Source organism: Acidovorax sp. Leaf73, from assembly GCF_916855635.1.
GTDB lineage: Bacteria > Pseudomonadota > Gammaproteobacteria > Burkholderiales > Burkholderiaceae_C > Acidovorax > Acidovorax facilis.
In genome coordinates this window covers 730,250-843,640 of record NZ_CAKASI010000001.1, presented here as the reverse complement: position 1 = coordinate 843,640, position 113,391 = coordinate 730,250, and the positions used below count along the sequence as shown (strand labels likewise).

Sequence of the window (113,391 nt, the reverse complement as noted above, 5' to 3'; positions counted from 1 at the left end):
CTTGCGCCATGGCAGGGCCCCATGCAGCGCCCCACAAAGCACAGAGGATGGCGGACGACAAAAGCAGTTGCTTGCGGTTCATGGGGAGCTCTCCAAAGGTGACAAAGGTTGGGGGATAGACGAATCAGGGAATGACAACAATCAGCCTTGTGCCGCGAGCACGGCCCGCCCACGCTGCACAAAGCCCTGGTACTGCGCATCGGGCACCAGCAGGCCGCCCGTGGTCCACACCAGGTGTGTGGCGTTGTGCAGCACCGCGTCGATGCCCGTGCTGCGCAGCCAGGCCTGCCCGGCGGTAGTGCCCGTCAGCATGGCCGGGCCGCTGAAGCCTGCCGCAGCCGAGGGCTCGATGCGCTCGCCCAGGGCATCGAGCACCAGCACCAGCTGCGCAAACAAGGTGTCATCGGCCACGGTAAACACGCCCGACAGCAGCGGCTGCATCAGCTCGGCGGCCAGCAGCGACGCACGCGGCACGGCCAGGCCATCTGCCTCGGTGCGGTTGGTCAGACCCCAGTCGTACACCGAGGGGTGGTCGTCCATCCCTGGTGTGGTGTCGGCCAGCATTTGCACCATGAAGCATGGCGACTGCACCGGCTCGGCAAAAAAACAAAACACATGCGGCCCCAGCAACTGCCGCAGGCCAAACGTGATGCCTGCTGGCGCGCCACCCACCCCGCAAGGCAGGTACACGATGAGCGGGTGCTCGGCATCCACCGCCACGCCCTGTTCTGCCAACTGTTTTTGCAGGCGCAGCGCTGCCGCGCTGTAGCCCAGCAGCAGCGAGAACGATTGCTCGTCATCCACAAAGTGGCACAGCGGGTTGCTTGCCGCCTCGGCGCGGCCTGCGGCTACGGCGCGTTCGTAGTCGCCTGTGTGCTCCACCACCTGCACACCGCGCTGGCGCAGGCGGTCTTTCTTCCACTCCTTGGCATCGGCCGACATGTGCACCGTGGCCTGGAAACCCAGGGCCGACGCCACCACGCCAATGCTCATCCCCAGGTTGCCGGTGGAGCCCACCGCCACCTGGTAGCGGCCCAGCACCTCGCGCGCCGCCGGAGTGGCCAGCGCACGGTAATCACCGCCGGGCTGTACCAGCCCATGCTCCAGCGCCAGCCGCTCGGCAAACTCCAGCACCTCGTGCATGCCGCCCCGGGCCTTGATGGAGCCCGCCACGGGCAGGCTGTGGTCGGCCTTGATGAACAGGCGCCCCTGCCCCTCGGCCAAACCGAGGGCAGGTTGCAACGCGGCGGCGGGCAGCAGAGGCGACTCCACTACGCCCCCGGTGGCGGCCAGCTCCGGGAACACCTGCGCCAGCAGACCCGCAAAACGGGCCAACCGGTCGGCGGCGGCCTGCGTATCATCCAGACTAATGCTGCGCCCCAGCGCCTGCAAAGCAGCCGGGGGTTGCGCCTGCCGGGCCGGGTTGGTCCACAGCGCGGGCTGGGCATTGCGCAAGCGGGTGGCCAGCAGCGCATCCACAGCAGGCGTTCGTTCAGCAGGCGTCATACAGATTCATTCAGTCGTTGAAGTCTTGACTGCATTCTTCGCCGGTCACGCTGCTGTCACAAGCCATTTATAGTGAGCGAAGCATTAGTATTAATAATGGATATTCGCCTCTCCCCCTCCCTGCTCGCTTGGCTGCGCAGTTTTGATGCAGCGGCCCGCCACGGCAGCTTTACCAAGGCGGCGGCCGAGCTGTGCATCACCCAGGGCGCCGTCAGCCAGCAGGTCAAACAGCTCGAAGACTGGCTGCGCCGCCCGCTGTTCCTGCGCACCCCGCGCGCGTTGGTGCCCACGCCCGAGGGCAAATGGCTGGCCGTGGTGCTGCGCGAAAGCTTCGACGCCATCGAAAGCACCCTGGCCCAGATGCGCCAGCCGCCCGAGGCGGCCACCGCCACCTTGAGTTGCTCGCCATCGTTTGCCATGAGCTGGCTCACGCCCCGCCTGGGCGACTTCTTTCGCCAGCACCCGCACACCGGCCTGCGCGTGTTTGGCGAATTCCACACGCTGGACCGCACCCGCATGGTGCGCGATGGCATCGAGGCCGCCGTGCGCTTTGACCTGGGCGGCTACCGCGACCTGAACGCCACCGTGTTTCTGGACGAATGGCTCATCCCCGTGGCCAGCCCCGAGTTTCTGGCCCGCCATCCGCCCATCACCCAGCCGCAAGACCTGCACGGCGACTGGCTGCTGCACGACGGCAGCGCCTGGGACGGCGCGGACACCTATGAAGAGTGGCAACACTGGTTTGCGCAGGTGGACGCCACGCCGCCGCCTTGGGCAGGCGGCCAGCAATTCAACCTGTCGCAATTGGCCCTGGGCGCCGCCCTGGCAGGCCAAGGCATCGCCATGGGCCGCGCGGCGCTGGTGCTGCAGGACGTGAAGGCCGGGCGTTTGGTTCCGCTGCTGGGGCGTAGCGTGTTGTCACGGGCGGCGTATTCGTTTGTGACCACCGCCCACCCCAGCCCGGCGATGCAGCTGGTGCGGGATTGGTTGGGGGATGAGGCGCAGCGGTTTTGTGGGGAGCGGGCGCAGGCGCTGCCAGAGCCGCAGGATGCCAAGTAGCTGGGTAGGTCAGGTAACGACGCCCAACCGGCGCACTACCCAGCAACTAGGTGTCAGGTGGTACCCAGTGAGTCGAGGCGAATACTACGGCTAAATATTCGGTGTTTTGGGCCCCTAGCGCTTATTGAGCAAGCGCTAGCAGCTATTATTTTTGACAGATTCTTGGCTGTTCATGGCCAATGAATCCTGAGACAACTGGTCCTGTGACGCGGCCCACTCATTCACGGCGAAAGTTTGAGACAGGAGGCCCCAGCATGTCACTCGCGAGCAGTCGCGACGGCAATGTCTGAGATAACGAGGACGACCGCTTCCGGCCAGAAGCTGCCTTCAGTGATGACTACAGACAACTACACCCCTCCGTCAACGCTTCAAGAACTGATGCAGCGATACGCGCTTGGTGAACGGCATTTCCCGAATGTAGATTTGTCTGAGGCCAATCTTTCTCGCGTTACCCTTGATGGAGCAAGCTTCGGGCCGCATTCCTGGTTTTCCAGTGCAGACTTCACTGGCGCAAGCCTTCGCGGGACCAGCTTTAGCAACTGCAACGTCAAGTGCGCGACGTTCAATAGAGCCGATCTGACCAACGCGACCTTCGCAAATGCGGCTATCGAGTCGATAGGCTTGGATGGCGCTGTGCTAGTCGGAACGAACTTTGTTGGTGCGACGTTCTACGGCATTACGCTGGGTCCAGCCGATCAGTTTCCTTGAGAAGCAAGGGCGTTTCGCAATTCTGAACGACTGATTTGGGAGACAACGCCCGGCTGCTTAGGGCCCGTTGCACCCGTTGCAACGACTGTTGCTATTGACCAATACGAGCCGTCCACGGCTACCGGCAACGGAGGCTTGATCTACTGAGAAGCGGGAATATTTGCGTACGTTCGCCGCAATGATGGGCTACGCGAAGCCAGTGCGCCAAGGCCAAAGCATGTTGCTATGCCAACCACTGCACACAGCGACCCGAGAGCCACCCAAGAAAACGATTTGGCGATGAGGATGTAGGCTTGCCAACTCATCAACGCGATCAGCATGGTCGCGCAAGCTTTCAGCTTATGTGAGGGCGCGAGCAACACGCCAGTGCAAACAAGAAGTATCGAAACTGCAGCGTAGCTAATCGACCAGATCGAAATTGATACGGGTGGAAAAGCACATAGTCCGGGCGACGAACGCCACCACCCTTCTGGACAGACAAACCTCCCCCAACGCGTGACCTGATAAAAAATCAGCATTTGGCCGACAGTGACAATGCCGAAGCAAAAAATTGCCAAAGCCAACCAACGAACGGCTGCAACAACGCTGAGGGGAAATCTTTGCATAGCTCAGTCTATCCCTTCGTACCTGGCAATGGGCTCCATCAATGATCTCATCGGTGGCAGCGTGCGCTTAGCTGAAGGTCACGGCAGCCAACAAGAGCGTCGAGGGCTGGTGGAGTCCTTCACAATCAAGACTTACCCCCGCTTGTTCGAGATGCCGACCCTTCATCATGGATAAATTTTTGCTGCAGAAGCAGGTGCTGGAACGGCTCGCCGAAGACCTGGTGCAAGCAGAACAGGCAATGCGGGCGGCCCATGAAACGGCCACTCACGAAGAAAACATCGCCGAAAACAAATACGACACATTAGGACTCGAAGCCGCCTACCTGGCCACCGGCCAAGCTCGGCGCGCCGAAGCCATCCGCCAGGCGATAGCCAATTGGCGCCAATTCCGCCCGCGCCCCTACGACGCCAGCAAAGGTATCCAGCTCGGCGCGCTGGTCTGCCTGGTTGATTCTGACGACAAGCAGCAGCAGCTCTTCCTCGGCCCGGATGGGGGCAGCATGAAGTTGGTCAGCGGCGCACAGCTCGTTCAGGTCATCAGCAGCGAGGCCCCTTTGGGCGGGGCCATGCTGGGTAAATGCGAGGGTGACGAGGTGTCGATACAGGTCGCTTCAATCAGACAGCAATTTGAGGTGCTGCGGATTCATTAACCTCCATGTAAGTCCACGCCGAATGGGCCGATGTCAATAGAGGTTCGGGCGTGGTGAACGTACCGGCTGGCTGGCAAGGTCAGCCGAACTTTGAACCAGGCCACTGGGTCCGAGGTGTCGCATGCGCGTGAATGAGCGCTGAGTGGCCCAGACCGTGAACTCAGAGGGCCGACATTACGGACTGCAGCCGCTGCATTGCGGCCGTTCCGGGCAGTCCCGCCGGAACGGTGGCACAGACTGGGCCTGACCTGTAGCGGCATACCCGCCACTTCTCGCTCCCGTTGGGTCAAAAAACTTTGCGAAAAGATAAAATTTATACTCTTTTAAAATATTAAGAGTATAAATAGCATCATGTCTACTGACCTCATACCTACCCTTGCCGCCGCCCGCAAGGCCCACCAGATGACCCAGGCCCAGCTTGCCGAGCGTGCAGGCCTTAGCCGCATGACGGTGCAGCGCACCGAAGGCGGCGACCTGGACCCGCGCTATTCCACCCTGGCTGAAATGGCCCGCGTGCTGGGCATGGACATCATTGCCGTGCCCAGCAGCCTGCGGCCCAGCCTGGAGGCGTTCATCCAGTCGGGGGGCAAGTTTCTGGGGCAGCCCGAGGGCGTGGATGCGCCGCCATCCGTGGTGGACGGCATGCGACGCTGACCAATAGCGGTCACCACGTGCGCACCCATTCCGCCAACACTCCATGAGCACCTCCATCCGCTACCTGCGCCTGTACCTGCACCGCCCGGCGAAGGCGGACGGGGCGGCGGGCGGTCGCGAAGCGATTGGCTACCTCTCGCAATACGGCGACATCCTGCGCGTGTCGTTTGACGAGAGCTACATCCGCAACCCGCAGCGCCCCACCCTGTCGCTGAGCTTTCAGGGTGCCGACGAGGCCGCGACGCAGCAGATCCTCGCGTCGGCGCGGGATGCGCGGCTGGTGCGCACCGATGGGCGCTGGCCGGTGTATTTTCAGAACCTGCTGCCCGAGGGCCACAACCGCGAGCGGCTTGCGCACGAGCGTGGCTGTAGCCCCGATGACGAGTTTGAGCTGCTGGCCGCCGCAGGCCACGACCTGATGGGCGCGCTGGAGGTGGAGCCCGTGCCTGCTCAAGACGGCATCCCGGACGTGGTGCGGCACTGGCACACCACGCAGGGGCTCGATGTGCTGGAGCCGGGGTTTGTGGAATACCCGGTGGAAGACGCGGCCTCGCTGCCCGGCGTGGTGACAAAGTTCAGCGCGGTGCAGGACGGCCGCCGCTACACGGTGCATCGCAAGGGCGCGGCGGGCAGCGTGATCTTGAAGCTGCCCACCACCGCCCACCCCGACCTGGTGGCCAACGAGTTCACCGGCTACCAGTTGTGCAAGGCGCTGGGCCTGCATTGCGCCGATGTGCGCGTCATCACCCGGGCCGAGGCTGACCTGCCCGATGCCGTGCCCTTCAACGAAATTTTGGCCGTGCAGCGTTTTGACCACCTGCCCGGCGGCGCCCGCGTGCACATGGAAGAGTTCAACCAGGTGCTGGGCTACACGCCGCGCCAGAAATACGGCAAAACCCATGGCAAGGGCGCGCTGCAGGACTGGGCCACCATGCTGCGCGTGCTCAACCGCCTGAGCCGCCAGCCGGTGTTGGACACGCGCGAGTTTCTGGCGCGCATGGTGGCCTTCATCCTGATGGGCAACACCGACGCGCACCTGAAAAACTGGGCCCTGGTCTACCCCGACGGCCGCGTGCCACAGCTGGCCCCGGTGTACGACCCGGTGTGTGTGGCCGCGTTTTTTGAGGGCGTGCCGGACCAGCAATATGCCGTGAACCGCGCCATCGACAACACCCTGCGGGCGCTGACCTGGGACGACATGGAAGGCCTGATGAAATCGGCCGGGCTGCTGCGCGTGCCCCGGCACCTGGCCTTGTTGCGCGACACGGTGGCGCGGGCCAAAACGGAATGGCCCAGCCTGCTGGAGAGCGCCCCGGCGTCTGTGCGCAATGTGGTGGCGCAGCGGCTTGCAGGCGATGTGGCCCTGGCCCGGTGATGGCGGACCACCCTGCAAAATCGGCAGGCCTGCGCGCAGGGTTCGGCGCGGGCCGTGCCTTGTGACCCCGAACCGTTTTTGATTTGCTCCATCCATGCACTCCCCGATCGCAACCACCACGCCCCCAACAGCGTCTGGCTCCTTGCCGCCCGATGCGGACAGGGGCGCCCTGCAGGTCCCACACCTCAAACGCTGTTGGTCACGCTGGATGGCCGCACGCCAGGGCCAGGGTTTGAAGGGCGCCGAAGCGGAGGCCCACCGCACACAGATCGTGCTGGCCGCGCTGGGTGTGGGGCTGGAGCAGACCATGCAATACGTGCTGCGCGAGGCCCCGGAGTTCGCTGCCTTTGAGGACTGGATCGTGCGCACGGCGGGCGCGCCCGATGCCGCTACCGTGGCGCGGATTCAAGCCCTTGTGGATGGCGACCCGGCGCCCGAAGCGGCCTTGCAGCTGCAGGCCCGGATCGATGCGATGGAGCCCGTGCTGGATGCGGACGACCTGGCGCATTGGGACGAGCATGGCTATGTGGTGGTACACCAGGCCACCACGCCAGAGCACTGCGCCGCCGCCGCACAGGCGGTGTGGGAGGCCGTGCGCGCCGACCCGGCAGATGTGGAGTCGTGGTACGCCCACGCCCCGCGCAACACCATGGTGCAGATGTTTCAGCACCCGGCATTCGACGTCAACCGACGTTCCCTGCGCATCCACAAGGCATTTGCGCAGCTGTGGGGCACGGCAGACCTGTGGCGCAGCACCGACCGCTGTGGCTTCAACCCTCCAGAACGCCCCGGCTACCCCTACGGCGGCCAGGGCATGCACTGGGATGTGAGCCTGCACCAGCCTATTCCCTTTGCCACCCAGGGCATCCTGTACCTGACCGACACGCCCCCCGAACAAGGTGCCCTCACCCTGGTGCCAGGTTTTCACCGCCGGGTGGGCGACTGGCTGGCCCAGCTACCCGCTGGGGTCGAGCCCCGCCAGCAAGACCTGCATGCGCTGGGTGCCACACCCATCGGCGCGGGCGCGGGCGATCTGGTGATCTGGCACCAGGCCCTGCCCCATGGCCCCAGCCCCAATCGGGGCACGCAGCCCCGGCTGGTGCAGTACATCAACCTGGCCCCCGCCCATGTGCCTTGCCACGACACCTGGGTCTGAGAGGCTGAGAGTCTTTTATCCATGCCCGCCTTGCGCGCCAAAACGCCCCGGCTCGTCGTTGCAAATGCTCGCCATAGCCCGAGCTATGGCTGTGCTTTGCGCCTAGATCCGAGGCGTTTTCGCGCGCCTTTCGGGCACGGCTAAAAAACTCTCAGCCTCTGAGGTGCGGCGAGCGGGGGGCGCACCTCCCCCCAAAAACCGCAAAACTCATAGCAACAAAACCATACAGATAAAGCGCTAGCGGTCATTTTCGATTGAACCGGTCTTGCTAACTCACCGTGGCCGCTGCGCCTTGGTCTTCCTGCGGGTCTCGTAGCGCCGCATCAGCGGCGTTACCGACACCCCGTGCAGCAGCACCGACGCCACCACCACCGCCAGCATGATCGCCAGCAGGCGCTGCGCAATCACCGGATGCAGGTCGTGTGTGATGGCGTACATGAGGTAGTAGATGGAGCCAATGCCCCGGATGCCAAACCATGCGATCAGGCGGCGCTGCGAGCGCTCTACCTTGGCGCTCACCAGCCCTGCATACACCGCCAGCGGGCGGATCACCAGCAGCAGCACGGGCACAAACCACAACACCTCGGTGCCAAAGTCCACCACCGAAAGCAGCGCACCCACCACCAGCACCACAGTCACTTCGGCCAGGCGTTCCAGCTGGGCGTTGAAGCGCTCGACCGACTCCATCATGAGGCCCGGCGCCTGAGCGGCCACGGGGGCTTCACCATCGTTGTTGTCGCCTTGCGCAGGCGATGCCACGGACGCCGCTGGCTCCGCCGCCGCGCGCCGCAGCGCCAACCCGGCAGCAAACACCGCCAGAAAGCCGTAGGTATGGCACAACAAGGCCACGCCATAGGCCAGCGCGATGAGCCCCAGCACCATGAACTCGTCCGGGCCCAGCGCCTCGCGGTGGCGGATGCGCAGGTACAAAATGGCCCGGCCCACAACCACGCCCAGCAGGTAGCCAATCAACAGGCCACCCACCACGGCCCAGAGCACGTCCACCGCCCACCAGCGCCAGCCACTCTCGCCCAGGTCGTGCAGCGACATCAGGCCCAGACCCAGCATCACCAGCGGAAACGCCGCCCCATCGTTCAGCCCGCCCTCGCCCGTCAGGCCAAAACGCAAGCGATCACGGTCTTGCGGGTCGGACACCTGCACATCGGACGCAAGCACCGGATCGGTGGGCGCCAGGATGGCCCCCAGCAGCACGGCAGCGCCCAGCGGCAGGTGCAGCAGCCACACGCCCACGGCGGTGATGGCGCCCACGGTGATCAGCATCGACACGGTGGCCAGCTGCACCGGAATGCGCCAGCGCCGGTCGCGCAGGGGCAGATCCAGCTTCAGGCCCACGGTAAACAGCGAGATGAGCACGGCAATCTCGGTCAGCCGCTCCAGCAGCGGGGCATCACCCACCGGGTCCAATACCAGCAGGCCCAGCCCCCAGGGCCCAATGCCAACGCCCACGGCCAGGTACAGGATGGCCGAGCTGAGCGGCACGCGCGCGATGAAGGAGCTGGTCAGCGTCATCACCACCAGCAGCAGGCCGACCAGCACAAAGCCCAGGGCGGGTAACAGCTCAGCGGTCATGGAACACAGACTGGAGGAGGAAAAGGTTGCACGCGCATCCGGCCACTGTGCACGCCACCCGGGCCCACCGCTGCGGGGGGGTGGCCCCCCGGGCTGTCAGCAGATGTCGCCAATCGGTGAGGCGCCTTTCGGCGTTACCTGGCGGTGCATCTGTGCACAATTCCGTGACTTTGGTGAAAGCCCATGAACGTCTCCACCCTCCTCAAGCTCGCCATGGCCCTGCTCGTGGCGTTTTTTGCCGTCGAGAAGCTCAGGGTGCACTACGCCGACCAGCGGCTGCAAAACCACGGGCTGGCCGCTGTCTCTCAGCCACCGGCCGACAGCCCCGTGCAGGAGGCCACCAGCCAGGCGGCTTTCGAGTTCCGGGGCTACCAGGTCAAGCCACTGGCCACGTTTGCCGTGCGCGCACGGGTGTTGTCGCGCGAAGACTATTACGTGGGCAAGGAGGCCGAGCTGTCCCCGATGGACCTGGCCCTGGGCTGGAAGCGCATGGCCGACCCTGCGGTGTACGAAGCCTTGAACATCACCCAGGGCGGCCGCTGGTACCGCTACACCTGGCGCGACCAACCGCCCATCCCGCTGCAGGAGATCATCGAGTCGTCAGCCAACATGCACATGATTGCAGCCACGCCCGTGGTGGAGCGGGCGCTCAAAAAGGCCCGTGCGGGGGCCTACATCCGCATCACCGGCAGGCTGGTGGAGGTGACACACCCCAGCGGCTGGCGCTGGACGAGTTCGCTCACACGGTCGGATTCCGGGGCCAATTCCTGCGAGCTGGTGTTTGTAGAGTCGGTGCAGGTGGAGAACTGACCCGCCACCGGGCCCTGGTTGCTCCTCGCACTCCCAATTTGATAGCTGCTTGCGCTTTCCCATCAAGCGCCAGGCCCTGTTTTTACTCAAAATCTTACATCTCTACAGGGCAACCCGGGGGCTGGCGCGCCCAAAGTCTGGATACCCTTGGAAGGACAAGCCCCCGCCCGAACCACCGCCCGAAAGGATGCCCATGGCCAAGATCCTGGAAGTGAAATACGAAAACCAGGCCGACGCCCACATTTGCGAGGTGGCGCATGAAAGCCAGGCCGACCTGTGCTGGCACGAGGTGCACTACGCCACCCAGGCCAGCGGCGATGCGATCTGGTTCTTTGTGGCCTATGCCAACCAGGCCAGCTTCAAGGTCTACCGCGTCAAGCACGCCAGCCAGGCGGACCTGAAAATCTTCAGGGTCAGCACCCCGGAGCAGGCTGGCTGGCGAACCAAGGACCATCTGCTGATCGGCAAGCTGGGCAAATAGGTCCGGCCCCAAGAGCGCTACGCCGTGTGAACCGCACCAGGCCCACCGCCCGACTCATCCCCCCACGCACTTTTGCACCTGTTCACCCAGGCCCGTGGCGCCCAGGCGCATCACATCACCGGGCTTGAGGAACCAGGGGTCGGGCTTTTGCCCCAGCCCCACACCGGCGGGCGTGCCGGTCAGCACCACGTCGCCGGGCTCCAGCGTCATGAACTGGCTGATGTACGACACCACGGTGGGCACGCCAAAGATGAAGTTGCGGGTGCTGCCGTTTTGCACGCGCTGGCCGTTGACCTCCAGCCACAGGTCGATGGCGTGCGGGTCGGGGAGCTCGTCAACCGTGGCCAGCCACGGGCCGATCGGGGCAAAGGTGTCGTAGCTCTTGCCCTTGTCCCACTGGCCGCCGCGCTCCATCTGCCAGGCGCGTTCAGACACATCGTTGGCCAGCACATAGCCCGCCAAATGCTGCAGCGCATCGGCCTCGGCCACCTGGCGCGCACGGGTGCCGATGACGATGCCCAGCTCGACCTCCCAGTCGGTCTTGACGGCGCCGGGCGGAATGCGCACATCGTCGTTGGGGCCGCTGAGCGCCGTCACGGCTTTCATGAACAACACAGGCTCGGCGGGCGGCTGCAGGCCCGCCTCGCGCGCGTGGTCGGCATAGTTGAGCCCCACGCACACGATCTTGCCCACCCCAGCCACCGGGCTGCCCAGGCGCGGTGTGCCATAGACGGGCGGCAGGCGGCTTGCGTCGATGGCGGCCAGGGCAGAAAGCGTGCGCGGGTTGAGCTGGGCCGGGCCCATGTCGGGCAGCAGCATGGACAGGTCGCGCAGCGTGCCGGTGGCGTCGATCAGTCCGGGGCGTTCTGCGCCGGGCTGGCCGTAACGGATGAGTTTCATGGCGGGAAATCCTGGTGGGGTCGGCGAAAGGTGGCAGTCGCAGCAAGGAGCCGCGCTGCGCCGACACGCAGCATAGCGGCACGCAACCCCCAGCGTGCACACCAATCACCGGCCCTGCCTTGCCGCAAGACGAGGGCCGCATCCCCTGCGCAGCCCGTGTGGCGCGCGTAACATGGTGCGGGGTGCACCGCAGCGCCAGCCGCGCACCCCAAATACTCCTGATTTAATAGCTTCCAACGCTTACCAGATAAGCGCCAGCAGCCATTTTTACTCAATTTTCCATGGCCACTGCCACCGATCTGCCCTCCCCGCCCCCGGAATCCCCACCCCGGCCCCAACCCCGCAACCCGTCCGATCTGTTCTGGTCTTTCACCTGGCTGGCCCTGCAAGGGTTTGGCGGCGTGCTGGCCGTGGTGCAGCGCGAGCTGGTGGAGAAAAAGCGCTGGATGACGAACGAGGAGTTTGTCGAGGACTGGGCCGTGGCGCAGATCATGCCGGGCCCCAACGTGGTCAACCTCAGCATCATGATTGGCGACCGCTACTTCGGCCTGCGCGGCGCGTTGGCGGCGCTGGCGGGCATGCTGACCTTTCCGCTGATCCTGGTGCTGGCCCTGTCCGTGGTCTATGCGCAGTTTGCCAGCCACCCGGCCGTGGCCGGTGCGCTGCGCGGCATGGGCGCCGTGGCGGCGGGGCTGATTGCGGGGGTGGGCATCAAGCTGTTTGTGTCGATCAAAAACCACCCCCTCGGCCGCCCGCTGTGTGTGGCGTTTGCAGCGCTGACCATCCTGGCCATGGCGTGGCTGCGCTGGCCGCTGTTCTGGATTTTGCCGGTGATCGGTGGCGCGGCCTGCGTGCTGACGTGGAGAAAGCTCGCGCCATGAATGCAGCCACCACCCTCACCACACCCTTGACGGCCCTGGGCGCCGGCGACTGGTTCAACCTGTTCCTGTACTACCTGTCGCTGTCACTGCTGGCCGTGGGCGGCGCCATTGCCACCGCGCCCGACATGCACCGCTACCTGGTGGAGCGCAACGCCTGGCTCACCGACCCGCAGTTCAACGCATCCATCGCCATTGCCCAGGCGGCACCCGGCCCCAACGTGCTGTTCATCGCCCTGCTGGGCTGGAACGTGGGCATCAACGCAGGCGGCCCGGGCCTTGCAGGCTGGCTGCTGGGCGCCCTGGGCATGGCGGTGTGCATGCTGGGCGTGATGCTGCCCAGCAGCCTGCTGACCTGGACGGCCACCCGCTGGGGCCACCGCAACCGCGAGCGGCGCGGCGTGCGTGCCTTCAAGCAAGGCATGGCGCCGGTGGTCATTGGCCTGCTGCTGGCCACCTCGTGGGTGCTGACACGCGCACACGGCAGCTTCGACACCGCTTGGCCCCTGTGGCTGCTCAGCGCCGTGACCGTGGTGCTGGTGTGGCGCACCAGGCTGCACCTGCTGTGGATGCTGGGCGCCGGGGCGGTGCTGGGGGCTATCGGCTGGGTGTAGCCTATGGCAGAGGTGCCGCGCTTGGCACCCCTGCGTGACACGGGGCTGGGTCAGCTGATCCGGCGCCCGTTTTCCGCGTACACGGCCAGGTAGATCGCGTCGGAGCCGATGTAGGGCGCCTTATTGCCAAAGCCAACGTTGAAGTCACCAAACGACAGCGCGCGGATGCTGGCCAGGCCCGCGCGCAGGCGGTCGCGTGTGAGGTCCTTGCCCGCGTTTTTGAGACCCTCGATCATGATCTGGCCGTTGAGCCAGCCTTCAAGCGCGCTGCCGCTGTTCAAGAAGGCCGGGTCAGCCCCGGTAGCCTTCATGGTGCTCTGAAACTTGCGAACCACCACCGATTTTTGCGAATTCGCGTCCGGAAACACCTGCACCAGCGCAAGGCCCCGTGTGGACGCAGCCAGCTTGGGCAGCTCTGACGAGATCACCGTAACCGACAGCCCCGCCAGCGGCACGCCCTGTGCCTTGGCACGGAAGGCCTGCACAAACGCGGTGTTGGCTGTGCCCGTGGTGGCCAGCAGGACGGCACCCGGGCGCTCTGCAGCCACCTTGTCGGCCAGCTCAGCGCCGTTCTTGCCGTCCACGGCCAGTGCAAACTCGCCACCGCGCTCGACCTTGATCTCGTCCAGCGCGCGGGACATGTCCTTGAGCACTTCCTTGCCAAACGGGTTGTCCAGGTACACCACGGCAATGCGTTTGAGGCCCATGTCCACGATCTGCTTGACCAGGCGCTGCGTCTCTTCACGGTAGGTGGGGCGCAGGAAGAATACATGGCGGTTCTCAGGCGCACGCAGCGAGGTCGCGCCCGTCACCGGGCCCACGGTGGGAATTCCCTTGGATTCGATCAACGGCAGGATGGATGCCGTGTTGGCCGTGCCCAGCGGCGAGATCAGCGCGAACACCGACTGGGCCTCGACCATCTCGGTCACGTTCTTGAGGGTGCGTGCAGCCACATAGCCATCGTCCTTGGGGTCCATGCGGATCTCGCGGCCATGCACGCCGCCAGCAGCATTCACTTCAGCAAACGCGGCCTTCATGCCTGCCACCTGCTCGATGCCGGCCTGGCCCAAGGGGCCGGTCAGTGCGATGGAGCAACCCAGGTTGATGGTGCGGGCGGTCAGTGCTTCTTCGGCGGCCTGGGCCGTGTGGGCCCATGCGGGCAGGCCAGTGGCAGCAACGGCCTGGGTGGCGCGCAAGAGAAATTGACGACGGCTCATGGTGTGGGAGATCCCGAAGAAAGCAAAGGTGGAGCAGCCTAGCGGCAGCTGGGGAAACTTGCTGTCAGTTTCGCGACAGAACATACCCAGAAAGGACCGGCTCTCTCCGGGGGATGCAGTACTTGGCGACGGCAGCCTGCAGTGCACAGGGTGCCGAACCGCACGACACCCCGACATCGTGCGAGCCAACGCCGCACTCCGTGAAACTCACCGGGGCATGTTGTGGATCAGCAGATCACCGCACAACGGCGGCGTCTGTCTGCGTCGCTGTGCCCATGGTTTCTCGACCTACAGGCCCTTGCGCCGAATTGCAGCAAATCCCGCAATGGCCAGAAGTCCGGCGAGGAACAGCATCGCCCACTCGGAAAGGGAGGGGATGGTCGAGGGCGGCACGAATCCATCCAAGTTGTTGGTGAAGGTGCACGCGATGGCCGCCCCTGCTGCAGTGGCCGCTGCATCCAGCGTGACGGTGCGCGTCAAGAGGTCGTTTGTCTGCGTTCCACCTGAACCCAGGCCGGTGCAACTGATGGAAGCCAGGGTGTAACCCAAGGGTGGCGCTGCTTCAGTGATGGAAGTGCTGACACCCGCTGCGGTCAGCGTCTGCGTCGCCCCAGCCACGGCCGAGCCGGATGCCAGGGTCGTGATGGACTGGTTGGCAAAGCCGTTGCTGCCGCTGAAGCCAAACGTACCCACGCCGCCATTGGAGATTTTGGATACCGTGATCGAAGGCACGGTGGGGGCTGCACATACGCCAGGGAGCGAAATCGCATTGGCGCTCGTCGTGACGGTTCCGCCCGACGTCAAGGCTCGGCCGGACAAGGTGGCACCGGCGCCCATGGACATACCGGCGTTTCCAATGACCGTTCCGATGAAAGTGGAGTTGGCACCCAGCGTGGTCGCGGCAGTGGGCGCCCAAAACACATTGCCGGCGCAAGCGCCACCATTGAGGGAAACGATGGAGTCGGCGGCGGTGTTGAGCGCCGCAGTCGTCGCCCCGGCGCCGGGGCGAAAGACGTAGATTCCAGAACCGTTCAGGGTTACCGTCGAGCCAATACTCATGGCTCCCGTGCTGGAATAACAGCCAGGCGGGATCACTCCAGGCGTGCCGCCGCTCACAACGACGGCACTGAGATCAACGGCGGAGCCGAGGGGAATGCAGGTGCCCAGTTGGGAATCCAGATCCGCCAACGCAATGCCTTGGTCGGCAATCTCGGTATCACACGGCGTTTTGATGATCCCGGTCACTGTGGTGGGCGCAGTGGACGGGGGGGTTGTGTAGCAAACCGAGCCGTTGATCGTGGTCGGATTACCACTGTTGGTAAAGGTGTCGGAAACGATGGCGAAGTTGCTGGCACTACCCAGCGGCGGTGCCGTCGCCGCCAATGCGCCACAGCTGTATGTCAGGGACAGCAGGGAAACAAGCCCCAGGCTCAGCAGCAAGGCGGGATTTTTTCGACCGAACTTGGACTGGAGGGGGGCAGCATCGCGTGTGGCGTATCCTGATTTGGTGAGGGTGGTTGTGCTGTCGGATGGCATGGTGTTAAACCTTCTGTGGTGACTTAAAAGTCATTAATCAAACAAAAACTAATCTTGTGTGACCCACAGTACTGCGCTTGTCTGCCCAGCGGTGCGATTTGCGCGACTTATGTCCACGGCGGCCATTAGTCGGGCAGTTGGCCTACACCCATGACCCCGTCGCGTTACACATGGGCGCCCTCTTGGGCAAGCCTTCCACGCATCGGCCCTGGTTGTGCCACGGCGATGCCTGAACCAGAACAGCGCTCACTTTGCGCCATTGGGCATTGGGCATGCGCAGTGCTTCTTGTGCAGAGGGGTGCGCAAGGGTCATTGCCCCCTATTGACCCCTATTGACCCCTTGCATGCTCACCTGCCACTCGCATTCCAGCGTCGCTCCGTTGCAGAGATTGCATCTACATGAGGGCCAAAGGCAGCGCGCGCGTCTGTCGCTTGTTCAAAAAGCAATACGGTTTAACGCCAAGCGGCTACCACTATCCAACGCACTTGCGGCTTGCCGCCCAACATCAGCAAAATGTGCATGCAAAGCCAGAGACTTGAGGCATGCCCCTTTGAGGGATCAACCGTTAATCATGCTATTGACTGGCTGCGGACCCATGCGGTGTATCTAAAGTGCCTACCCACGCCGAATGCACCCCGCCGCGATGTCTGAAGGAATTTTTGAACAGCGGCCTGGGGACTGTGCCGCGCAGCCACCCAGCCTCATGAATCGCCAGGGGTCCGCACTCCAGGCATCCAGACAATGAACCAGGGAGACCCACGCATGTCCGACGGACCACCCGCTTGTCGCCGCCACAGCACCTTTGCAGCCATGGCATTGAGCGCATTCGTTGGGCTGGGCGCGGCTCCGCAGGCCTCGGCGGAAGGCAGCCGTACGCTGTACCCCTCCACCTACCCTACCAGCGGCGGCACCTGTGCCAACACGCTCGACCGGGGATGCCGCGCCAACCTGGACCTCCAGCCAGGCAACCGCTATGTGGGCAAGGTCCAGCGCCGCACCTTCCTGTACGTCTACGCAGAGGCGGGCGAGTATGTGCTGCTGGGCTCCCGCAACCGCACGACGGGCGGCGACATCCTGGTCTACAACCCGCAGGATTTCGGCACACCGGGCGACGAGACCCTGCCGGCCAGCGCTGACTTCTCGTGCGCATCCAACACGCCGCCGCCGGGGAGCTTTGGAGGCAGCACTCTGGGGGAACTGAACTCCCGCGACCAGGAGCTCGCTGGCCCCCACAGCGCCGACGGCAGCGCTACCGTCACCAACGGGTTCGCGCCCTGCGCCTACCGTGTTCCCGCCACCGGGATCTATGGCGTGCTGTTCATGCCCGCCACCAGCGGCAACACCAATCTGAATGCCGACATCTTCAATCCGCTGCCCAGCACCTCCACCGTGGCCGCGTGGGACGTCACGGTGCGCGCATCGGCCAGCAGTCTCAGCGATCTCAATGGCCGCCTGTTCACCTACGCCTGGCTGGGCTTCACGGGGGTGAACAACCGCCCTGTCTATTCGCGCCATGACTACGTGACGCTTGATGGCTACCGCTACTCGCAGGCACTGGCGGGGCTCGATCCCAATGGCTTTGCGCTGTATGCCAACCGGCTGGGGTTTCTGGACAACGGGCAGCCCCTGTACAAGGGCGTGCGCGGCAGCGACTCGTTTGTGACGAACCTGGCGGCGGGCCTGTCGGCCCAGCGGCCGGAGTTTCCGATTTTTTTCAGCAGCATCGCCCCCGCAGCCCCCCACTCGGCCGAGGTCAACAAGGTGCTCACAGCGCTGCGCATTCCGCTCACGCCCCAGCCACCTTCGCTGTCGGCCGCCACATTCACCGGCCGCCCGCCCAGCGTGGGTTCACGCACCCTGCCGGGTGCGGGCGGCACGTTCCGGCTTTCGATCACCGGTGCCTCCACCTTCCAGATCATCGTGAGCCGCGACGGTGTGGATTTCAGCCCCTCCAATACGGCCAACGCGGTCATCACGGGTATCGCCGCCACGGGCACACAGGATGTGCCGTGGGATGGCAACGATGCCGCGGGCACCGCCTTTCCCGCCAGCGCCACGCCCTACGCCTACCGGGCATTCGCGCGTGCTGGCGAGATTCACCTGCCCATGATCGATACCGAGAACAACGGCAATGGCACCAGCACCGCCACGGCGAACTTTGGCGGTGGCCCCACCATCACCAAGCTCAACGGGCCGCAGGCTGGCAATACCACCGTCTATTTTGATGACCGGGGTTATGTCACCCAGAGTGGCACCTTGGTGGGTCAGGTGAACGGAACTCTCTGCCCCGGCTCCCCGCCACCCGCCTCCGACCCTGCGCAGGCCCTGGGCGGAGCGGATTCAACACTGGTCTATGGCGCTTCGCCACAGCTGTACCGCTGGTGGCCGCCCGGCGCCAATGCCAACGCCGACTGTGCAGCCACCGGCGGGTGGGGCGATGCCAAGGGGCTGGACCTCTGGACCTACATCACATCCCCGGCCGGCAATGGCGTGCTCTGGATTGACCCGCTCCTGCGGGATACAGCGGCGTCCATCTTTGTGCCTGCTGCAGCAAGGCCGGGCAGCGGGGTGCAGGGGCGCCTGACTTTTGCGAACCGTGGTGCAGACACAGCCACGGGGCTGCAGTACACCCTGACCCTGGATCACAGCTGTGCCGATACGGCAGTGAGCTTCTCCAATCTGCCCACCGGTGCGTCCGCATCCTGCGTGGACACGCTGGGCCAAGGCCGCTACGTGTTCTCGGGCTTCCCGGCCACGCTGGCAGGCGGCGCGTCGGTGCTCGGCGCCGATCCCGCGGCGCCCATGGCGTTCTCGTACACAGCCCCAGCGGCCGGAACCGTGACTGCGGCCGCCACGATTTCCGGCCCCGTGCCCGATGACCTGCCCGCCAACAACTCGGCCACCGGCACCACGGTGATCAGCCCGGTGGATCTGCAAACCACCGCCAGCGCGCCCCTGACGGCGCTGGCTGGTGAATCGGTGACCGTCCTGGCATCGTTTGCCAACCTGAGCGGTACCGCAGCGACACCCTGGACACCCAGCATTGCCATCGGGGCGGCGCTGAACTGCCCCTCTGCCGTGCAACTGGTGAGCGCCCCGCCCGGGGTGACCACGGTCGGCTTCGACGCTGCCACCTGTGCGGTGGCCCTCTCGGGCCTGCCCCCCACGCTGGCCGACGGGCAGATCCTGTCGTTGAGCTTCCGCTACCAGGCGCCCACCCTGGGTCAGGTGCCCATCACCACCACGGTGGCAACCCCGGGGGACGCGCGCACCGCCAACAACAGCGCCACGGCCACCACCACCATCGCGGTGGTGAACATGGTCATCAGCCTGTCGGGCATGCCGCTGCAAGCGATCTCCGGGCACCCCTATTCCGGGACGTTTTCCTGCACCAATGCGGGACTGCTGGACGCCGTCGGTGGCACGCGCTGCGCCATCGACTCAGGACTCCCCCCGGGCCTGAGCCAGACCGGCTGCGTGCTGGACAGTACAAATGCGGCCTGGTCGGCGGGAGACACCGTGCCAGCAGGCGCCACCGTCATCTGCAGTGTGGCCGGTACGCCTGTCACCATCGGGCAGATAGTGATTGTGGCCAGCACCGCCGCCGTGGGCGAGACCATCCTGTCTGACAACACCGCCACCCAGGGCTTGGCGGTGGTGCCCTTGCAAACCATCCCCACGCTCACACAGCCTGCGACCGTGGCACTGGCTGCGCTGCTTTTTCTGATGGCTGCGCGCTTGCGGCCCCGGCGCCGGGCGGGCTGATCGGCGTGTCCCGCAGGAACGGCCCCCCGCCGGCGCACTTGAGCGCCTGAGAGCATTTCAGGTGCGCTGGCGCAGCGCCTCGTACAGGCATACGCCGCTGGCCACCGATACGTTCAAGCTCTCCACAGCGCCCTTCATCGGGATGCTGACCAGCTCGTCGCAGGTCTTGCGCGTGAGCTGGCGCATACCGTCGCCTTCGGCGCCCAGCACCAGGGCCACGGGGCCTTTCAGGTCGACCTGGTAAATGGTCTTGGGGGCGTCGTCGCTGGTACCGATGCACCAGATGTTGCGCTCCTTGAGTTCGTTCAAGGTGCGCGCGAGGTTGGTCACCATGAAGTACGGCATGGTTTCGGCTGCGCCGCTGGCCACCTTGGCCACGGTGGCGTTGATGCCCACGGCGTGGTCCTTGGGGGCGATGACGGCATGCGCGCCCGCTCCATCGGCCACTCGCAGGCAGGCGCCCAGGTTGTGCGGGTCGGTCACGCCGTCCAGCACGAGCAGCAGGGGCTGCTCAATGCCGGCGGCTTCCAGGTCTTCCAGCAGTTCATCCAACGAGGTGGCAACCTTCACGTGCTCAACCCGCGCAGCCACGCCCTGGTGGCCATGGCTGCCGGCCAGCTTGGCGATGCGCACGCTGTCGGCTTCGATCAGGCGGGCACCGGCCTCGCGGGCGCGGTCAAGAAACTGGCGCATGCGGGCATCGCGCCGCGTGGCCTCGTAGTAAATCTCGATGATGGATTTCGGCGCGGTCTTCAGACGCACGCCCACGGCGTGAAAGCCGAAGAGAACTTTGGGGCTGGACATGGGGGGATTATCTGCTGGCGCAGGGCACCGGCTTTGGAAAACTATCAATTTGATAGCTGCTACCGCTTTATGAATAAGCGCTAGAGGCCAAAAACACTCAAAAACCTGGTTTCCGCCTCCCTCTCAGCGCGGCAAATAGCGCTTACACGACCCGCCCGGCTTCGATGGTGATGCGCCGCTCGCACTGCTCGGCGATGGCGCGGTCATGGGTGACCAACACCAGCGTGGTGCCCTGCTCGCGGTTCAGGTCGAACATGAGCTTCATGATGGTTTCGCCGGTGGCAAAGTCGAGGCTGCCCGTAGGCTCATCGGCCAGCAGCACGGCAGGTTGCACCACAAACGCTCGCGCCAGCGCCACGCGCTGCTGTTCGCCACCCGAGAGCACCTTGGGGTAGTGAGAGAGGCGCTGGCCCAGCCCCACGCGGGCCAGCATGTCGGCGGCTACCTTGCGGGCATTTTTGCGAACTTCAGGGCGGTTGGCCAACTCCAGCGGCAGCATCACGTTCTCCAGCGCGGTGAGGTTGCCCATGAGCTGAAAGCTCTGGAACACGAAACCCACCTTCTGGGCCCGCAGCGCAGCGCGCTCATCCTCGTCGATGGCAAAGAGGTCGTGGCCATCGAGCCGCACCGTGCCACGGCTGGGGGTGTCCAGCCCCGCGATGATGGACAGCAAGGTGCTCTTGCCCGAGCCCGACGCGCCCACGATGGCGGCGGTTTCCCTGGCGGCCAGGCGGAAATCGATATCCCGCAGAATGTCGAGGGTTCCGGTGGAATCCGTGACCGATTTGAAGACATGCTCCACGGCAATGATGGGTGTGGCAGCAGCTGTCTTGGGCAATGGAGAGGATTCGGACATGAAAGGCTCTTTACTTTGATTCGATATCAGCAACGGCGCCACTTTATCCTGCGCGCCTCTATCGGGCTTCTGGTGGGGCTTTCGGCGCCCTGCGCCATGGCCCAGGCAACGTCCAAGACAGCGGCCGCGCCGATTCGCCAGCCCGTGATCCTGGTGCTGGGAGACTCTCTGAGCGCCGAATATGGCCTGGCACGCGGCACGGGCTGGGTGGCGCTGCTCGAAAAACAACTGACCCAGGAAAAGCTGGCCGCTACGGTGGTCAACGCCAGCGTGAGTGGGGAGACTACTTCGGGCGGCCGTTCGCGCCTGGCGGCGCTGCTGGCGCAGCACAAGCCCAGCCATGTGGTGATTGAACTGGGCGGCAACGATGCCCTGCGGGGATTGCCGCTCAAGAACACGGAAGAGAATCTGACGGTTATGACGCAGGCGGCGCAAAAGGCCGGGGCCAAGGTGCTGCTGGTGGGCATGCAGGTGCCACCCAACTATGGCACCGACTACGCCAACAAGTTCGCGGGCCTGTTCACCACAGTGGCCAAGGCCCAGAAGGTGGCCGTGGTGCCCTTCTTCCTGAAGGGGGTGGCCGACGGGCCCGATCCGACCCGCCTGTTCCAGCCTGACCGCATCCATCCTCGCGCCGAGGCGCATCCGCAGATGCTGGCCAATGTGTGGCCGGAACTGAAAAAACTCTTGCGCTGAGGGCTCAGGCGCCGGGAGCGCCTGTGGGCTGGTCCGGGGCCGCAGCATCGCCGCTGGGCTGGCCGTCAGCGGGCTGGTCGTCGCCTTGCGGATCGTCCGGCCTGCGCTGTGTTTTGGACCTCAGCTTCTCTTCCTTTTTTTTCTTTTTGGCGAGTTCGCGCTGGCGTTTTTCGTATCCGTAGTTGGGTGTTGCCAAGGTAATTGCTTCCTGAAGTTGAGACTCACTGTAACAGCATGGGTTTTTCAAGCCCCCGCTGGGGGGCGTTGGAGCGGGATGACCGATGCGCGGTACGCATGCCAGCTTGCAAAGCCCAGAACCGGCCCGGCCACCAGCAGCCCGATGCCCCAGAACCAGAGGGAAAACACCACGAGGGTGGTGATAAGTGCGCCCCAGAGCAGCATGACCAGGGGGTTCTCCAGCACCACGCGCATGCTGGTGATACCGGCCGTAAGCGCATCGGTGTCTCGGTCCAGAATCATGGGAATGGACACCACGGAGGTGGAGAACACCAGCGCTGCAAATACGCCGCCCACCACGAGGTACACCGCCACAAAGCTCCAGTTCTGCGGGCTGAAGACCGCCTGCAGCACGCCCGTGGTGGACGGCATGCCGGTGTTGAAGAACACGGCAAACACCACCAGCGATGCACGCCCCCACAGCAGCTCCAGCACCACAAGCACCAGCACCAGCATGCCCATGCTGCCCATGTGGCTGTCCCAGCAGGTGAGCGATTCGCTCAGCTCGGGCTTGAGCCCCGCCTCGCGCCGACGGCTGGTGTCGTACAGCCCCATCGCCAAGAAGGGGCCTACCAGCAGGCAGCCACTCGCCAGGGACATGGTGTATTCAGGCCGGGTGCGGAACACCCAGCCCAGCACCAGCGCCATGCACCAGAAGCAAACGCCATAAAACAGGGCAATGCCGGGAGCCGCGCGCACATCCTGCAAGCCCCTGGCCAGCCAACGGAACGGGTCCGCCAACCCCAGGCGCTGCAGGGTCACGGGCTGGGCCACCGAGGTGTCTGGCGCCGGTTGCTGAGCCGGATCGGCACACGCAGGGAGGGAGTTGGAGGAATCCGATCGGGTGGCGGTCATTCGGGCAGTTCGTGGAAGTGGCAGCGGGACACCCGCGAACACTCACACTAAGCCAGCCCTCGGCGGTGCGCCACTGAGGAAACTACCACCCCGCGCAAAAAAGCAGGCCTCAGCCTGCCGGGAAGGCGTGCTCCAGGGCCTGCTGCAGATCGCGCCGCAGGTCTTCCACCGCCTCCAGCCCGATCGAAAACCGCACCAGCGTGCCCGGCTTCAAGTGCGCGGGCGGGCGGCTGCGCATGCTCGCGATGTTGTAGGGCACCACCAGGCTCATGGGGCCGCCCCAGCTGTAGCCCAGCTTGATCAGCCGCAGGCCGTCGCAGAACGCATCCACCTGCTTCTGGGTGTAGCGGGCATCAATCATCACGCTGAACAGGCCCGCTGCCAGCCCCGCCCCGCCCTGCCCGGCGCCACACAGTGCCTTCCAATGTGTGTGGCCGGGCGCGCCTTCCAGCGCGGGGTGCAGCACCTGCACGATGGCGGGCTGCTGCTGCAGCCACCGCGCCAGAGTGCGGGCCGCTTCGTCATGGGCGCGGTAGCGCAGGCCGATGCTGGGCAGTGCGCGCAGCACAGCCTCTGCGTCGTTGGCCCCCACCCCCAAGCCCAGCCGCATGTGGGTGAGCTTGATCTTCATGTGCAGGCCCGGGTCCCGCGTCATGACGCTGCCCATCAGCACATCGCCACCGCCACTGGGGTACTTGGTGAGCGCGTGGGCCGAAATATCGACCCCCAGGCTGCCATCACCTGTGAGGTCAAACGGCGCAAACGCGAGACCCGCGCCCCAGGTGTTGTCCAGCGCCGTGGTCACGCCGTGTGCGCGGCAGATGCGCACCTGCTCGCACAGGTCGGGAAACTCCATGCTGACCGAGCCCGGAGCCTCCAGCCACACCAGCCGGGTTGCAGGGGTGATGCGGGCGGCCAGATCGGCTGGGTCGAGCGGATCGTAAAACCCATGGGTGATGCCAAAACGCGCCAGTTCACCATTGGCAAGGTCTTTGCCAGGGCCGTAGGCGTTGTCCGGGATCAGCACTTCGTCGCCGGGCTGAAGCAGGGCCAAGGCCACGTTGGCAATGGCGGCAAGGCCGCTGGGAACCAGCACGCACTGCAGGCCGCCCTCCAGCGCACACAGGCGCTCCTCCAGGATGAACGTGGTGGGCGTGCCGTGCAGCCCATAGGTGTAGCCGCTTTTGTCCTTCCATTCGCGCGAGCGCATGGCCGCGACGTTGGGAAAGATGACGGTGGAGGCCTTGTACACCCCCGGCTGGGGCGCTACGAAACCAGCAGGAGGAACGTAGTCATGGTGGACGATGCGGGTGGCGAGGTCGGTGTCGTGCTCTTTCATGCCGACCATGGTAGCGCGCCGCCAGGGCGTGAACCCGGGCGGCGCGTGGTGTGAAGCGCTGTTTGCGGCGCCGGGGCTGATGCCAGCCCGCGCGCTTAGCTCGCGCTGACCACCAGTTGATTGTTCACAGAACTAACGCCATTCACGGCCTTGGCAATGCCTTCGGCGCGCTCACGGGCCACGGCGGAGGGTGCGGGGCCTTTCAGCGTCACACGGCCATTCGCTGTATCGACATCAATCTTCACCGCGCTCAGGTCGGGGTCCTTGGCGAGGCTGGCGCTGATCTGTGCGGTGATTTCTGCGTCACTCAGAAAAACCATGCCCTTATTGGCGGCATCCTTGGCCGAAGATTCTGCATTCGCAGCACCCTGCTCCACCTTCGTCTGAGCGTTCTCCATGGCGCTTTCGGCCTTGGCGCGGGCTTCGGCAGCGGCCTGCTCGGTCTTTTCGACGGCGGAATCCAGGCGCTGGCCCACAGTCGGCTCTTCCTTCTTGCCGCAGGCAGACAGGCCCAAGGCCAGGGCGCTCACGGCCAGGATGGTTGCAATACGGTGTGCAGGACGCTGGGAAATCTTCAGATTGTTCATGCGGAAACTCCTTGCGGTTGAAACATGGCGAGACTGTAAACGCAGGCAGGTGCGCACTAGGTCGGATGCAGCCTAGGCACCTGTAGGACGATGCCGCAAATTGCGCAAAGCTGGCCCGATGCCGAGGCGCGACAATGTACCCATGGCTTTTTCCGCTGCGTCACTCACCCGTTGGTTCCCCTTTTTGTCCTGGCCCCGGCCAGACCGCGCCCTGATCAAAGGAGAGTTCTGGGCGGGCATGACGGTGGGCCTGATGCTGGTGCCGCAGGGGGTCGCCTATGCAGCGCTGGCCGGCATGCCGCTGGTGACGGGTATCTATGCCTCGCTGATTCCTGCACTGGTGGCGGTGTTGTTCAGCGCATCGACGCGGCTCGGCGTGGGGCCGACAGCGCTTACCAGCCTGCTGATCGGCGCGTCACTCACAGGCTTGGCCGAGCCGGGCAGCGCGCAATGGGTGGCCATGGCAGCGTGGATCGCTTTGCTGTCGGGCCTGCTGCAGCTGGTCATGGGGATGGCGCGGTTTGGCTGGCTGCTCAATCTTGTGACGTCCCCCGTATTGAGCGGGTTTACCCAGGCTGCGGCGTTACTGATTTTGGGCTCGCAGCTGGCCGCACTCACCGGGTTACGGTCAGACTGGGGGGCGCTGCTGTCAACGCCTTCGACCGGGCTGTTTGACCTCACGGCGGCGGCTTTTGGCCTGGGCAGTCTGGCGCTGCTGATTTTGGCGCGCCGCTGGCGGCCGAATTTTCCTGCAGCCATTGTGGTGGTGGGCGCGGCCGGCGCCATGAGCTGGGCACTGGACTATGCGGACGCTGGCGGAGCCGTGGTGGGCGCGTTGCCCTCGGGTCTGCCGGCCCCGTACTGGCCCGGAGCGCTGCCATGGTCCAGCTTTTCTGCGCTGGTGATGCCGGTGCTGGTCGTCACGCTGGTGAGTTTTTTGGAGACGGCATCCAGCGCCAAGGTAGAAAGCCAGCGGTCTGGCGAGCGCTGGAATGAAAACCAGGACCTCATCGGCCAGGGCCTGGCCAAAATCAGCAGTGGGCTGTTTGGCAGCTTTGCAACCAGCGCCTCGTTCTCGCGCTCGGCCATCAACCTGTATGCGGGCGCCAAAAGCGGCTGGGCCACGCTGTTTGCCATTGCCCTGGTACTCGTGGTGCTGCTATGGCTCACTCCGGCGCTTTACCACGTGCCGCAGTCGGTGCTGGCTGCCGTGGTGGTAACCGCCGTGACCAGCCTCATCAAGCCCGGCATGCTGCTGCGCCTGTGGCGGGTGTCAAGGGTCGAGGCCGTGATCGGCGGCATCACCTTCGCACTGACACTGGCCACGGCCCCGCGCATGTACTGGGGCGTGCTGGTGGGTTTGCTGATGAACCTGAGCCACTTTCTGTACCAGCGGCTGCACCCCCGCATCATTGAAGTGGGCCTGCACCCGGATGGCAGCCTGCGCGACCGGCACCTGTGGCACCTGCCCGCTCTGGCTCCCCGGCTGCTGGCGCTGCGCATGGATGCCGAGCTGGACTTTGCCTCGGCCAGCGCCCTGGAGCGGCGCGTTACCGAGCACCTGGCCACCCATCCCGATGTAGTGCACCTGTGCCTGATGGCCCAGCCCATCAACCGGATCGACGTGACGGGCGTAGAGACCTTCGCGCAGCTGCTGGCCCTGCTGCAATCACGGGGGGGCACATTGCACCTCAGCGGCCTCAAGCTTCCCGTAGAGCAGGTTCTGCGCCAGGCCGGTTTGCTGGAGCCCGGAACGGGCCTCGCGATGTACCGCACCGACGCCGAAGCACTGGTAGCGCTGCAGCAGCTTCCGCAGCCGGTGGAACGGGTGTGATGCAGGAGCCTTCCACCCCCCTTTTCCCAGTACCGCTGCGGGTTTCACCTAGACCTGGGGCGGGGGCCCTTCCCGCTGGCGCACTGGTACACTGCACAAACTCTTTTTGCTCCATTTGTGTCTGACTCTGCGGCCTCTCATCTGGTAGATCTGCGCGACCTTCGCCTGGATACTGCCCACGCGCTGGTGGCTCAGGCTGGCGGCAGCGAAGCAGCGTTGCACCGCGAGGTGCCCTCGCGCTACCTGCAGGGCCTGATCGACGGACTGTGTGAACTCTCCCTCAAAGACCCGCTCACCGGTCTGGCCAACCGCCGGCACTTCCGCGCCGTGCTGGAACGCGAAATCGATCGCGTCACCCGCTCGGGAGAGGCAGCATTGCTGCTGATGCTCGACATTGACCATTTCAAGAAAGTCAACGACACGCATGGCCATCTGGCTGGCGACATCGTGCTGCAGTCGGTGGCGCGCACGCTCAGCGCCTGCGTGCGCCCCATGGACACGCTGGCGCGCTACGGTGGCGAGGAATTCGCCGTGGTGCTCCCCGCATGCCAGGCCGGCTTTGGCAGCGTGGTGGCCGAACGTATCCGGCGTGCCGTTGCCAACACGCCCATCAAGGTCTCGGGCTCGGTGGAACTCCACGTCACGGTGAGCATTGGCGGCGCCTTTGCCCTGCAGTGGATCCGCTCCACCACCTTGCTGTGGACCGACCGTGCCGACCACCAGCTCTACCAGGCCAAGGCGGCAGGCCGCAACCGCGTCAGCATTGAGGAGCAACCCGACAGCACTGTCAGTGCCGAAGAGAAAAGCCTGTTGTTTGGCCCGCTCTACACCCCCTCGGGTTGGGGCGACCTGCCTCCGGTGGACCCCAACCCAACAGGCAGCGCCTACTGAAAGTTAGAAGATGAGCGACGCGCTGTCCCCTCCCCCACCCACATCGCCAGCGGCTCCTGCTGGCGCCGCCTCACCCTCGCACTCTGCAACGGGTGCCCGCATCATTGCCATCACCAGCGGCAAAGGCGGGGTTGGCAAGACCTTTGTGTCGGCCAACCTGGCTGCGGCCCTCACCCGCCGTGGCCAGCGCGTGCTGGTGCTCGACGCCGACCTGGGCCTGGCCAACCTGGATGTGGTGCTGAATCTGCACCCCAAGATCACCCTGCACGACGTCTTCACCGGCAAGGCCACGCTGGAAGAGGCCGTGATCCAGGCCCCGGGTGGCTTCAACGTGCTGCTGGCAGGCTCGGGCATGGTCGAGTATTCGCGCCTCACGCCCGAGGTGCGCAATCAATTCCTGAGCGTGATCCAGGCGCTCACGCCCCAGTACGACGTGGTGCTGCTGGACACCGGCGCCGGCATTTCCGACGTGGTGCTGTTTTCCATTTCGCTGGCGTCCGAGGTGCTCATCGTGGCCACGCCCGAACCCACCTCGCTGACCGACGCCTACGCCGCCATCAAGGTGCTGGCCATGCAGCAAAAGCGCCAGCATGTGCGCATGGTCATCAACCAGGCCGCGCGTCCAGGCGACGGCCGCGCCATCACCAGCCAGCTGCAGCAGGTGCTGGACCGCTTTGTCACCACAGAATCCGGTCGCCCGATGCGCTTGATCCACATGGGCGACATCCCGGCCGATCCCTCGGTACGCGACGCGGTCATGCGCCGCCAGTTGTTGCTGCTGCAAACCCCGGGCTGCCCTGCGGCCCTGGCGATTGCCCAATTGGCCAACAAGATCGAAACCACGCTGCTGACCCCGGCCGCCTGAGACGCCCGCAGGCGCCACAGCCCGGCAGCAGCGCGGTGCCCTCCCCCCGCTGGCCTCAGCGAGTTGCCTTGACCGAAGTGAAAGCGCGCCCCTCGCTGCGCTCATTTGATTTGCCGTGAACCCCATCGACACCGTCCTGAACATCTCCTGCTACAAGTTCGTGCCTTTGCCCGATGCGGCGGCCCTTCGCGAGCTGCTGCATGCGCGCGCCACGGCGGCGGGACTCAAGGGCACCATCCTTCTGGCCGAGGAAGGCATCAACTTCTTTCTGGCGGGCGCGGCCGAGGCCGTGCGCGGGTTTGTCGATGCGCTGCGCACCGATGCCCGTTTTGCCGATCTGGAGCCCAAGGAAAGCTGGTCGGCCACGGTGCCGTTTCGCAAGATGCTGGTCAAGGTCAAGCGCGAGATCATCCGTATGGACCACCCCACCATCCGCCCCGCCCAGGGCCGCGCGCCCTCGGTGGACCCGGCCACCCTGCGACGCTGGCTGGCGCAGGGCCATGACGATGAGGGGCGCGAAGTGGTCACGCTGGACACCCGCAACGCCTTCGAGGTGGACGCTGGCACCTTCGACAACGCCATCGACTGGCGCATCGACAAGTTCACCGAATTCCCGCCAGCCCTGCGCGCGCACAAGACCGAGCTGCAGGACAAGACCGTGGTGAGCTTCTGCACCGGAGGCATCCGGTGCGAGAAGGCCGCGATCCTGATGCGCGAAGAAGGCCTCTCGCATGTCTACCAGCTCGAAGGCGGCATCCTCAAATACTTTGAACTGACCGATGGCGCGCACTACCACGGCGGCTGTTTTGTGTTCGATGAACGCAGGGTGCTGGCGGCAGACCTGTCTACCGACCCCTTACCCACCGACAGCGAAAACGCTATCAATAAGTGAGCTTATAGCGCTCATCCATCAAGCGCTAGATGCCAATTTTGCTTGAAATTTCAGGCATTCAAAGCCAACAATTTGGCCAAGTCAGGCCTTGAAGCGGCGCTCTGGCAGCGGAATCCACTCCACCTCCCCCGGCACCTGCCCCATGGCCTGGGCATCCCAGTCAGCGGCAGCCTGCACGATGCGGTCCTTGCGGCTGGAGACAAAGTTCCACCACATGTGGCGCGGCGCATCCAGTGCATCGCCACCAATCACCATCAGGCGCACGGCGCTGTCACCCGCAGCAAGGTGTGTGGCCCGCCCTGGTTCCCCTACTGCCAGAAGCTGTGGGGCCACGGTGTCCCCGTCGAGCTGGACCGGTGCGTCCACGGTGTAGACCGCCATCTCCGGGACGAGCGCGGGGATCTCCAGTGTGGCGCCCGCAGGCAACTGCACATCGAGGTACAGCGTGCGGGAATAGGTGGCAACAGGAGAGGTCTGCCCAAAGGCTTCCCCAATCAGCACCCGCACGGTGGCATCTCCCACCTGCACCTGCGGAATGGCAGCGGCAGGCGTGTGCACAAACGAAGGATCGGCCTCTTCATGGGCCATCGGCAAAGCAGCCCACAGCTGGATGCCATGGTTCACATAGGCCTGGTTTGCGAGATTCTGCGGGCGGCGCTCGGAATGCACGATGCCGCGCCCCGCCGTCATCCAGTTGATGGCACCGGGCTCAATCTGCTGCACATAGCCCAGGCTGTCGCGGTGCATGATGGCGCCGGAGAACAGGTAGGTCACGGTGGCCAGGCCGATGTGGGGGTGAGGCCGCACATCGTGGCCCGCATCGGGCTCCACCGTCACCGGCCCGAAGTGGTCAAAAAACAGGAAGGGTCCCACCGCCTGGCGCTGCACGGCGGGCAGCAGGCGCCGTACCGTGAAGCCACCACCCAGGTCCTTGGCTTGGCCCGACAGACGCAGGGAAGCGTTCATGACAGCACTCCCATCGCTTCAACGACAGAGACAAGGTCAAAAAGGTGATTCATCGGGTGGCTCCTTGAGGGCTGGACAACAACGCCGCCAGCCTACCAGCTTCTGCGGTTCAGCTGCCCAGCTTGGCAGCCATCTCTGCCACACGCTGGCCAAACTTCTTGCCGGTTTCCAGGTCGCCAGGGAACATCTCGGCGGCCGAGGCGTCCGATGGCGACTGCGCCATGGCGCCGCTGAAGGAGCCGATCCAGTTCACATCGTTGCGCGTGGCGGCCTTGGAGTTGGCGGGCATCATGCCGTTGCCCACCCACAGGCCGCCGTGCTGCATGGCCAGGTGGAACATGTAGTCCAGCGTGATCTGCTTGTCGCCATTGGTGCTGGCGCTGTTGGTAAAGCCTGCGAACAGCTTGTCCTTCCAGGCCTGGCTGAACCAGGGCTTGGACGAGGCGTCGGCAAACTTCTTGAACTGCCAGCTGGGGCCGGCCATGTAAGTGGGCGAGCCAAAGATGATGGCGCTGGCAGCGGCCAGCGTTTCCCAGCCGCCTTCGGGCAGGTTGCCCTCGGCATCGATGGCGATCAACTGAGCGCCAGCGCCTTCTGCCACGGCCTGCGCCAGGCGCTGTGTGTGACCGTAACCCGAGTGGTAAACAACTGCGATGTGTGCCATGAGAAAACTCCTGTTGAAACGAGGGGGACAAGGAAAGCGAGAACGGCGGAAGAACGGATTGAATGCTGGAAACCACAGCCCTGCGGTCAGCAGGCCTTTTGAGGGGATCGCTCAGCGGCCCGACTGGCGCGCATCCAGGCTCCAGCCGCCTGCGCCAAACGCTGCCAGTGCCAGCAGGCCGCCGGTCACGCCCACGTTCTTGAAGAACATGAGCTGCTGCATCATTTGCTTGTCAGCGGGCAGGTCCCAGAACGCATGAAAGAAGAAGCTGGCCACCAGCGTGAAGAATGCCAGCGCGAGCGCTGCCAGACGCGTGCCAAAGCCGAAGATCAGCGCCAGGCTGCCCAGCACCTCGACCGCAGCGGCCACGGCGGCGGCCACGGTGGGCATGGGCAGGCCTACCGACGTGATGTAACCGACAGTGCCAGCAAAGCCGGTGAGCTTGCTGATGCCCGCAGGCAGAAACAGGGCGGCCAGCAACAGGCGCGATGCGAGAGCCAGGGGGTTTTGCAGGGATGTGAACATGGTGAAGAACTCCGGGTGAAAGTGGGTTGAAGAATGAACGTCGAATGTCAGGCGGCCAGATCAAACACCAGCACCTCGGCGTCGTGGCCATCGGTCAACGACAAGGTGGTTTCCTTTTCCATCAGCAGCGCATCGCCGCCCGACAGGCCTTGCCCATTGGCGCTGAGTGCACCGCGCACCAGGTGCACATAGGTCTTGCGGGCGGGGTTCAGCGCCAGCGTGGCGGATTCAGCGCCATCCAGCAAGCCTGCGTACAGGGCCGCATCGGCATGGATCTTGACCGAGCCCTGGGCGCCGTCGGGCGATGCCACCAAGCGCAGGGCGCCGCGCTTTTCAGCCTCGGCAAAGGTCTTTTGCTCGTAGCTCGGCGAGATGCCACGCACATTGGGCTCGATCCAGATCTGCAGGAAGTGCGTGGTCTGGCCTGCAGCGTGGTTGAACTCGCTGTGCTGCACACCGGTGCCTGCGCTCATGCGCTGCACGTCGCCGGGCGGGATGCCCTTGATGTTGCCCATGCTGTCCTTGTGGGCCAGTTCGCCCGACAGCACATAGCTGATGATCTCCATGTCGCGGTGGCCATGGGTGCCAAACCCCGTGCCCGGTGCGATGCGGTCTTCGTTGATGACCCGCAGGTTGCCAAAGCCCATGTGGGCAGGGTCGTAGTACCCGGCAAACGAGAAGCTGTGGAAGGAATTGAGCCAGCCATGGTCGGCGTGGCCCCGGTCTTGCGATTTACGAACAGTCAGCATGTGAGTGCTCCTTTCAAGACTCGACTGTAGGACTGCAGCGCACCCTGCAGGGGCAGATGAATTGATGGCAATGTTCAAATAATCTGAATTAACATGGCACCACCATGCAAAACGCACGCGATGTCCTGACCCCCGATGCACTGACCATGCTGCAGGTGATTGCCGAAGCGGGCAGCTTTGCCGCCGCCGCCCGGCAATTGGGCCTGGTGCCCAGCGCCCTCACCTACCGCGTGCGGCAGATTGAAGACGCACTGGATGTGCTGTTGTTCGACCGCAGCGCACGCCAGGCCCGCCCCACGGAGGCCGGAGTGGAGCTGTTGCGCGAAGGCGCGCGCCTGTTGCAGGACATTGACGCCGTGGCCCACCGCGTGCGCCGCGTGGCCACGGGCTGGGAGCCGCAGCTCACGCTGTCCATCGACGGCATCATTTCGCCCCACACCATGCTGGAGCTGGTGGATGCGTTTTACGCCATGAAACCCCCGACGCGGCTGAAGTTGCGCGACGGCATCATGACCGGCACGCTGGAGGCGCTGACCTCCGGCCGGGCAGACCTGGCCATCGGCGTATCCGTGGCGGGCAACAACGTGGCGGGCCTGCAGCAGGGCACGCTGGGCGATGTCTTGTTCATCTACGTAGTAGCGCCCCACCACCCGCTTGCGGCGGCTGCCGAACCGATCTCAGACGCCACCTTGCTGGAACACCGGGCCGTGGCCGTGGCTGATTCGGCGACACGTGGCGGCGCCACCATGGGCCTGCTCGGTGGGCAGGACGTGCTGACGGTGGACACCATGCAGGCCAAGGTGCGCGTGCAGCTGCGTGGCCTGGGCGGCGGTTTTCTGCCCGAGCCCATGGTGCGCCCCTACCTGGAGGCCGGCCGCCTGGTCGAGCGCCGCGTGGCCCGCCCGGAACGCAACGTGCGTGTGCACTACGCCTGGGGCGGCCCGGGCTTCACCGCACCAGGCCGCGCGCTGCAATGGTGGCTGAACCAGCTGCAAAGCCCCACCACACGCCGCGCTCTGCTGGAAAACCACCATCATTTCTGATCCCGATCAAGTCCCGACAGGGTGATACCGCGTGTAGAGTGGTTCCTGTTGGTTTTGTATTGCATCTCGCTTGCCGACCGTCACCGAAAGGCCTCCCATGAGCAAACCCGATCCTCTTCCCGCCAAACGGCTCCGACGCAACACTGCACTGGCAACCCCTCCCGTTGCAGCCCCCGCAGCCCCCACCACGTTCTCTGGCAAACCCCAGCGCCACTTCGCCATCATCGGCGCTGGCATGGCTGGTATTGCCTGTGCACGCACCCTGGTGCAGGCCGGACACCGCGTGACGGTGTTCGAGAAATCCTCCCAGGCGGGCGGCCGTACTGCCACCATCGACACCCCTTTTGGCAACTTTGATGCGGGTGCCCAGTACTTCACCGTGCGCGACCCGCGTTTTGCCCGCGCCATCGACACCGTGCCCGGCATCTGCAAGCGCTGGAGCGCCAATTCCGTGCAGGTGCTGGACGCCGCAGGCCGTGTGGCCGCTGCGGGCCTGCCCCACCGCGAAGCACACTGGGTGGCCAGCCCAGGCATGCAGTCCCTGGTGGGCGCCTGGGCCGAGCCGCTGCTCAAGGCCGGCCAGCTCATCACCCACACCCGCGTCACCTCCATCGAGCCCGATTCGTTGAACGCCCCTGGCTGGCAACTGCGCACCGAAGGGCCTGCGGGCAGCCAGCACGTCTATGCCGGTTTCGACGCTGTGCTGCTGGCCCAGCCTTCGGTGCCCGCCCAGGCCCTGCTGGCCAGCTCGGCGGTGGACACCCCGCTGACCGACGCCCTGTCCAAGGTGGCCATTGCCCCCTGCTGGACACTGATGCTGGCCTACCCGCAGGCCGTGCGCCCCGGCCTGACCACGCTGGGCCCGCAGTGGAATGCTGCACGCAGCACACACCACCGCATCGCCTGGCTGGCACGCGAATCGTCCAAGCCCGGCCGCAATGTGGTTGAACGCTGGACGGTGCAGGCCAGCCCCGCCTGGTCTGCCGAACACCTCGAAGACGACGAAGCCCGCGTGCAGGCCAAGCTCATCAAGGCCTTTGCCGAAGTCACGGGCATTCGTGCCGCCCCCGCCCATGCGGACACACGCCGCTGGCGCTATGCCCAGACCACCCACCCGCTGGGCAAGAGCCACCTGTGGGACAAATCCATGGGCCTGGGTGCATGCGGTGACTGGTGCCTGGGGCACCGGGTTGAAGACGCCTTCGTGTCGGGACTGGAACTGGCACTTGCCGTGGCATGACGGCCGAGGTGGGCGCTGCACGGCGCTACGTGGGCCGGTTTGCCCCTTCGCCCACGGGGCCGCTGCATGCGGGCTCCCTGGTAGCGGCCCTCGCCAGCTGGCTGGACGCGCGGGCACACCGGGGCCAGTGGCTTGTTCGCATTGAAGATGTGGACACACCCCGCTGCGTGCCGGGGGCGGACCGGCTCATCCTGCAACAGCTGGCCAGCTGCGGCATGGTGCCCGACGCTCCCCCCCAATGGCAGTCCACCCGCAGCCCGCTCTACCAGCGGGCGCTGGACCAATTGGTAGCCCAAGGCCACGCCTACCCCTGCGCCTGCTCGCGCAAGGACATCGAAGACGCCCATGCCGCCCAGGGCCACACGCGTGAGCGCCATGCCGCGCTGCCTTACCCAGGCACCTGCCGCCACGGGCTGCAGGGCCGCGCCGGGCGCGCGTGGCGGTTCAATGTCACAAATTTCAAACAAAAACAGGCCCTGGCGCTTGATGGCAAATCGCCAGTAGCTGCAAAATTCATAGCAAACCATCTCCTGCAGTGGGACGACCGCCGCCTGGGTCTGCAGCAGCAAGACGTGGAACAAGCCGTGGGTGATTTCATCCTGCGCCGGGCCGATGGGCTCTGGGCCTACCAGCTCGCCGTGGTGGTGGACGACGCCGACCAGGGCGTCACCGATGTGGTGCGCGGCGAAGACCTGGCCGACAACACCCCGCGCCAGATCCTGCTGCAGCAGGCCCTGGGCGTGCCCACGCCCCGCTACCTGCACACCCCGCTGGTGTGTGGCGACAACGGCGAAAAACTCTCCAAGCAGAACGGCGCCCGCGCGCTGGACCTGTCCCACCCGCTGCAGGCTCTAAACGATGCCGCGCGGGTGCTGGGCCTGCCATCGCTGCCTGCCCCGCACAGCCCTGGCATCTCTGACGCACTGACCCTGTGGGTCGCCGCGTGGCGACGAAACTACAATGGCGCACCGTGACCGAACTGACCCCTACCGCTTCCGCCCCCACCGCTGCGCCCGCTGCAGCCCCCGCGACGACATCTGGCGGGGTTCCCGCTGGCGTGACCCACCCCAAGACCATCAAAAGCTTTGTGCGCCGTGCTGGCCGCACCACCACGGGCCAGGCCAAGGCCTTTGAAGACTTCGGCCCCCGCTTTGTCCTGCCGTATGCCCCGGCGCCGCTCGACGCCGCTTCGGCCTTTGGCCGCACGGCACCGCTGATTCTCGAAATTGGCTTTGGCATGGGCGAGGCCACGGCCCACATCGCCCGCGTGCGCCCCGATGACAACTTCCTGTGCTGCGAGGTGCACGAGCCGGGGGTGGGCGCACTGCTCAAGCGCATTGGCGAACAGGAGCTGACCAACATCCGCATCCTGCAGCACGACGCCGTGGAGGTCATCGACCACATGCTGCCCGAGGGCAGCCTGGACGGTGTGCACATCTTCTTTCCCGACCCCTGGCACAAGACCAAACACAACAAGCGCCGCCTGATTCAGGGCCCGCTGGTGGCCAAGCTGGCGGCCCGCCTCAAGCCCGGTGGCTACCTGCACTGCGCGACCGACTGGCAGCCCTATGCCGAGCAGATGCTGCAGGTGCTGGGCGCCGAACCCCTGTTGCAGAACACCGCCACGGACTTTGCCCCGCAGCCCGACTACCGGCCCCTGACCAAGTTCGAGAACCGGGGCCTGCGGCTGGGGCATGGCGTGTGGGATGTTGTGTTCGTGCGACGACATTGACAAGCTGTGCCTAGTGCTCCACCGTACATCCCAATGAAGCCCATTCTCCAGAACCTGGTGGAAATGACTGGCCACCGCGACCACTTGCGGTTGGAGGTGTCGGTGCTGTCCACGCTGCAAACGCTCAGTGGCATCGTTGAAGTGCGCGCGCTGGAGCTTTTCACCGTTGACGGCGTGGCCCATGTACGCCCCCGTTCCTGGGTTGAGGACGGACAGCTCGTCTCGACCGATTCCGAAGCCGCCGCAGACCCTCGCCGCGAAACGCTGGAAAAATACCCCGCACTTCGCGATTGCGTAGCCAGCCAGGGGGACAGCGCCCTCGCATCGCCCCGCAGGGGGCGCCATGTGCTCTGGCTGCCGGTGTGGATGCATGACAAGGTCACCACCTGTCTGGAGATCACGCAGTCGCGCGCGTTCTCGGCGCACAAGCTGGAAGTGCTCAAGGGCGTGTTCCAGGTCTACCAGAACTACCAGAGCCTGCTGGACTACAGCGAACGCGACGCCCTCACCGGCCTGTTCAACCGCAAGACCTTCGATGAGCAGTTCTCGCGCCATGCGCTCAATGGCCTTTCCAGTGGCCGCCCGGGCACTGTTACCGAATCTCTTCCCCCCGAAGAAGGCTCACAGCCCGGCGAGCCCGTGCAGCAATGGCTGGCGGTGGTGGATATCGATCACTTCAAGCAGGTCAACGACCGCTTTGGCCACCTGTATGGCGACGAAGTGCTGATCCTGATTGCCAACATCCTGCGCAGCTCGTTTCGCAGCCACGACCGCATCTTCCGCTTTGGCGGCGAAGAATTCGTGGTGCTGCTGCGCTCCACCACGCTCAGCACCGCCCACAAGGTGTTCAACCGCTTCCGGCTTGCGGTGCAGGAATACAACTTCCCGCAGGTGGGCCAGGTCACGGTGAGCCTGGGTTTTGTGAGCACCATGCAGGGTTCGCCCGTGGAGATACTGGGGCAGGCCGACCAGGCGCTGTATTACGCCAAAGAGCACGGACGCAACCAGGTCTGCTTTTATGACGACCTGGTGGCCAGCGGCCAGCTGGCCGCCAAGGTGGCCAACGACGACGTCGAGCTGTTCTGAAGCTACCCAGGCGGAGCGAAAGGGCACCAATGCCCGCCTTCAGCGCATTGGCTCATTGGCTCAATGACTCCAGGATCGCCTCCACATCCACTGCGTCCCGCTGCGCAGCAGGCAAGAACTGCTCCGCATACTCACGCCAGACCCCGCTGCGCAGGAAGAAGCGGAACACCTCGGCATCGATATGGCGTTCGCGCACCATGTGGCCCATGATCCTGAGCGATTCCGACAAAGTCTTGGGCGGCTTGTAGGGCCGGTCTGCCGCCGTCAAGGCCTCGAAGATATCGGCCAGTGTCATCACCCTGTCTGCCAGCGTCAGCTCTGAAGCCTTCAGGCGCCGGGGGTAGCCCGTACCGTCCAGTTTTTCATGGTGCGAGCCCGCAATCGACGGTACGCGCGCCAGATGCGGCGGGAACGGCAGGCCGCTGAGCATGACGATGGTCTGCACGATGTGATCGTTGATCTTGAAACGGTCTTCTGCAGTGAGCGTGCCGCGCTGGATCGACAGATTGTGCAGCTCGCCGAGGTGGGCTTGTTGCGGTGGCAGCACCATGTCAAAGCTCCACAGGTTGGCCGGGTTGCCAACCTCCACCGGCGGTTTGCGGGCACCCCAGGGCACGATGTGTTCAGGCCGGTCTGACAGCAGGGGCTCATTGGCGGGCAAGGGGCGCGTCGGCACATTCGCCAGCCGCCCCAATTCGGCTGCTGACAAGCCCAGCCGGTCATCAAAATGCCGCTGCCACACCTGGCGCCCGATGGTGGCCAGCCGCTTGATGTCGGCATCGGCCATGAACTCGCCGCCCACATTGCTGCGGGCCACAAAGGCAAACTCTTCCTGCAGGCGGTCACGCCGCTGCAAAAGCTCGCGCTGCAGCCGCACCGGGTCCACGCCGGACACGTGCTGCTTCCAGTAGTCCAGTTCCGCGTCGCGCCACAGCACCTCAAAGCGCATGCGCACCTCATGGATGCGGTTGTAGAGCGCCTCCAGCTTGGTCGCCTTGTCGATGATGTGCTCGGGGCTGGTGACCTTGCCACAGTCGTGCAGCCACGCGCCCAGGCGGAATTCGTAGCGCTCGGCATCCGTCATGGCGACGTGGGCAAATGGACCTTCCTCGGCCTCGCACAGGCGCTGCATCAGGGATTCCGCCAACTGGGGCACCCGCTCGCAGTGGCCGCCGGTGTAAGGGCTCTTGGCGTCGATCGCGTCCGCCAGCAGGCGGATGACGGCATCGAACAGCTTCTTTTGCCCTTCGATCAAACTGCGCGTCTCGATGGCGACCGACAACGTGCCCGAGAGTTTCTCGACAAACGCCCGGAAGTGGACATCGTCCTGCTGCTGGTCCGCACGGTAGCGCAGCACCAGCAGGCCCAGCGGTTGGCCATCGCGCGTGCGTAGCTGCACGCGCAGCACGCGCTGAGGCGTGGCCTGGTCGTCATCAGGGTGCTGGTCGCCGTCGTGCGGCTCGGCAGGGTTGATGAAAAACACCATGGGCAGGTGCTCCGGGTAGAGCGACTGGTGCTCAGGATCTTCGCAATACCTTGCCGTGCGCAGCAGGCCCGCGCGCTGAGCCTCTACCAGGTACACCGCACCGCCGGTGCAGCTGGTGGCGCGCACCAGCTCGTAGAGCACGCTCGACAGCATGAGGTCCAGGCGCGACTCGGCGCTGATGTGGTGCGTGATGTGCAGGAACTCCTGGATGGTGTCGGACATGCGGTCCATCACCTGACCCAGTGCGCGCACCTCGCGCACGCGCGACATGTGGTGTTGTGTCGGCCGCCGGAAATCAAACCGTGCCAAGGCCTGCGCCTGCGTGGCCAGCCCCGACAGGCTGCGCCCCACACGCCTCCCGGCCAGCCACCCAAAAGGCAGCATCAGCGCGATGAGCCCCAGGGACAGCCAAACCTGGCGCTGGAGGTTTTCGTTCACATCCGCCAGCAGCTCCCGGGTGGGAATGGCCATCAGGATGTGCAGCCCCTCCCAGCGCTGCGACTTGAGTGACATGACCTTGGCCAGCCACTCCTCGCCACCTGCCACAAAGCGACGCGAAGGCCCCTCTTTCATGTCCAAGCTGTGCAGGGCCTGCAGGCTTGGCACCCCCAGGCCGTCGAGTGTGCGCAGCTTGAGGCTGGGCTGGTCGCCATCCTCACGCACCAGCACGCGGGACATGTCCGGGTAGGCCAGCACGCGCTGGTCCTGGTCCACCACAGCGATCTCGGTGCGCGGCATCAGTCGCAGCTCGCCGATCTCGCGGCCCAGGTCGGTGAGCGCAACATCCAGGCCGATCACAGCACGGCCGTCTTCGCTGGGCTGGCTCAGCGTAACGCCGACCTCCTGCGTGGTGAAAAACACATAGGGGGCAGTGAGGACCTGCGTGTTTTTTTCCGCCGCCTCGGCATACCACGGGCGGGACCGGGGGTCATAGCGGTAGCCGGGACGCACGGAGGAATCGATGAGACGCAGCTGTGCGTCGTAATAGTTCCAGCGCCCCACCAGGCCCATCAGACCCGCCGCGCTGCGCTCCCGCGCCATCGACTGCACCAGGAATGCAGCCTCCGCAGGCGCCTGAAGCCGTGCCCGCAGCGCAGCGTTGCGCAGCGGACGCATGAGCAAAAACTGCCCGTCGGAATACCCGATGAAGACCGCCGACAGCAAAGCGTTTTGCTCCAGCAGGCGCACAAACACCGGCAGGCGGCGCAGCCGCGCCTGGAGGGTGGCGGCCGAAGCAATGGGATCAAACGCCAGCAGCCGCAGCGTGGCATCCGCCGGGTCGACGATATGGTGCACCCGCTCGCTGATCAACAGGCTGATGTGCTGCGCACTGTCGTCCGACGCCGCGATGATGGCCTGCCGCGCGCTGGTGCCTACCTGGTAGACCAAGAGCACCGTGAGCAGCAGCATGGCAGATACCACCACCGAGGCAATCACCACCTCGAACGGAACGGTGATGCGCCGCCACCAGGGCAGTTCGGCCCCTCCCGAATCAGGCGAACCGGAACGGGTGCCGTGGGCGGGCACCGGCTCTTGCGGACTTTCGCGCAGGGGGTCCATGCGCTTGAATGTAGGGGGAAAGCCGGTTTTCCGTCACCCTATTTTTGGCAGAAATGGCTGCCACACCACAGCGGCTGGTGCCGCTATGGCGACCGGTACATCAGCCCAGTTGCTGCGCGACCCAGCCTGTCACCGAAGCCAGCGCCGCCGGCAGCTTGGAGGCATCGGTGCCGCCGGCCATGGCCATGTCGGGCTTGCCGCCGCCTTTACCACCCACTTGCTGGGCCACAAAGTTGACCAGCTCGCCGGCCTTGACCTTGCCCACGCTGTCGGCCGTCACGCCTGCAGCGATCTGCACCTTGTCGCCATCCACGGCGGCCAGCACGATGGCAGCGGTCTTGAGCTTGTCCTTGAGCTTGTCCATGGTGTCGCGCAGGGTCTTGGCGTCGGCACCCGGCAGCGCGGCAGCCAGAACCTTGAGGCCCTTCACATCCACGGCCTGATTCACCAACTCGTCGCCCTGGCTGGAGGCCAGCTTACCCTTCAAGGCAGCCACTTCCTTTTCGAGCGCGCGGGCGTTGTCCAGCGCCTGGCTGATGCGGCCGTTTAGCTCGGCCACCGGCGCCTTGAGCGTGCTGGCGGCCTGGTTTACGGTGTCTTCCAGGTTCTGCAAGTACGCCAGTGCGTTGGCGCCGGTCACGGCCTCAATGCGGCGGATGCCAGCAGCCACCCCGCCCTCGCCCACCACCTTGAACAGGCCGATGTCGCCCGTGCGCTGCACGTGCGTGCCGCCGCACAGTTCACGGCTGGTGCCGATGTCCAGCACGCGCACGGTTTCGCCGTACTTCTCGCCAAACAGCATCATGGCGCCGGTCTTTTGGGCCGACTCGATGTCCATCACGCGCGCTTGCGTGGGCTGGTTGGCCAGGATTTCTTCGTTCACGCGGCGCTCAATCTCGCGGATCTCGGCCGCCGTCACGGCTCCGTTGTGCGTGAAGTCAAAACGCGTGCGGTCGGCATTGACCAAGCTGCCCTTTTGCTGCACATGGCTGCCCAGCACTTCGCGCAGGGCCTTGTGCATGATGTGCGTGACCGAGTGGTTGCGCATGGTGGCAGCGCGCACGGCGGTGTTGACCTGGGCCTGCACGGTGTCGCCCACGTTCAGCGTGCCCTCTTCGAGCGTGCCGTGGTGGCCAAACACATCGGCCTTGATCTTGAGCGTGTCACCCACCGCAAAGCGTGCCGACCCGCTGGTGATGACACCTTCGTCACCCACCTGGCCGCCGCTTTCGGCATAGAACGGGGTGGTGTCCAGCACCACCACGCCGTTTTGGCCGGCTTTCAGGGCCGCAGCGCTTGTTCCATCTACATAGATTGCTACGATTTTTGCAGTCTCTGCGAGCTGTTCGTAGCCGGTGAACTGGTTGGCGGCACCGGTGTACTCCAGCGCCTTGTCCATCTTGAACTTGCCTGCCGCGCGGGCCTGGGCCTTCTGCTTTTCCATGGCGGTCTTGAAGCCGGCCTCGTCCACTTCCACGTCGCGCTCGCGGCAGACGTCATTGGTCAGGTCGAGCGGGAAGCCGTAGGTGTCGTGCAGCTTGAAGGCCACGTCGCCGGGCAGCACCTTGGCACCGCCGTCCAGGGTAGCGTCCAGGATTTCCATGCCATTGGCCAGCGTTTCAAAGAATCGCTCTTCCTCCACCTTCAACACCTCGGTGATGCGCTGTTCCTGCTCGCGCAGGGATGGGTAGGCATCGCCCATCAGGCGCACCAGGTCGGCCACAAGCTTGTGGAAGAACGGCGTCTTCTTGCCCAGCTTGTAGCCGTGGCGGATGGCGCGGCGCACGATGCGGCGCTGCACGTAGCCACGGCCTTCGTTGCTGGGGATCACACCGTCGCTCACCAAAAACGCTGTGGCGCGGATGTGGTCAGCGATCACGCGCAGGCTCTTGTTGTTCAGGTCCGTCACGCCGGTCTCACGGCCAGCGGCCTTGATGAGCGCGTCGAACAGGTCGATCTCGTAGTTGCTGTGCACGTGCTGCAGGATGGCGGCCAGGCGCTCCAGGCCCATGCCCGTGTCCACGCAGGGCGCGGGCAGCGGCGTGACGGCGCCGGTTTCGTCCATGTTGAACTGCATGAACACGTTGTTCCAGATCTCGATGAAGCGGTCGCCGTCTTCATCGGGGCTGCCGGGAGGGCCACCCGCAATGTGCGGGCCATGGTCGTAGAAGATTTCGCTGCAGGGGCCGCAAGGGCCGGTGTCGGCCATCATCCAGAAGTTGTCGGACTTGTAGCGGCCGCCCTTGTTGTCGCCGATGCGGATCACGCGCTCGGGTGGCAAGCCGATTTCCTTGGTCCAGATGTCGTAGGCCTCGTCGTCTTCCTGGTAGACCGTGGCCAGCAGGCGCTCTGGCGGCAGCTTGTAGACCTCGGTCAGCAGCTCCCAGGCCCACTTGAGCGATTCGCGCTTGAAGTAGTCGCCAAACGACCAGTTGCCCAGCATCTCAAAGAAGGTGTGGTGGCGCGCGGTGTAGCCCACGTTTTCCAGGTCGTTGTGCTTGCCACCCGCACGCAGGCAGGCCTGAACCGACACCGCCCGGTTGTACGAGCGCTTGTCGGTGCCCAGGAACACGTCCTTGAACTGCACCATGCCCGAGTTGGTGAACATCAGCGTGGGGTCGTTGCCAGGCACCAGAGGGCTCGACGGCACCACGGTGTGGCCCTTGGAGACGAAGAAGTCCAGGAAGGACTTGCGGATGTCAGCGACAGAAAAAGTGGGAGTGCTCATGGTGTTGTGGAGTGGTTGCACGCAGCAGGCAGGCCGCAGGACCCGCGCCTGCGCGCTGCCTGTCGCTGCCCCTATGGGGACCAACCTTTCATTATAGGTTTGCAGTCTGGCGGTCCGTGGCGGGAGGGCGACAGGGCGGGGACAGACGCCTCCACTCCATGCGCCAACGAATGCTGAAAAATCCGCTTGCGCGCTTTAAATATCTTGTTAATATATTAATAACTTCAACCCGACCACCGATCCAAGGAGTCCCTCGTGAACCCACAACCCCGCTGGCAAGGCATCTTCCCTGCCATCACCACCAAGTTCCACGCCGACGAGTCCATCGACGCCGAGGGCACAGCCCGCCACATCGACTTCCAGATCCGCAACGGCATCCACGGGCTGGTCACCTGCGGTTCTCTCGGCGAAGCCAGCACCCTCACGCTGGAGGAAAAGCTCCAGGTCGCCAAGATCGCCCTCGAAGCTGCTGACGGCCGCGTACCAGTGCTCGCCAACGTGTCCGAAACCAGCACCCGCGAAGCCCTGCGGTACATCGACGGCGGCAACAAGCTCGGCGTGGCCGGCTACATGGTCATGCCCTCGGTGATCTACGTGGCCGATGCCCGCGAGGCCATGGCCAATGTGCGCGCCATGGCGGGCGCCGCCCAGCGCCCCCTGATGGTCTACAACAACCCTGTGGCCTACCGCGTGGACCTAAAACCCGAGCACATGGTGGAGCTGGCCGACTGCGAGTGGATCGCCGCCATCAAGGAAAGCACCGGCGACATCCGCCGCATCACCGACCTGCGCAACACCGTGGGCGACCGCTACCAGCTCTTCCTGGGCGTGGACGACCTGGCTTACGAAGGCCTGGCCCTGGGCTGCGACGGCCTGCTGGCCGGCGTGGGCTGCGCCTTCCCGCGCGAAACCGTGGCGCTGTACGACCTGATGAAAGCGGGCAAATTTGCCGAGGCGCTGCCGCTCTACCAGTGGATGACGCCCATGCTGCACCTGGATGTGTCCAACAAGCTCGTGCAGAACCTCAAGCTCATCGATGCGCTGGTGGGTGTTGGCACCGAACACATGCGCCGCCCCCGCCTGCCCCTGGTGGGCGAAGAACGTGCGTTTGTGGAGAGTGTGGTGCGCAAGGCCCTGGCCACGCGCCCTACAAAATACCAATCTGTAGCCTGAGACACTGAGCGCCCTACTCCACCACCACAGCACCATGCAACGCATCCACGTGATCGACTCCCACACGGGCGGCGAGCCGACCCGGCTTGTCATCGACGGTTTTCCCGACCTGGGCACCGGCACCATGGCCGAGCGGCGTGCGCTGCTGGCCGAGCGCCACGATGCCTGGCGGGCCGCCACCGTGCTGGAACCGCGTGGCAGCGACGTGGTGGTGGGGGCGCTGCTCTGCGCGCCGCAGGACCCGGCCAATGCAGCGGGCGTGATCTTCTTCAACAACAGCGGCTACCTGGGCATGTGTGGCCACGGCACCATCGGGCTGATCGCATCGCTCGCCTACCTGGGCCGCATCACCCCTGGCGAGCACCGCATCGAAACCCCGGTGGGCACCGTCACCACCACCCTGCACGCTGATGGTTCGGTGAGCGTGCGCAATGTGCCCGCCTACCGGCTGCACCACGCACTGGCCATCGACGTACCCGGCTACGGCCGCGTGGTGGGAGATGTGGCCTGGGGCGGCAACTGGTTCTTCCTGATCACCGACCACGGCCAGCGCGTAGCCAGCGACAACCTGGAGGCGTTGATGGCCTACAGCTGCGCCGTGCAGCAAGCCCTCAAAGACCAGGGCATTCGGGGCGACAACGGCGGTGAGATTGACCACATCGAGTTGTTTGCCGACGACGACCAGGCCGACAGCCGTAACTATGTGCTGTGTCCCGGCAAGGCCTATGACCGCTCGCCCTGCGGCACCGGCACCAGCGCCAAGATTGCCTGCCTCGCCGCCGATGGCAAGCTGCAGCCGAGCCAGGTGTGGCGCCAGGCCAGCATCATCGGCAGCCAGTTCGAGGCCAGCTACACGCTGCAGGACGATGGCAAGCTCATCCCAACCCTGCGTGGCCGCGCCTACATGAGCGCGGAAGCGACCCTGCTGATCGAAGATGCAGACCCATTCGGCTGGGGCATCCGGCTGTAAACCGCCTTCTCCCACAGCGCAGGCCCCATGCAAACCACCGACGTCCTTGTGATCGGCGCTGGCATCGTCGGTGCGGCCTGTGCCCATGCGCTGGCGCGGGCGGGCCTGTCGGTGCGAATCATCGATGCGCGCCTGGGCGGTGCCACGGCGGCAGGCATGGGCCATCTGGTGGTGATGGATGACAACCCGGCTGAGCTGGCGCTGAGCAAATCGTCGCTCGACCTCTGGCACGCCTGGGCACCGCAGATGGATGCCGGCTGCGCCTTCACGGCCTGCGGAACGCTCTGGCTGGCTGCCAACGAGGAAGAGCTGCAGGCCGCGCACGCCAAGCGTTCCACCTTGCAAGCACAAGGCGTAGCTTGCGAGATGCTGGATGCCGCAGCCCTCGCCCGCGCAGAACCCGCGCTGCGCCCCGGTCTGGCCGGCGCGCTCAAGGTGAATGGCGACAGCGTGGTCTATGCACCGCGTGCCGCCCAGTGGCTGCTGGAGCAGGCCGCAGCCCACGGACGCCTTGTGTTGGAGCAGGCTGAAGCGATGCAGATCGACGGCCACACCGTCACACTGCGCGACGGAAGCCAGCGCAGTGCAGACGCCATCGTTCTTGCCAGCGGCATCCAGTCCCCGCAGCTGTGCCCCGGCCTGCCGCTGCGCCCCAAAAAGGGCCACCTCGTCATCACCGACCGCTACCCGGGCACCGTGCACCACCAGCTGGTGGAGCTGGGCTACATCACCAGCGCGCACCACAGCGACGGTACCTCGGTGGCCTTCAACGTGCAGCCCCGGCCCACGGGGCAGTTGCTGATCGGCTCGTCGCGCGAGTTCGACACCACCGACCCCGCCGTCAACAACGCCGTGATGGCGCGCATGCTGCAACGGGCACTCGACTACCTGCCAGGCCTGGCCGAACTCAACGCCATCCGCACCTGGACCGGCTTTCGCGCCGCCACGCCAGACAGCCTGCCGCTGATTGGCGCGCACCCCGAACACCCGCACCTGTGGCTGGCCGTGGGACATGAAGGACTGGGGGTGACCACCGCCCCGGCCACCGCGCAGTTGCTGGCGGCCCAGATCGCAGGGGGCACCCCGGCGATCGACCCCACGCCCTTTGCACCTGCCCGCTTTGCGGGCCTGAGCACACCATGACCGCATCCAGAACACCCGCCCTGGTGCACATCGTGGTGAATGGCAACCCCCTGCAGGTGCCCCCGGGGACCAGCGTCGCCGCCGCGCTGGCGCAGCAAACACCCGGCACCACACGCACCTCGGTCACCGGCGCGGCGCGGGCACCGCTGTGTGGCATGGGGGTGTGCCACGAATGCAGAGTCCGCATCCACGGCCGCACCCGCCTGGCGTGCCAGACGGTCTGCACCGAGGGCATGTCGATTCACACCGATGTCGGCACAGCACCCGGGAGCGCCACACCATGAACCAGCCCGTGACCCCACCCATGACCGAGCAACACTCGGCGCACGAGCGCTGCGACATCCTCATCATCGGCGCGGGCCCCGCAGGTTTGGCGGCTGCCCTCGCTGCCGCGCCCAGCGGGGCAGCGATCACCATCGTGGACGACAACCCGCAGCCCGGTGGGCAAATCTGGCGCGCTGGCCCCCAGGTGGTCTTGCCCGCCCTGGCGCAACAGCACCGCGCGGCGCTGGCCCGGCACACCAACATCCGCCTGCTGCCTGGCACCCGCGTGGTGGGCCTGGGTGATTCCCAACCCGGCGACAAGGCCCCGGCCCTGCTGCTGGAAGACGCAGACCGGGGCTGGACGCAGCACAGCCACCGCATCGTGCTGTGCACCGGAGCCCGCGAGCTGTTGCTGCCCTTCCCGGGCTGGACGTTGCCCGGTGTGACGGGTGCGGGCGCCTTGCAGGCCCTCATCAAGGCAGGGCTCGACGTGCGCGGCCAGCGCATCGTCATTGCAGGCACAGGCCCTCTGCTGCTGGCCGCTGCCGCCACCGCCAACAAAGCGGGTGCCACCGTGGTGCGCGTGGCCGAACAGGCGCCGTGGAGCGCGCTCGCTGGCTTTGCAGCGCAACTGTCACGCTGGCCTGCCAAGGCGTTGCAAGCCCTCACGCTGCTTCACCCGCAGTTGCGCGCCAGCAGCCATGTGCTGGAAGTCCAAGGCACCACGCAGGTGCAAACAGTGAGGCTGCGCAAAGGCCAACACGCCGAAGAAACCATGGCCTGCGACCGCGTGGCCTGCGGGTTCGGGCTGGTGCCCAACACCCACCTGGGGCAGATGCTGGGCTGCGCACTGGGCGGGCCGCTGAGCGGTGGCCAGGGCCTGGCTGTCGATGCACAGATGCGCACCAGCGTGCCCGGTGTATTCGCCGCGGGTGAAGCCACTGGCTTTGGCGGCAGCGAACGTGCACTGGTTCAGGGCGCCATGGCAGGGCATGTGGCGGCGGGACAGGTGCAACAGGCCCAGGCGCTGCGCCCGCAGCTGGCACGCTGGGAGGGCTTTGCGCAGGCGCTGCACGCGTCTTTTCCACTGAACAAAGCACTCAAAACCCTGGCGCAACCCGGCACCCTGGTGTGCCGCTGCGAAGACGTGCCCTACGCTGCACTGGCCGATCGCGACGGCTGGATCGATGCCAAGCTCCACACCCGCTGTGGCATGGGCGCGTGCCAGGGCCGCATTTGTGGCGCTGCCGCACAGCACCTGTTTGGCTGGACGCCTGCGCCCCCACGGCATCTGCTGGCGCCCACACGCATTGGCACGCTGGCCGCCTGCACGCCCGCGCCCACCACCAGCGCTCAGCGCGAGCCCGCAACTCCCTCGGGCTGACGCGCGCGCAGCCGTTTTCCCCCGTCCTTCCTTTCAGGGCTTACCCGTACCCAGCAGGCATCCATCTTGCTTTTAAATATATTTGTTAGATATTAAAAAGTACAAGGCTTTTTCTTTCATCGCCGCGCCCTCCTCCCCAGGAACCCCATCATGCCCACGCCCAACAGTCCACCCGCCCCGCAATCTCCGGCGCCGCGCGCTCCCGTCCGCTGGGTGCTGGCGTTGTCCACGCAGGTTCTGCGCATGGAGCGGCATCTGCTCACCGCCCTCATGACGTTGCTGGTGCTGCTGATCCTGCTCAACGTGGTCACGCGCTACACCGGCATGCCCATCTACTGGGTGGACGAGGCGGCGGTCTACACGGTGGTCTGGCTGACCTTTGTGGGCGCCTCGGTCATGACGCGGCTGCGCATGGACTTTGCCGTGACCATGCTGACCGACCACCTCGGCGCGCGGGGCGCCAAGGCATTCAAGGTGGTGGCCACGTCCGGCGTGCTGCTGTTTGGCATGGCCATGCTGGTGATGTGCTGGGTGTGGATGGACCCCATCGGCATTGCGCGCTACGGCTTTGACGCCAAGGAGTTTGCCGCCGAGAGCTTCAACTTCATCTACACCGAGCGCACCCAGACGCTGAACTGGCCCACCTGGGTGCTGCAACTCATCCTGCCGATCTTCTCGGCCACCTTCAGCGTGCATGCACTGGCCAACCTGTTCGAAGACATGGGTGTTGCAGAGCGTGTGACGCACGCAGGTTTCGACGTGGTCAGCGCCGACGCCGTGAACTGACTGACCTCTACACCAGGACCCCACCATGATCACCACCCTGTTTTTCCTTGCCGCGTTGCTGGTGGGTGTGCCCATCGGGGTCTGCCTGTGTCTGGCAGGCATGGTCTACATCGTCAGCATCGGAAGCCCGGTGCTGTTCCAGTCGTTTCCGATGCAGATGTTCGGTGGAGTGGACAGCTACGGGCTCATCGCGATTCCGCTGTTCATCCTGATCGGCGAGATCATGAACAGCGGCGGCATCACGCGGCGGCTGGTAGACCTGGCCATGGCCTTTGTTGGCTCGGTCAAAGGCGGGCTGGCCTACGTGAACATCCTGGCCAACATGCTGGTGTCGTCCATCATCGGCTCCGCCACGGCGCAGGTGGCCATCATGTCGCAGGTGATGGTGCCCGAGATGGAAAAGCAGGGCTACGACAAGACCTTTGCAGCCGGCCTCACGGTGTATGGCGGCATGCTGGGGCCCATCATTCCGCCCTCGGTGATGTTTGTGGTCTACAGCGTGCTGGCCCAGGTGGCCGTGGGCGACATGCTGATTGCAGGCATCCTGCCCGGCGTGCTGCTCACCGTGCTGTTCTTTGTCGTGATCGCGCTCATGGGCTTTGTCTACAACTACCCGCGCAGCGAAAAGCGCACGCTGGCCCAGCGCGCGCGCACCGTGGTGCAGGCCAGCCCCACGCTGCTGATCCCCATCATCATCGTGGGCTCCATCCTGAGTGGCCTGGCCAACCCCACCGAATCGGCCGCCGTGGGCGCGCTGGTATCGGCGCTGGTGGGTCGCTATGTGACCAAGGAGTTCCGGTTCAGCGCCATGCCCGCCATCCTGCTGCGCTCGGCCATTTACTCCGCCATCGTGCTGTTTTTGGTGGCGGCAGCGGCCGTGTTCTCGTGGTTGCTGATCTACGGCAAGGTGCCTCAGATGGTCGCCGCCTGGGTGCAGACCGTGGCGCACGACCCGGTCACATTCTTGCTGCTCACCAACGTCATCCTGCTGGTCATCGGCACGGTGATCGACGGCATCCCCGGTCTCATCATGACCGCCCCCATCCTGCTGCCGATTGCCACCGAGGTCTATCACATCGACCCACGCCATTTTGGTGTGGTGATCGTCGTCAACCTGGTGCTGGGGCTGATGACCCCGCCCGTGGGCCTGAGCTTCTTTGTCGCGTCGGCCGTCACCGGGGCCAAGCCCGGAAAGATGTTCATCGTCACGCTGCCGTTTTTCATCATCAGCTGCGTGGCGCTGGTGATGTTGTCGCTGTTCCCCAGCCTGTCGCTCGGTTTGCTCAAGTAGCCCGTCGAGCAACAGATCCCCCGTCCCCCTCCCAAGGTTCTTTCACACGGAGTTCACCATGACGACCACGCCCGCCCACACTGTCACCCGCCGCCATTTCATCCAGCGCCACGCCGTGGCCGCTGCCACCGTCACGGGGCTGGGCTTTCCAGCGCTGGTACGTGCAGCCGATGCCAAGGAGTTTCGCCTGGGGCTGATCACGCCTGCGGGCCACTCCTGGAACCGCGCCGCACTGCAGTTTGGCGAGGCCTTGAAGAAGGAAACCGATGGCCGCCTGAGCGTCACGGTCTTCCACTCGGGCCAGCTGGGCAACGAGGCTGCGATGATGCAGCAGCTGCAATCCGGCGCGCTCGACATGGGCTGGATCCAGGCGGCCGAGCTGGGCTCGCGCGTGTCCAGCATCGCGGCGATCAATGCTCCGTACCTGGTGCGCTCCACGCCTGCCGTGGCCAAACTCGTCAAACACCCATCTGCCACCAAACTGCTCGAAGTGCTGCCGCGCGAGACCGGCACCATCGGCCTGGGCTGGGGCATCACCGGCATGCGCGCCGTGTTCTCCACCAAGGACATCGCCGTGCCCACCGACATCAAGGGCATGAAGCTGCGCATCAACCCCACGCCGGTGTACCGCGACTTCTACCAAATGCTCGGCGCCGCGCCCACACCCATCCCCACGCCGCAGGTGTTTGATGCCATGAGCAACGGCCAAGTCGACGGGCTGGAGGCGGACATCGAGTTCTCGTGGAACCAGCGCTTCGACAAGGTAGCCAAGACCCTGCTGCAGATGAACGCCCTGTTCATGCCGTTCGCGCCGCTGGTCTCCGGCCGCATCTGGCAAGGGCTGGACGCCAAGGACAAGGACATCATCCGCAAGCTGGTGGCCCAGTCGCTGGATGCGCAGATCAATGACATCGTGACCACCGAGGCAGGGCTGATCGAGAAGTTCAAGGGCACGTCCATCGCCTTCAAGACGGCATCGTCGTTCAACCCCGACGGCATCATCCAGGAGTTCGACAAGCTGTGGCTGCCCAAGGCGCCGCAGATTGCCGAGCTGCGCAAGGCGGGCGCAAGCCTCTGACAGTCCGCAAGGGTCACCGGGGCCGCATCCCATAAGATGCGGCCTCCCGCAACGTCCTTCACGCCCGATGACACTCCGCCGCCCCTCCCCCCAGCAAGACCCCGCGCCCAAGCGGCGCGCGGCGGACGTGGCCTACGACGCCATCGAGACCATGATCTCCACGCTGCAGCTGCAGCCCGGCAGCCCCGTGGTGGAGGCCGAGATCGCCGAAAGCACAGGCCTGGGCCGCACGCCGGTGCGCGAGGCGCTGCTGCGCATGGTGTCCATCGGGCTCATCGTGCAGCAGCCCCGGCGCGGGCTGCTGGTGTCGCACATCGACCTGGCCGATCACCTGGACGTGATCCAGACCCGCCGCGTGCTGGAGCGCCTGCTGGCCTCCAACGCCGCACGCCGCGCCACGGCGCCGCAGCGCCAGGCCATCGTGCGTTGTGCGGAAAACATGGTGCAAGCCGCAGCGCGCGGCCACCTCGACGACTACATGCTGGCCGACCATGAACTGGACCTCGTCACCCACCAGGCCAGCCAGAACCACTCGGCCGTCAAATGCGTGCAACCGCTCATCGTGCAGTGCCGCCGCTTCTGGTACGCCTACCAGCACGAAGGCGAAGTGTCAGAAGGCGCCCGCGCGCACATGCAACTGGCGCAGGGCATTGCCAGTGGCGACGAAGCCCAGGCCATTGCCGGCGCGGAGCAGTTGATGGAGTATCTGGAGCGGTTTGCGCGGCGCATCATTGACCGGTAGCACGCGCCACCATGCACACAGCGCCTGCAACCGCATGGACAGCCTCAGTTCCAAAGGGCAATTGCTCTAATTTTTATAGCTTATTGCGCTTTACCAATAGGCGCTAGCGACCAAAATGGCCTAAATTTTTCACCCCAGCAGCGGCAACAGCAGGCCTATTCCGACACTTGCTGGCCCAGCAGAATGCGCTGCTCCAGAAAGCGCCACAGACGCTCGTCCTGGCTGAACGCCACGTTAAACCGCAGCCAGCCCGTGGGGCGCGGCTCCACCAGAAACAGCTGACCGGGGCCGAGCATGATGCCCGCACCCGTGGCTTCCTTCGACAGCTCGGCACTGTCGGGCAGATCAGGATGGCGCGCCCACAGGTACATGCCCGCCTCGGGCTCGTGAAACAGCTCGAACCCCAGGTTCAGCAAGCGCCGCCCCACCGTGCGGTGCGCCTCGGCCAGCCGCTCGCGCAGGGACTTGAGGTGCTTGCGCCAGCGCCCGTCGGTCACCACGCCAAAGGTGATGCGCTCGGTGATCTCTGACGAGGTCAGGCCCGAGATCATCTTGAGCTGCACCAGCTCATCGAGCAGATCGCGCCGCGCCGCCAGAAAGCCGGTGCGCAGGTTGGGCGAAATCGTCTTGGAGAAACTGCCCAGGTAGATCACGCGGTTGAGCTGGTCCAGGCTGGCCAGCGAGGGGCGCACACCAGGGTCCATGTCGGCATAGATGTCGTTCTCTACCAGCATGAAGTGGTGCTGCTCGGCCAGTTGCAGCAGCCGGTGCAAGTGCGCCACCGATGCCACCGAACAGGTCGGGCTTTGCAGACGCGGCTGCGTGAAGAACACCGTGGGCTTGTGCTCGGCCAGCAGGGCCTCTAGCGCCGGCAGGTCGTAGCCGGTGGCGGTACGCGGCACACCCACCACCTGGGCTCCTGCAAAGCGAAGCATGAACAACAGGTTGGGGTAACCCGGGTCGTCCACCAGCACCACGTCACCAGGCTTGACCATGCGGCGCGCCACCAGGTCCAGTGCCTGGCTGGAGCCCTGGGTCAGCAGCACCTGGTCGGCGTCCACCGCCAGATGGTGTTCGGCCAGCGACTCGGCCACCACCATGCGCAGCGCCATGTGGCCGTGGGGCAGGCCATAGCCATCCAGCTCGGGCCCGTCGGACGACAGCTGACGCATGCTGCGTTTGACCGCATCGCCAAACAGCCAGTCGTGGGGCAGCCAGCCGCAGCCCGGTTTCATGGGCAGGTTGCGGTTTTCAAAAATTTGTTTGAGGTACCAGCGCGCATCAAAACGGGGCACCGGCCGCTCGGGCGCACCAGTACCGGGCGAAGCGCCCTCATCGCCCCGTCGCTTCACAAAAAAACCTGCATTGGCGCGCGACACCAGCCAGCCCTGCGCCACCAGGCGGTCGTAGGCCTCGACCACGGTGAACACGCTCACGCCGTGGGCTGCCGCAAAGGCGCGGATGGAGGGGAGCTTGGCACCAGGTTTGAGCACCTGGCCAGCGATGAGACCCCGCAGGCCATCAACGATCTGGCTGACCAGCGGTGTCTGAAGATCCGGGCTGAGAGTGAGCATCAAAAGAACAGGGAAAGGGGCCAAATTGTGCACCGGGCCAACACCCGCGAACTCAGGGATTGCTTGTACAGGACGGGACACCTGCACAGTGTGCTCCCGTCAACAGCGACGCGTGCCTGGGGGTACCACCGCTGAACCCGCATTCGGTCCGGCCGGGTTACCCCTATTGTCCGTCAGCCCCACCTACCCTGGGGCAGCGGTCTCCAGCGATTTGCAGCGCTGTGGGATGTCTTGCGCGTTGATGACGCCGCGCTCGAAAAGGCCCGCAGACCGTGAACGGTAGTGCCCAACCGATGGGCGGTATTCAGTCTTTTGTCCGATGCAGCGGCTATCGGATTGCATCCACCGCCTGTCCCTTTTCCGCCGCCGCGATGCGCACACACCCATGCCCCAGCGATAGGCTTGCCCCCCAACTCGATTGGCATCGGTGACCGCAAATCGGGTTTGAAAACCAATACCCAACACACCGAGGGACACCCATGCTGACACGAACATCTGAACTCAACTCTTCACGGATTTTTCAACCCAGGCCATGGGCCATTGCCTTGGGTCTATGCCTGGGCACAGCCACAGGCCCTGCACTGGCGCAGGCGACCCACACCCCACCGGCAGGCTACAAGCCGTGCGCCGTCGAGGGACAGAAATGCAGCTTCAGCGGCGCGGCCAACGTGGTCTATGGAGCAGGCACGACCTGGACCAGCCCTCGCAGTTTCACCAACGGTGTCAGTTGCAGCAACGCAACCTTTGGCGACCCCCTGTGGGGTGTGCAAAAGGCCTGTTATGCCAGCGCACCGTCGCCAGCTCCTGCGCCCGATCCCGTGCTGACAGCACCGCCACCGGGCTACACCTTGTGTGCCGTCGAGGGGCAGCAATGCAGCTTTACCGGTACGGCCAAGGTGGTCTATGGGGCTGGCACCACCTGGACTGCCGCGCGCGCATTCACCAACAACGTGATGTGCAACAACGCCACCTTTGGCGACCCCCTGCGGCAGGTGAAAAAGGCGTGCTACGTCAGCAGCCCCGTCCCAACGCCCGCCCCACCGCCAACGCCTCCGGCACCGCCGGCTCCACCGGCGCCTCCGCCAGCACCGACGCCCGGTGGCTCCGTAACGTACTACTTCTCGGACTGCCAGGCGGGCGCCGCCACCGGTTGTGTGCCAGGGAGCAATTCCAACCCCGGCACCCAGGCGGCACCCAAGCAGAACCTCACGGGGATCAATGTCAACACACTGCCTGCGGGCACAGCACTGCTTTTTGCGCGCGGCGGTGCCTGGGTAGTGGGTGTCACCACGTTCGAGAACATGAACGTCCGCGCAGACGCGCCCCTCACCTTCGATGCGTATGGCGCAGGGCCCGCCCCCCTCCTCAACACCAACAACAATGCCATCGCGCCCTTTGAGCTGGGAGGGCGCTATGCCAACACCTCCAACGACGGCGGCTACGTGTTCCGCAATTTGCGACTCCACGGCTCCAACAACTCGGCCTGGGGCTTCTGGCTGAGTGGCAATGTCCGCGACATCGTGATTGAGAACGTGGAGATATCCGGCTTCCAGATTGCCATCCACTCGCAGGCACGCGCTCCCCACGGTGTGAACAACGTGCTGATCCGCAACAACCACATCCATCACAACGGAAGCATGGGCATCCTGGGCCAGTTCCGCAACAGCGTGATCGAAGGCAACCTGATCGAGGCCAACAACTTCAGCGGCAGCGGCTTCAACCACGGCACCTACCTGTCGGGCAGCCATGGACTGAGTGGAACCAACGTCACCTTGCGCAACAACCGTTACATCCGCAACTCGGTGGTCAATAGCATCTGCCAAGGGGGCAACATGACCTTCCACGGCCAGATGGACGGCGTACTGATTGAGGGCAACCGGATTGAGCAGGATGCTGCGACGGATGGCTGCTGGGAGATGTCGATCACGCAGGGGTATGACTCGGCCGAATGGTTCCGCAACTTCGTGGTGCGCAACAACAAACTCATCAACGCCGGCAACACGGGCATGGCAGTGCAGTCGGCACCCGGGATCGTGATTGAGGGCAACGTCATCATCAATACGCAGACGACGTTTCAGACAGCCATCAATGTGGGCCACACCGAATTCCAGAATGGCGATGTACCCGATGGAAACGCTGTGGTGCGTAACAACATTGCATGTTTCCCCACACCCCACGCGGGCAGCACGGTGGTGCGCGTGATTGCACCGAACAGTGTGGTCACGAACAACACCATGGTGACCGGGGCGGCTGCAACGACCGGGGTGTGCGCCCGGTAGCAGAGCGTTCTCGTTTCGGCCAGCAGAGGCCTCGCAGCACGCTGCGAGGCCTTTTTTGTTCTTAGAACCTGTTCAAGATCTTTTCAGGGTCGCACAAGTACCTTGCCGGGATGGGATGCAAGGCGCGGTGCGCAGTTGATAGCTTGGCTATCAGCAAGCGCCGCAACGCCGCAGACCGCCCGGCAAGGCACTTGCCCGCAGGGTTGGAGTGAAATCGGGCGATTGGACGGCTCAGCTGCTTGCATGGGCATGAGCCCATGCGGCGCATCCGAAGCTTCCACGTCCATCACGATGGCACTCCAATGCGGTCCCTGAAAAGATTTTGAACAGGTTCTTACGCACCGTTTTGGAAGATGGCAAGCGGCCCGCCGCTGCATCCCGATACAAGACCCTTCAATCCCCCGGGTGCCCGGTTTTCCTGCAGATCAGCGTGGGGGATTGCACTACGGCTGCGCAAAAGGGGCTGCATTGTGCACCGTGTTGGCGCACACCAAATCAGGGATTGCCTGTACAGGATGGAGGACCTGCACAGTGCGCGCAAAACAGCATGCCGGTGTACATGGACGGGCCGTGGCGCGAATTCCAGAATTCGCCCATTCCTTCATTTCGTGTTCAACCCACCCGCCCACAGCCATGCAGCAAGACCGCCACTTCACCAACGCCGCCCTCCTCACCCGCCGCCATGCCGCTGTGGCCCGGGGCGTGGGTCAGGCCCATGAACTCTTCGTACAGAAGGCGCTTAACGCCGAGCTGTGGGATGTGGAGGGCCGCCGCTTCATCGACTTTGCCGGTGGCATCGCCGTGCTCAACACCGGCCACCTGCACGCCGGAGTGATCGCTGCAGTCAAAGCCCAGCTGGAGCTGTACACCCACACCTGCTTCCAGGTGGTGGCGTACGAGCCCTACGTGGAAGTGTGCGAGCGCCTGAACACCCTGGCCCCCGGCGCGTTTGCCAAGAAGAGCCTGCTGCTCACCACCGGTGCCGAGGCCGTGGAAAACGCCATCAAGATCGCCCGCGCCTACACCAAACGCCCGGGCGTGATCGCCTTCACGGGCGGCTACCACGGTCGCACCAACCTCACGCTGGGCCTTACCGGCAAGGTCGCGCCTTACAAGATCGGGTTCGGCCCCTTCCCTGGCGAGATGTACCACGCCCTGTTCCCCAACGCGTTGCATGGCGTCAGCGTGGAGCAGGCCCTGCATTCAGTGGAGCTGATCTTCAAGAACGACATCGAGCCCGAGCGTGTGGCAGCCTTCATCCTTGAGCCCGTGCAGGGCGAAGGCGGCTTCTACGTGGCGCCACCCGAATTCGTCACCGGCCTCAAGGCCCTGGCAGACCGCTACGGCATCCTGCTGATCGCTGACGAAGTGCAGACCGGCGCTGGCCGCACCGGCACCTGGTTTGCATGCGAGCAATGGCCCGTGGCGCCCGACCTCATCACCACTGCCAAATCACTGGCAGGCGGCTTCCCCCTGTCTGGCGTGGTGGGCCGCGCCGACGTCATCGACGCCCCTGCAGCCGGTGGCCTGGGTGGCACCTATGCCGGCAGCCCCGTGGCCTGTGCCGCAGCGCTGGCGGTGATCGATGCGTTTGAAAAGGAAAACCTGCTGGCCCGCAGCCAGGACATGGGTGCGCTGCTGGTCAGGGCACTGAAAGAAATGGCCGCCACAGCCCCCGCCATCGGCGATGTGCGCGGCCTGGGTGCCATGGTGGCGATCGAGCTGTTCGAAGACGGTGATGTCCACCGCCCCGACGCCGCACTGACCAAGAAAGTCGTCGCCGAAGCCGCCAAGCGCGGGCTCATCCTGCTGTCGTGCGGAACGTATGGCAACGTGATCCGCATCCTGGTGCCGCTGACCGCCTCCAACGAGCTGCTCGAAGAGGGCCTGGCCATCCTGGCCGACAGCTTTGCCGCGCTGGGCTGACATGCGACCCGACCTTCATTCTGCTTACAAGGTGCCCCCAACCATGAACCCATCAGCAGAGCCCCTTGTCCGCTTCAGCGGTGTGCAAAAGACGTACGACGGTGAACAACTGGTGGTGCGCTCGCTGGACCTGGACATCCAGCGCGGTGAATTCCTGAGCCTGCTCGGGCCCTCGGGCTCGGGCAAGACCACCACACTGATGATGCTGGCGGGGTTTGAGTCCCCTACTGCGGGCGACATCCTGCTCGATGGCAAGCAGATCACCGGCACGCCGCCCCACAAGCGCAACTTTGGCATGGTGTTCCAGAACTACGCGCTGTTCCCCCACCTCACCGTGGGTCAGAACGTGGCTTACCCGCTCACCGTGCGCAAGGTGCCCAAGGCCGAACAGGCCGAGCGTGTGAAGAAGGCGCTGGACATGGTTCGCCTGACCGGCATGGCCGACCGCTTGCCCACGCGCCTGTCGGGCGGCCAGCAGCAGCGCGTGGCGCTGGCCCGCGCCCTGGTGTTCAACCCACAGCTGGTGCTGATGGATGAACCCCTGGGCGCGCTGGACAAGCAGCTGCGCGAGCATATGCAGATCGAGCTGAAAGAACTGCACCGCCAGCTGGGCGTGACCTTTGTCTACGTGACCCATGACCAGGGCGAGGCCCTGACCATGAGCGACCGCGTGGCGGTGTTCAACGAAGGGGTCATTCAGCAACTCGCCGATGTGGAAACCCTGTACGAAGCTCCATCCAACCGATTCGTGGCCGGCTTTGTGGGCGACAACACGGTGCTTTCGGGCACCCTGCAAGGCGCGGGCGCCGACACCGCCATCCAGCTGCCAGGCGGCTACCTGTTGCCGGGTGTGAACGTGAACCAGGCCGCACTGGGCTCTGCCGTGCACGCCTGTGTTCGGCCCGAACGCATCGTGCTGCATGCGCATTCCGAGTACCCCAAAACCTCGGCGATTCCCGCCACGGTGGCGCGCGCCATCTACTACGGCGACCACCTGCGCCTGATGTGCGACCTGGGCCATGGCCAAGAGCCCGCCACGGTGAAGGTGGCGCTGGCTTCGTCCGCTAGCAACCCCCATCCACAGCCGGGTGATGCCGTGCTGCTGGAGTTCCCCCCGGTCTCCACGCGCATTTACGTGGTCTGACCACCGGCACAGCCACACCCTTTTCCCGTCCCCTGTTCCTCCACAACCCTAAGGAAAAACTGCACCATGAAAAAGAGCCTTATAGCCTGCGCCTCTCTGGCCGCCTGCCTGGCACTTCCCAGCTTCGCGCAGCAGCAACTGACCGTCGTGAACTTTGGTGGCGCCAACGCCAACGCGCAGAAAAAGGCGTTCTACGAGCCCTATGAAAAGCTGGGCAACAAGATCGTGGCCGTGGAATACAACGGCGAGCAGGCCAAAATCAAGGCCATGGTCGAGGCCAAGAAGGTGACCTGGGACGTGGTGGAGCTGGAGTCACCAGACGCTGCACGCGGCTGCGACGAGGGCCTGTATGAAAAACTCGATTACAGCAAGATCGTGAGCAAGTCAGACCTACTGCCCGCTGCGGTGTCCGACTGCGCCGTGGGCATCTTCGTGTGGTCCACCGTCATGGCCTACAACGGCGACAAGCTCAAGACCGCCCCCACTAGCTGGGCCGACTTCTGGGACACCAAGAAGATCCCTGGCAAGCGCGGCATGCGCAAGGGTGCGCGCTACAACCTCGAATTCGCGCTGATGGCCGATGGCGTGAAGCCCGCCGATGTGTACAAGGTGCTGGCCACCAAAGACGGTGCCGACCGCGCCTTCAAGAAGCTGACCGAACTCAAGCCCAACATTCAATGGTGGGAAGCAGGTGCCCAGGCGCCGCAGTTCCTGGTGGCGGGCGACGTGGTGCTGACCACCGTGTTCAACGGCCGCATCGACGCGGCCAACCGCGAAGGCCGCAATCTCAAGATCTACTGGCCCGGCGGCATCTATGACCTGGACTACTGGGCCATCCCCAAGGGCACGCCGAACAAGGACGCGGCGGTGAAGTTCATCGCCTACACCATGCAGACGGCCAACCAGGCTGCTTACGCGCAGAACATCGCCTATGGTCCGGCCAACACCACGGCCCTCGCCAAGCTGGACAAGAAGGTGCTGGACGATCTGCCTACCTCGGCGAGCAACGCCAAGGAAGCCATCCAGTTCGGCGTGAGCTTCTGGGCCGACCAGGGCGAGGCGCTGGAGAAACGCTTCGCAGCCTGGGCCACCCAATAAGTCAGAAAACCGCACCCTCGGAGCACAAGACACCATGCAAGCCTCTTCTGCCATCGCCCCCGCCGCGCTTGCGCTGGACGCCCACGCACCCGGCGCACTGCGCAAGGCGCTGTCGCGTGCCGAAGCGCGGCGCAAATGGCGGGCCTTTGCCCTGACCCTGCCCTTGCTGGTGTTCTTGCTGCTCACGCTGCTGGTCCCCATTGCCGCGCTGCTGCAGCGCGGCGTGGAGAACCCCGAGGTCGCCAACACGCTGCCCGCCACCATCGAGGCCTTGCATGGCTGGGACCGCCACGAGGCACCGGGCCCCGCTGCCTATGCCGCGCTGATCAAAGACCTGGCCCGTCTGCCCGACAGCTCTGATGCAGGCGCCCTGGCGCGCCGGCTGAACTCGGAAGTGCCCGGAGCGCGTTCGATGGTGATGGGCGCTTTCCGCGCCCTGCCCCTGCAGGGCACGCCCGAGTCCATCCGCGATCAGCTGATCGACAAGGATGCACGCTGGGGCGAAGCGCCTTTCTGGCGTGCCATCGCCAAAAACGGGGCGCGCTGGACGCCCGACTACCTGCTCGCCTCGGTGGACCTGCAGCGCGATGCGCTGGGCCAGGTCGAACGCATGCCCGAGGAGCAGCGCGCGTTTGGCGGCATCCTGCTGCGCACCTTTCACATCAGCTTTGTGGTTACGGTGCTGTGCCTGCTGCTGGGCTACCCGCTGGCCTGGTGGCTGGCCTCGCTGCCCGCACGCCAGGCCAATGTGCTGATGATTCTGGTCCTTGTGCCGTTCTGGACGTCGATCCTGGTGCGCGTGGCCGCATGGATCGTGCTGCTGCAGTCCGAAGGCCTCGTCAACCGGGGGTTGATGGGCCTGGGCCTGATCGAGGAGCCGTTGGCGCTACTGTTCAACCGCACGGGCGTGGTGATTGCGATGGTGCACATCCTGCTGCCTTTCATGGTGCTGCCGCTGTACAGCGTGATGAAAAGCGTGCCACCCACCTACCTGCGTGCTGCGGTGTCGCTGGGCAGCTCGCCCATCGCCGCGTTCTTTCGGGTGTATGTGCCCCAAACCTACCCGGGCATTGGTGCTGGTGCGCTGCTGGTTTTCATTCTGGCCATCGGCTACTACGTCACGCCCGCGCTGCTGGGCGGGGCCGACGACCAGATGCTGAGCTACTACATCGCCCGCTACACCAACGTCGAAGTGAACTGGGGCATGGCCTGCGCGCTGGGCGCCCTGCTGCTGGTCGCCACCTTACTGCTCTACGGCGTGTACCGCCGGTTCGGCAAAGCCGAATTGAGCCTGGGCTAACCGCTTCAAATGACACTCACCATGCGCCATCTTCTGCCCCAATTCCCACTGTACGCCACGTTGGCCGACAAGCTCGGCTGGTGGGCGGTGCGCGCCCTGTGCGTGGCCGTGCTCGTGTTCCTGCTGACCCCCATCCTGGTGATGGTGCCGCTGTCGTTCTCCGAGAGTTCATTCCTGGCCTACCCCATTCACGGCTGGTCACTCAAGTGGTACCGCAACCTGTTCGAATCCGCCGAGTGGGCGCGCGCCACGCGCAACAGCTTTATCGTGGCCCCGGCCGCCACGTTGATCGCCACGGCCCTGGGCACACTGGCGGCGGTGGGGCTGTCGCGCGCCGACTTCCGATTCAAGGGCTTGCTCATGAGCATCCTGATTGCACCCATGGTGGTGCCCATCATCGTCGTGGGCGTGGCCACCTACCTGTACTTTGCGCCGCTGGGCCTGGCCGACAGCTACTTCGGGCTCATCATCGTGCACGCCGCCCTGGGCGCACCTTTTGTGCTGACCACCGTGCTGGCGACTCTGGCAGGCTTCAACCACAACCTCGTGCGCGCCTCGCTGAGCCTCGGTGAGACGCCCTTCAACACCTTTTTTCGTGTGACGCTACCGGTGATTGCGCCGGGCGTGATCTCCGGCGCGCTGTTTGCGTTTGCTACCTCGTTCGACGAGGTGGTGGTCACGCTGTTCCTGGCCGGTGCCGACCAGTCCACACTGCCGCGCCAGATGTTCAACGGCATCCGCGAGAACATCTCGCCCACCATCGCCGCGGTGGCCACGCTGCTCATCCTGTTCACCACCAGCTTGCTGCTGGCGCTGGAGTGGCTGCGCGGTCGCCGTGCCTGATATGCCCCTTGCCGCCCGGGAGTTCACATCGGCGACATGCGGCCGTCGCCCAGGCGGCTGACAATGACCGCTGCCGCTTCGTGCGTGAACCTCGATCTGCCCACGTTTAGCCCCCTTTCTCAAGGACCATCCCATGGACATGAAGACCTCCCCCCTCGCCCTGCTGAACGACCCCACCTTGCTCAAGACCGACGGCCTCATCAACGGTCAATGGGTGGTGGGCAGCAGCCGCTTTGATGTGAACGACCCGGCCACGGGTCTCAAACTGGCCGATGTGGCCAACCTGTGCCCGGCCGACGCCGAGGCCGCGATTGCCGCCGCCAACGCCGCCTGGGGCCCCTGGAAGACCAAGACGGCCAAGGAGCGCAGCATCATCCTGCGCAAGTGGTACGACCTGCTCATGGCCAACCAGGACGACCTGGGCCGCATCATGACCGCTGAACAAGGCAAGCCCCTGGCCGAAGCCAAGGGCGAAGTCGCCTACGGCGCGAGTTTTGTGGAATGGTTTGCCGAAGAGGCCAAGCGCATCAACGGCGAGACACTGCCTCAGTTTGACAACAGCCGCCGCCTGCTGGTCTTGAAGCAACCCATCGGCGTGTGCGCGGCCATCACACCGTGGAACTTCCCGCTGGCGATGATCACGCGCAAGGTCGCGCCTGCGCTGGCTGCGGGCTGCCCCGTGGTCATCAAGCCCGCCGAGCTGACGCCACTCACAGCCCTGGCCGCAGCCGAGCTGGCCGTCCGCGCGGGTATTCCGGCCGGTGTGTTCAACATCCTGCCCGCAGACAGCGACAACTCCATCGCCATCGGCAAGGTGCTGTGCGCGAGCGACGTGGTGCGCCATATCAGCTTCACGGGCTCCACCGAAGTGGGCCGCATCCTGATGGCGCAGTCGGCCCCCACGGTCAAGAAAATGTCACTGGAGCTGGGCGGCAACGCGCCCTTCATCGTGTTTGACGACGCCGACATCGACAGCGCCGTGGAAGGCGCCTTTGCCAGCAAGTACCGCAACGCGGGCCAGACCTGCGTGTGCACCAACCGCTTTTATGTGCAGGAAGGTGTGTACGACGAGTTCGTGACCAAGTTCGCCGCCAAGGTCAAGACAGCCAAGGTGGGCAACGGTTTTGAAGCTGGGGTGAACCAGGGCCCGCTGATCGAGGAAGCGGCACTGACCAAGGTGCAGCGCCACGTGGACGACGCGCTGGCCAAGGGCGGCCAGGTGGTGGCCGGCGGCCAGCGCCTCACCAGCCTGGGCTCCGGCCAGTTCTTCGAGCCCACGGTGGTCGCCAACGCCACGGCCGACATGCTCTGCGCGCGCGAGGAAACCTTTGGCCCCTTTGCCCCGGTCTTCAAGTTCAAGACCGAGCAGGAAGCCATCGACGCAGCCAACAACACCGAGTTTGGCTTGGCCAGCTACTTCTACAGCCGCGACGTGGGCCGCATCTTCCGCGTGACCGAGGCGCTGGAATACGGCATGGTGGGTGCCAACGTGGGCATTCTGGCCACCGAGCACGTGCCCTTTGGCGGCGTCAAGCAGTCGGGCCTGGGCCGCGAAGGCTCGCACTACGGCATGGACGACTATGTGGAGATCAAGTACCTGTGCCTGGGGGACATTCAGAAATAAGCAGCCCCACAAAATGCTACTTATTTTATAGCTGCCAGCGCTTTACCAATAAGCGCTAGCAGCCAAAATCATTCAAACTCTGGCGGCTGACGGTTGGTGTAGCTCGCGTTGCCCAGCCCCGTGCCCACCGTCAGCACCGCCCAGCGCTCCACGTCCTGCATGAAGGGCATTTCAGACAGGCCCTGCACCACTGCATCGTTGTGCAGGCACACCTGGGTGCGGCCATCGCCAATGTGCGGTAGCCGCTCGCACAGGTCACGCGGCAGGTGAAAGCGGGTGCTCTCCCAGTTGCCCGGCAGGTTCTGCGTGCCACCGGCCAGCGAGCCGTCTTCCACGATGAGCCCCGGGCAGGCCACGCCGATGTAGGGCGCCAGGCGGATCTTCTTTTTCTCGGCGTACGCGATCAGGCCTTCGAGCAGCGTGGCGATGCCCTCGACCAGTTCGTCGCGCCGGGGTTCGTCGTTCGCATGGGCCCATTTCTCGCGGCGCACCACCTCGGCCAGCGAAAGATCGGGGGCGCGGTGCAAATGGGTTTGCACGATGCCGCAGCGCACATTGGTGCCGCCAATGTCCACCGCCAGGATGGCGTCGTAGCTTTGCAGCAGCGCGGGGGGCGCCAGATGCACCCAGCCAATCAGGCCGCCCTCGTCCGCATGATGGCGCAGCGTGCGCAGCTCCACGGGCACCTTTTCGGCCTTGAGGATCTTGCGGGTGCAATCGATGGCGCGGCCACCCACCTCGCTCTGGTGAAAGCCCCCGCCGATGATGATGCGCTCCACGCCGCGCCAGGTCTTGTGTTTCAGAAATCGCTGCACCACGTGCGCCAGCTGCATCGCGTAGTCTTCCGACGCGGCTTCGATGGCTTGGGCGGCCACGCCGTCTTTCTCCAGCAACGCATCCAGCTTGTGTTTGCTGAGTTCGCGCGTGGGCTTGGTGCCCATAGGGTCCTTGCCCTCCATGGATGCATACAGCTTGCGCCAGGCATCGAGCATGTGGCGAAAGGCCGTGCGGCTGGCGACATCCCCCACGTAGCCTTCGCCGTCGCTCAACTCGAGGCTATAGCCTTCGATGATGACCGAGGCCAGCCGCATGTCGCCATGCGGCCCGACGATGCCCAGCTCGCGTTGTGCCTTGGCGTCCCTACCTTCCAGCGCCGTGCTTGGCTTCTTGCTGGCGGCGGGTTTCTGTGCTGAGTTCTTGTCTTTGGAAGCCATTCATTTCCTCACACGATAGTGCCCCTCCAAAGGAGGCCGTTCCAGAATGGTGGCGTGGGTGGCGGCCGCGTGGCGTCAGCAAATGGCTTGACATGCCCTACGGATGGGCGCGCGCCCATGCCGTCATCCGTGCAGCATGCGCGGTCAAAACAACAACAAAGACAAGGACGGGGGGAGATGATCAGCCGAAGGGGGCTGGAGCGGGTGAAGGGAATCGAACCCTCGTATGAAGCTTGGGAAGCTGCCGTTCTACCATTGAACTACACCCGCCTTCTGTAAGCCGTTGATGGACAACGGTATTTCAGTGAGGCCTGTGAAAACACCGGGTTGGCAGTTGCCGCGCCAGAGTTTCATCAGCAGCTGTATTGTAGCCACGCGGCGCCGCGCCCGAAACGGGTTTGGCCAGAGGCTTGCGTCCCATGTTTGCGCCCCTTCGGCGGGATGCAGACCGAAGGCAGCACAATGGAGCCTTCACAACTACCAGCGAAAGAAGGAAAAGCCCCATGCAACTGAGCGACGACCGCACGCAGGCCACCCTGGCAATCAACAAAACGCTCACAGCGCCAGAGATCGAAAATCTGATTCGTGAGTTGGCCATGTTGCGCTCGCAGATGACGCCTGAAGTCACCCCGGCCCCCCAGGACAGCAATGGGAGCGGGGTCCCGGTGATGTCGCAGGACAACCCCACCCTCGCCATCCAGTACCCGCTGGAAGACGCGCACGTCACCGTGTACCTGCGCAGTATCGGCCTGGGCTGGACCGCATGGCGGCTGCATCCCGACACCCAGCGGGCACTGGCTGAATTCTTCAATTCACGGCTTCCAAAAAGCGCGCCTGCCAAGGGCAAGCCCATTCCGTTTCGCTGATCCTGCCATGGCGTAGCTCCGCTAGCGCCCGCGAGTGCGCGGGCGTTCAGCCGGAGATTGCCGGGTTGTGGGAGCCCCCACGCGCCCGGTTTGGCACACCGGGGCTGGCACTGGCGCCACCCAGATTGAACTGCGCAATGGCAGACACCATCTGGTGCGCCTGCGTCTGCAGGCTGCTGGCCGCAGCAGCCATTTCTTCCACCAGGGCGGCATTCTGCTGAGTAGTCTGGTCCAGTTGCGTCACTGCCTCTCCCACCTGGCCCACGCCGGCGGTCTGCTCGCTGCTGGCAGCGCTGATTTCAGAGACCATGTCGGCCACGCGCTGGATAGAGCTCACGACTTCCTGCATCGTGGTGCCCGCCTGATCGGCCAGCACCGAGCCCTGCTGCACCATGGCGCTGCTGGCGCCGATCAGTTCTTTGATGGCCTTGGCCTCGGCGGCGGTGCGCTGAGCCAGGTTGCGCACTTCAGCAGCCACCACGGCAAAGCCCCTGCCTTGCTCGCCAGCACGAGCGGCTTCAACCGCAGCGTTCAGGGCCAGGATGTTGGTCTGGAAAGCAATGCCGTCGATGACGCCGATGATGTCGGCAATCTTCTGGCTGCTGGTGTTGATGTCCTGCATGGTGCTGACCACCTTGGACACCACTTCACCCCCTTGCGCGGCCACGCGGCTGGCGCCGACGGCCAGCTGGTTGGCCTGGCTGGCGCTGTCGGCGTTGTGTCGGATGGTGGCACCCAGCTGCTCCATGCTGGCCGCCGTTTCTTCCAGAGAGCTGGCCTGGCTTTCGGTGCGGCCCGACAGGTCCTGGTTGCCTTGGGCGATTTCGGTGCTGGCCGACGACACGCTTTCGGCACTGGTGCGCACGGTGCTCAGGCTTTCTACCAGGCGGACACGAAAGCCTTCCATGGCCTGGGCCAGGCTGCCGATTTCGTCGCGGGATTTCAGGGTAACTGCATGGGTCAGGTCGCCCTGCGCCAGGTAACCCAGCGCGGTGCTCAGCTGCTGCACGGGAGCACCCACCAAGCGGCGTGTGGCAACCACCAGTACCACCGTCAGCAGTGCCAGCGCCACCAGCACACCCAGCCACAGCCAGGTGAGCACGCTGCGGGCCTCGCCCATCATTTCAGACTCCGGCGCCTCGGCCACTATGGCCCAGTTCCAGGGCTTGTAGCGCTCCACCGCCACATAACGCGCGGCGGTGTCACCGTCGCCACTGCGGCGCGGCGACCAGCTCGATTCAAAATCGCCGGTTTGCTCGATACCCGACAGTGAAGCAAGCCAGGCCTTGGCCTCATCCACTTTCTCATCGACCTTGAGCGCTGCGTTGGCGCCCGTCAAACCAAAAACGTTGCCCCGTGCAGGGCCTGCTGAAATATTGACCGCGTAGACAGCGCCCGTGGCAAACAGCTTCTGGCCCGCCATCACGGTGTTGAGCTTGCCCAGAATGGGGCCGATGTCCGAACCGATGAACAGGATGCCGATGGTGCGGTTGCCTTCGCGGATGGGTTCATACACCGTCATGTACTCCCGGCCAAACAGATTGGCGCGGCCGATGAAGGTTTTGCCTTCGTTCATCAGTTCGTAGGCGGGGTGCTTGCGATCGAGAAGGGTCTTGTAGGCGCGGTCTCCGTCCTGCTTCTTGAGCGAAGTGGTCACACGGATGAAGTCGTCGCCCGTGCGCGCGAAGATGGTGGCGACGGCACCCATGCTGTCTTTGGAAAACCGATCCACCACCTCAAAGTCGCCATTGATCGGCACCCCTTGAAATGCCAGCGTGGCCTCGGGCTTACCGTCTGCCCCCGGCGCCTCGCTGAGCGAAAAATTGCCCGGAAAATTGGCCTTGAACAGGGTGAAATCGCGTTTGGCCTGCTCTTGCGCGGTTTCGTCAAACGTCTGCACCAGGGTGCGCAACTGGGCTGCGTATTGCTGGGCATCGCCGCGCGATAGCCGCCCAAAGTTTTGCCAGAGCAAGGCGCTGACGATACCCATGGTGATGATCAGCACAAGCAGCAGGCTGAGTAACGCCGCAAGCGACAGCTTGAACGCGACGGAACGGTGTGTGGTGGTGGGGCTCATTGTTGTTTTCTTCTGCAGTTTCCGGGCCCTCTGCCCAGAACAGGTAACCAAGTTACCTTATCTGTGTGTAAAAACAAAACCCAAAGCAATGCCATGCTTTCATGAGGGCCACCCAGCCCTCAACGAGCAAATAGCGATTACTAGTGGTAAACCCTAATCTTCCAGACTCAGCCGCTGCCTGCTCTCAAACATTCGCGGCACGCCCAACACCGGGTCCGCAAACTCCAGGGACCGCGCCAGCAGTTGCAGAGGCCGGGAGTAGTCTCCTTCGGGAGGATCGTTGACCACTGGATAGAACGGGTCGTTGCGCAGGGGCAGGCCCAACGCGGCCATGTGTACGCGCAGTTGGTGCCGTTTGCCGGTGATCGGCATGAGGCGGTACCGGGCCCAGGCGCCAGACCTTGCCACCTCCAGCATCTGCATCTGCGTGTGGCTGTTGGGCTCGCCGGGCACTTCCTGCATGCGAAAGAACTGAGGGCTTTCCTCCAGGCGGCTCATGTGTTCGCGCGGAAACACGAGGTCTTCGCGCCACGGCGCAATCGCGTCGTAGTGTTTGGTGATCTTTTTGTCACGGAACAGCGCCTGGTAGGCCCCGCGTGTGCGCTGATGCACCGACAGCAGCACCAGCCCCGCCGTGTCCCGGTCGATACGGTGCAGGGGCGACAGTTCAGGCAACCCCAGCTGTCGCTTGAGGCGCACCAGCAGTGTGTTGTGCAGATAGCGGCCCGACGGTGTCACGGGCATGAAATGGGGCTTGTCGGCCACCACGAGGTGCTCGTCCTGGTACAGCACCGTTTCTGTGAACGGCAAGGCGGGTTCTGCGGGCAGGCTGCGGTAGTAGTACACGCGCAAGCTGCCTTCAAACGGCCGCCCGGGCGACACGGGCTCCCCGCGTTCGTCCACCACATCCCCCGCCTGCATACGCTGCAGCCATTCGTCGCGGGTCACGACGGGCAGACGCTGCGCCAGAAAGTCCAGCATGCTGCCCTGCCCCTGGCTGGGCAGCACCACGCAGCTTGGGCCCACGCCATCGCGCATGGGCGGGGCGTGGGGGTGGTGGGGGTTGTGCATGGTGCGCGGATTTTAGGGCGCGGCAGCACCGTTTTCCGCCTGTAGGACAAGGGCGGCAGTTGCGCCTGCACTGCCACTGGGCGCGCCAATGCGGGCTAGCATGAACCCAGGAGGCCCGGTGCCGCATGAGCAAACGCGGCACCCACCCATGTCCCGTGCAGCATGGCTGTTCTGCGGCATGCGGCCATAACCCATACGCCCTTCATGCCGTCACCTACCACGCCTTCTGCCGATCTTCCCCGCCCTGCCGCGTCCACCGGCCACCCCGCACCCGCCTCGGGGGTTGGTCGACGTGTAGCACGGTGGTTGTTGGTGGCCCTGGGTGTAGTGGCCGCGCTGCTGGTGCTGCTCGGCGCCTTGCTGGCCGTGATCGACTGGAACCGTGCAAAACCCTGGGTCAACGAAAAAGTCAGCGAAGCCACGGGCAGGCACTTTGCGATTGAGGGCGAATTGTCGGCAGCCTGGCACTGGCCCCAACCCCTGGAGGAAGGATGGCGACGATGGATACCTGGCGTCACCGTCCAGGCCGAGCGCCTGGTGATGGACCAGCCGGCGGGGTTCATCCCCCCCTTCCAGCGTGCCGATGGCAAAACGCCTCCCAAGGACAACGCCGATCTGCCGGAAGCGCCCACCATGGCCCGCATCGGCAGCGCCACCGCCACGGTGCGCCTGCTGCCGCTGCTGGGGCGGCATCTGTCGATCGACACCGTGGCACTCACCAGCCCCCAGGTGGCGCTGGCCCGCACCGCCGATGGCACCAACAACTGGACCTTTGAGAGCAAGGACGGCCCCAGGAGCGGGTGGAGCTTCGATGTAGACCGGCTCGTGCTCAAGCAGGGCGTGTTGGCCTATGCCGATGGCATGAAAGACCTGGACCTGCAGGCGCGCATTGACACAACGGAGCACATTGCCCCCACCAGCCCACCCGGCAGCCCGGCCGCCAAGGCTTCCGCCAGCGCCGCCAGTGGCACAGCCCCGACGGCAGTGATCGCGGCCCCCGGCACATCCTCCCAGGGGGCGATGCCCTATGGCCTGCGCTTTGAACTGAAGGGCCGCTATGCCAAGGCCCAGATCAAGGGACAGGGGCGCGCGGGCCAGGTCATCAGCCTGCGCAACAAGGTGGTGAACTATCCGCTGCAGATTGATGCCAGCGCGGGCAGCGTGGCACTGTCGGCTGAAGGGGTGCTGGCCAACCCCGGGGCGCTCTCGGGGCTGGATTTTCAGGTGTTCCTCCAAGGCGGCAGCATGGCCGATCTGTACGACCTGACCGGGCTGGTGCTGCCCAACACCCCGGCGTTTGAAACGCGCGGACGGCTGACCGGGAGCCTGGAACCCGAACGCGCGGTGTGGGAGTACAACGATTTTCGCGGCAAGGTGGGTCAGAGTGATCTGCAGGGGTCGCTGAAATACACCTCGGGCAAACCGCGCCCCCGGCTCACCGGCACCATGACATCGAACCAGCTGCGCCTGGCAGACCTGGGGCCGACGCTGGGCACCCGCGTGTCCGGCAACACGCAACACACCCGCAGCCAGGGTGGCAAGGTGCTGCCGGATTCGCAATTTGCGGCCGAGCGGTGGAATGCCATGGACATGGACATCGTGTTCAAGGGCCGCCACATCATCCGCCCCGAGAGCCTGCCGCTGCAGGACCTGAGCACACGCGCCGTAATGGAAAACGCGCAGCTCAGACTGGCGCCCCTCACGTTTGGCGTGGCAGAAGGCAAGATCGAATCGCAGGTCACCATCGATGGCCGCAGCGCCCCCCTCAAGGCCCAGATACGCGGCACCGTGCAGGGACTGCAGTTGTCGGCCCTGTTCCCCAAGGTGCAGCTCATGAAGAAAAGTTTTGGCCGCATGGACGGAGCCATTGCCCTGGAGAGCACCGGCAACAGCATGGCCGTACTGCTGGGCCACGGCACGGGCGAGATGCGCCTGTATGTGCGCGAGGGCACGCTGAGCAAGCAGATGCTGGACCTGGCCGCGCTCAACGTGGGCAGCATCATCGTGGGCAAGCTCTTTGGCGAAAACAAGGAAGTGCACCTGCGCTGCGCGGTGGCCGACTTCATGGTGGTGGATGGCTTGGCAACCGCCCGCGTCGTGAAAATGAGCACCGACGATGCCGTGGTGGAGGCCACGGGCACCATCGACCTGGGCACCGAGGCACTGGACCTGCGCATCAAGCCCGAATCCTTGCAATGGAAGTTCTTTTCGCTGCGTTCCCCCCTGTATGTGAGGGGCACGTTTGGCAACCCGGATGTGGGCGTCGAGGCCGGACCGCTGCTGCTGCGCGCAGGCGCTGCGGTGGTAGCCGCCGTGGTGGCCCCCGCCGCGCTGGCCCTGGTACCCATCACCGTGCCGGCGGCAGACGACGACACCCATTGCAAACCGCTGCTGAACCTGGCCCAGCAGCCTGTCAAGCCCGGAGTCCAGGGGGCAGCCGGCACGGCCTCGCAGCCGGCACGGCAGGCCGCCAGCAAGACAGACCCTTCGCGTTGATTCACAGCGACTGCAACGATTGCGAGCGCGGAATAATCGCGCCATGAAAATTGCAAAGATTCTGGGCCTCACCCTGCTGGCCGTGCTGGTGGCGGGCCTGTTACTGCCGGAGCGCATCCAGATCCCTGTGGCCGGGGCCTCCGCAAAAGACTGGAATTCCAAGTCCTTCTGGTTCGAACCCTGGGGCAGCTCGGGTGTGCACAAGGGCATCGACATCTTTGGCAAGACCGGCACGCCAGTGCTGAGCACTACGGATGGCGTCGTGCTGTTCACAGGAGAAATCGCCAAAGGCGGCAAGGTGGTGCTGGTGCTCGGGCCGCGCTGGCGGCTGCATTACTTTGCGCACCTGGACTCGATCCGCACAGGCGCCTTCTCCTTCGTGGCGTCTGGAGATGCGATTGGCACGCTGGGCGCCAGCGGCAATGCACAGGGCAAGCCGGCACACCTGCACTATTCCATCGTGCGAATGCTGCCCGCGCCGTGGAAGGTGGATGGCGCTACGCAGGGCGTCAAAAAAGCGTTCTTCATCGACCCCCACGCTTATCTGCTGGAGCGGTGACCGCAAGGGAGTCAGAAGGATGATCCGAAGCGCTCCGAAGGTCAGTGAAAGTCCCGGCTACCCTGCAGCGCCTGGGCCATGCGACCGAGCAGCGGTGTCAAGTCCTTGAAGCGCTGGGCCACCAGGTGGCGCACTACCGTGGCCGCCTTCAGAGCGCCCCCCTCCCCCTCGGGCACGCTGCACTGCCACACGCCCTCCACCGCCAGCAGTTGCGACCTGAGCAGCGCATTGCGCCATGTCTCCACCAGCGCAGGCCACACGATCACGTTGACGGGGCCCGTCTCGTCCTCCAGCGTGACGAACATCGTGCCTTTGGCCGTGCCAGGGCGCTGGCGCACAGTGACGATGCCGCAGGCGCGCACCTTGCGGCCATGGGGCACGGTGTTCAGCTGCAGGGCGGTCTGCAGGCGCCAGCGCGCAAGGCGCGGGCGCAGCAGGGCCAGCGGGTGGCGGCGCAGTGTGAGGCCGGTGGCGGCGTAGTCGAAAAGAATCTCTTCGCCCTCGGGCGCGGCGAGCAATTGCAGGGGCGCTTCGTGCACGGGCACATCGCGCAGCAGGGGCGGTGCCGTGTGCTGCGCGGCCGCATCCCACATCTGCTGGCGCCGGTGGCCTGACAGACCCGCCAGCGCATCGGCTGCAGCGAGCGCCTGTAGGTCTTGCTGGCTCAGCTGTGCGCGCAGGGCCAGGTCTTCGGTGTTGGCAAAGGCAGGGCCTGTAGCGCGGGCCTCCACCAGTCGTTCGGGAGCATCTTTGTGCAGGCTGCCCACCAGCCGCAAGCCCAGACGCACAGCGGGCTGCGGCAGTGGCGGCACGCCCAGCCCCCGCGCAGGTCTCAGCGGCTCTGGTGTGCCCTCCAGCGTGCAGTCGATGTCGCTGCAGGTCACGTCGATGGGCAGCACACGCACGCCGTGGCGGCGCGCATCCTGCACCAGTTGCGAGGCGGTGTAAAAACCCATGGGCAGCGAATTGAGCAGCGCGGCCAGAAAACACGCGGGCTCATGGCATTTGAGCCAGCTGCTGGCATAGGCCAGCAAGGCAAAGCTGTGGGCGTGGCTTTCAGGAAAGCCATATTCGCCAAAGCCCAGCATCTGCTGGAAGATGGCCTGGGCAAACTCGGTACGGTAACCACGCGCTTCCATGCCTCCGACCAGTGGGCGCTCGAACCGGTGCACGCCGCCCTTGCGCTTCCAGGCCGCCATCGACCGGCGCAGATCGTCCGCCATGCCGGCAGAGAACCCGGCCGCCACCATGGCGATCTGCATCACCTGCTCCTGAAAAATCGGCACGCCCAGCGTGCGCGCCAGGGCCGCTTCCAGTTCAGGCTTTTCCAATTGCAGCGGCTCGCCCCTGCGCCTGCGTTCACGCGCCTGCAGGTAGGGGTGCACCATGCCGCCCTGAATAGGCCCGGGCCGCACAATCGCCACCTCCACCACCAAGTCGTAGAACTCGCGCGGCCGCAGGCGCGGCAGCATGCTCATCTGCGCGCGGCTTTCGATCTGGAACACGCCCACGGTGTCGGCGGCGCAGATCATGTCGTAGGTGGCGGGGTCTTCGCGCGGAATACCCTGGAGGTCCCAGCGCTCACCGCGCAAGGCTTCGCGCAAATTCAGGCAGCGGCGCAGCGCGCTGAGCATGCCAAGGGCCAGCACATCGACCTTGAGCAGGCCCATGGTGTCCAGGTCGTCCTTGTCCCACTGGATGACCGATCGGTGCTCCATGCTCGCGGGCTCCACGGGCACCAGGCGCGTGAGCTTGCCCTGCGTGAGCACAAAGCCGCCCACATGCTGGCTCAGGTGGCGCGGAAAGCCTTTGAGGTCCGCCGCCAGTTCCAGCCACAGCTGGGCCGTGTGCCGGTGCAGCGGTGCACCCAGGCTTTCAGCCAGTTCCTGCAACCGGTCGGTGGCGAACTGCTCGTCAAACCAGTGGTGGTCCTTGGCAAAGGCATCGACCAAGGACGGCGCCACGCCCAGCGCCTTGCCCACATCGCGCAGTGCGCTGCGCGTGCGGTAGGTGGTGACCACGGCCGCGATGGCGGCCCGCTCGCGGCCGTATTTTTCGTAGATGTACTGGATGACCTCCTCGCGCCGGTCGTGCTCGAAGTCCACGTCGATGTCGGGCGGCTCCTTGCGCTCTTTGCTGATAAAGCGCTCGAACAGCAGGTGTGAGTTTTCGGGCGGCACGGCCGTGATGCCCAGCATGTAGCAGACCACCGAATTCGCGGCCGAGCCACGCCCCTGGCACAGGATGCCCTGGCTGCGCGCGTAGCGCACGATGTCGTGCACCGTGAGAAAGTACATCTCGTACTGGCAGTGTGCGATCAGGTCCAGCTCTTTGCGGATCTGCGCCTGCACCTTCTGTGGCGCGCCCTGAGGGTAAACGCCTTGCACGCCCACCTGCACCAGCCAGGCCAGGGCCTGCGCGGGGGTCATGCCAGCGGGCACGGTCTCCAGCGGGTACTGGTACTTGATTTCGTCCAGGGTGAACGTGCAGCGCCCCGCCACGGTGAGCGTGGCGTCCAGCAACTCGGGCGGATAGATGCCCGCCAGCCGCACGCGCCGGCGCAGATGGCGCTCGGCATTGGGCTGCAGCGCAAACCCGCATTCGCCCACGCTGCGGCCCAGGCGTACTGCGGTGATCACATCCTGCAGCGGCTTGCGCGAACGGGCGTGCATGTGCACATCGCCCGCCGCCACCAGCGGCAAGTCCAGCGCCGCACCCACACGCTGCAGCGTGGCCAGCCACAGGCTGTCGTCCGGGGCCAGGTGCAGTTCGACCGCCAACCAGATATGGCCATCAAAATATGAGTCAAATTGGCCTCTAGCGCTGGATAGACAAGCGCTAACAGCTATCAAATTAGAAGCATCAAAGCATTGCCGGATAGGCGCCAGCAGCAACTCGCACCCTTGCAGCAATCCCCAGGGGCTGCGCGGGCCCAGGTGGTACTGCCCCTTGGATGCGACCGCACGGGCCGCGGTGATGAACTCACACAGATTGCCCCAGCCCTCGGCATCGCGCGCCAGGGCCACCAGCCGCAGGTCGTCACCCCACAAAAACTCGCTGCCCACGATGAGGTGCAAACCACATTCCTTGGCGGCCTCCCAGGCGCGCACCACACCCGCCACCGAGCATTCGTCCGTCAGCGCGAGGGCCTGGTAGCCCAGCGCCAGCGCGCGCTTCACGAGTTCCTGTGGATGCGATGCACCACGCTGGAAGCTGAAGTTGGACAGGCAGTGCAGCTCGGCATAGCCCGGCAGCACGGTGACTGGTGCAGGCGATGCAGAGGAAGGTGTCAGGCCCATGGAGCCTCCGCAGACATCACCCAAACACCCCATGCAGGAACCAGCGATGGGGCCGCACGGCGGCTGGGGGGCCGTCCGATACGGACGGCACCGGCGCCAGCCGCTCGCGGAACACCCACACCAGCCCCGCCACATCGTTGTGCGCCACAAAGTAGTCGCGCAAAGCCAGGGCACCTTCACCGGGGGCCGGGCCTGCGCCCTCCCCGGCCGCAGACCACCAGCCCGCTTCAAAGCGGTGGGGCCCGGCCAGCAGTCGCAGCAGGCCGTGGTGGCAGGGGCGGTTGCCCTGCACCGCCAACCGCCGGGGCGGGTTCAGCAGCCAGGTGGGCAGCAGCAGGGCATCGGGGGCTGCATCCAGCGCCGTCTTGGCAACACTGACGGAGGCATTCCGGGCTGCAGCGTGCTTTGCGGCCGCCGCCGTCACGCGCAGCACCTCGGCCGCCGGGCGCCACTGCTGCATGCATTCGGGGCGGTGGTCGGCCTGCAGCACCGGGGCCTGTACATGTCCTTCTCCCAGCCGGGCTGACAGGCGCTCCAGCAACTGGTGCAAAGCCTCGCCCTGGGCGCCAGCAGGGTCTGCGCCGCCCAGATGGTCGGGCGGCAGCAGGCTCGCACTGCGGTGTGGCAGCGGGGCCGCCTCCAGCAAACGCAGCGTGATCTGATTGACCGGCGCGGCCAGCGAGGTGCGCGCCAGATTTTCAGACAACAGGCGCCGCAGATGCCCTATGTCCTGCGTGACCTGCGCCGTGCGCACCTGCAGCGCCTGCGTGGGGGCGATGACCACACCATCGATGCGCCGCAGGTCATGGCGCCAGGCCAGCTCCAGGCCCAGCACGCCCTGCTGCCGCGCTTGCAGCCAGCCTTGCAAGGCCGTGAGGCAGCGGCTGGCGCTCCAGAGCAGCGCATCGGCCGACTCTGCCAGCGCAGGCAACTCGCCCGTCAGCACAAACTGCTCGGGCAGCTCCAGCCAGGCGTGGGCCTCGGGGGCATCTCCCAGGGCCTGGTCCAGCACCCGCAGCACCGCCGCACCAAAACGCCGCGACACCCCGGCGCGGGGCAGCGCCCGCAGTGCCCCCCAGGTGCGGCAGCCCATGCGCTCCAGGCTGGCCACATGCGGGCGCAAGGCTGTGAGTGTGTGCAGAGGCAGGCTCAGCGGCCCCTGTGCAGGGAGAGCCTGCCCCGCCAACGCCATACGCAGCCGGGCCTGCGCCACCAGGGCGGTGGGGCCACTGCCCCAGATCACGGGTGCGCCCGTCGGCTGTGCGCCCGCCGCCGTCCCTTCCCCTGCAGGCCCACACTCGCCAGCGACCTGGGCAGCGGGGGGGGCGGAGCACCTGGCAGATGCCCCGGCCCAGGCCCAGGCCTGCAGCACCTGGGCCAGCAGCACTTCGCGCCCGCCCCACAGCCGCTCGGTGGTGGACACCTCCAGCAGCACGGCCTCTGCATCCACCAGTGCCACACGCGGGGTAAAACGCAGGGCCCACCAGCCTGCCGCAGCGGTGTGCACAACCCCTGCAGGCGGTGCGGATGCCTCATCGCACCAGGGCAATGGCAGCGCGATCCAGTGCATGCGCCCTCCCCTCTGGCCCCGCCCCCAACGGCACCAGCAGCTCCAATGAAGGGCGCATGGGCAACGCCCCCGATGCCTTGGCTGCCGCAGCAAGGCGACCTGCCACCAAGGTGCTACCAGCATCCACCTGCGCTGCACGCCGGCGCCCGGCCTGGGCCGCCAGCACCTGGGCCAGCCGGGGATGACAGCCCGGCAGATCCAGCCCTTGCGCCAGGGGCGGCCCCCGGCGCTTGAGAATGTGCACCTGCATCCCGGGGACTGTGCATACACCTCCCGGCATGGCCATCCCCTGCACCTGTAGCCGCAGCAAGGCTGGTGAGGCCTGCGCCGCAGCACTGGCCGGGCGAAACACCCATAGCAGTTGACGTTGCTGCGCTGCTGCCAGTTGCAGCCTGCGCAGGGCTGCGGACTGCACCTGCGGCAGCCAGGCCATCACGGCCAGAACCTCCCGGCAACGCAACGCCTGCTCTGCCGCCCAGAGCGCAGCGGCGGCATCGGCCCGCACCACACACAGCCGCTCGGCTGACAAGCCCTGGGCCTGCAGCGCCGGTCCAAAAGGCTCGCAAGGCGGCGCTACCACCACCACCGCCCCCGAGCGCGGGGCAGTGGCCTGTACCAGGGCAGGCAGCACCAACTGCCATTCGTGCAGGCCCGCCAGGGGTTGCAGCACCTCGCTCAACGCCCCCACCGGCCAGCCCCCACCGGGCAACTGCGCATCCAGAGGACCATAACCGGTGGACTGCACCTGCAACTGGCCCGCACCCAATGCGTCCGCATGCCAGACACCGGGCACGGTCAATGGCAGATCGGACGCGACAACCCCCAGGGAGTGGCGTAGCGCAGGCATGGCGAAGACGAGAAGAACAATATGAATACTGTAAATATAACCAGTATTTCGAGCAACGGGGCAACTGGCGGAGAAGACTTTGGGGTGAGGGGCTTTTGGAGGCAACGCGTCCCAGGCCCTATAAAGCTGGGCCAACGCACACCACGCTCCCTACAATGGGCAGGACAAAAAAGAGAGGGTCCGTTGAATGAAAACAATCCAATCGGCAGCAGTCGCCCTGTTGCTGCTCCTGTCCGGCAACACGTTCGCGGCCTATACGCTCTACTTTTTTGAAAGCGGTGGCAATGTGGTCGCCAGTGGCAGTGGCAGCCTGAATCTGGGGGCCCTCTCGCCTGCGGGCAGCGGGCCTCTGTCCCCCGGGGTCATTGCTTCGGCTGGGTTGGTCTTCACCGGTACGGCTGGCACCGTGGACGCCTACCTGGGGATATCCGGCCCACCAGCGTTCGGAGGCGGAGGCCCTGTCGGGGCGAATGCAGGATCTGGCGACATGGTGGGCCTGGACAGCACAATGCCCGGTTTCGTCTTCGCCCCGGCAGGCTACGTCTCGGGCTCTGCGCTCACGTCCTCGGCCACCTGGACTGCGACCTCGCTGGCCAGCCTGGGGCTCACACCGGGCACCTATCTCTGGACCTGGGGCACGGGCCCGACAGCGGATTCATTCACGGTCCACATCGGCATCGCGCCGCCAGCATCCATTCCGACGCTGTCTGAATGGGGGCTGCTGGTCCTCGCGGTGCTCATGGCTGGCTGGGCGATGCACCATCGGTTCTGGCTGCGAAGCCGGGTGGGCTGACCACCCTTTTCAAAGCTTCCGCACTGCCCAATCACACCAATCCGCCACCGCTGCATCCGCAGGGGTGGCGCGGTCTGCCAGCTGCGGCCAGCGGCGATAGCTGGCATTCACAATACTTTGCAGCTGCCACAGCGCCTCGCGCCCCACCAGCGCCACTTCAGCCATCCCAATGGCATCGCCCTGCAACTGGGCCATGAGTTCACCCTGCTGCCGAGGGTGTGAACCGGCCTCCAGCAAGGCTTTTTGCAAAGCCATCAGCCGCGCATCGAGGAACACAAAGGCGCTTCCCGGCAGTGCCTTGACACTGGTTTCGGGAGGCAGTGCGGTCTTGAGCTGATCCCAGCATTCAAAAGCTTCGGCCAGCAGGTCGATCTGGCGCGAGGCATCGTTGCCCAGCGGCATGAGGGCAGACTCCCGGGCGACTTCTTCCTGCAGCAGGGGCAGGATGTGTGCCACCAGGGCCGATGGAAATTTGCGATGGTTCAGCCGCAGCACCAGCGACAGGCGCTGCGCGGGCATGTCGTCGTATTTTTCATAGAACGCCGCCACCACCTCGGCCAGCAACAGGATGCGCCCCAGGACAGAGATGTCTGCACCGGCCAGGCCACGCGGGTAGCCGCTGCCATCCATGCGCTCGTGGTGTTCCAGCACCGCCACATCCACAGCCCGGGGATAGACCTGGGTATCGCGGATCATGAGCATGGCGGTGATGGGGTGCGCCACCAGATGCTTGCGCTGAACACCAACGACCTTGTGGTCGGGATCGTCCCAGGCCGGATCCATGTGCAGCACCCCCAGATCGTGCAGCAAGGCTGCTGCCGCAAGATTGGCGCAGTCGCGCTCAGCAAGACCGCTTTTGATGCCCAGGAACACGGCCACCGTCATCATCTGCAGGCTGTGTTGAAACAGTCCGGGCCGCTGATCGCGCATCACGGTGAGCTTGCAGGCCATGGATGGAGGCAAGGGCAGCGAGCGCAGCGGCGCCAGCAGCCGGGCCGCCGAGCCGAGGGCTTCTGCCAGCAGGTTGGGCAGCACCTCCTGTTCGCTCATGGCCTGCCCCGCCGCGAGCAAAGCGGGTACGTCCACGGGATTCTCGATGGACAGATGGCGGTCAATGGGCTCGCGCAGCTTGTGCTGCACCAGGCGGTCATACAGGCGGCTGTCGATGCGCGCGCCTTTTTCGACCAGCTTGATACCTTTGTCGGTGTAAATGGCTGCGTCAGCAACCACCGTGCGCCGGTCAGCCATGTCGGTCAACGCGCGCAAGTAGTGGGGGCTGTCCGAAGTGTCGATGCCCGCAGGCGCAAGGGTGTCCGTCATGCAGATAACAAAAGCTTATTCGGGACTATAGAGCGTTCTCCCCGAGGGGCATCCACGAAAAATACCCGGGCCACACACAGTCTTGAGCCAGATCAAGTCTCAGTCGCCGCCCCCCGTGTTTCACAAGGCCGGGAGACTTCCCTGCACGCCATTCGCCACCCGATTCAGCCCGTCCTGCAGCCATGGATCACCATTCCGGATAAACGCTTCATTCATTGCATGCAAAAGCGGTTCAAGCCTTCTTTTCAGGCTAAAAATTTGGGTAAACCCTGAAATTCTCTGGCGGCATTGTTTCCAATACTGGAACAGTTAGTTTGCGACTCGGTGGTTTTTCTTTGGACTTCACCCGCGTACAGTTCAACCCATCGATGAGCCGAACCCGCAAGGCGACTCACCGAACCCGGTTCAGGAATGGTTTTTTGACCCGGCTTTTTTGAGACGCTTTTTAACTTCCAAGGATTTTCATCATGAACAACACCGCCCGCTTCCTCTCCATCGCTGCCGTTGCCGCTTTCGCCTCTTTCGGCGCACAGGCTGACGAAGCCGATGCTTCGCAATTCGCTACCAAATTTGAAACCAACCGCACCCGCGCTGAAGTGCAAGCAGAAGCCGCCAGCGTTGCCCAGACCCGCTCCATCGAGCCAGCAGGCTCGCGTGTGTTGACCTACACGTCCACGGCTGACCGCGCTGCCGTGCGTGCCCAGGCTGCCGAAGCCCTGCGCGCTGGCCAGATCCCTTCGGGTGAGCGTGGTTGATTCTTGTTGAATCCACGGTTCACACGTTTTCGTATTGCCAAGTACCTCGTCCCTATTTTTTGAATTTCACTGGAGTTTCACCATGAACAAGTCTGTCCGTTTCCTCTCTATCGCCGCTGTTGCCGCTTTCACTGCTTTCGGCGCCCACGCTGACGAAGCCGATGGTTCGCAATTTGCACTGAAGTTCGACACGAACCGCACCCGTGCCGAAGTGGCCGCAGAAGCCGCCACTGTGGCCCAGACCCGCAGCATCGAGCCTGCTGGTTCGCGTGTGGTGACCTACACGTCCACGGCTGACCGCGCTGCTGTGCGCGCCCAGGCTGCTGAAGCCCTGCGCACTGGCAAGATCCCTTCGGGCGAATTCAGCGCCATGTAATTCGCACGGCAGGTGCTGCAGTCGTTGTCACGGCTGCAGCCTGATGCCGAAAGCCAAAGGCCGAGGCCCCTCACGGAGCCTCGGCCTTTTTTGCGTTTGAGGAACGCCCCCAACAACGGTCAAGGAATCAGCGTCACGCCCGTTTTGGCTTGCAGGGCATCAAACGTCACGCCCGGAGCCAGTTCCACCACCTTCAGGCCTTGGGGGGTGACGTCCATCACCGCCAGGTCGGTGATGATGCGGTCGACCACGCCCACGCCCGTCAGCGGCAGCGTGCACTGGGGCAGGATCTTCAGGTCTTCGGTGCCGTCCTTCTTCTTGGCAACGTGTTCCATGAGCACGATCACGCGCTTGACACCCGCCACCAGGTCCATCGCGCCGCCCATGCCCTTGACCATCTTCCCGGGGATCATCCAGTTGGCCAGATCGCCCTTTTCGCTGACCTGCATGGCGCCCAGGATGGAGAGGTTGATCTTGCCGCCACGGATCATGGCAAAGCTGTCATGGCTGCCAAAGATGGACGAGCCCTTGATGGTGGTCACGGTCTGCTTGCCAGCGTTGATCAGGTCCGCATCCACCTCATCTTCGTTGGGGAACGGGCCGATGCCGAGCATGCCGTTTTCGGACTGCAGCCACACTTCCTTGTCGGCGGGCACGAAATTGGCCACCAGCGTAGGGATGCCAATACCCAGATTCACGTAAAAGCCGTCTTCGAGCTCATGGGCGGCACGCGCCGCCATTTGGTCTTGACTCCACGACATATGTATTTCTCCAGCTTGTTCGGTGACGGCAGGCTTGCACGCCTGCTTTTCGATAAACGCAGGCTTAAACGCCCGCCTTCTCAGTGATGGTGCGCTTTTCGATGCGCTTTTCCGGGTTCGGGTTGTGCACGATGCGGTGCACATAGATGCCGGGCAGATGGATCTGGTCGGGCACCATGGCACCGGTTTCCACCACCTCTTCCACTTCAACGATGCAGACCTTGCCGGCCATGGCAGCGGCAGGATTGAAGTTACGGGCCGTCAGACGGAACTGCAGGTTGCCCGACTTGTCGGCGCGGTGCGCCTTGACCAGCGCCACCTCGGGCACGAGCGAGCGTTCCATCACATAGGTTTCGCCGTCGAACTCGCGCAGTTCCTTGCCCTCGGCCACGATGGTGCCCACACCGGTCTTGGTAAAGAAAGCAGGAATGCCCGCGCCGCCTGCACGCAGCTTCTCGGCCAGCGTGCCCTGGGGCGTGAACTCCAGCTCCAGCTCGCCGGCAAGGTATTGGCGCTCGAACTCCTTGTTTTCGCCCACGTAGGACGAAATCATCTTCTTGATCTGGCGGGTTTCCAGCAGCTTGCCCAAGCCAAAGCCATCCACACCTGCGTTGTTGGAAATCACGGTGAGGTTCTTGACGCCGGAATCGCGCAAGGCGTCGATCAGCGCTTCAGGGATGCCACACAAACCGAAACCACCCACAGCCATGAGCTGGCCGTCTGCAACCACGCCCTTGAGGGCCTCAGCTGCGGAGGGGAATAACTTGTTCACCACGATCTCCTTGTGAATTTGGATGCGCTACGATACTACGTACCCGATTAAGTAGTATCCCGTAAAGACTTGCACTATGGACGTTGCCAATGGACGTTGATTACCGACTCGCTTTTGACATGGCCCCCGTGGGCCTGGTGCTGTCGCGCAACCGCACCATGGTCGATTGCAACCGGCATGTGTGCGAGATGTTCGGCGCCTCGCGCGAGGTGCTCATCGGTCAGTCGTTCCAGATACTTTATCCAAGCGCCGACGAATACGAGCGCCTTGGCGCGCACATGGAACCTATTCTGAACGCCAAAGGCCACTATGCCGACAACCGCATCATGAAGCGTGCCAACGGCGAGGTCTTCTGGTGCCATGTGTCGGGCCGTGCGCTCAACCGAGATGCCCCGCATGAATCAGGCATCTGGAGCTTTGAGGACCTGAGTTCGCAACGCCCCGTGAAGGCCGAGTTGACAGGCCGCGAACGCGAGGTGGCCGCGCGCCTGTTGGAGGGACTGACTTCCAAGGAGATCGGCCGGGCCCTGGAGATCAGCCACCGCACGGTGGAGATTTACCGGGCACGCCTCATGCGCAAGTACAACGCATCCACCGCTGCCGACCTAGTACACAAATTGCTCGCTGGTTGAGCCCTACTTCGGGCCGTCGATCACGTCAGCAGCTGTGCGAAAAGCCTCGACTGCCGTGGGCAGGCCGCAGTAGATGCTGGCGTGCAGCAACACTTCCTGGATCTCTGCCGCTGTAGCGCCGTTGTTGAGCGCGCCGCGCACGTGGCCCTTAAGCTCATGCTGCTTGCCCAGCGCAGTAAGAAACGCCACCGTGATCAAGCTGCGCGTCTTCATGTCCAGCCCCGGCCGCTGCCATACATCGCCCCAGGCATTGCGGGTGATGAACTCCTGGATCGGCTGGGTGAACGCCGTGGCATTGCCAAAGGCATTGGCGACAAAGTCCTCGCCCATGACCTGCTTGCGTGTGGCCAGACCCTTGTCGAAGTCCTTGGTGGATGGGAGTTGTTGTGTCATGCGGGCTCTCCGGTTCAGTTGGGGCCGCCATCGTAGCCGCAGCGCCTGCACGAAAAACACAAAGCCACCTGCCATACCCTGTGAAGGGCCAGGCAGGTGGCTTTGTCAAAGTGCTAAGCCCCAGGTTTACGCTGCCGCGAGATCAAAGCGATCCAGGTTCATCACCTTGGTCCAGGCGCGGGCGAAGTCCTGCACAAACACGGCCTGGGCATCGCTGCTGGCATAGACCTCGGCCAGCGCACGGAGCACGGAATTCGAGCCAAACACGAGGTCGACCACGGTGCCGGTCCATTTCTTGGCGCCTGTGCTGCGGTCCACCCCTTCCAGCACACCGGTTGCGCTCGCTGACTTCTGCCATTGGGTGCGCATGTCGAGCAGGTTCACAAAGAAGTCATTGCTCAACGTTTCCGGGCGCTGCGTGAAAGCTCCGTGAGGCGCCTGGCCCATGTTGACACCCAGTACCCGCAAACCGCCGACCAGCACCGTCATCTCTGGCGCAGTCAAGGTCAGCTGGTTCGCGCGGTCGATCAGCAGTTCGGCCACAGCGCCCTCCAGCCCGGGGCGCACGTAGTTGCGAAAGCCATCGGCCACGGGCTCCATCACTTCGAACGATGGCACATCGGTTTGCTCCTGCGAGGCGTCGGTGCGGCCGGGGGTGAAAGGCACGGTCACGTCCTGCCCGCCTCGCTTCGCGGCATCCTCCACAGCGGCGCCACCGGCCAGCACGATGAGGTCGGCCAGCGAGATTTTCTTGCCGCCCGTCTGCTCGGCGTTGAACGCGCGCTGGATGGCTTCGAGCTGGCCCAGCACCTTGGCCAGTTGTGCAGGCTGGTTTACGTCCCAGTCCTTCTGCGGAGCCAGACGAATGCGCGCCCCATTGGCTCCGCCGCGCTTGTCGCCGCCTCGGAAAGTTGAGGCAGAAGCCCAGGCCGTCGATACCAGCTCAGAGATCGAGAGGCCCGACGCCAACACCTTGGACTTGAGTGCCGTGATGTCTTGTTCGTTGACCAGAGCATGGTCCACTGCAGGAACAGGGTCTTGCCAGACCAGCACTTCGGCGGGCACTTCAGGGCCCAGGTAGCGTGCACGCGGCCCCATGTCGCGGTGTGTGAGCTTGAACCAGGCGCGCGCAAATGCGTCGGCAAACTGCTCAGGGTGCTCCAGGAAGCGGCGCGAGATCTTCTCGTAAGCCGGATCAAACCGCAGCGACAGGTCGGTGGTGAGCATCGTGGGTACCAGCTTCTTCGACGGATCGTGTGCGTGTGGAATCGTGGCATCGGCACCTTTGGCCGTCCACTGGTGGGCACCGGCCGGGCTCTTGGTCAGCTCCCACTCAAAGCCGAACAGGTTTTCGAAGAAGTTGTTGCTCCACTTCGTGGGCGTGGTGGTCCAGGTGACTTCCAGGCCGCTGGTGATGGTGTCGCCGCCCTTGCCAGAACCATGGCTGCTCTTCCAGCCCAGGCCCTGCTCCTCGATGCCTGCGCCTTCGGGCTCCTTGCCCACCAGCGCGGCATCGCCCGCGCCGTGGGTCTTGCCAAAGGTGTGGCCACCAGCAATCAATGCCACTGTCTCTTCATCGTCCATCGCCATGCGGGCAAAGGTGTCGCGGATGTCGCGCGCTGCGGCCAGGGGGTCAGGGTTGCCGTTCGGGCCTTCGGGGTTCACGTAGATCAGGCCCATCTGCACTGCGGCCAGGGGCTTGGCCAGGTCGCGCTCGCCGCTGTAGCGCTTATCGCCGCCGAGCCATGTGGTCTCGGCGCCCCAGTACACATTTTCATCGGGTTCCCACACGTCGGGGCGGCCACCGGCAAAGCCGAAGGTCTTGAAGCCCATGGACTCCAGTGCCACGTTGCCGGTCAAGATCATCAGGTCGGCCCACGAGATCTTGCGGCCGTACTTCTGCTTGATGGGCCAGAGCAGACGGCGGGCCTTGTCCAGGTTGGCGTTGTCGGGCCAGCTGTTCAGGGGCGCAAAACGCTGCTGCCCTGCCCCGGCGCCGCCGCGGCCATCGGCCAGGCGATAGGTGCCGGCGCTGTGCCAGGCCATGCGCACGAAGAGCGGACCGTAGTGTCCGAAGTCGGCCGGCCACCAGTCCTGCGAATCGGTCATCAATGCATGCAGGTCGGCCTTTACGGCAGCAAGGTCCAGGCTCTTGAATTCTTTTGCGTAATCGAAGCCGTCGCCCATGGGATCGGTGAGCGGGGAGTTCTGGTTCAGGGGACGGATATTGAGCTGGTCTGGCCACCAGTCGGCATTGCCATGGCCCTTGGGCGCGGCAGCCTTGTTGTGGTCAAACGGGCACTTGTTGGTCTCTTGCGTCATGAGGCACTCCTGTTGGCGTTGGTGAGCAGCCGATGTTATGGAGTGCATATCCTTATGAAAAGTCAATAGTTTTGATTAATTCAATAGTTTTTCTCTAATTGCGACAAATGCAGCGGACTACCGGCCTCCTTGCACCCACACGTATCGAACAGCACCGAGCGGACCCAGCGGTGCCCCGGCGAGCGGTGGGTGCGTTCATGCCAGGCAGCAGTTTTAACGAAGCCAGGTATGGCCACTGGTGGCTCCAGCACAACCAGCCCGCGAGCATCAGCTACCACCCGCTGGGGCACCACCGCGATCAGGTCGCTATTGCGCAGGATCTCTGGCAGCACCAGAAAGCTGGTGATCGACAGCACCACCCGCCGTGATCGGCCCAGGCGTGCCAGCACCTCATCCGTCACGCCGCAGAAACCGCCACCCGTGTACGAAATGAGCGCATGGTCCAGTGCACAGAAGCGGTCCAGCGACAGCGCGCCGCCTTTCGCATCCGGGTGCCCGGCGCGCATCACGCACACGTAGCGCTCGTCAAACAGGTGCCGGGCATACAGGTCGGGCGCCGTGTTCTCGGGGCTGATCAGGGCGAGATCGATATCGCCCCGCTCCAGCCGCTCGTACACCGGCAGATGCTGGGCCGGCACCACGGCCACGCGCACGCCGGGCGCGTGGCGACGCAGCATGGCCAGGAATGGCACCACCACCGCCTGCAGCGCATAGTCGGTGGATGCGAGCTGCACCGTCATCTGCGCCGTGGCAGGGTCAAAGACCTGAGGTTGCAGCAGCGACTCGATCCCACCCAGCAGTTCCTTGACCGGCGCGGCCAGCTCCTGTGCGCGCAGCGTGGGCGTGATGCCACGCTGTGTACGCACGAATAGCGGGTCATCGAAGCTTTCGCGCAGCCGGGTCAGCATGCCGCTCACCGCAGGCTGGGTGAGTGACAGGCGCTGGGCGGCGCGGGTTACGCTGCGTTCGTCGAGCAAGGCATCCAGTGCCTTGAGCAGGTTCAGGTCCATGGCCCTGATATCAATTGCCATGATTTCAGAAATAAGAACTATCGATTTGGTTTATGGCTGCATCGTACCCACCATCTTCACTGTGCGTGGCCGTGGTGTCTTTGCCCCCGCCCCCAGCCCGAAATTCCTTTTCTAATCAACCGACAAGAAAGCAAGCTGCATGTCTACCCTGTTCACCCCGTTCCAGCTCAAAAGCGTCACCCTGCGCAACCGCATCGCGATCCCGCCGATGTGCCAGTACAGCGCGGTGGATGGCTTCACCAATGAATGGCACCAAGCGCATTACGCCGGTCTCGCTCGCGGCGGCGCAGGCCTGGTGATCGTCGAGGCCACGGGCGTATCGCCCGAAGGCCGAATCACCCCGGCCTGCACAGGCCTTTGGAACGACCAGCAGATCGAAGGCATGGGCCGCATCGCCGCCAGCATCAAGGCCGCTGGCGCCGTGCCCGGCATCCAGATCGCCCACGCAGGCCGCAAGGCCAGCGCCCAACGCCCCTGGGAAGGCGATGACCACATTCCCGAAAGCGACGCGCGTGCCTGGCAGCCGATAGCACCATCCGCCATTGCTTACGGCGGCGGTCTGCCCCGGGTACCTCAGGCCATGACACTGCAAGACATTGCCCGCGTGCAGGCCGACTTTGTGGCCGCCGCACGTCGCGCACTGGCCGCAGGGTTCGAGTGGCTGGAGCTGCACTTCGCCCACGGCTACCTGGCGCAGAGCTTCTTCTCGCCCCACAGCAACCAGCGCACCGACCAGTACGGCGGCAGCTTTGACAACCGCGCGCGCTTTCTGCTGGAAACCGTGGAGGCCGTGCGCAAGGTGTGGCCCGCGCACCTGCCACTCACGGCACGCTTCGGAGTCATCGAATACGACGGACGCGACGAGGAAACCGTGGCTGAGTCCATTGAGCTGGTGCGCCAGATGCGCGAACGTGGCCTGGATATGGTCAACGTCAGCGCGAACTTCGTGATTGCCGAGACGCAGATTCCCTGGGCAACCCCCGCCTTCCTGGCCCCGGTCGCACAGCGCGTGCGCAGCGAAGCCGACCTGCCCGTGGCCTCGTCGTGGGGCATCGATGACCCGAAAATCGCTGAACGTGCAGTGGCCGACGGCCAGATGGATTTGGTGATGATCGGCCGCGCCCACCTGTCCAATCCGCACTACACCTACCACCTGGCGCAGGTGCTGGGCGTGCAAAAGCCTGAATGGAACACGCTGCCCGCGCCCTACGCGCACTGGCTGTCGCGCTATCGCGGCGCAGCGAAGGTCGCCGCAGCCCAGTAAAGCTCTGAAAACGCCCTTGCCCTTTGGCCCGACATTCAGTCCGGGGTCGAGCGGTGCAGGGGTAGCCCCGGCGCATCCAGCCGTGCGTGCAGGATGTGGCCGTGGGTCGAATCGGTCACGAACACCGTTTGTCCGCCCTGCCCGCCATAAGCCAGATTGGTGGTGGAGGCTCCGGCAGGCCCCCGCAGCACCAGCTCGGGCTCGGCCCGGTGGTTGAGCACCCACACATAACCCAGGCCCGGGTTGGCCACCAGCAGGCGGCCGCTCGCGTCCACCGCCAGCCCATCGGGACCGCTCGGGCCATAGGACGTGAAGAACTGCCCCACCTTGGCCACGCTGCCATCGGGCAGCAGCGGCACGCGCCACACGCAGTTGCCACGTGTGGCGGCCAGGTACAGCGCGCGGCCGTCGGGCGACAGGGCCACTCCATTGGGGCTGGGCACGTTGGCCAGCAACAGGTCGAGCTGGCCATTGGGGCGCAGCCGGTACAGGCGCCCGCTCGGGTCGTGCAGGCCACTCTGGCCCTGGTCGGTGAAGTACAGGTTGCCGTCGGCGTCGAAGATCAAATCGTTCACGCCCTTGAAGCGTTCGCTGTTGCGGCGCTCCAGGTACGGCGTGACCCTGCCGGTCGCGATATCGAGCCGCATCAACCCGTTCTTGTAGTCGGTGATGAGCAGCGTGCCCGCATCCATGAACTTCATCCCATTGGGCTCGCCGTCGTACTCAGCCACCAGCGTCCACGCGCCCTGCGGGTCGATGCGGAAGATGCGGCCCCAGGGGATGTCAGTCACGTACAGGTTGCCCACGCCGTCGAACACCGGGCCTTCGAGGAACGAATCGGTGACGGTGCCGCCCCGGTTGGCATCGGCCCAGGCGCTGCGCTCGGGGCGGCGGAAGGTGTCGGGCATGGAGCTGAAAAACGCCAGCTCGCGGACCTCGGGGGATTGCAGCAGAAACATGGAAGAGGCTTTCGTTGTCAGGAGGTGGCGCCGAAACCATAAAGCCGCGCCGGGTTGTCCACCAGGATATGGTCCATCACGGCATCCGAGCCCGCCCAGGCGCGCAGCAGGTCCACCAGGTCGGCATCGCTCACGGTGCCCGGCGCCTCGGTGGTGTGGGGCCAGTCGCTACCCCACACCAGGTGACTGGGGGCAGCCCGCACCAGGGCTTGCCCCAGCGGCAGGGTGTCGGCGTAGCTGGGGCCCCGCACGGCAGAGCGCATGTAGGCTCCCGAGAGCTTGACCCAGGTGTTGCCGCTGTCCAGCAAGCGGCGCAGTACGCCAAAGGCTTGGGCCGATGGCCCTTCGGCCGGGTCGATGCGCCCCAGGTGATCGATGACCAGCGGCACTGGCAGCGCCTGCAGCACAGGCGCCAGCGCCACGATCTGCTCCGGGTGCGCGAACACCTGGATGTGCCAGCCAGCGCAGTCCGCATGCCGTGCAACCTTGCCCGCCAGCGTGCTCAGCATCTGCGCCGTGGTGGTGCCCCACGATTGGGGTGAGACAAAGTTGACCCGCAGCCCACACACGCGGCGCGCGGCCAGCCGGGCCAGCTCTGCATCGCTCACGCTGGGGTCCACCACGGCCACGCCGCGTGCGCTGTCGCCCAGCTGGTCCAGCGCATCCAGGGTGCAGGCGTTGTCGGTGCCGTAGGTGGATGGCGTGACCACCACCGTGCGTGTGCTGCCCAGGCGCTGCTGCAGCTGCCGGTAGGCGGCCACGGGCGCATCGGGCGGCGTGCGCGGCCAGTGGGCAGATGGTGCAAAACGTGCATCGAAGATGTGCATGTGGCTGTCGCACGCGCCGGGCGGCAACAGGCGCTGCGGGCGGTTCAGGCCCACCGAGTGCGGCACGGGCGTGGTCAGCGCGGGCAAAGACATGGCTCAGTCGAGTTTGATATTGCCCTTCTTCACCACCTCGCCCCACTTGCTGTCTTCCTTCTTGAGGAAGGCGGCAAACTCCGCAGGCGTGGAACCGATGGGCTGGGCGCCCAGGTCGGCCAGGCGCTGTTTCACTTCGTCTTCCTTCAGCACCTCTTGCAGGGCCTGCTGCAGTTTGGCGGCCACGTCGGCAGGTACGCCCGCAGGCAGAAACACGCCGTTCCACTCGTAGGCCTCATAACCGGGGATGGCCGCCTCGGCCACCGTGGGCACATCGGGCAGGCGCTTGGAACGCTCGGGCGCCGACACGGCCAGCGCGCGCAGCTTGCCGCCCGCCACATGCGGGTAGGTGGCGGCCACGGTGCCGAACATGAAGTCCACCTGGCCCGCAATCACGTCGGTGATGGCGGGGCCGCCGCTCTTGTAGGGCACATGCACCATATCGAGGCCCAGCTTCTGGGCCATCAGCTCCGCCGCCAGGCGCTGCACCGTACCGCTGCCGCCCGAGGCAAAGTTGATCTTGCCAGGCTGCGCCTTGGCCTTGGCAATCAGCTCGCCCACGTTCTTGTAGGGCGCATAGGCCTTCACGATGAGCACATTGGGCGCCAGCAGCACCAGCGACAGTGGCTGCAGCGCGGTGCTGGCATACGGCATCTTGGGGAACAGGTGCGGGTTGATGGAGTGTGGCGTGGCGTCGTACAGCATGGTGTAGCCATCCGCCGATGCCTTGGCCACAAAACTCGCGCCAATGGTGCCACTCGCGCCCGCCTTGTTGTCCACAATCACGCTGCCGCCCAGCTTGGCGCCCAGGCGGGTGGCCACCACGCGGGCCACAGCATCGGCCGCGCCACCGGGGGCATAGGGCACAACGAGGGTGATGGGCCGCTCGGGGAAGGCGGCGTGGGCCAGGCCTGCAGCCAGGGCGCAGGCAGCGATCAAGGGTTTGAGAAAACGCAACATGAAGTCTCCTTATCTATTCAATCCATGAAGAACAAACAGGTATCGCTGGCCCATGGCCTGCGAAACTGGCGCTGACAAAGCGCAGGCAGCCGTGCAAGGGCCGCCCCGCCGCACTGGCTGCGTCCCCCTTCCCGCATCGCGCAGCGAGGCGAGAGAGAGGGGGGAAGGCGCAAAGCGCCTCAGGGGGGTCAATCCACTTTCAGATCAAGCTCGCGTGCAATCTGCGTATAGGCGGCCACTTCGCGGCCGACCTGGCTGGCAAACGCAGCGCCGCAGGTGGCATCGGCGTCCAGCCCCAGGCCGCGCAATTTGTCGTTGGCCGCAGGGCTTTGCACAAAGTCCCTGGCCACGCGCTCCAGCTGCTGGGCGATGGCGTCGTCCAGCCCCGCCGGGGCCAGCAGGCCATACCAGGCGTCGGCCGAATACTTGCCGCCACCGGCCTCGGCAAACGTGGCCACGTCGGGCAGCAGCGACGACCGCTTGGGCGATGCCACGGCCAGCGCGGTGAGCTTGCCGCTCTTGATCTGCGGCAGCACCGAGCCCAGCGTGGCAAACGAGCTGTCGAGCTGGCCGCCCACCAGGTCCGTGACCACTGGCGCGGCGCCCTTGTAGGGCACATGGTTCAGCTGCAAGCTGTTGGCGCGGGCAAACATCTCGGTGGCAAAGTGGCCTGAGCTCCCCACGCCCGCCGTGCCTGCGGACAGACGCCCCGGCTCCTTGCGCGCACGGGCCATGTACTCAGCCAGCGACTTCACGGGCAGGGCCTGCCCCACCACCAGCACCGTGGGGCTGGTGGCCACGGTGCACAGCGGCTTGAACGACTTCACCGCATCGAACTTCACCCGCCCGGCGTACAGCCCCGGGATCATGGTGTGGTTGGTGGCGCCAAACAGCAGCGTGTAGCCGTCGGCGGGCGCGCTGGCCACCGCCTGGGCGGCCAGGATGGTGTTGGCGCCGGGCTTGTTGTCCACCACAAAGGGCTGGCCCAGCGCGCGGCTGGCGTGGTCGGCAAACGCACGGGCCACCACGTCGGTGGGGCCGCCTGCGGCAAATCCCACCACCAGCTTGACGGGCTTGTGGGGGAACGCAGTTTGCGCCCCTGCTGCACCGGATGCTATACAAACAATAGCTATCAGCGCTTTATGGACGAGCGCAGAGGCCATTTTTCTTCTCAAAATAGTGTGCATGTCTTTGTCTCCATGGGCCGGGGCGCCCTGCCCCGTGCCTTTTTTCTCTTTGCTTTCAGGAAGGGGGCTGGCGTCAGGCCGCAGCCATCGCTGCGCCAGGCACCCGGGCCAGCACGGCCAGCAGGTTCTGCGCCGCGCCCACGCCCATGTTCACGTAGGCATCGCTGGTCACACCGCCGATGTGGGGGCTGAGGATGAAGTGCTTCTCGCCCTGGAAGGGATGGCCCGCCGTCATCGGCTCGACCGCAAAACTGTCCAGCCCTGCCGCCATCACCTGGCCCGAACGCACGGCCGCCAGCAGCGCGGCCTCGTCGATCAGGCCGCCACGCGCCGTGTTCACCACGATCACGCCGCGCTTGCACTGCGCCAGCGTGGTGGCGTTCAGCATGCCCCGGTTCTCGTCAGTCAGCGGGCAGTGCAGAGACACGGCATCGGCTTCGCGCCAGATCGTCTCCAGGCACACACTCTGCACATAGTCCGGCAGGTTCTTCGCAAACGGGTCAAAGCCGATCACTCGCATGCCCAGGGCGTCGGCCATCTTGGCAAACCGCAGGCCGATGGCACCCAGGCCCACCAGGCCCACGGTGCGGCCACCCAGCTCCAGGCTTTTGTGCGTGGCTTTGTCCCAGTGGCCCGCGTGCATGCGCGCGTCGAGCTGCACCACCGATTTGGCGCAGGCCAGCAGCAGCGCCAGCGCCTGCTCGGCCACGGCCGCAGCGTTGGCGCCTACGGCGGCCACCACCTCAATGCCCCGGGCCTTGGCCGCCACCTTGTCGATGGTGTCGGTGCCACTGCCGTGCTTGGAGATGACCTTGAGCGCCGGGGCCGCGTCCATCACCGCAGCGCCCACCTTGCCGTAGCGCACGATGATGGCCACGGGGTTGTGCGCACCGCACAGGGCCACCATGTCTTCTTCGGTAGGCGTCTTGCCTGCGTAGACGATGTCGTAGCCCGTGAGCAGGTCCAGGGCTTGCTGCGCCAGATCGGCGCCGGTGACGATGATGGTTTGGCTCACAGCGATTCCCCTTCCTTCAGCACGCCAGCAGCGCGCAGCGCGGCAGGCAGCCATTTCGATGCGGTGTCGCCGCGTGCAATGGCTTCGATGCGGGCGGCTTCGTCGGCCACCTTCTTGTCGGCCAGGGCCAGCATGGCGGGGGCTTTTTCGCGCTCGATCACCACCACGCCATCAGCATCGCCCACGACCAGGTCACCCGCGTTCACCACGGCACCACCGGCGCAGATGGGGTGGTTGATGCGGCCGGGCACGTACTTGGTGGGGCCTGCAGGGTTGAAACCCGCGCTGAACACGGGGAAGTCCAGCTCCAGGATCTCCAGCTTGTCTCGGATGGCGGCATCCACGATCACGCCGGCCAGGCCGCGCTTTTTGCAGGCGCTGAGCATCAGCGTGCCCATCAGGGCCGCCGTCTGGTCGCCCTTGCCGTCGATCACCAGCACATCGCCCGGCTGGGCCAGGGCGATGGCGGCGTGGATCATGAGGTTGTCGCCGGGGCGCACTTCCACGGTGAAGGCCGGGCCCGCCACCTTCATGTTCTGGTGCACAGGGGCCACACGGCCGTGCATGGTGCCGCGGCGGCCTGCCACGTCGGCCAGGATGGCGGCCTGGTAGGTGGCGGCTTTTTGCACTACGTCGGCGCTCACGCGGTCGATGGTGCGGATGATTTCAGGGAGTTGGCTCATGGGGAATCCTTGGAAAGAACGCGGAGATGCTGGGGAGCGAATGGGCGCGGCTGACTAGGATGCGCGTGCAAGGCGCCCATGCCGCAGCGCAACCAGCCCCGGACTCAGCGGCTGGCGAAGTGCAGACGAAATGCGAAGGTGAAGAAGTGGGGCGGGCAGATACGGGGGACAAACCGCTCCCCCCAGCGTGAGCCCGTCAGTCCAGGCTGGCGCCCGAGTCCTTGACGATCTTGGCCCAGCGCGGCACTTCGGCTTTGAGCAGCGCGCTGAACTGTTCGGCGGTGCCGCCCAGCACATCGCCGCCTTCGGAGCGCAGCTTGTCGGCCACATCGGGTTGCTGCAGTGCCGCGTTGATGGCCTTGTTGAGCTGCGCCAGGATGGGTGTGGGCGTACCGGCAGGGGCCAGGATGCCGAACCAGGTCACGGCCTCGAAGCCCTTGTAGCCCGACTCGGCCAGTGTGGGCACATCCGGCAGTTGCGGCGAGCGCTTGGCCGAGGTGATGGCGATGACCTTGAGCTTGCCATTGCGCACCTGGCCCAGCAGCGTGGGCACCGACGACATGTACAGGTCGATCTGCCCGCCCACCAGGTCCGTCATGGCCTGGGCCGCGCCCTTGTAGGGGATGTGGCGCAGCTTGATGTCGGCGGCGTTTTCAGCCAGCTCACCGGCCAGGTGGGCCACGGTGCCGTTGCCCGAATAGCCCAGCGTGAGCGCGTCAGGCTTGCCCTTGGCGGCCGCCACCACATCGGCGTAGCTCTTGAAGGGTGAGTTGATGGGCGCAGCCATGACGATGGGCGAGGACGAGACGAGCGCCACGGGCACCAGGTCCTTGAGCGGGTCGTACGGCAGCTTGGGGTACAGCGTGGGGTTGATGGCCAGGTTGCTGGTCTGGCCAATGACGAGCGTGTAGCCGTCGGCGGGTGACTTGGCGGCGGCGTCCACCCCCAGGTTGCCGCCCGCGCCGGGGCGGTTGTCCACGATGACGTTCCACTTGTTCTGGTCCGTGAGCTTTTGCGCCACCGTGCGGGCAATCATGTCGGTGCCGCCGCCGGGCGGGAACGGCACGATGAGGCGGATGGGTTTGCTGGGGTAAGCGGCCTGCGCCAGAGCGGCCCCGGTGGGTGCGGCTGCGGCCGCAAAGCCCAGGAAGGCAGCGCACAGGGAGCGCGAAAGCGAAGTGAAGGCGGTCATGAATTTGTCTCCGTTGTGGTGGTTCGTCACGCCGGTCTGCAGGGCCTTTGTTGTGATACGTGTTCTGGTCCGGCGCCGTGGGTGCGACTGTACGCAGACGTTTCAACCCATACAATGCAGTTGCGTACCATGAAACGAATTGCGCCATGAGCAACCACCCCGCCAAGCCCTCCCAGCCCCTCGCCCCCGCGCCCCGTCCCATGGCTCCGGCAGATGCAGAACCCGGTGGTGGTGTCATCGCCGTCACACGTGCCCTGCAGGTGCTGGAAGCCTTTGCACTGGGCGAATCCAGCCTGCCCCTGGCCGAGCTGAGCCGCCGCTGCGGCCTGCACAAGACCACCGTGCTGCGCCTGGCGCGCACGCTGGCGCAGTCGGGCTTCATGGTGCAGCGCGAGGACGGCGACTGGCGCCTGGGCCCGGCCGCAGGCTGGCTGGGGGCGCGCTACCAGGCCGGTTTTGACGTGCAGAACGTGCTGGAGCCCGCGCTGCGCGAGCTGACCCTTGCCACAGGCGAAAGCGCCGCGTTTTATGTGCGCGAAGGCAATGTGCGGACCTGCCTCGTGCGCGTGGAAGGCCCGCAGGCGCTGCGCCACCACGCACGCATGGGCGAAGGCCTGCCGCTGGACAAAGGCTCGCCGGGCCGCGTGATCCTGGCGTTTTCGGGCGAGCCGGGCAAGGCCTACGAAGAGATCCGAAAAAAGGGCTACCACTGGTCGATTGGCGAGCGCGAACAGGGCGTGGCCACTGTGTCGGCGCCCGTGTTTGGCATGCACTGGCGGCTGATGGGCTCGGTGTGCATTTCGGGCCCGGCCTCGCGCCTGCCGGCCGAAAAGCTCGAAGCGCTGGCGCAGACAGTGATGGCTGCGGCCACCCAGTTGTCGTATGCGCTGGCGGGCAATTCGGCCGCGCCCGCACAAAGCCCTGTACGAGCCACCCAGTGGCATCCGTGATACTTGCCCCGCAACCTCAACTCACAAAAACCACAGGAGACCGCCGTGAGCCGCTACCCTTTTCCCGACCTGAACACCCTGCCCGAAGACATCCGCGCACGCATCGTGGAAGTGCAGGAGAAGGCGGGCTTCATCCCCAATGTGTTCCTGGCCTTTGCACGCCGCCCGGCCGAGTGGCGAGCGTTCTTTGCCTACCACGATGCACTCATGCTGAAAGAGGAAGGCAGCCTGACCAAGGGCGAGCGCGAGATGATCGTGACCGCCACCAGTGCCGCCAACCAGTGTCTGTATTGCGTGGTGGCCCACGGCGCCATCCTGCGCATCTACGAAAAGAAACCGTTTGTGGCCGACCAGGTGGCCGTGAACCACCGCAAGGCCGACATCAGCCCGCGCCAGCGCGCCATGCTCGACTTTGCGATGAAGGTCTGCCTTGACGCACACGAAGTCGAGGACGCCGACTTTGTGGCCCTGCACGCCCATGGTTTTGACGACGAGGACATCTGGGACATCGCGGCCATCACTGCGTTCTTTGGCCTGAGCAACCGCATGGCCAGCTTTGCGGGCATGCAGCCCAACCCAGAGTTTTACTTGATGGGACGGGTGCCCAAGCAGAAGTAAGTGCCCTGGCGCATTTACTATCAGTATAATAGCTACTAGCGCTTATCCAATAAGCGCTAGAGCCCAATTTCATTCAAATTTAATCCGCAGTGACCAGCGCCCGCATCCAGTCCGGCAAGGGCGCTGCCTTCTGCTGCGGGAAGTCCACCCAGATGGTGGTGGCGCCACCTGCCGCGCAAATCACGCCGGGCTGGTCCACGCGCTCCATCGTGCCCCAGGTCTCGAACGTGGTGCGGCCTGGGTCGCTCACGTAGAGCTTGAGCAGCACGTCGGCCGGGTATTCGAGCTGCTTGTAGAAATTGCAGAACGCATTGACGATGACCGGCCCCTGGCCGCGCGGATCGGGGTTGCAGCCCACGGACACCATCCACTCGATGCGGGCCGTCTCCAGGTATCTGAAATACACCGTGTTGTTGACATGGCCCATGGCGTCCATGTCGCCCCAACGCACGGGGAAACGCATCTCAAAGACTAGCCTCTTGACTTCGGGGATTTCAATCTTCATCGGTAGTCCAGGTTGTTGGTACGCCCACGCGCTCCGCAACTGGCACGCCCGAATGCCAGTGCCACCGTGGAACTGGCTTTGCCAGGCCACCGGTGGCGTCCCCTTTGGGGGAAGGCGCGCAGCGACTCAGGGGGGCATCCTATACAGCAAAGCCGTCGTCAGCCGCAATCACCGCACCATTGATGAAATGGCTCTGGTCGCTGGCCAGCATCACCAGCAGCGCATCCAGGTCTTGCGCGTTGCCCACGCGCTTGCGGGGCAGCATGTCGATGAGCTTCTTGCCCTGCTCGGTCTGCCAGTGGTGGTGATTGATTTCAGTGTCGATGTAGCCCGGGCAGATCGCATTCACGTTGATGCCGAACTTGCCCCATTCCATGGCCATGGCCTTAGTCATCTGCACCACGGCGGCCTTGCTCATGCAATAGGCGCCGATCTGCGGCAACACCTTGAGGCCCGCCATCGAGGCAATGTTGATGATGCGACCGCCGGTGAAGCTGCCCGGCGCTGCACCGCGGGAGCGGGCCAGCATGCGCTTGCCCACCTCTTGCGCCACAAAGAAGGCGCCCTTCACGTTGGTATCGAAGATGAAGTCATAGTCCTCGGGCGTCACGTCCTGGATGCGCTGCGTGGTGCTCACGCCCGAGTTGTTCACCAGAATGTCGATGGAGCCCATTTCGGTCTCGGCATGGGCCACGGCGGCCTTGATGGAGTCGTGGTCGGTCACATCCAGCTCGATCACATGGGCGTCACCGCCCTCGCCTTCGATGCGCGCGCGCAGCTCCTTGAGTTTTTCCACCCGGCGGCTGGCCAGCACGACGCCTGCACCCGCGCGGGCCAGCGTGCGGGCAAACTGCGCGCCCAGCCCGCTGGAGGCGCCCGTGATGAAGGCCACGCGGCCGGACAAGTCGATGCTGTATGCCATTTAGAGTCTCCCTACTGATCAAAATAGAACGGTCGTTCGATTGTCCATATTCCGTGAATACAATCAGTCGCCAGACAGACAGGGCGCGGTCGGCGCTCTGTAGAAAATAATCCATTATCAAACGCCCGACGAGAAGCCCATGACCAACGAAGAAATCCTCGCCCAATACGGCCCCCGTGAATCCATGGAATACGACGTGGTGGTCGTTGGCGGTGGCCCTGGCGGCCTTGCCACTGCGATCCGCCTGAAGCAACTGGCGGCCGAAAAAGGCCAGGACGTCTCGGTCGTGGTGCTCGAAAAAGGCTCCGAGCCCGGTGCGCACATCCTGTCGGGCGCCATCATGGACCCCAAGGCGCTCACCGAGCTGATCCCCGACTGGAAAAAGCGCGGCGCGCCGCTTAACCAGCCCGTCACCGACGACGCCTACATCTTTCTGTCTGAAAAATCGGGCTTTCGCGTGCCCAACATGTTCCTGCCACCGTTTGCGCAGAACCATGGCAACTACATCATCAGCCTGGGCAACCTGACCAAGTGGCTGGGCGAGCAGGCAGAGGCCCTGGGTGTGGAAATCTTCCCCGGCTTTACCGCCGCAGAGGTCCTCTACAACGATAACGGCTCCGTCAAGGGTGTGGCCACGGGCAATCTGGGCATCGGCAAGGACGGCGAGCCCACCGAAAACTTCCAGCTCGGTATGGAGCTGCTGGGCAAATACACCGTGTTTGCCGAAGGCGCACGCGGCCACCTGGGCAAGCAGCTGATTGCCAAGTACCAGCTCGACAAGGACCGCGACCCGCAGAGCTTTGGCATTGGCGTGAAGGAACTCTGGGAAATCGACCCCAAGAAGCACCAGCCCGGCTTTGTGATGCACACCGCTGGCTGGCCCATGGAGAACGACACCTACGGCGGCGCCTTCCTGTACCACCTGGAGGGCAACAAAGTCGCTGTCGGTTTTGTGACCGGCCTGGGCTATCAGAACCCCTACCTCAGCCCCTTCGAGGAATTCCAGCGCTGGAAGACGCACCCGAACGTCCGCTACTACTTCGAAAACGAAAAGGGCGAAGTCGCGGCCAAGCGACTGTCGTACGGCGCACGCGCGATCAACGCCAGCGGCATCAACGCCCTGCCCAAGACCGTGTTCCCGGGTGGCGCACTGGTGGGCTGCAATGCGGGCTACCTGAACGTGGGCCGCATCAAGGGCAGCCACGCCGCCATCAAGACCGGCATGCTGGCCGCTGAAGCCGCCTACGACGCCGTGGTGGCGGGCCGTCAGCACGACGAGCTGACAGCCTACCCCGAAGCCTTCGAAAAGAGCTGGCTGCACACCGAGCTGAACAAGGACCGCAACTTCAAGAACTGGTTCAAGTACGGCCTGACCACGGCCACGCTGATGAACGGCTTCGAACAATTTGTGCTGCGCGGCCACATCCCCTGGACGTTGCACCGCGACAAGCCCGACCACGCGTACCTCAAGCCTGCGGCCGAGTGCAAACCCATCGTCTACCCCAAGCCCGATGGCAAGCTCACGTTCGACCGCCTCTCCAGCGTGTTCATCAGCAACACCAACCATGAAGAGAACCAGCCCGCCCACCTCACGCTCAAGGACGCGAGCGTGCCGGTCAACATCAACCTGGCCAAGTACGCGGGCCCCGAGGCGCGCTACTGCCCGGCGGGCGTTTACGAGTTCGTGCCCGACACCACCAAAGGCGGTGATGCCCAGCGCCTGCAGATCAATGCGCAGAACTGCGTGCACTGCAAGACCTGCGACATCAAGGACCCCACGCAGAACATCGTGTGGGTCACGCCGGAAGGCGGCGGCGGTCCGAACTACGCGGGCATGTAAGCACCATCAAAATTCATAGCACCTTGCGCTTGAAGGGCCTGCGCTGCAGGCCCTTTTTTATTGATGTCTCGGGCACTGGCGCTCACGCGGCTGCCCGCGTGAGTTGAAACTGCCCCATCGCACCCGCCAGCCGGTTGGCCTGGTCCTTGAGGCTCTGGGCCGCTGCAGCGCCCTGCTCCACCAGCGCGGCGTTTTGCTGCGTCATGTGGTCGAGCTGGTCGACCGCCTGGCTCACCTGGCCGATCTGCGTGCTCTGCTCGCTGCTGGCCTCGTTGATCTCGGACATCAGCGTGGTCACCCGCTCCACGCTCTGCACGATGTCGCCCATGGTGGAACCTGCGGTGACCACCAGCCGGGCGCCGTCACTCACCTTGTCCACGCTGGTGGAGATCAGCGCCTTGATCTCGCGCGCCGCATTGGCACTGCGCCCTGCGAGGCCCCGCACTTCGCTGGCCACCACGGCAAAGCCGCGCCCCTGTTCGCCCGCGCGGGCGGCCTCCACGGCGGCGTTCAGTGCCAGGATATTCGTCTGGAACGCAATGCCATCAATGATGCCAACGATGTCGGCGATCTTCTTGCTGCTGGCATTGATCTCTTCCATGGTCTTGACCACCTGGCTGACCACTTCGCCGCCTTTGCTGGCCACTTCGGTGGCGTTCAGCGCAAGGGCATTGGCCTGGCGCGTGCTGTCGGCATTGGCGGCCACCATCTGCGCCAGCTGCGCAATGCTGGCCGCCGTCTGCTGCAGGTTGCTGGCGGCATGCTCGGTGCGCATGCTCAGGTCAGTGTTGCCCGCTGCCACCTCCGAACTGGCCACATGGATGGATTCGCCCGAGTCACGCACCTCGGTCACCACGTAGTGCAGCGACTCGACCATCTTGTCCAGCGCCGTGAGCAGCTGGCCAATCTCGTCGGTGCGCTGGGTTTTCATGCGCACCGTCAGGTCGCCCCGCGCCACCAGGTCGGCCGCCTCGCAGGCCTGGCGCAGCGGCAGCACGATGGAGCGCCGCAGCAGCCAGCCAAACAGCGCCGACAGCGCCACCACCACCAGCACCGCCACAGCACTGACCCATTGCGCACGGGACGCGTCGGTAATCATGCTGTCACCCGCTTTCAGGGATGACTGCTCGGAGGCTGCGAGCAACTGGTCAATGGAGCGCAGGTACTGGGTCAAAGCAGCAGCGTGTTCCTGCAACTCCTTCTGGCTGATGATCTTGGCTTCGAGGGCGTTTTGCACCAGCGCATCCCGCAACACTGCATATTTCTGGCGTTGCTCCTGGGCTTCGGTCCACAGCGGCCCGGCGCTCTCGCTGGAGGACGCCCTGGCCATCGCTTCTTCAATGCGCTTGCGCATCGCGTCTTCGGCGGCGATTTGGCTGCGCATCTCAGCCACCAGCGGGAACACGTCGGACGACAACGTGGCACGCAATGCAATCTGGCCGATATAGACAGACTGCGTTTTCCAGTCCCGCACCGTGCGCTCAATGGGCAGCTGCTCTGCAGTCAGCAGCGTAGCCTGGCGGCTGGTGTCCTGGCCCGTCAGCCAGGTGGTGGCGCCGAGCAAGGCCACCGCGAAGCCCAGAATGCCAAAGCTGGCCGCCAGCTTCTGCCCCACGCTCAGGGTGCGGCTGCGCCGCGCAGGCTCTGGGCTCTGGGCGGCAGAGTCTGTTGTGGCACGGTTGACATCCGCGTGTGCAGGTGCGGCGGAGAAGGTGGCGCCGCCAAGCGCCCCGGAAGTGGCTGGCAAGTAGTTCATGAGCGTTCTCCTGGTTCATTTCCCGCACCGTGCGGGGGTGAAAACCAGTGGTGGCAAGCGCTGTGCCAAGTGTGTCCCCGCAGGTACATCGCACACAGCACATGCCCCACTGGGGTCAGCGGCCCATCACGTCACGACGTGACACATTCGCCAAAGCCGCCACCGCCGGGGGTAGCGATCTCGAACACATCGCCAGGCTCCATCAGCGCCGCGCCGATATGGCCCAGCTCTTCCACCTGGCCATTGGCACGCAGCACGCGGTTGGCGCCGGGTCGGCCCGGCTGGCCGCCTGCCATGCCAAAGGCGGGGTTCAGGCGCCCGTTGGACAAAATGCTGGCCGTCATCGCCTCCAGAAAGCGCACGCGCCGCACGCCACCATCACCACCCGCCCAGCGGCCTGCCCCGCCGGACCCGCGCTGGATCTCGTAGCTGTCGAGCACCACGGGGAAGCGGAACTCCAGCACCTCGGGGTCGGTCAGGCGCGAATTGGTCATGTGCGTCTGGACCACGCTGGTGCCGTCAAACCCGCGCACCGTGCGGCCCGAAGCATCGAACACCGCACCGGCACCGCTGCCGCCGGCAATGGTTTCGTAGTACTGGTACTGCGCATTGCCAAAGGTGAAGTTGTTCATGGTGGGCTGGCTGCCCGCCATCACGCCCAAGGCGCCGAACAGCGCATTGGTGATGCAGGTGGAGGTCTCCACATTGCCCGCCACCACCGAGGCCGGCGGGTTGGGGTTGAGCATGGAGCCCTGCGGGATGATGACCTGCAGGGGCTTGAGGCACCCGGCATTGAGCGGAATGTCATCGTCGACCAGCGTGCGGAACACATACAGCACCGCCGCCATGCACACCGCACGCGGGGCGTTGAAGTTGTTGGTCTGCTGCGCACTGGTGCCTGCAAAGTCGATGACCGCGCTGCGCTCGGCCACATTGACCTTGACCGACACGCTGATCTGTGCACCGTTGTCCAACTTGAGGGTGAACTGCCCATCTTTGAGCTGCGTGATCACGCGGCGCACCGACTCTTCCGCGTTGTCCTGCACATGGCGCATGTAGGCCTGCACGACATCCAGGCCAAACTGCCCCACCATCTTCGAGAGTTCCTGCACACCCTTCTCGTTGGCAGCGATTTGCGCGCGCAGATCGGCCAGGTTCTGCTGGGGATTTCGGCTGGGGTATGGCGTGGTGCCGCCACCCGTCGTCAGCAGGCTGCGCACCTCTTCTTCCAGAAAGAGGCCACGGTCCACCAGCTTCACGTTGTTGATCTGCACACCCTCTTCGTCGATACGCGTGGAGAACGGTGGCATCGAGCCCGGCGTGGTGCCACCGATGTCGGCATGGTGGCCCCGGCTGCCCACATAAAACGTGGGCTCCTTGCCCTCGGCCACATACACCGGGGTGATCACGGTCACATCGGGCAGATGGGTGCCGCCATGGTACGGGTCGTTGAGCATGTACACATCGCCCGGGTGCATCTTCCCCGCGTTCTCGCGGATCACGGTCTTGATGCTCTCACCCATGGAACCCAGGTGCACGGGCATGTGCGGCGCGTTGGCGATCAGGTTGCCCGTGGCATCGAAGAGCGCACAGCTGAAGTCCAGGCGCTCCTTGATGTTGACCGAGTAGGCCGTGTTCTGCAGCTGCAGACCCATCTGCTCAGCGATGTTCATGAACAGGTTGTTGAACACCTCCAGCAGCACTGGGTCCACCGTGGTGCCTGCGGCGTACTGCACCTTGCGCGCGGTGACGCGGTCCAGCACCAGGTGGTCCAGGTCCGTGAGGCGCGCAGACCAGCCGGGCTCCACCACGGTGGTGGTGTTCTTCTCGGCAATGATGGCCGGGCCTGGGATCACGTCGCCAGGGTGCAGGTCCTCGCGCACCACCAGGGCGGCATCGTGCCATGCGCTGCCCGAGTACATCTTCACCGTCTCGCGCTGTGGGTGCTTGCGGTGCGGATGCACGGGAAGGCGCGGCTCGGCGGGGGCATCGCCCGCAATCATGGCCTCGACCGACACGGCCTCCACCACCAGACCCTTGCCTACCATCAGGAAGGCAAAACGCTGGCGATAGGCAGATTCGAAAGCGGCCTGGATGCTGGCCATGTCGCCAAACGGCACCACCAGGGCCGAATCGGTGCCTTCGTAGCGCACGTGCACGTTGTGGCGCACCTGCACCGGATTGGCGCTGACCTGCTGGCGCTCCAGCTCGGCCTGGGCCGCAGAGCCCAGTGCGTCCAGGCGTTCCGCAATCAGCGGCAGCGATGCGGCGGCCAGCGGCATCTCCACCGCCTGTTCGCGGATCACCGTCTGGTCCGCCAGACCCATGCCATAAGCACTGAGCACGCCCGCCAGCGGGTGCACAAACACACGCGACATGCCCAAGGCATCGGCCACCAGGCAGGCATGCTGGCCGCCCGCTCCACCAAAACACTGCAGCGTGTAGCGCGTCACGTCGTAGCCGCGTGCCACGCTGATCTTCTTGATGGCGTTGGCCATCTGCTGCACAGCGATCTGGATGAAGCCTTCGGCCACTTCTTCGGGCTTGCGCTGGGTCTGCGCAGCAATTTCCTCAAAACGGGCGCGCACCGCATCGGCGTCCAGTGTTTCGTTGGCGGCGGGGCCAAACACGCTGGGGAAGTAACGCGGCTGCACCTTGCCCACCATCACGTTGGCATCGGTCACGGCCAGCGGGCCGCCCCGGCGGTAGCTCACCGGGCCTGGGTTGGCGCCTGCGCTCTCGGGGCCCACTCGGAAGCGGGCACCGTCGTAGGCCAGCACCGAGCCGCCGCCAGCCGCCACCGTGTGGATGCTCATCATGGGGGCGCGCATGCGCACACCGGCGACGTGGGTTTCGAATTCGCGCTCGAACGCACCGGCGTAGTGACTCACATCCGTGGACGTTCCGCCCATGTCAAAGCCGATGATCTTTTCATGCCCGGCCAGGCCCGCCGTGCGCGCCATGCCTACGATGCCACCTGCGGGCCCCGACAGAATCGCATCCTTGCCCTGGAAGGTACCCGCATCGGTGAGGCCCCCCGAAGACTGCATGAAGAACAGCTTGACGCCCGGCATCTCGCTGGCGACCTGCTCCACATAGCGGCGCAGGATGGGTGAGAGGTAAGCATCCACCACGGTGGTGTCGCCCCGGCTCACGAACTTCATCATCGGGCTGGTTTCGTGCGAGGTGCTGATCTGCGTGAAGCCCACCTCTTTGGCGATGCGCTGAGCCGCCTGTTCATGCTGGGTGTAGCGGTAGCCGTGCATGAACACAATGGCCACGCTGCGCAGACCACGTCCGTAGGCGGCCAGCAGGTCGCCGCGCAGGCTGGGTTCGTCCAGTGCCTGCAGCACATCGCCATGGGCGCCCACCCGTTCGCACGCTTCGATCACCTCGGTGTACAAAAGCTCGGGCAACTGGATGTGGCGATCGAACAAGCGGGGGCGGTTCTGGTAGGCAATACGCAGCGCGTCGCGAAAGCCGCGCGTGGTCACCAGCAGCGTGGGCTCGCCCTTGCGCTCCAGCAATGCGTTGGTGGCCACGGTGGTGCCCATCTTCACGCACTCCACCAGCGCGGGTGTGACGGGCTCGCCAGGCTTCAAACCCAGCAGGTGGCGGATGCCCGCCACAGCGGCGTCCTTGTACTGCTCGGGGTTTTCAGACAGCAGCTTGTGGGTGGTCAGCGAGCCATCGGGCCGCTTGGCCACGATGTCGGTGAATGTGCCCCCACGGTCAATCCAGAACTGCCAGCGGGGAATGTGGGTGGTGGGTGCAAGTTGTGTCATGGTGTGATGGTTTGCAAAGTGAATTGAAAGGGTTCGGTGCTCGCTCAGGCCGCCAGGGCCAGAGGGGAGCGGGCCGGGGAGCGCGGCGCGCGAGCCAGTGCCTCCAGCACCGCGCGCACAGAAGGAATGGAGGGCGCTGTGACCATTGCCTTGTCCGCTCCGCACCAGGGGCGGCTCAGGGCAGCGATCCAGGGCATCACGACATGGATGTCCGAGGGCGGCAGGGTCTGCATGCTGTCCACCACAATGCTCAGCTCCTGCGCCAGGCGCGAGCCCGGTGCAAAGCGCCAGTGGTACTGGCCGCAACCCAGGCGCACCGCGCGGCTGTCTTTTTCGGTCATGGCCACGAGCCAGGGGCAGTGAAACTCCGCACACGCAGGATCGGGAGGATCGGCCAGACAGAAGCTGTACACGTTTTCATAAGTGCGGCCAAAGCGGCGTACCAGGGTTTCGGCAATGGCGTCGCGGCCGTGGGCCACCGGCGGAAAGTCCATGTCGCCCTGCCGCACATCCATGCGCAGCAGCGCGCCGCCGGCAAAGGCCCGCTCGATCAGGTGAGGCCGGTTGCCATCCTTGGCCAGCAGATACATCTCGATGGTGTCGGAAGGGGTTTGCATGGTGATTCCTTGGTGATGCCAACAATGCAATGGCCTAGCGCTGCGTGTAGTACGGGATGAAGAGCTGGTTGGCCTCGCTCCCCACGGACCGCACCCATTCGCGGGAAAACCGTTCGCCCAGGCGTTTGAGTTCGGAGTCCAGCACCGCGGTGGGGGGCTCGACCTTGATGCCTTTGCGCTGCAGTTCGATCACCGACTCCTCGGCCACGGCGGCGCTCATCGCCCAGCCCCGTTTTTCGGCGTCTGCTGCAGCCTGGCTCACGGCCTGGCGCACCGGGGCGGGCAGTGCGTCAAACGCCTGCTGGTTCACAAAGACGATGTTCTTGGGGAACCAGGCGTTGATACCGTAGTACTGCTTGATCTGGCCCCAGACCTGGTTTTCCACCCCGGTCAGGGCCGATGTGATCATCGAATCCAGCTTTCCGGCCGCCAGGGCCTGGTTGACCTCGACCATGGGCACATCCACGGGCGTGGCGCCCAGCAGCTCGGCAATACGCACCGTGCCCGGGTTGTAGGTGCGCATGCGGGTGCCCTTGAAATCCACCGACGAACGCACCGGGACCGTGGTGAACAGCCCCTGCGGAGGCCACGGCACGGCGTACAAGGCTTTGAGCCCCTTGCGCGCCATGTGCACTTCGATCAACGGTCGCTGCACATCCCACATGCGCCGTGCGTCGGCATAGCTGCGGACCACAAAAGGCACGGAATCGCCACCTGCCATGGGGATCTCGCGCACCAGGCTCGTCATGATGGTTTCGCCCGCCTGGGCCTTGCCGTCCTGCACCGCCTGAGGAATCTCCGCCAGTTTGAACAAGGCGTTGTTGGCATGCACTTCAATGCGCAATGCACCGGCTGAAGCACGCTCCACGTCCTGCGCAAACTGGACGATATTGCGCGTGTGGAACGACTCCGCCCGGTAGCCCGTGGCCAGCTTCCACTGGGTTTGGGCGTGCAGCACCGGGGCCACGGCAAGCGCGGCCAACAACACGATGGTCTTCATGGTGAGCTCCTGTACGGATTTTTCGGCGAGGGGTGCTGCGGGGTCAGCCCTGCATCTGGCGTGGCAGCCAGAGCACGACGTCGGGCACGAAATACGTCAGGATGACCGCAACGATCATCAGTGCGAACAAAGGCAGTGCAGTGCGGGCGATCCAGGTAACTTCGCGGCGCGTCATGCCCTGCAGCACAAAGAGGTTGAAGCCCACCGGCGGCGTGATCTGCGCCATCTCCACCACCAACACGATGAAGATGCCGAACCACACCAAGTCAAAGCCTGCAGCTTCCACCGTGGGCAGCAGCACCGCGATGGTCAGCACCACCATGGAGATGCCATCCAGGAAGCAGCCCAGCAGGATGAAAAACACGATGAGCAGCAGCATCAGCGCAAAGGGCGACAGGTGCAGGGCGCCGATGAACTCGGCCAGGTGGCGTGGCAGGCCGATGAAGCCCATGGCCAGTGTGAGGAACGCGGCGCCCGCCAGGATGAGGCCGATCATGCAGTACACGCGGCAGGCAGCGACCAGCCCGTCCTTGAAGCGCGCCCAATCGAGTGATCCCTCAATCTTCGCCAGAATCAGCGACCCGCCCACACCCAGCGCCGCGGCCTCGGTGGCGGTGGCAATACCGCTGTAGATGGCGCCCAGCACCACCACGATGAGCGACACCACAGGGATCAGGTGGCGCGACGCATAGAGCTTCTGCACAAAGCTCAGGCGGGCATCAGGCGCTGGCACCTTGTCCTTGTTGAACAAGGCCCACACGACGATGTAGCCCATGAACAGGGCTGCCAGCATCAGACCTGGAATCACGCCGGCCAGGAACAACTTGGAGATCGACACATTGGCCGCCACGCCATAGACGATCATGATGATCGACGGCGGGATCAGCAGGCCCAGCGTGCCTGCGCCAGCCAGTGTGCCCACCGAGATGTCTTCGGGATAGCCACGCTGCTTGAGTTCGGGCAGCGTGATCTTGCCGATGGTCGCGCAAGTGGCCGCCGATGAGCCCGAGATGGCAGCGAAGATGGTGCAGCCCACCACGTTCACATGCAACAGGCGGCCGGGCAGACGGTCCAGCCAGGGCGCCAGGCCTTTGAACATGCTGCTCGACAGCTTGCTGCGAAACAGTATCTCGCCCATCCAGAGGAATAGCGGCAAGGCCGTGAGCGTCCAGCTGGAGGTAGACCCCCAGATGGTCAGCATCATGCTGTCACCCACGGGGCGGCTGGTAAAAAGCTCCATACCGACCAGCGCCACCGCAAGCAGTGACAGGCCGATCCACAAACCCGAACCGAGCACTGCAAAGAGCACCACGATCAGGCCAAAGGCAATGATGACGTCCATGTTGATTTCTCCTGCAGGGGGTTACTCGGAACGGGCCGATTCAGACACGGCCATGAAGGCCACGCCCTGAAAGCGCAGGATGAGCGCATGGGCAAACGACAGCGCAAAGCCGATGCAGCCCATGGCCATGCTGATCTGGGGAATCCACAGCGGCGAAGCATCGGCCGCAGGCGAAATGTCGTGCGTGACGTAGGAAATCCACACCGAGCGCACTGCGTAGCAGGCGATATAGGCCGTGAGCACCAGTGCACTGGACAGGCAGAACCATTCAAAGGCGCCGCGCCAGCGTGACGGCAGCCGGTCGAGCAACAGGGTCACCCGGATGTGGTCTCCGTTTTGCAATGTGCCGGGCAATGCAAAGAACAGCGCTGCGGCGATGGCGTAGCCTGCATACGCGTCGAGACCGTCGATGTTGACGTGAATGACCTCGCGGGCAAACACGCCCAGCGTGACTGCGGCGAACGCAGCCAGCATGGACAGGCAGGACAGCAACATCAGCAGCCTGTAGAAATTTCGGACGAGTTTGTCCATGGCGTACTCCGGTAACGCTTGAAAAAAAATGAGGGGGAGTGGCGACGAAAGAACTGGGCAGCATGCGCCTGTGCTACCCCGGCCCCACTGCGGGGGCCCGGAAAACGCCAGTTACTTCTTGCGGTAGGCGTCGATGATGGCCTGCCCCTCAGGTCCGGCAGACTTGATCCAGTCGGCCGTCATGGATTCGCCAATGCTTGCGAGTTCCTTCTTGATGCTGTCGCTGGGCTCGGCCACGGTCATGCCTTTGGCGCCCAGCTCTTTGATGAACTCCTTGTCCACGCGCTCGCTTGTGGCCCAGCCGCGCTCTTCAGCGGCGGCCGCAGCCTTCAGCACAGCATCCTGCAAAGGCTTGTCGAGGGCATCAAACGCCTTCTGGTTCACCACGGTGGCATTGCGCGGCAGCCACGCGCTGACGGGATAAAAGTGCTTCACCTGCTCATACAGCTTGGATTCCACGCCGCTGGCACTGGACGTCAGGAAGTTCTGCACGGTGTTTGTAGCCAGAGCCTGGCCCAGCTCCGACAGCTGGATCGTCACCGGCTGCGCCTTGAGCAGTTGCGCAATGCGCGTGGTGGCGGGGTTGTAAGCCCGCATCTTGGTGCCTGCGAAGTCCGCGGGCGTACTCACGGGCTTGAGCGAGTAGAGCGACTGGCCAGGCCATGGCACGGTGAACAGCACCCTCACGCCCTGCGCAGCGAGCAGCTTTTCCTGCGCAGGCTTGGCGGCCAGATAAAGGCGCTTGGAATCGGCATAGCTGGTGGCCAGGAATGGAATCGAATCCACGCCAAACAGCGGGTTTTCGTTGGTAGCGCCCGAAAGGATGAACTCGGCCGAGGGCACCTGGCCAGTTTGCACCGCACGCTTGATTTCGTTGGCCTTGTACAGCGAGCCACCGGGGTGCAACACGATCTTGAGCTTGCCACCCGTGAGCTGATCCACCTCGTTGGCGAACTGCTGCACGTTCTGCGTCTGGAAGCTGTTGGCGCCATAGCCCGTGGGCAGGTCCCACTTGATCTGGGCCTGGGCGGCGCAGACGCTGAGGACTGCGGACAAACAAATTGTGATTTTCTTCATGGTGGAACTCCTTGTTGAAAGCGGATCAGAAACTGGCGAGCTGGTGGTTGAGAAGGTCGGTGACCAGCATGCAGCCCGGTGCATGCGTGATGCAGAACGCGGGTTGGGCATTCAAGATGGCCGATTGCGGGGTGACACCGCAGGCCCAGAAAACAGGGATTTCGCCCGGCATCAGCGCTACGGCGTCGCCGTAGTCGGGATGGGCCAGATCGGCGATGCCGATCAGGGCCGGGTCACCGATGTGCACAGGTGCTCCATGCACATTGGGAAAACGCGAGGTCACCTGCACCGCACGGATCACATCCGCTGCAGGCATGGGACGCATGGTCACCACCATGGCACCGCCAAAAGGGCCGGCCGGCTCGGTTTGCACGTTGGTGCGGAACATGGCCACGTTCTTGCCTTCGTCGATGTGGCGCAGGCGGATGCCTGCCTCGATCAATGCGGACTCGAACGAAAACGAACAGCCCAGGATGAAGGTGACCAGGTCCGGCCGCCAGAGGCTGGCAATGTCCGCCACCTCCTCCGACATTTCACCGTGGCGCCAGATGCGGTACAGCGGCACATCACTGCGGATGTCGATGTCCTTGCCCAGCGAAGGCAGGGTGAACTGGCCGGGCTCGCTGACCGCCAGCACGGGGCAAGGCTTGGGATTGCGCTGGCAGAACCGCAGAAAGTCACTGGCAAGCACCTCGGGCAGGATGACCACGTTGCCTTGCACATGGCCGTCTGCGAGACCGCTGGTGTGCGATGTCCACAGGCCCTTGCGGATGGTGTCGCGGACGTGGTTCGGATTGCTGGCGCCCTCAGGGCCAAACACCGCGAGCGAATTTTCTTGAGCTAAGTCCACCGTATTTCCTTGCATTGAGAAAAGTCAATTGCATGACGTTGGACGGATTGTGTTGGGGTGTAACTGCGCTGGCAAATTCAAAAAATTTCTCTTAGCTCATCGATTTTTTCGATGCACTTCATTGGGGCGAAGCAAACCAATTTGGTGCTCAGGGTTAACCCTTGGACTTCTATTTAGGGTTAACCCGAGTCCTCGAAAGGAGAATTTGCACAAGCGCAGCCGCACCGAACTGCGCATGTCGCTTCAATGCGAAGTTCTCGGGGCTGCGCCGTAAACGCAGACACTGCAGCCGCAGTGCGCGCAGCGGAAAAAGGAGCGTGCGTGGTCCCCGCGCTCAGGCGCGGGCCTTGCGGGGCTTGGGCGCTGGGGGTTGCTGCGCTTCGATGAAGCTGAGCGCCGAACGCACGATCGCCTCCATTGCGGGCGAAGACGGGTCTTCGCGGTAGCTCACGTGAATGGGCAGCGGACGCAGCGCAATGTCGCAGGCCAGCGCACGAAGATCCGGGAATGCCAGCATCCTCTGCACCGCCAGGCGCGGCAGCGTGGCAACGCCAAAACCGCCCTGCACCAGCTGCACCATGGCAGAGATTGAGGAAATGGTGTGCACGCAGCGCGGCTCCACCTGCGCCTGGCGCAGCGTGTCCAACAGGTACACATGGGGCTGAGAACCGCGCTGAAAGGTCAGGATGTCGGTGCCGGCAAAGTCTTCTGATGCATAGCGCCGCTTGCGGTGGATCTTGCTGTTGCCGACGAACACCATCTCCATCGGCGTCAGCGCCTGGCTGCGAATGCCTTCGGCCGATGCGGGCAAGGCCGCAAACACTGCATCCAGCGTGCCCCGTCGGATCTGATCCAGCAGCACCGGCGTGGATTCGACCGTGAGTTCCAGCTCCAGCAGCGGGTTGTCCTTGCGCAGTTGTTCCACCCAGGGGATGAGCCACGAGTGGAGTACCGACTCAATGGCGCCCAGGCGAATCGACACTTCCAACGGGCCGCCCGAGCCCATCTCGGCCTTGAGCTGGCGTTGCAGCTCCAGCATCCGCTTGGCGTACGTCAGAAAGCGCGTGCCCGCCACTGTGAGCTTGAAATGTTTGTCGCGCCGGTCCAGCAGCAGCACGCCCAGTTCTTCCTCCAGCGCCGCCACGCGGCTGGACATGGCCGACTGCGTCAGAAAGAGTTTTTCCGCCGCACGCGTCACGCTCTTGAGGGAAGCCACCCAGTAAAAGGCTTCGACAAAACGCAGGTTCATGGTGGTGGTTCTCCGGCCTTGCTGGCACGTTGCAAGCTCCTTGGCTGCGCACCGTGGTGGTGCAACATCCCCCAAGCCAGCGCCGAAAGGCGTGGCCATTTTGCCGTTGATCCGCGTGCTCCACAGCCTTTGAACCGCAAAAACAGAGCATCGCCGGGTTTCCTTGATGCCTGCGCAATGGAATTGGGGCTGGATGAAAATACTATTAAAACAATAGCTACTGGCGCTTTACAGATAAGCGCCAGAGTCCATTTTTAATCAAACTCATCCCACAAACAGGGGCAGATCGGCCTTCTTGAGCGTGCGCAGCACGAAGCTGGAGCGGCTGTGCCGGATGCCTTTGATCTTGTAGAGCTTCTCACGCAGCAAGCGCTCGTAGTCGCGCGTGTCCTTCACGACGATGCGCAGCAGGTAGTCGTAGTCGCCCGACACCAGGTGCGCCTCGATCACCTCGGGAATGCTGGCGAGTGTTTCGCCAAATTTTTCGAGCGTGTTGTCGGAATGGCTGTCGAGCGTGACCTGCACCAGCACCGTGTCGGCCAGGTCCAGCGACTGCGGGTTGATGCGCACGGTATAGCCCTGGATCACACCCGCCTCTTCCATCTTCTTGATGCGGCCCCAGCAGGGCGATGCGCTCAGGCCCACGGCCTGCCCGATCTCTTGCAGGCTGGCGCGGGCGTTGCCCTGCAGCACAGCGAGAATTTTTCTATCCAGTCGATCCATCGGCTGGATTATTCACTAATCTTCGCCAACACAGAAAATTATTCTGCGATTCACTCCATTTGAAGCGAATTCAGCAAATTCATCTCATCCGCCCCGCGCATACTTCTTCCATCAAGGCGCTCTTACCGGAGCGCACAAACTGACAAGGCCCCGGCTGGTTACCGCCAGCACGGGGCCCTTGGCATTTTTTGGCGTCGCCCATGGCCAACAGAAGCGCCTTGGCTAGCGCCCTGGTGGGTAGTTAATAAGCACGCTTACCAGCACAAACCCCGATGCCTGCGCCGATGCTGCACCGCCATAATTTGGCAGAGGCTGGGGTCCGCTCTGCAAGGAGCAACCGTGCATCCCCACCAACCCAGCCCACCATTAACAGGAGACAGCATGCAACTGACCAAACTCGTCGTCGGCCTGAGCCTTGCGCTCGGCTTTGTGGCCACCGCTGCCGCGCAGACCACCATGCGCATCAGCATCTCGACAGCCCAGAATTCCCACCAGGGGATTGCCATCGACACGTTTGCCAAGGAAGTCGAAAA

99 protein-coding genes, 1 tRNA gene and 1 pseudogene (2 of these 101 only partly in view) are annotated in these 113,391 nt (G+C 64.7%); 50 read left to right on the top strand and 51 right to left on the bottom strand.

Going from position 1 to position 113,391, the window contains the following annotated elements:
- Together LPA35_RS03960 and LPA35_RS03955 are read right to left on the bottom strand one after the other, a co-directional pair.
- A protein-coding gene (locus tag LPA35_RS03960) for a tripartite tricarboxylate transporter substrate binding protein (protein WP_228895193.1) crosses the window boundary here: on the bottom strand, positions 1-82 show its 5' portion. It extends 905 nt beyond the left edge of the window; 82 of the gene's 987 nt are visible here — the first part of the coding sequence; it begins with the start codon at positions 80-82; its stop codon lies beyond the left edge, outside the window.
- A gap of 59 nt (positions 83-141) precedes the next feature.
- Positions 142-1,506: a D-serine ammonia-lyase gene (locus LPA35_RS03955; RefSeq protein WP_228895191.1), complete on the bottom strand. Its 1,365-nt coding sequence runs from the start codon at positions 1,504-1,506 to the stop codon at positions 142-144.
- Positions 1,507-1,602: 96 nt separating this feature from the next.
- Between LPA35_RS03955 and LPA35_RS03950 the strand changes: the two genes are divergently transcribed.
- The 7 genes and pseudogenes from LPA35_RS03950 (at position 1,603) to LPA35_RS03925 (ending at position 7,713) form a co-directional block, all read left to right on the top strand.
- Positions 1,603-2,565: a LysR substrate-binding domain-containing protein gene (locus LPA35_RS03950; protein WP_218301012.1), complete on the top strand. Its 963-nt coding sequence runs from the start codon at positions 1,603-1,605 to the stop codon at positions 2,563-2,565.
- Positions 2,566-2,898: 333 nt separating this feature from the next.
- A complete protein-coding gene (locus LPA35_RS03945; RefSeq protein ID WP_228895189.1) occupies positions 2,899-3,273 on the top strand; it encodes a pentapeptide repeat-containing protein in 375 nt (124 codons plus the stop codon).
- Positions 3,274-4,045: 772 nt separating this feature from the next.
- Entirely contained in the window at positions 4,046-4,528 is a 483-nt protein-coding gene (locus LPA35_RS03940; protein ID WP_228895187.1) for a GreA/GreB family elongation factor, read from the top strand.
- A 47-nt stretch (positions 4,529-4,575) separates the two neighbouring features.
- A pseudogene (locus LPA35_RS26140) lies at positions 4,576-4,659 on the top strand (hypothetical protein); the annotation flags it as partial.
- 220 nt (positions 4,660-4,879) lie between these two features.
- Entirely contained in the window at positions 4,880-5,182 is a 303-nt protein-coding gene (locus LPA35_RS03935; protein WP_121506503.1) for a helix-turn-helix transcriptional regulator, read from the top strand.
- Between the two features lie 43 nt (positions 5,183-5,225).
- Positions 5,226-6,557, top strand: a complete 1,332-nt coding sequence (locus tag LPA35_RS03930; protein WP_228895185.1) for a type II toxin-antitoxin system HipA family toxin — start codon at positions 5,226-5,228, stop codon at positions 6,555-6,557.
- A gap of 94 nt (positions 6,558-6,651) precedes the next feature.
- Positions 6,652-7,713, top strand: a complete 1,062-nt coding sequence (locus LPA35_RS03925) for a phytanoyl-CoA dioxygenase family protein (RefSeq protein ID WP_228895183.1) — start codon at positions 6,652-6,654, stop codon at positions 7,711-7,713.
- Positions 7,714-7,986: 273 nt separating this feature from the next.
- Here LPA35_RS03925 and LPA35_RS03920 read toward each other — a convergent pair whose 3' ends face one another.
- A complete protein-coding gene (locus tag LPA35_RS03920) occupies positions 7,987-9,303 on the bottom strand; it encodes a sodium:proton antiporter (protein ID WP_228895181.1) in 1,317 nt (438 codons plus the stop codon).
- A gap of 183 nt (positions 9,304-9,486) precedes the next feature.
- Here LPA35_RS03920 and LPA35_RS03915 point away from each other — a divergent pair, with 183 nt between their 5' ends.
- Entirely contained in the window at positions 9,487-10,113 is a 627-nt protein-coding gene (locus LPA35_RS03915) for a hypothetical protein (RefSeq protein ID WP_228895180.1), read from the top strand.
- Between the two features lie 193 nt (positions 10,114-10,306).
- Complete coding sequence (locus LPA35_RS03910) at positions 10,307-10,594, top strand: DUF6150 family protein (protein WP_055401176.1); 288 nt, start codon at positions 10,307-10,309, stop codon at positions 10,592-10,594.
- A gap of 54 nt (positions 10,595-10,648) precedes the next feature.
- On the opposite strand, the gene LPA35_RS03905 is transcribed toward LPA35_RS03910, so the two are convergent.
- Positions 10,649-11,494 carry a fumarylacetoacetate hydrolase family protein gene (locus LPA35_RS03905; RefSeq protein ID WP_228895178.1) on the bottom strand — a complete coding sequence of 282 codons (846 nt, stop codon included), beginning with the start codon at positions 11,492-11,494 and terminating at the stop codon, positions 10,649-10,651.
- Positions 11,495-11,775: 281 nt separating this feature from the next.
- On the opposite strand from LPA35_RS03905, the gene LPA35_RS03900 reads away from it, so the two are divergent.
- Together LPA35_RS03900 and LPA35_RS03895 are read left to right on the top strand one after the other, a co-directional pair.
- Positions 11,776-12,375: a chromate transporter gene (locus LPA35_RS03900; RefSeq protein WP_228895176.1), complete on the top strand. Its 600-nt coding sequence runs from the start codon at positions 11,776-11,778 to the stop codon at positions 12,373-12,375.
- Positions 12,372-12,986: a chromate transporter gene (locus LPA35_RS03895; protein WP_228895174.1), complete on the top strand. Its 615-nt coding sequence runs from the start codon at positions 12,372-12,374 to the stop codon at positions 12,984-12,986. The genes LPA35_RS03900 and LPA35_RS03895 overlap by 4 nt, the downstream gene beginning before the upstream one ends.
- 50 nt (positions 12,987-13,036) lie before the next feature.
- Here LPA35_RS03895 and LPA35_RS03890 read toward each other — a convergent pair whose 3' ends face one another.
- Together LPA35_RS03890 and LPA35_RS03885 are read right to left on the bottom strand one after the other, a co-directional pair.
- Positions 13,037-14,203: an ABC transporter substrate-binding protein gene (locus LPA35_RS03890; protein WP_218301006.1), complete on the bottom strand. Its 1,167-nt coding sequence runs from the start codon at positions 14,201-14,203 to the stop codon at positions 13,037-13,039.
- Between the two features lie 288 nt (positions 14,204-14,491).
- Complete coding sequence (locus tag LPA35_RS03885; RefSeq protein WP_228895172.1) at positions 14,492-15,739, bottom strand: IPTL-CTERM sorting domain-containing protein; 1,248 nt, start codon at positions 15,737-15,739, stop codon at positions 14,492-14,494.
- A gap of 763 nt (positions 15,740-16,502) precedes the next feature.
- Here LPA35_RS03885 and LPA35_RS03880 point away from each other — a divergent pair.
- A complete protein-coding gene (locus tag LPA35_RS03880) occupies positions 16,503-19,505 on the top strand; it encodes a hypothetical protein (protein ID WP_228895170.1) in 3,003 nt (1,000 codons plus the stop codon).
- Between the two features lie 57 nt (positions 19,506-19,562).
- On the opposite strand, the gene rlmB is transcribed toward LPA35_RS03880, so the two are convergent.
- Positions 19,563-20,309 (bottom strand): 23S rRNA (guanosine(2251)-2'-O)-methyltransferase RlmB, encoded by a 747-nt coding sequence (gene rlmB / locus LPA35_RS03875; protein WP_228895168.1) that lies wholly within the window; start codon positions 20,307-20,309, stop codon positions 19,563-19,565.
- Between the two features lie 142 nt (positions 20,310-20,451).
- Complete coding sequence (locus tag LPA35_RS03870) at positions 20,452-21,165, bottom strand: ABC transporter ATP-binding protein (RefSeq protein ID WP_055398119.1); 714 nt, start codon at positions 21,163-21,165, stop codon at positions 20,452-20,454.
- A gap of 15 nt (positions 21,166-21,180) precedes the next feature.
- On the opposite strand from LPA35_RS03870, the gene LPA35_RS03865 reads away from it, so the two are divergent.
- Positions 21,181-21,861, top strand: coding sequence for an arylesterase (locus LPA35_RS03865; protein ID WP_228895166.1), 681 nt, complete (start codon positions 21,181-21,183; stop codon positions 21,859-21,861).
- Positions 21,862-21,865: 4 nt separating this feature from the next.
- On the opposite strand, the gene LPA35_RS03860 is transcribed toward LPA35_RS03865, so the two are convergent.
- From LPA35_RS03860 to LPA35_RS03845, 4 genes are all read right to left on the bottom strand, one after another.
- Positions 21,866-22,057, bottom strand: a complete 192-nt coding sequence (locus LPA35_RS03860; RefSeq protein WP_218301002.1) for a hypothetical protein — start codon at positions 22,055-22,057, stop codon at positions 21,866-21,868.
- 47 nt (positions 22,058-22,104) lie between these two features.
- On the bottom strand, positions 22,105-22,953 hold the full coding sequence (locus LPA35_RS03855; RefSeq protein ID WP_228895162.1) for a DUF2189 domain-containing protein: 849 nt from the start codon (positions 22,951-22,953) through the stop codon (positions 22,105-22,107).
- A gap of 109 nt (positions 22,954-23,062) precedes the next feature.
- On the bottom strand, positions 23,063-24,301 hold the full coding sequence (locus LPA35_RS03850; protein ID WP_228895160.1) for a PLP-dependent transferase: 1,239 nt from the start codon (positions 24,299-24,301) through the stop codon (positions 23,063-23,065).
- Between the two features lie 86 nt (positions 24,302-24,387).
- Positions 24,388-24,879: a BON domain-containing protein gene (locus LPA35_RS03845; protein ID WP_055398114.1), complete on the bottom strand. Its 492-nt coding sequence runs from the start codon at positions 24,877-24,879 to the stop codon at positions 24,388-24,390.
- Between the two features lie 142 nt (positions 24,880-25,021).
- On the opposite strand from LPA35_RS03845, the gene LPA35_RS03840 reads away from it, so the two are divergent.
- The 4 genes from LPA35_RS03840 to LPA35_RS03825 all read left to right on the top strand — a co-directional run bounded on the left by LPA35_RS03840 (position 25,022) and on the right by LPA35_RS03825 (position 29,361).
- The gene (locus tag LPA35_RS03840; RefSeq protein WP_228895158.1) at positions 25,022-26,713 is read left to right on the top strand and encodes a SulP family inorganic anion transporter; all 1,692 of its coding nucleotides are present in this window, start codon (positions 25,022-25,024) and stop codon (positions 26,711-26,713) included.
- Between the two features lie 117 nt (positions 26,714-26,830).
- Complete coding sequence (locus LPA35_RS03835; protein ID WP_055398112.1) at positions 26,831-27,604, top strand: GGDEF domain-containing protein; 774 nt, start codon at positions 26,831-26,833, stop codon at positions 27,602-27,604.
- Between the two features lie 10 nt (positions 27,605-27,614).
- Entirely contained in the window at positions 27,615-28,469 is an 855-nt protein-coding gene (locus LPA35_RS03830; RefSeq protein WP_121506525.1) for a MinD/ParA family protein, read from the top strand.
- A 124-nt stretch (positions 28,470-28,593) separates the two neighbouring features.
- A complete protein-coding gene (locus LPA35_RS03825; RefSeq protein WP_121422718.1) occupies positions 28,594-29,361 on the top strand; it encodes a sulfurtransferase in 768 nt (255 codons plus the stop codon).
- Positions 29,362-29,442: 81 nt separating this feature from the next.
- On the opposite strand, the gene LPA35_RS03820 is transcribed toward LPA35_RS03825, so the two are convergent.
- The 4 genes from LPA35_RS03820 to LPA35_RS03805 all read right to left on the bottom strand — a co-directional run bounded on the left by LPA35_RS03820 (position 29,443) and on the right by LPA35_RS03805 (position 32,265).
- Positions 29,443-30,327 (bottom strand): pirin family protein, encoded by an 885-nt coding sequence (locus LPA35_RS03820; RefSeq protein ID WP_228895155.1) that lies wholly within the window; start codon positions 30,325-30,327, stop codon positions 29,443-29,445.
- A gap of 109 nt (positions 30,328-30,436) precedes the next feature.
- Complete coding sequence (locus LPA35_RS03815; protein ID WP_228895153.1) at positions 30,437-30,991, bottom strand: flavodoxin family protein; 555 nt, start codon at positions 30,989-30,991, stop codon at positions 30,437-30,439.
- Positions 30,992-31,102: 111 nt separating this feature from the next.
- Complete coding sequence (locus tag LPA35_RS03810; RefSeq protein ID WP_055398108.1) at positions 31,103-31,516, bottom strand: DoxX family protein; 414 nt, start codon at positions 31,514-31,516, stop codon at positions 31,103-31,105.
- 47 nt (positions 31,517-31,563) lie between these two features.
- The gene (locus tag LPA35_RS03805) at positions 31,564-32,265 is read right to left on the bottom strand and encodes a pirin family protein (protein WP_055398107.1); all 702 of its coding nucleotides are present in this window, start codon (positions 32,263-32,265) and stop codon (positions 31,564-31,566) included.
- Positions 32,266-32,369: 104 nt separating this feature from the next.
- Between LPA35_RS03805 and LPA35_RS03800 the strand changes: the two genes are divergently transcribed.
- The 5 genes from LPA35_RS03800 (at position 32,370) to LPA35_RS03780 (ending at position 37,366) form a co-directional block, all read left to right on the top strand.
- Positions 32,370-33,308, top strand: coding sequence for a LysR substrate-binding domain-containing protein (locus LPA35_RS03800; RefSeq protein WP_055398106.1), 939 nt, complete (start codon positions 32,370-32,372; stop codon positions 33,306-33,308).
- Between the two features lie 97 nt (positions 33,309-33,405).
- On the top strand, positions 33,406-34,548 hold the full coding sequence (locus LPA35_RS03795) for an NAD(P)/FAD-dependent oxidoreductase (protein ID WP_255669567.1): 1,143 nt from the start codon (positions 33,406-33,408) through the stop codon (positions 34,546-34,548).
- Positions 34,545-35,522, top strand: coding sequence for a tRNA glutamyl-Q(34) synthetase GluQRS (gene gluQRS / locus LPA35_RS03790; protein ID WP_228895151.1), 978 nt, complete (start codon positions 34,545-34,547; stop codon positions 35,520-35,522). The genes LPA35_RS03795 and gluQRS overlap by 4 nt, the downstream gene beginning before the upstream one ends.
- The gene (trmB, locus tag LPA35_RS03785) at positions 35,519-36,280 is read left to right on the top strand and encodes a tRNA (guanosine(46)-N7)-methyltransferase TrmB (RefSeq protein ID WP_055398104.1); all 762 of its coding nucleotides are present in this window, start codon (positions 35,519-35,521) and stop codon (positions 36,278-36,280) included. The genes gluQRS and trmB overlap by 4 nt, the downstream gene beginning before the upstream one ends.
- Before the next feature lie 33 nt (positions 36,281-36,313).
- Positions 36,314-37,366: a GGDEF domain-containing protein gene (locus LPA35_RS03780; RefSeq protein ID WP_055398103.1), complete on the top strand. Its 1,053-nt coding sequence runs from the start codon at positions 36,314-36,316 to the stop codon at positions 37,364-37,366.
- A gap of 52 nt (positions 37,367-37,418) precedes the next feature.
- Here the strand turns inward: LPA35_RS03780 and LPA35_RS03775 are convergent, their stop codons facing one another.
- Positions 37,419-40,412 carry an HD domain-containing phosphohydrolase gene (locus LPA35_RS03775; protein WP_228895149.1) on the bottom strand — a complete coding sequence of 998 codons (2,994 nt, stop codon included), beginning with the start codon at positions 40,410-40,412 and terminating at the stop codon, positions 37,419-37,421.
- Between the two features lie 100 nt (positions 40,413-40,512).
- Entirely contained in the window at positions 40,513-43,140 is a 2,628-nt protein-coding gene (gene alaS / locus LPA35_RS03770; protein WP_228895147.1) for an alanine--tRNA ligase, read from the bottom strand.
- A gap of 255 nt (positions 43,141-43,395) precedes the next feature.
- Between alaS and LPA35_RS03765 the strand changes: the two genes are divergently transcribed.
- From LPA35_RS03765 to LPA35_RS03725, 9 genes are all read left to right on the top strand, one after another.
- Positions 43,396-44,313, top strand: a complete 918-nt coding sequence (locus tag LPA35_RS03765; protein ID WP_010458555.1) for a dihydrodipicolinate synthase family protein — start codon at positions 43,396-43,398, stop codon at positions 44,311-44,313.
- Between the two features lie 34 nt (positions 44,314-44,347).
- Positions 44,348-45,283 carry a 4-hydroxyproline epimerase gene (locus tag LPA35_RS03760; RefSeq protein WP_228895145.1) on the top strand — a complete coding sequence of 312 codons (936 nt, stop codon included), beginning with the start codon at positions 44,348-44,350 and terminating at the stop codon, positions 45,281-45,283.
- Positions 45,284-45,310: 27 nt separating this feature from the next.
- Positions 45,311-46,426: an FAD-binding oxidoreductase gene (locus tag LPA35_RS03755; RefSeq protein WP_218300992.1), complete on the top strand. Its 1,116-nt coding sequence runs from the start codon at positions 45,311-45,313 to the stop codon at positions 46,424-46,426.
- A gap of 23 nt (positions 46,427-46,449) precedes the next feature.
- Positions 46,450-46,710 (top strand): 2Fe-2S iron-sulfur cluster-binding protein, encoded by a 261-nt coding sequence (locus LPA35_RS03750; protein ID WP_304505252.1) that lies wholly within the window; start codon positions 46,450-46,452, stop codon positions 46,708-46,710.
- Positions 46,707-48,074, top strand: a complete 1,368-nt coding sequence (locus LPA35_RS03745; RefSeq protein WP_228895141.1) for an FAD/NAD(P)-binding oxidoreductase — start codon at positions 46,707-46,709, stop codon at positions 48,072-48,074. The genes LPA35_RS03750 and LPA35_RS03745 overlap by 4 nt, the downstream gene beginning before the upstream one ends.
- Positions 48,075-48,224: 150 nt before the next feature.
- Positions 48,225-48,860 (top strand): TRAP transporter small permease, encoded by a 636-nt coding sequence (locus LPA35_RS03740; RefSeq protein WP_228895139.1) that lies wholly within the window; start codon positions 48,225-48,227, stop codon positions 48,858-48,860.
- A gap of 25 nt (positions 48,861-48,885) precedes the next feature.
- Positions 48,886-50,151: a TRAP transporter large permease gene (locus tag LPA35_RS03735; RefSeq protein WP_228895137.1), complete on the top strand. Its 1,266-nt coding sequence runs from the start codon at positions 48,886-48,888 to the stop codon at positions 50,149-50,151.
- 58 nt (positions 50,152-50,209) lie between these two features.
- The gene (locus LPA35_RS03730) at positions 50,210-51,229 is read left to right on the top strand and encodes a TRAP transporter substrate-binding protein (RefSeq protein ID WP_108498414.1); all 1,020 of its coding nucleotides are present in this window, start codon (positions 50,210-50,212) and stop codon (positions 51,227-51,229) included.
- Between the two features lie 67 nt (positions 51,230-51,296).
- Positions 51,297-51,971 (top strand): GntR family transcriptional regulator, encoded by a 675-nt coding sequence (locus LPA35_RS03725; protein ID WP_055398092.1) that lies wholly within the window; start codon positions 51,297-51,299, stop codon positions 51,969-51,971.
- A gap of 155 nt (positions 51,972-52,126) precedes the next feature.
- On the opposite strand, the gene LPA35_RS03720 is transcribed toward LPA35_RS03725, so the two are convergent.
- Positions 52,127-53,545 (bottom strand): PLP-dependent aminotransferase family protein, encoded by a 1,419-nt coding sequence (locus LPA35_RS03720; protein ID WP_055398091.1) that lies wholly within the window; start codon positions 53,543-53,545, stop codon positions 52,127-52,129.
- A gap of 479 nt (positions 53,546-54,024) precedes the next feature.
- Between LPA35_RS03720 and LPA35_RS03715 the strand changes: the two genes are divergently transcribed.
- From LPA35_RS03715 to LPA35_RS03685, 7 genes are all read left to right on the top strand, one after another.
- A complete protein-coding gene (locus tag LPA35_RS03715; protein ID WP_228895135.1) occupies positions 54,025-55,824 on the top strand; it encodes a right-handed parallel beta-helix repeat-containing protein in 1,800 nt (599 codons plus the stop codon).
- Positions 55,825-56,457: 633 nt separating this feature from the next.
- A complete protein-coding gene (gene gabT / locus LPA35_RS03710) occupies positions 56,458-57,750 on the top strand; it encodes a 4-aminobutyrate--2-oxoglutarate transaminase (RefSeq protein WP_228895133.1) in 1,293 nt (430 codons plus the stop codon).
- Positions 57,751-57,793: 43 nt separating this feature from the next.
- A complete protein-coding gene (locus LPA35_RS03705) occupies positions 57,794-58,894 on the top strand; it encodes an ABC transporter ATP-binding protein (RefSeq protein ID WP_228895131.1) in 1,101 nt (366 codons plus the stop codon).
- A 66-nt stretch (positions 58,895-58,960) separates the two neighbouring features.
- The gene (locus tag LPA35_RS03700) at positions 58,961-59,992 is read left to right on the top strand and encodes an ABC transporter substrate-binding protein (RefSeq protein ID WP_228895129.1); all 1,032 of its coding nucleotides are present in this window, start codon (positions 58,961-58,963) and stop codon (positions 59,990-59,992) included.
- A gap of 34 nt (positions 59,993-60,026) precedes the next feature.
- Positions 60,027-61,292 carry an ABC transporter permease gene (locus LPA35_RS03695; protein ID WP_228895126.1) on the top strand — a complete coding sequence of 422 codons (1,266 nt, stop codon included), beginning with the start codon at positions 60,027-60,029 and terminating at the stop codon, positions 61,290-61,292.
- A gap of 21 nt (positions 61,293-61,313) precedes the next feature.
- Positions 61,314-62,135, top strand: a complete 822-nt coding sequence (locus tag LPA35_RS03690) for an ABC transporter permease (protein WP_228895125.1) — start codon at positions 61,314-61,316, stop codon at positions 62,133-62,135.
- A gap of 133 nt (positions 62,136-62,268) precedes the next feature.
- Positions 62,269-63,759 carry an NAD-dependent succinate-semialdehyde dehydrogenase gene (locus LPA35_RS03685; protein ID WP_304505248.1) on the top strand — a complete coding sequence of 497 codons (1,491 nt, stop codon included), beginning with the start codon at positions 62,269-62,271 and terminating at the stop codon, positions 63,757-63,759.
- Positions 63,760-63,827: 68 nt separating this feature from the next.
- Here the strand turns inward: LPA35_RS03685 and LPA35_RS03680 are convergent, their stop codons facing one another.
- The gene (locus LPA35_RS03680; RefSeq protein ID WP_228895123.1) at positions 63,828-64,973 is read right to left on the bottom strand and encodes an ROK family protein; all 1,146 of its coding nucleotides are present in this window, start codon (positions 64,971-64,973) and stop codon (positions 63,828-63,830) included.
- A gap of 196 nt (positions 64,974-65,169) precedes the next feature.
- Positions 65,170-65,243: transfer RNA gene (locus LPA35_RS03675), tRNA-Gly, on the bottom strand.
- 233 nt (positions 65,244-65,476) lie between these two features.
- Here LPA35_RS03675 and LPA35_RS03670 point away from each other — a divergent pair.
- Positions 65,477-65,839: a hypothetical protein gene (locus LPA35_RS03670; RefSeq protein ID WP_218300983.1), complete on the top strand. Its 363-nt coding sequence runs from the start codon at positions 65,477-65,479 to the stop codon at positions 65,837-65,839.
- A gap of 46 nt (positions 65,840-65,885) precedes the next feature.
- Here LPA35_RS03670 and LPA35_RS03665 read toward each other — a convergent pair whose 3' ends face one another.
- The gene (locus LPA35_RS03665; RefSeq protein WP_228895120.1) at positions 65,886-67,916 is read right to left on the bottom strand and encodes a methyl-accepting chemotaxis protein; all 2,031 of its coding nucleotides are present in this window, start codon (positions 67,914-67,916) and stop codon (positions 65,886-65,888) included.
- 153 nt (positions 67,917-68,069) lie between these two features.
- Positions 68,070-68,987, bottom strand: coding sequence for a pseudouridine synthase (locus tag LPA35_RS03660; protein ID WP_228895119.1), 918 nt, complete (start codon positions 68,985-68,987; stop codon positions 68,070-68,072).
- Positions 68,988-69,191: 204 nt separating this feature from the next.
- Here LPA35_RS03660 and LPA35_RS03655 point away from each other — a divergent pair, with 204 nt between their 5' ends.
- Complete coding sequence (locus tag LPA35_RS03655; RefSeq protein ID WP_228895116.1) at positions 69,192-71,483, top strand: AsmA family protein; 2,292 nt, start codon at positions 69,192-69,194, stop codon at positions 71,481-71,483.
- Between the two features lie 43 nt (positions 71,484-71,526).
- A complete protein-coding gene (locus LPA35_RS03650) occupies positions 71,527-72,042 on the top strand; it encodes a M23 family metallopeptidase (protein WP_228895114.1) in 516 nt (171 codons plus the stop codon).
- Between the two features lie 41 nt (positions 72,043-72,083).
- Here LPA35_RS03650 and LPA35_RS03645 read toward each other — a convergent pair whose 3' ends face one another.
- The 3 genes from LPA35_RS03645 to imuA are packed head-to-tail and all read right to left on the bottom strand — an operon-like array spanning position 72,084 to position 77,758.
- A complete protein-coding gene (locus tag LPA35_RS03645) occupies positions 72,084-75,341 on the bottom strand; it encodes an error-prone DNA polymerase (RefSeq protein WP_228895109.1) in 3,258 nt (1,085 codons plus the stop codon).
- Between the two features lie 16 nt (positions 75,342-75,357).
- Complete coding sequence (locus LPA35_RS03640) at positions 75,358-76,911, bottom strand: DNA polymerase Y family protein (protein ID WP_228895107.1); 1,554 nt, start codon at positions 76,909-76,911, stop codon at positions 75,358-75,360.
- Positions 76,874-77,758 (bottom strand): translesion DNA synthesis-associated protein ImuA, encoded by an 885-nt coding sequence (imuA, locus tag LPA35_RS03635; RefSeq protein ID WP_228895105.1) that lies wholly within the window; start codon positions 77,756-77,758, stop codon positions 76,874-76,876. The genes LPA35_RS03640 and imuA overlap by 38 nt, the downstream gene beginning before the upstream one ends.
- Positions 77,759-77,945: 187 nt before the next feature.
- On the opposite strand from imuA, the gene LPA35_RS03630 reads away from it, so the two are divergent.
- Positions 77,946-78,551, top strand: coding sequence for an IPTL-CTERM sorting domain-containing protein (locus LPA35_RS03630; RefSeq protein WP_228895103.1), 606 nt, complete (start codon positions 77,946-77,948; stop codon positions 78,549-78,551).
- A gap of 9 nt (positions 78,552-78,560) precedes the next feature.
- On the opposite strand, the gene LPA35_RS03625 is transcribed toward LPA35_RS03630, so the two are convergent.
- A complete protein-coding gene (locus tag LPA35_RS03625; RefSeq protein WP_228895101.1) occupies positions 78,561-79,871 on the bottom strand; it encodes an HD-GYP domain-containing protein in 1,311 nt (436 codons plus the stop codon).
- Between the two features lie 467 nt (positions 79,872-80,338).
- On the opposite strand from LPA35_RS03625, the gene LPA35_RS03620 reads away from it, so the two are divergent.
- Complete coding sequence (locus LPA35_RS03620; protein ID WP_121419970.1) at positions 80,339-80,626, top strand: DUF4148 domain-containing protein; 288 nt, start codon at positions 80,339-80,341, stop codon at positions 80,624-80,626.
- An 82-nt stretch (positions 80,627-80,708) separates the two neighbouring features.
- Positions 80,709-81,002, top strand: a complete 294-nt coding sequence (locus LPA35_RS03615; RefSeq protein WP_121419969.1) for a DUF4148 domain-containing protein — start codon at positions 80,709-80,711, stop codon at positions 81,000-81,002.
- 119 nt (positions 81,003-81,121) lie between these two features.
- On the opposite strand, the gene LPA35_RS03610 is transcribed toward LPA35_RS03615, so the two are convergent.
- Positions 81,122-81,763: a CoA transferase subunit B gene (locus tag LPA35_RS03610; protein ID WP_055402417.1), complete on the bottom strand. Its 642-nt coding sequence runs from the start codon at positions 81,761-81,763 to the stop codon at positions 81,122-81,124.
- Positions 81,764-81,827: 64 nt separating this feature from the next.
- On the bottom strand, positions 81,828-82,535 hold the full coding sequence (locus tag LPA35_RS03605; protein ID WP_055402415.1) for a CoA transferase subunit A: 708 nt from the start codon (positions 82,533-82,535) through the stop codon (positions 81,828-81,830).
- 89 nt (positions 82,536-82,624) lie between these two features.
- Between LPA35_RS03605 and LPA35_RS03600 the strand changes: the two genes are divergently transcribed.
- Positions 82,625-83,167, top strand: a complete 543-nt coding sequence (locus LPA35_RS03600; RefSeq protein ID WP_055402413.1) for a PAS and helix-turn-helix domain-containing protein — start codon at positions 82,625-82,627, stop codon at positions 83,165-83,167.
- A gap of 3 nt (positions 83,168-83,170) precedes the next feature.
- On the opposite strand, the gene LPA35_RS03595 is transcribed toward LPA35_RS03600, so the two are convergent.
- From LPA35_RS03595 to LPA35_RS03585, 3 genes are all read right to left on the bottom strand, one after another.
- Complete coding sequence (locus LPA35_RS03595) at positions 83,171-83,560, bottom strand: carboxymuconolactone decarboxylase family protein (protein ID WP_176885831.1); 390 nt, start codon at positions 83,558-83,560, stop codon at positions 83,171-83,173.
- A gap of 126 nt (positions 83,561-83,686) precedes the next feature.
- Positions 83,687-85,882, bottom strand: coding sequence for a catalase/peroxidase HPI (gene katG, locus LPA35_RS03590; protein WP_228895099.1), 2,196 nt, complete (start codon positions 85,880-85,882; stop codon positions 83,687-83,689).
- Positions 85,883-85,962: 80 nt separating this feature from the next.
- The gene (locus tag LPA35_RS03585) at positions 85,963-86,913 is read right to left on the bottom strand and encodes a LysR family transcriptional regulator (protein WP_228895097.1); all 951 of its coding nucleotides are present in this window, start codon (positions 86,911-86,913) and stop codon (positions 85,963-85,965) included.
- Positions 86,914-87,052: 139 nt separating this feature from the next.
- Here LPA35_RS03585 and LPA35_RS03580 point away from each other — a divergent pair, with 139 nt between their 5' ends.
- Positions 87,053-88,177 (top strand): NADH:flavin oxidoreductase/NADH oxidase, encoded by a 1,125-nt coding sequence (locus LPA35_RS03580; protein WP_228895096.1) that lies wholly within the window; start codon positions 87,053-87,055, stop codon positions 88,175-88,177.
- Positions 88,178-88,212: 35 nt separating this feature from the next.
- Here the strand turns inward: LPA35_RS03580 and LPA35_RS03575 are convergent, their stop codons facing one another.
- From LPA35_RS03575 to LPA35_RS03545, 7 genes are all read right to left on the bottom strand, one after another.
- The gene (locus LPA35_RS03575) at positions 88,213-89,136 is read right to left on the bottom strand and encodes an SMP-30/gluconolactonase/LRE family protein (protein ID WP_228895094.1); all 924 of its coding nucleotides are present in this window, start codon (positions 89,134-89,136) and stop codon (positions 88,213-88,215) included.
- Positions 89,137-89,153: 17 nt separating this feature from the next.
- The gene (locus tag LPA35_RS03570; protein ID WP_228895092.1) at positions 89,154-90,056 is read right to left on the bottom strand and encodes an amidohydrolase; all 903 of its coding nucleotides are present in this window, start codon (positions 90,054-90,056) and stop codon (positions 89,154-89,156) included.
- Between the two features lie 3 nt (positions 90,057-90,059).
- On the bottom strand, positions 90,060-91,016 hold the full coding sequence (locus tag LPA35_RS03565; RefSeq protein WP_228895090.1) for a tripartite tricarboxylate transporter substrate binding protein: 957 nt from the start codon (positions 91,014-91,016) through the stop codon (positions 90,060-90,062).
- A gap of 188 nt (positions 91,017-91,204) precedes the next feature.
- Entirely contained in the window at positions 91,205-92,179 is a 975-nt protein-coding gene (locus LPA35_RS03560) for a tripartite tricarboxylate transporter substrate binding protein (protein WP_228895088.1), read from the bottom strand.
- 97 nt (positions 92,180-92,276) lie between these two features.
- Positions 92,277-93,218, bottom strand: a complete 942-nt coding sequence (locus tag LPA35_RS03555) for an NAD(P)-dependent oxidoreductase (protein WP_228895086.1) — start codon at positions 93,216-93,218, stop codon at positions 92,277-92,279.
- Complete coding sequence (locus tag LPA35_RS03550; protein ID WP_228895083.1) at positions 93,215-93,901, bottom strand: RraA family protein; 687 nt, start codon at positions 93,899-93,901, stop codon at positions 93,215-93,217. Before LPA35_RS03550 ends, LPA35_RS03555 begins: the two co-directional genes overlap by 4 nt.
- A 196-nt stretch (positions 93,902-94,097) precedes the next feature.
- Positions 94,098-95,093 (bottom strand): tripartite tricarboxylate transporter substrate binding protein, encoded by a 996-nt coding sequence (locus LPA35_RS03545; protein ID WP_121422712.1) that lies wholly within the window; start codon positions 95,091-95,093, stop codon positions 94,098-94,100.
- 146 nt (positions 95,094-95,239) lie between these two features.
- Here LPA35_RS03545 and LPA35_RS03540 point away from each other — a divergent pair, with 146 nt between their 5' ends.
- Together LPA35_RS03540 and LPA35_RS03535 are read left to right on the top strand one after the other, a co-directional pair.
- The gene (locus LPA35_RS03540; protein WP_370108519.1) at positions 95,240-96,043 is read left to right on the top strand and encodes an IclR family transcriptional regulator; all 804 of its coding nucleotides are present in this window, start codon (positions 95,240-95,242) and stop codon (positions 96,041-96,043) included.
- 45 nt (positions 96,044-96,088) lie between these two features.
- The gene (locus tag LPA35_RS03535; RefSeq protein ID WP_142146413.1) at positions 96,089-96,661 is read left to right on the top strand and encodes a peroxidase-related enzyme; all 573 of its coding nucleotides are present in this window, start codon (positions 96,089-96,091) and stop codon (positions 96,659-96,661) included.
- A gap of 79 nt (positions 96,662-96,740) precedes the next feature.
- Here LPA35_RS03535 and LPA35_RS03530 read toward each other — a convergent pair whose 3' ends face one another.
- Entirely contained in the window at positions 96,741-97,166 is a 426-nt protein-coding gene (locus LPA35_RS03530; RefSeq protein WP_228895081.1) for a thioesterase family protein, read from the bottom strand.
- Positions 97,167-97,305: 139 nt separating this feature from the next.
- Complete coding sequence (locus LPA35_RS03525; RefSeq protein ID WP_228895079.1) at positions 97,306-98,088, bottom strand: SDR family oxidoreductase; 783 nt, start codon at positions 98,086-98,088, stop codon at positions 97,306-97,308.
- Positions 98,089-98,227: 139 nt separating this feature from the next.
- On the opposite strand from LPA35_RS03525, the gene LPA35_RS03520 reads away from it, so the two are divergent.
- Positions 98,228-99,928 carry an electron transfer flavoprotein-ubiquinone oxidoreductase gene (locus LPA35_RS03520; RefSeq protein ID WP_228895077.1) on the top strand — a complete coding sequence of 567 codons (1,701 nt, stop codon included), beginning with the start codon at positions 98,228-98,230 and terminating at the stop codon, positions 99,926-99,928.
- An 82-nt stretch (positions 99,929-100,010) separates the two neighbouring features.
- Here the strand turns inward: LPA35_RS03520 and LPA35_RS03515 are convergent, their stop codons facing one another.
- From LPA35_RS03515 to LPA35_RS03470, 10 genes are all read right to left on the bottom strand, one after another.
- The gene (locus tag LPA35_RS03515) at positions 100,011-101,684 is read right to left on the bottom strand and encodes a methyl-accepting chemotaxis protein (protein ID WP_228895075.1); all 1,674 of its coding nucleotides are present in this window, start codon (positions 101,682-101,684) and stop codon (positions 100,011-100,013) included.
- A 131-nt stretch (positions 101,685-101,815) separates the two neighbouring features.
- The gene (locus tag LPA35_RS03510; protein WP_228895073.1) at positions 101,816-105,469 is read right to left on the bottom strand and encodes a hydantoinase B/oxoprolinase family protein; all 3,654 of its coding nucleotides are present in this window, start codon (positions 105,467-105,469) and stop codon (positions 101,816-101,818) included.
- 44 nt (positions 105,470-105,513) lie between these two features.
- A complete protein-coding gene (locus LPA35_RS03505) occupies positions 105,514-106,086 on the bottom strand; it encodes a hypothetical protein (protein WP_055402385.1) in 573 nt (190 codons plus the stop codon).
- 34 nt (positions 106,087-106,120) lie between these two features.
- A complete protein-coding gene (locus LPA35_RS03500; protein WP_055402383.1) occupies positions 106,121-107,086 on the bottom strand; it encodes a TRAP transporter substrate-binding protein in 966 nt (321 codons plus the stop codon).
- Between the two features lie 43 nt (positions 107,087-107,129).
- Positions 107,130-108,428: a TRAP transporter large permease gene (locus tag LPA35_RS03495; protein ID WP_055402381.1), complete on the bottom strand. Its 1,299-nt coding sequence runs from the start codon at positions 108,426-108,428 to the stop codon at positions 107,130-107,132.
- Between the two features lie 21 nt (positions 108,429-108,449).
- Positions 108,450-108,959: a TRAP transporter small permease gene (locus LPA35_RS03490; protein ID WP_218299710.1), complete on the bottom strand. Its 510-nt coding sequence runs from the start codon at positions 108,957-108,959 to the stop codon at positions 108,450-108,452.
- A 111-nt stretch (positions 108,960-109,070) separates the two neighbouring features.
- Positions 109,071-110,036 (bottom strand): TRAP transporter substrate-binding protein, encoded by a 966-nt coding sequence (locus tag LPA35_RS03485; protein ID WP_218299709.1) that lies wholly within the window; start codon positions 110,034-110,036, stop codon positions 109,071-109,073.
- Between the two features lie 25 nt (positions 110,037-110,061).
- Positions 110,062-110,901, bottom strand: coding sequence for a putative hydro-lyase (locus LPA35_RS03480; RefSeq protein WP_370641343.1), 840 nt, complete (start codon positions 110,899-110,901; stop codon positions 110,062-110,064).
- Positions 110,902-111,220: 319 nt separating this feature from the next.
- Complete coding sequence (locus LPA35_RS03475) at positions 111,221-112,135, bottom strand: LysR family transcriptional regulator (protein ID WP_121419953.1); 915 nt, start codon at positions 112,133-112,135, stop codon at positions 111,221-111,223.
- Positions 112,136-112,399: 264 nt separating this feature from the next.
- The gene (locus LPA35_RS03470; RefSeq protein ID WP_010458688.1) at positions 112,400-112,858 is read right to left on the bottom strand and encodes an Lrp/AsnC family transcriptional regulator; all 459 of its coding nucleotides are present in this window, start codon (positions 112,856-112,858) and stop codon (positions 112,400-112,402) included.
- A gap of 381 nt (positions 112,859-113,239) precedes the next feature.
- Here LPA35_RS03470 and LPA35_RS03465 point away from each other — a divergent pair, with 381 nt between their 5' ends.
- On the top strand, positions 113,240-113,391 hold the start of the coding sequence (locus LPA35_RS03465; RefSeq protein ID WP_228895069.1) for a TRAP transporter substrate-binding protein. The gene runs 820 nt beyond the window's last position; the window shows 152 of its 972 coding nt (coding positions 1-152); it begins with the start codon at positions 113,240-113,242; its stop codon lies off the right edge, out of view.

Excerpts from the sequence above, each read along its gene's own strand:
- LPA35_RS03490 (WP_218299710.1), bottom strand. The coding sequence starts at position 108,959 with ATGGACAAACTCGTCCGAAATTTCTACAGGCTGCTGATGTTGCTGTCC.
- LPA35_RS03725 (WP_055398092.1), top strand. The coding sequence starts at position 51,297 with ATGACACTCCGCCGCCCCTCCCCCCAGCAAGACCCCGCGCCCAAGCGG.
- LPA35_RS03595 (WP_176885831.1), bottom strand. The coding sequence starts at position 83,560 with ATGACACAACAACTCCCATCCACCAAGGACTTCGACAAGGGTCTGGCC.
- LPA35_RS03565 (WP_228895090.1), bottom strand. The coding sequence starts at position 91,016 with ATGTTGCGTTTTCTCAAACCCTTGATCGCTGCCTGCGCCCTGGCTGCA.
- LPA35_RS03735 (WP_228895137.1), top strand. The coding sequence starts at position 48,886 with ATGATCACCACCCTGTTTTTCCTTGCCGCGTTGCTGGTGGGTGTGCCC.
- LPA35_RS03660 (WP_228895119.1), bottom strand. The coding sequence starts at position 68,987 with ATGCACAACCCCCACCACCCCCACGCCCCGCCCATGCGCGATGGCGTG.
- LPA35_RS03585 (WP_228895097.1), bottom strand. The coding sequence starts at position 86,913 with ATGGCAATTGATATCAGGGCCATGGACCTGAACCTGCTCAAGGCACTG.
- LPA35_RS03950 (WP_218301012.1), top strand. The coding sequence starts at position 1,603 with ATGGATATTCGCCTCTCCCCCTCCCTGCTCGCTTGGCTGCGCAGTTTT.
- LPA35_RS03510 (WP_228895073.1), bottom strand. The coding sequence starts at position 105,469 with ATGACACAACTTGCACCCACCACCCACATTCCCCGCTGGCAGTTCTGG.
- LPA35_RS03810 (WP_055398108.1), bottom strand. The coding sequence starts at position 31,516 with ATGTTCACATCCCTGCAAAACCCCCTGGCTCTCGCATCGCGCCTGTTG.
- LPA35_RS03480 (WP_370641343.1), bottom strand. The coding sequence starts at position 110,901 with ATGCAAGGAAATACGGTGGACTTAGCTCAAGAAAATTCGCTCGCGGTG.
- LPA35_RS03630 (WP_228895103.1), top strand. The coding sequence starts at position 77,946 with ATGAAAACAATCCAATCGGCAGCAGTCGCCCTGTTGCTGCTCCTGTCC.
- LPA35_RS03755 (WP_218300992.1), top strand. The coding sequence starts at position 45,311 with ATGCAAACCACCGACGTCCTTGTGATCGGCGCTGGCATCGTCGGTGCG.
- LPA35_RS03685 (WP_304505248.1), top strand. The coding sequence starts at position 62,269 with ATGGACATGAAGACCTCCCCCCTCGCCCTGCTGAACGACCCCACCTTG.
- LPA35_RS03475 (WP_121419953.1), bottom strand. The coding sequence starts at position 112,135 with ATGAACCTGCGTTTTGTCGAAGCCTTTTACTGGGTGGCTTCCCTCAAG.
- LPA35_RS03625 (WP_228895101.1), bottom strand. The coding sequence starts at position 79,871 with ATGACGGACACCCTTGCGCCTGCGGGCATCGACACTTCGGACAGCCCC.
- LPA35_RS03795 (WP_255669567.1), top strand. The coding sequence starts at position 33,406 with ATGAGCAAACCCGATCCTCTTCCCGCCAAACGGCTCCGACGCAACACT.
- gabT (WP_228895133.1), top strand. The coding sequence starts at position 56,458 with ATGCAGCAAGACCGCCACTTCACCAACGCCGCCCTCCTCACCCGCCGC.
- LPA35_RS03545 (WP_121422712.1), bottom strand. The coding sequence starts at position 95,093 with ATGACCGCCTTCACTTCGCTTTCGCGCTCCCTGTGCGCTGCCTTCCTG.
- gluQRS (WP_228895151.1), top strand. The coding sequence starts at position 34,545 with ATGACGGCCGAGGTGGGCGCTGCACGGCGCTACGTGGGCCGGTTTGCC.
- LPA35_RS03615 (WP_121419969.1), top strand. The coding sequence starts at position 80,709 with ATGAACAAGTCTGTCCGTTTCCTCTCTATCGCCGCTGTTGCCGCTTTC.
- LPA35_RS03530 (WP_228895081.1), bottom strand. The coding sequence starts at position 97,166 with ATGAAGATTGAAATCCCCGAAGTCAAGAGGCTAGTCTTTGAGATGCGT.
- LPA35_RS03935 (WP_121506503.1), top strand. The coding sequence starts at position 4,880 with ATGTCTACTGACCTCATACCTACCCTTGCCGCCGCCCGCAAGGCCCAC.
- LPA35_RS03600 (WP_055402413.1), top strand. The coding sequence starts at position 82,625 with ATGGACGTTGATTACCGACTCGCTTTTGACATGGCCCCCGTGGGCCTG.
- LPA35_RS03905 (WP_228895178.1), bottom strand. The coding sequence starts at position 11,494 with ATGAAACTCATCCGTTACGGCCAGCCCGGCGCAGAACGCCCCGGACTG.
- LPA35_RS03945 (WP_228895189.1), top strand. The coding sequence starts at position 2,899 with ATGACTACAGACAACTACACCCCTCCGTCAACGCTTCAAGAACTGATG.
- LPA35_RS03690 (WP_228895125.1), top strand. The coding sequence starts at position 61,314 with ATGCGCCATCTTCTGCCCCAATTCCCACTGTACGCCACGTTGGCCGAC.
- LPA35_RS03520 (WP_228895077.1), top strand. The coding sequence starts at position 98,228 with ATGACCAACGAAGAAATCCTCGCCCAATACGGCCCCCGTGAATCCATG.
- LPA35_RS03580 (WP_228895096.1), top strand. The coding sequence starts at position 87,053 with ATGTCTACCCTGTTCACCCCGTTCCAGCTCAAAAGCGTCACCCTGCGC.
- LPA35_RS03670 (WP_218300983.1), top strand. The coding sequence starts at position 65,477 with ATGCAACTGAGCGACGACCGCACGCAGGCCACCCTGGCAATCAACAAA.
- LPA35_RS03920 (WP_228895181.1), bottom strand. The coding sequence starts at position 9,303 with ATGACCGCTGAGCTGTTACCCGCCCTGGGCTTTGTGCTGGTCGGCCTG.
- LPA35_RS03610 (WP_055402417.1), bottom strand. The coding sequence starts at position 81,763 with ATGTCGTGGAGTCAAGACCAAATGGCGGCGCGTGCCGCCCATGAGCTC.
- LPA35_RS03665 (WP_228895120.1), bottom strand. The coding sequence starts at position 67,916 with ATGAGCCCCACCACCACACACCGTTCCGTCGCGTTCAAGCTGTCGCTT.
- LPA35_RS03800 (WP_055398106.1), top strand. The coding sequence starts at position 32,370 with ATGCAAAACGCACGCGATGTCCTGACCCCCGATGCACTGACCATGCTG.
- LPA35_RS03560 (WP_228895088.1), bottom strand. The coding sequence starts at position 92,179 with ATGGCCTCTGCGCTCGTCCATAAAGCGCTGATAGCTATTGTTTGTATA.
- LPA35_RS03650 (WP_228895114.1), top strand. The coding sequence starts at position 71,527 with ATGAAAATTGCAAAGATTCTGGGCCTCACCCTGCTGGCCGTGCTGGTG.
- LPA35_RS03680 (WP_228895123.1), bottom strand. The coding sequence starts at position 64,973 with ATGGCTTCCAAAGACAAGAACTCAGCACAGAAACCCGCCGCCAGCAAG.
- LPA35_RS03805 (WP_055398107.1), bottom strand. The coding sequence starts at position 32,265 with ATGCTGACTGTTCGTAAATCGCAAGACCGGGGCCACGCCGACCATGGC.
- LPA35_RS03525 (WP_228895079.1), bottom strand. The coding sequence starts at position 98,088 with ATGGCATACAGCATCGACTTGTCCGGCCGCGTGGCCTTCATCACGGGC.
- LPA35_RS03775 (WP_228895149.1), bottom strand. The coding sequence starts at position 40,412 with ATGGACCCCCTGCGCGAAAGTCCGCAAGAGCCGGTGCCCGCCCACGGC.
- LPA35_RS03780 (WP_055398103.1), top strand. The coding sequence starts at position 36,314 with ATGAAGCCCATTCTCCAGAACCTGGTGGAAATGACTGGCCACCGCGAC.
- katG (WP_228895099.1), bottom strand. The coding sequence starts at position 85,882 with ATGACGCAAGAGACCAACAAGTGCCCGTTTGACCACAACAAGGCTGCC.
- LPA35_RS03830 (WP_121506525.1), top strand. The coding sequence starts at position 27,615 with ATGAGCGACGCGCTGTCCCCTCCCCCACCCACATCGCCAGCGGCTCCT.
- LPA35_RS03730 (WP_108498414.1), top strand. The coding sequence starts at position 50,210 with ATGACGACCACGCCCGCCCACACTGTCACCCGCCGCCATTTCATCCAG.
- LPA35_RS03550 (WP_228895083.1), bottom strand. The coding sequence starts at position 93,901 with ATGAGCCAACTCCCTGAAATCATCCGCACCATCGACCGCGTGAGCGCC.
- LPA35_RS03505 (WP_055402385.1), bottom strand. The coding sequence starts at position 106,086 with ATGCAAACCCCTTCCGACACCATCGAGATGTATCTGCTGGCCAAGGAT.
- LPA35_RS03715 (WP_228895135.1), top strand. The coding sequence starts at position 54,025 with ATGCTGACACGAACATCTGAACTCAACTCTTCACGGATTTTTCAACCC.
- LPA35_RS03485 (WP_218299709.1), bottom strand. The coding sequence starts at position 110,036 with ATGAAGAAAATCACAATTTGTTTGTCCGCAGTCCTCAGCGTCTGCGCC.
- LPA35_RS03910 (WP_055401176.1), top strand. The coding sequence starts at position 10,307 with ATGGCCAAGATCCTGGAAGTGAAATACGAAAACCAGGCCGACGCCCAC.
- LPA35_RS03940 (WP_228895187.1), top strand. The coding sequence starts at position 4,046 with ATGGATAAATTTTTGCTGCAGAAGCAGGTGCTGGAACGGCTCGCCGAA.
- LPA35_RS03495 (WP_055402381.1), bottom strand. The coding sequence starts at position 108,428 with ATGGACGTCATCATTGCCTTTGGCCTGATCGTGGTGCTCTTTGCAGTG.
- LPA35_RS03915 (WP_228895180.1), top strand. The coding sequence starts at position 9,487 with ATGAACGTCTCCACCCTCCTCAAGCTCGCCATGGCCCTGCTCGTGGCG.
- LPA35_RS03900 (WP_228895176.1), top strand. The coding sequence starts at position 11,776 with ATGGCCACTGCCACCGATCTGCCCTCCCCGCCCCCGGAATCCCCACCC.
- LPA35_RS03885 (WP_228895172.1), bottom strand. The coding sequence starts at position 15,739 with ATGCCATCCGACAGCACAACCACCCTCACCAAATCAGGATACGCCACA.
- LPA35_RS03930 (WP_228895185.1), top strand. The coding sequence starts at position 5,226 with ATGAGCACCTCCATCCGCTACCTGCGCCTGTACCTGCACCGCCCGGCG.
- LPA35_RS03645 (WP_228895109.1), bottom strand. The coding sequence starts at position 75,341 with ATGGGCCTGACACCTTCCTCTGCATCGCCTGCACCAGTCACCGTGCTG.
- LPA35_RS03850 (WP_228895160.1), bottom strand. The coding sequence starts at position 24,301 with ATGGTCGGCATGAAAGAGCACGACACCGACCTCGCCACCCGCATCGTC.
- LPA35_RS03720 (WP_055398091.1), bottom strand. The coding sequence starts at position 53,545 with ATGCTCACTCTCAGCCCGGATCTTCAGACACCGCTGGTCAGCCAGATC.
- LPA35_RS03655 (WP_228895116.1), top strand. The coding sequence starts at position 69,192 with ATGCCGTCACCTACCACGCCTTCTGCCGATCTTCCCCGCCCTGCCGCG.
- LPA35_RS03540 (WP_370108519.1), top strand. The coding sequence starts at position 95,240 with ATGAGCAACCACCCCGCCAAGCCCTCCCAGCCCCTCGCCCCCGCGCCC.
- LPA35_RS03760 (WP_228895145.1), top strand. The coding sequence starts at position 44,348 with ATGCAACGCATCCACGTGATCGACTCCCACACGGGCGGCGAGCCGACC.
- LPA35_RS03840 (WP_228895158.1), top strand. The coding sequence starts at position 25,022 with ATGGCTTTTTCCGCTGCGTCACTCACCCGTTGGTTCCCCTTTTTGTCC.
- LPA35_RS03820 (WP_228895155.1), bottom strand. The coding sequence starts at position 30,327 with ATGAACGCTTCCCTGCGTCTGTCGGGCCAAGCCAAGGACCTGGGTGGT.
- LPA35_RS03855 (WP_228895162.1), bottom strand. The coding sequence starts at position 22,953 with ATGACCGCCACCCGATCGGATTCCTCCAACTCCCTCCCTGCGTGTGCC.
- LPA35_RS03925 (WP_228895183.1), top strand. The coding sequence starts at position 6,652 with ATGCACTCCCCGATCGCAACCACCACGCCCCCAACAGCGTCTGGCTCC.
- LPA35_RS03515 (WP_228895075.1), bottom strand. The coding sequence starts at position 101,684 with ATGAACTACTTGCCAGCCACTTCCGGGGCGCTTGGCGGCGCCACCTTC.
- imuA (WP_228895105.1), bottom strand. The coding sequence starts at position 77,758 with ATGCCTGCGCTACGCCACTCCCTGGGGGTTGTCGCGTCCGATCTGCCA.
- LPA35_RS03870 (WP_055398119.1), bottom strand. The coding sequence starts at position 21,165 with ATGTCCGAATCCTCTCCATTGCCCAAGACAGCTGCTGCCACACCCATC.
- LPA35_RS03705 (WP_228895131.1), top strand. The coding sequence starts at position 57,794 with ATGAACCCATCAGCAGAGCCCCTTGTCCGCTTCAGCGGTGTGCAAAAG.
- LPA35_RS03470 (WP_010458688.1), bottom strand. The coding sequence starts at position 112,858 with ATGGATCGACTGGATAGAAAAATTCTCGCTGTGCTGCAGGGCAACGCC.
- LPA35_RS03640 (WP_228895107.1), bottom strand. The coding sequence starts at position 76,911 with ATGCACTGGATCGCGCTGCCATTGCCCTGGTGCGATGAGGCATCCGCA.
- LPA35_RS03815 (WP_228895153.1), bottom strand. The coding sequence starts at position 30,991 with ATGGCACACATCGCAGTTGTTTACCACTCGGGTTACGGTCACACACAG.
- LPA35_RS03845 (WP_055398114.1), bottom strand. The coding sequence starts at position 24,879 with ATGAACAATCTGAAGATTTCCCAGCGTCCTGCACACCGTATTGCAACC.
- LPA35_RS03895 (WP_228895174.1), top strand. The coding sequence starts at position 12,372 with ATGAATGCAGCCACCACCCTCACCACACCCTTGACGGCCCTGGGCGCC.
- LPA35_RS03575 (WP_228895094.1), bottom strand. The coding sequence starts at position 89,136 with ATGTTTCTGCTGCAATCCCCCGAGGTCCGCGAGCTGGCGTTTTTCAGC.
- LPA35_RS03620 (WP_121419970.1), top strand. The coding sequence starts at position 80,339 with ATGAACAACACCGCCCGCTTCCTCTCCATCGCTGCCGTTGCCGCTTTC.
- LPA35_RS03695 (WP_228895126.1), top strand. The coding sequence starts at position 60,027 with ATGCAAGCCTCTTCTGCCATCGCCCCCGCCGCGCTTGCGCTGGACGCC.
- LPA35_RS03890 (WP_218301006.1), bottom strand. The coding sequence starts at position 14,203 with ATGAGCCGTCGTCAATTTCTCTTGCGCGCCACCCAGGCCGTTGCTGCC.
- LPA35_RS03880 (WP_228895170.1), top strand. The coding sequence starts at position 16,503 with ATGTCCGACGGACCACCCGCTTGTCGCCGCCACAGCACCTTTGCAGCC.
- LPA35_RS03700 (WP_228895129.1), top strand. The coding sequence starts at position 58,961 with ATGAAAAAGAGCCTTATAGCCTGCGCCTCTCTGGCCGCCTGCCTGGCA.
- LPA35_RS03570 (WP_228895092.1), bottom strand. The coding sequence starts at position 90,056 with ATGTCTTTGCCCGCGCTGACCACGCCCGTGCCGCACTCGGTGGGCCTG.
- LPA35_RS03955 (WP_228895191.1), bottom strand. The coding sequence starts at position 1,506 with ATGACGCCTGCTGAACGAACGCCTGCTGTGGATGCGCTGCTGGCCACC.
- LPA35_RS03740 (WP_228895139.1), top strand. The coding sequence starts at position 48,225 with ATGCCCACGCCCAACAGTCCACCCGCCCCGCAATCTCCGGCGCCGCGC.
- LPA35_RS03745 (WP_228895141.1), top strand. The coding sequence starts at position 46,707 with ATGAACCAGCCCGTGACCCCACCCATGACCGAGCAACACTCGGCGCAC.
- LPA35_RS03500 (WP_055402383.1), bottom strand. The coding sequence starts at position 107,086 with ATGAAGACCATCGTGTTGTTGGCCGCGCTTGCCGTGGCCCCGGTGCTG.
- rlmB (WP_228895168.1), bottom strand. The coding sequence starts at position 20,309 with ATGTCCAGCCCCAAAGTTCTCTTCGGCTTTCACGCCGTGGGCGTGCGT.
- alaS (WP_228895147.1), bottom strand. The coding sequence starts at position 43,140 with ATGAGCACTCCCACTTTTTCTGTCGCTGACATCCGCAAGTCCTTCCTG.